Raw genomic sequence first — 111,537 nt, 5'->3', positions numbered from 1 at the left:
CGGCGACGGATGCCTCGCGGAAGAAGCTGGTCTCGAGCTGCATCAACCTCTACATCAAGGGCAACCTGCCGGTGATCGACGGTCGTGGTGGCGCAGGTGCCGCCGCCGGCGTGTTCGACGGGTTCGACATTGACTGGGAGTGGCCCGGTTCGCACAACGGCGAGGTCGGCAACATCGTCGACGAGGTCAACGACAAGGCCAACTTCAAGGCGCTGCTGAAGGAGTTCCGCACCCAGCTGGACGCCATCACGGCGACCAGCGGCAAGGAGTACCAGCTCTCCGCCTTCCTCCCGGCGAACGTCGAGGACATCAACGCGGGTGGTTGGAACGACCCCGAGCTCTACAACTACCTCGACTTCGGCAACATCCAGGGGTATGACCTTCACGGTGCTTGGGACACGTCGCTCACGGGGCACCAGGGCAACCTGTATGACGACCCGACGGACACGCGCCCCGCGCACCGTCAGTTCAGCGTCGACAAGAGCGTGCGCGAGTACCTGAAGACCGGTATCAACCCGGCGCAGCTCGGCATCGGCCTGGCGGCCTACGGCCGCGGCTGGCAGGGCGCGACCTCGGCGAACGCCTGGGGTCCTGCGACGGCGGCCGGCCCTGGCACGTGGGAGAAGGGCAACGAGGACTACGACAAGCTGAAGAACCTCGGCACCGGATACTACGACGCCGCGATCGGCGCGGCATGGCGCTACGACGGCAACCAGTGGTGGAGCTACGACGACACCCGCACGACCGCGCAGAAGGCGCAGTACCTCGTGGACCTCGGTCTCGGCGGCGCGATGTGGTGGGACCTCACCGGTGACCGTCAGGGCGAGCTCGTCGGCACGATGGCGGATGCGCTGCGCGCTGCTCCGACGGGACCTGCGACGGATCCCGGCAACGGCGGTGGCACGACGGATGGCACGACCGACGGCTCCACGGATGGGACGACGGATGGGACCACCGACGGGACGACCGATGGGTCGACCGACGGCTCGACCGGGGCCTGCACGAGCCCGGCGTGGTCGGCCTCGGCGGTCTACACCGGTGGCGCGAAGGTGTCGCACAACGGCTCCGAGTACACCGCGAAGTGGTGGACGCAGAACGAGACCCCCGGCAACGGCGGCGTCTGGAACCTCGTCTCCGCCTGCGCACCCGGTTCGACCGACGGCACGACGGATGGTACGACGGACGGCACGACGGACGGCGGCTCGACCGACGGTACGACCGACGGTACGACGGACGGCACGACCGATGGATCAACCGATGGTTCGACCGGCACAGCATGTGTCGCAGCCTGGGCCTCGGGATCTGCCTACCCGGGCGGTTCGACCGTGAGCTACCAGGGGTCGAACTACAAGGCCAAGTGGTGGTCGCAGGGCGAGCGTCCCGGCTCTTCCGCCTGGGGTGCATGGGAGCTCGTCGCCGCCTGCGCGTGATCCCTGTGTGAGGGAGATCAGGGCCGCTCCTGACCTCTCACCGTGACGATGCGGATGCCCCGGAGATCCACTCTCCGGGGCATCCGTGCGTCCGCGGGTCAGAGTGGCAGCCGCAGCATCCCTTCATCCGCCTCGATGAGCCCGTCGGCGATCAGCGAATCGATCGCGCGGTCGCGCTGTTCAGGTCGCGGCCAGTCCGCGATCGTGAGTTCGGCCGGGAGCGCATGGTCGGCAGCCCCGCGCAGTGCGCGCAGGATCGCGCCGCGTGTCTGCCGGTCGGAGCCCTCGTAGGCGGCTTGCTTCCGTCGACGGTCCTCGCCCGCCGGGAAGCCCGCGGCACGCCACGCGCACTGCGCGGCGAGCGGGCACGAGGCACAACGGGGCGTGCGGGCGGTGCACAGCGTCGCACCGAGCTCCATCATCGCGGCGTTCACGATCGCGGAATCGCCGACATCCTCGGGCAGCAGGGCGCGCATGTCGTCGAGATCTCGCCGGGACGGGGGAGCAGGCTGCGCCTGTCCGTGCAATGCGCGCGCCAGGACGCGACGGGTGTTGGTGTCGACCACGGGGTGATGATCGCCGAACGCGAAGACCGCCACCGCCCGCGCCGTGTAGTCGCCGATGCCCGGGAGCGCGAGGAGCGCCTCGACATCGCGGGGCGTCTGCCCCTCGTGCTCAGCGACGATGCGCGATGCCGCGCCATGCAGCCACAGCGCCCGCCGCGGGTATCCGAGGCTCGCCCACTGGTGCACGACTTCTGCGGGGCTGGCCGCGGCAAGCGTCGCGGGCGTCGGCCAGCGATCGAGCCACGCGGCGAGGTGCGGAATGACGCGGTTCACCGGGGTCTGCTGCAACATGAACTCGCTCACGAGCACGCCCCATGCGCCATAGCGCTCGTGGAAGTCGGCGCGCCGCCAGGGCAGATCGCGCGCGTTGTCCTGATACCAGGTGATGAGGTGGTCGATCCCCTCCGGAAGGGCCTCTGCTGTCGCGCGCATCTCTCCAGCGTATGGCCGGTGCGGCCAGGCGGAAGCGCTGCGGCCGACCGCATAGGCTGGATGCATGGTCTCACCCGGCATCCTCCTCGTCGACAAACCCGGGGGACTCACCAGTCATGACGTCGTCGCCCGCACTCGGCGAGCGTTCGGTACCCGCAAGGTCGGGCATGCCGGCACGCTGGATCCGATGGCGACGGGTCTTCTTGTCATCGGCATCGAAGGGGCCACGCGGCTGCTGACCTACATCGTCGGCGCCGACAAGACCTACCACGCGACGATTCGTCTCGGACAGTCCACACACACAGACGACGCGGATGGCGAGGTCACCGCGACGGCGTCGGCGGATGCCTGGAACGAGGTCACCGCTGAGCGCATCTCTGCGGGAATCGCCGCGTTGAGCGGCGAGATCGACCAGGTGCCGAGTGCCGTATCGGCCATCAAGGTCGATGGAAAGCGCGCGTACGACCGAGTGCGGGCGGGGGAGGACGTCGTGCTGACCTCACGTCGTGTGACGATCTCGCGCTTCGAGGTCATCGCCGAACGTACGGGGGCGGGTTTCCACGACCTGGACGTCATCGTCGAATGCTCCTCCGGCACCTACATCCGCTCGCTCGCTCGTGACCTGGGCGCAGATCTCGGGGTTGGCGGGCACCTGACGGCGCTGCGTCGCACACGAGTGGGCGCATTCGATGTCGCGGATGCCGTCGCGATCGACGCCCTCGAAGGGGCGGCGACACTCTCTCCGGCTGAGGCCGCCGCGCGCGTGCTGCCTGTGTTGACCGTGACCGCCGAAGAGGCACGCGATCTGCGCCATGGGAAACGGCTCAGCAGACAGGCAGAGCGGATGGCCGAGGCCCAGGCCGCCGCGATCGATCCGGATGACGTCCTCGTCGGCGTCGTCGAGAAGCGCGGCGCAGACCTGAAGAGCGCCATGAACATGCCGGAGGTCAGCGCATGATCCTGTGGTTCACGATCGTCCAGATCGCGATCGCCGTCATCGGCGGCCTCTTCTGTCTCGGCGCGGGATTCCTCGGACGTCGTCCCAGCGACTTCTCCGTCGGCGCGCTCGCCCTGATCGAGCTGGGACTCATCCTGCAGATCATCGTCGCGATCGTCGCACCGTTCGTCGGCAATGCCCCGACCGGCGACCTGCTGGAGTTCTGGACGTACCTGATCTCCGCCGCGCTCCTGCCGATCGGCGGGGCCGTGTGGGCCTTGCTGGAGCGCAGCAAGTGGAGCACCGTCATCATGGGCGTCGTAGGACTCTCGGTCGCGGTGATGCTCTGGCGTATGCAGGTCATCTGGACCCTCCCTGCGCTTTAGACTGGAAGGCGCTATGAGCATCGCCCCCCAGGATTCCGCGCAGACCGCACCGACCGCCCGCATGACCGGCATCGGGCGCGTTCTGGTGATCGTGTACGCCGTCATGGCGCTGGCTTCGACGGGGCGCTCGTTCGTCCAGATCGCGCAGCGTTTCGACGAGGCGCCGCTGGCCTACGTGCTGTCCGCGGTCGCCGCCGTCGTCTACATCGTGGCGACGGTCGCCCTCGTGCGAGCCGGGCGGCCCGGCTGGTACACCGTGGCATGGATCGCCATCGTCTTCGAGCTTTCCGGCGTGATCGTGGTCGGAGCCTTGAGCCTGCTCCTTCCGGCGCTCTTCCAGCACCCGACCGTGTGGTCGCAGTTCGGAATCGGCTACCTGTTCATTCCGCTGCTGCTGCCGGTGTTCGGAATCTGGTGGCTGCGCATGCACCATCCCCGACGGGACGCCCGATGATCGTCTTCCGCGACCCGAGCGAGATCCCCGCCGATTTCGGACGCACGGTCGTCGCGATCGGCAAGTTCGACGGCGTGCACGCCGGACATCGGGCGATCGTCGAACGCGCCAAGGAAGACGCCGCGCAGCTCGGGCACAAGACGGTCGCCGTGACGTTCGACCGCAACCCGCTCAGCATCCTGCGCCCGGATCGCTGCCCCGACAACGTCGTGACGGTCGATCGCAAGCTCGAACTCCTGGAAGCGACCGGGATCGACGCCGTGCTCGTGCTCACCTTCGATGAGCAGCTGGCGGCGCGCAGCGCCGAAGACTTCGTGCGCTCGCTGCTCGTGGACGCTCTGCACGTGTCGATGGTGCTGGTCGGGCGGGACTTCCGATTCGGCAAGGGTGGTGCGGGCACCCCCGCCCTGCTCGTCGAACTGGGCGCCGAGTACGACTTCACGGTCGACATCGTCGAGGACGTTTTCCTGCAGGGAACCGACCGTCGCGTCTCCTCGACGTGGATCCGCGAACTTCTCGCCGCGGGCGATGTGGCGCTTGCGGCTGCGGTGCTCGGCCGTCCGGTCAGTGTGCGCGGTGAGGTCGTGCACGGATTCAAGCGCGGGCGCGAGCTCGGCTTCCCGACCGCGAACCTCCCAGCGGTGCTCGACGACATGATCCCCGCTGACGGGATCTACGCGGGCTGGCTCGTCGATCACACCGACGGCGTGCGCCACCCGGCGGCCATCTCCGTCGGTGTCAACCCGACCTTCGACGACGTGCACGCGCGCCAGGTCGAGGCGCACGTGATCGACGAGACGAGTCTCGACCTCTACGGGCATTCCGTCACCGTCGAGTTCACACACCGTCTGCGAGGCATGACAGCCTTCGCCGGAATAGAGGCGCTCAAAGAGAGCATCGCAAGCGATGTCGTGCAGGCGCGAACTCTGCTCGCGGATGCGGCAGACCGCGACGCCGCGGCGCGGTGAGCAGGCACAGAGCCGACGCATTCCTCGAGTGTCGGCGCGTTCCGGCGAGGTTTCGCGGAATCTTGGTGCCTGATGCCGTAAACTGACGGCAGGTTCTTTCCGATCTGCGTGCCCCTTGCCCGCTCGGAGAGACACGCAAAGCCCGCGCAGTCCTGGCGTATGCCGCATGCGGGCGACGATTCGCAGTGTTCGCCTGTGCAGCAGGCGTTCTGGCATTCACGCTCAGGAGGAGCATGCCGACCACGGCCCCAGCCCGGCGCAAGAAGACGTCACGTCGTGACGATGAGGCGCCGCTGATTCCGATCCTCGCCCGCAAGGTGCGTGAGATCGAAGCAAAGTCCCAGCGCGGAAAGCTCGGACCCACCAATCGTGTCAAGTTCCAGGTCATCGCGTTCCTGGTGCGGGAGGAGCGTGCGCGGGTCAAGGCCGACGCGACCATCGCCGACGCCGCGCGCGCCGAGCTGCTCAAGCGCCTCGACGGCGTCGCGACGATCCTTGCGAAGACCGCGGCGCGCGACACCTCGCTGATCCAGTTGCTGGAAGCCGACCAGGCCACGAGCCCGGTCGCCAAGCGGATGCGACGCGACTGGCTGCTCGAATCGGGTGCCGAGCTCGCGCCGGAAGAGCTCATCATCACCGACATCGCCCCTGTCGCGGCGCCCGTGGTGCCGGCGGCCATCGCCGAGCGTCAGGTCATCCCGCCGACGATCGAGGCCCGCCAGCTCGCCAACCCGTTCCTGGCGCCAGATCTGACGCCCCGTGCGACGAGCACGCCGCGACGTCGGCTCGATGGCTGGGAGCTCATGAGCCCGCTGTACAAGGCATTCGAGACGGGTGCCGGAGGCGCCGCCGCGTCGATGGAGCTGCCGCCGGTTCCCGAGTACGACCACATCTCGCCCAAGGGGCTTGAGGTCATGGTGCACCAGTCGCGCTTCCTCGAGTCCGTGCGCGCTGGTCACCGCACCTTCCTGCTCGCGGACGAGCCCGGTCTCGGAAAGACCGCGCAGTCGGTGCTCGCCGCATCCGTCGCCAACGCCTACCCGCTGCTCGTCGTCGTGCCCAACGTGGTGAAGATGAACTGGGCGCGCGAGGTCGAGCGCTGGACGCCCCAGCGCCGGGCCACCGTCATCCAGGGCGACGGGGATGATATCGATGCCTTCGCGGACGTGTTCATCGTCAACTACGAGATCCTCGACCGTCACCTGTCTTGGCTGAGTGCGATCGGCCTGCGGGGGATGGTCGTCGACGAGGCGCACTTCATCAAGAACCTCAGCTCGCAGCGTTCGCAGAACGTGCTGGCCCTCGCCGCCCGTGTCCGCGAGTCGACGCCCGGCGGAAACCCGCTGCTCATGGCACTCACCGGCACCCCGCTGATCAACGACGTTGAGGACTTCGATGCGATCTGGCGGTTCCTGGGCTGGACGACGGGCGACAAGCCTGCGCCGAAGCTGATGGAGAAGCTCGACGCCACGGGGCTCACCCCGGCTGACAAGGCGTTCTATCCCGAGGCGCGCGACGCGGTCATCTCGATGGGCATCGTGCGGCGGAAGAAGAAGGACGTCGCCGCCGACCTCCCGGACAAGCTCATCGCAGACCTGCCGGTGCAGCTGGATGATGAGTTCGGGCGCAGCATCCGTCAGGCGGAGCGTGAGCTCGGAGAGCGCCTCGCGGCGAAGTACCGCCGCATCATCGACGCGCGCGGCGATCGAGGCCTCGCTCCTGGCGAGATCGACGACGACATCGTGCGTCTTGTCGCCCTCAATGAGCTCGAAGAGTCCAAGGCCGCCGGAACGGGCGGAGACAACGTCTTCACGATGGTCCGCAAGATCGGTCAGGCCAAGGCGCAGCTCGCCGCCGACTATGCGGTGCAGCTGCAGCGTTCGGTCGGCAAGGTCGTCTTCTTCGCCAAGCACATCGACGTCATGGATCAGGCGGAGGCGCACTTCGCGGCGTCCGGGATCCGTGCGGTCTCGATCCGCGGTGACCAGAGCACGACCGTCCGCCAGCAGGCGATCGACGACTTCAACGGCGACCCCGCCGTCGGCATCGCGGTGTGCTCGCTGACCGCAGCTGGCGTCGGGCTCAACCTGCAGGCCGCCTCCAACGTGGTCCTGGCGGAGCTCAGCTGGACCGCCGCAGAGCAGACGCAGGCGATCGACCGCGTGCACCGCATCGGTCAGGACGAGCCGGTCACGGCATGGCGCATCATCGCCGCGCACACGATCGACACCAAGATTGCCGAGCTCATCGATCAGAAGCAGGGCCTGGCGGCCCGTGCGCTCGACGGCGAGACGCTTGATGTCGTCGCGGGAGAGCCCGTGCAGCTTGCGGCGCTCATGCACCTGCTGCGTCAGGCGCTCGGAGCAGACGCGTAAAGAATTCCCGTTCTTCGCACTGATCACAGTGCGTAGAGCGGGGCTTCGTGCAAAAAAGGACGAATCTGCCCGAGAGGACTGTAAAGAATCCGGATTTTCGGCGCTGTCGAATGGCGCCGAACGCCCTTGCGCCGCTATGGTCGAGGAGAGGCAGCGTCGCCTTCGTTCCCACCCCTCCCGAAACGTGTGAAGGCAGCAGTATGAAGATCGGCATCCTCACCAGCGGCGGCGACTGCCCCGGCCTCAACGCGGTCATCCGCGGCGTCGTGCTCAAGGGCACCGAGACGTACGACCTCGAGTTCGTCGGCATCCGCGACGGATGGCGTGGCGTCGTCGAAGGCGATTTCTTCCCGCTCACGCGCCACGAGGTGAAGGGGCTCTCCAAGGTCGGCGGAACCATCCTCGGCACGAGCCGCACCAACCCCTATGAGGGCGAGCGGGGCGGCGCCGAGAACATCGCCAAGACGCTGGCGGCTCACGGCATCGACGGGATCATCGCCATCGGCGGTGAGGGCACGCTCGCTGCCGCCAACCGCCTGGCGAATGACGGCATCAACGTTCTCGGCGTTCCGAAGACGATCGACAACGACCTCAAGGCGACGGACTACTCCTTCGGCTTCGACACCGCCGTGAACATCGCGACGGACGCGATGGATCGTCTGCGCACGACCGGCGACTCGCACCAGCGCTGCATGGTGGCCGAGGTCATGGGTCGTCACGTGGGCTGGATCGCCCTGCACGCCGGAATGGCCGCAGGCGCACACGCGATCTGCATCCCTGAAGTGCCGATGTCGATCGAAGAGATCTGCGAGCTCGTCTCCAGCGCGAACGCACGAGGACGTGCGCCGCTCGTCGTCGTCTCCGAGGGATTCACCCTCTCCGGCATGGATGAGGCATACAGCGACAAGGGCCTCGACGCCTTCAATCGTCCGCGTCTCGGCGGCATCAGCGAGATCCTGGCTCCCGAGATCGAGCGCATCACGGGGATCGAGACGCGCTCGACCGTTCTCGGACACATCCAGCGCGGCGGTTCGCCCTCCGGATTCGACCGTGTGCTGGCGACCCGACTCGGGTTGCACGCCGCCGATGCCATCGTCGACCAGGCGTGGGGTGAGATGGTCTCCTTGCGCGGAACCGAGATCGTTCGGGTTCCGCTGGCAGACGCGCTCGTCGAGCTGAACACGGTTCCGCGCAGCCGCTACGACGAGGCGGCGGCGCTCTTCGGTTGAGTCGCCTCCCGTCCTGACGACGAATGCCCCGTCCGCTGCAGCGGACGGGGCATTCGTCGTCAGGACTCAGGAGTCGGCGAGCCCGAGACGGTCGAGGATCCACGCCTGTTCGAAGGCGCGCTCGCGCCACGCGTTGTATCGTCCGCTGACGCCGCCGTGACCGGCGACCATCTCGCACTTGAAGAGCACGTCCTCAGCGCCGGCCTCGCGCAGCCGGGCGACCCACTTGGCTGGCTCAACGTAGAGCACCCGGGTGTCGTTCAGGGAGGTGACCGCGAGGATCGGGGGATAAGTGACGTCTTCGCGGACGTTCTCGTACGGGGAGTACGACTTCATGTACGCGTAGACCTCGGCGTTGTGCAGCGGGTCGCCCCACTCATCCCACTCGATGACCGTCAGCGGCAGCGAGGGGTCGAGGATCGAGGTCAGTGCGTCGACGAACGGAACGGATGCCAGGATGCCGGCGAACAGCTCCGGGGCGAGGTTCGCGACGGCGCCCATGAGGAGGCCACCCGCGCTCCCGCCTTCGGCGACCATCTGCGACGGCGAGGTGACACTCGTGTCGATCAGGTGCTGTGCGCACGCGACGAAGTCCGAGAAGGAGTTCTTCTTGTTCTGAAGCTTGCCCGACTCGTACCATCCGCGCCCCAACTCGCCTCCGCCGCGGACATGCGCGACGGCGAAGATGACGCCGCGGTCCAGTTCGGAGAGCCGGGCCACGGAGAAACCGGGGTCGATCGAGTGCTCGTAGGAACCGTAGCCGTAGAGGTGGAGCGCTCGGGGTGTGTCGCCCGGGGCGCCGTATGAGCGCTTCCAGACCAGGGAGATCGGCACGCGGGTGCCGTCATCCGCCGTCGCCCAGGCGCGGGCCTGGTCGTAATCGGCGGCGTCGTAGCCGCCCAGCACCGGCTGCTGCTTGCGCAGATGCAGGGTGCGGGTTGCAAGCTCCAGGTCGTAGACGGTGCCGGGGGTGACGAACGACGAGTAGCCGAGACGCAGGAAGGGGGAGTGCCATTCCGGATTGCCGCCGAGGCCCGCGGAGTAGAGCGGCTCGTCGAAGGACAGCTCGTCGAGTGCGCCGTCTGCGGGGTTCAGGAGAGCCACGCGGCTGATGCCTTCGCGGCGGTACTCGACGACCGTGTGGTCGCGGAAGCAGTCCACGTCTTCCAACCGGCGGCCTGCTTCGTGCGCGATCACGACGTGCCGCTCACCCTGCGGGTCATCGGCCGCCACGCGCACCAGCTCGAAGTCGAGGGCGCCGTCGTTGTGCAGGATCAGCAGTTCATCGCGTCCGTCGACGACCGTGTGGTCGACCGAGTACTCGACACCTTCGCGGCGCGGCCACACGACGCGGGGCGGGGCCGTGAGGTCGTCGAGGTCGACCAGGTAGTCCTCGGAGGTGATGTTGGAACCGACACCGATCACGAGGTACCGACGGCTGCGGGTGATCCCCGCACCGAGCCAGAAGCGCTCGTCGGGCTCGTGGAAGAGCTTCACATCATCTGCGACCGGGGTGCCGAGGCGGTGCAGCCAGAGCGTGTCGGGACGCCAGGCATCATCCACGGTCGTGTAGATGACGGATTCGCCGTCGGGCGTGAAGAAGGCGCCCGCGGTATCCGCGATCTCGTCGCTCAGCGTCTCGCCGGTGACCAGGTCGCGCACACGCACCGTGTAGCGCTCGTCACCGGTGACGTCCGTCGACCAGAGCAGTCGTGTCGCGTCATCCGACACATCGAACGCGCCGAGCGAGAAGAACTCTTGGCCTTCGGCCTCGACGTTGCTGTCGAGCAGCACCTGCTCACCGGGAACCGGCTGCGCGGCGTCGAGGAGGGGTGGGGTCCAGTCATCCGCGTCGGTCACGCGCGCGCGGCACTGAAGTCCGTACTGCGCGCCCTCGACGGTCCGGCCGTAGTACCACCAGTCGCCGCGTCGAGTCGGCACGGAAAGGTCGCTCTCCTTGACGCGCGACTTGATCTCTCCGAACAGCGTCTCGCGGAGATCTGCGAGGTGCGCCGTGCGTGCATCGGTGTAGGCGTTCTCCGCCTCAAGGTGCGCGATGACATCGGCATCTTCTTTGGCGCGAAGCCATTCGTATCCGTCGATCACGTCGTCACCGTGGTGGCTGCGGACGGTGTCTCGGCGGTCGGCGCGAGGAGCGGAAAGAGCGGTATCGGGAGCGTCTGGAGTCACCCATCCACGCTAGCCCACCCAAGTTGACCCGCGCCGGGGCGAGTGGGAGGATTTACCGGGCTCCTTAACGGATGTTGTACCCACGGTGAACTTTTCGTTCGTCACGCCGATCCCGTCGGCACACCCACTTTCCCTCCCAACGAAAGCAAACGGTGGAAACCGCAGCCCTCCTCGTCGTGCTGGTGATTGCACTGGCACTGTTCTTCGACTTCACGAATGGCTTCCACGACACCGCGAACGCGATGGCCACGCCCATCGCCACCGGTGCCCTCAAGCCCAAGGTCGCCGTCCTCCTCGCTGCCGCCCTCAACCTGGTCGGAGCCTTCCTCTCCACCGAGGTCGCCAAGACCGTCTCCGGCGGCATCGTGCGAGAAGATGCGATCCGCCAGATGGGGGCCGAAGTCTTCGTGCCGATCATCTTCGCGGGTCTGATCGGTGCGATCACCTGGAACATGCTCACCTGGCTTCTCGGCCTTCCCTCGAGCTCTTCTCACGCCCTGTTCGGCGGTCTGATCGGTGCAACGCTCGCCGGCGTCGGCGGCATGGGCATCGACTTCGGTGTCGTCCTCTCCAAGATCATCCTTCCGGCGCTCATCGCGCCTCTGACCGCGGGCGTCATCGCGTTCATCGCGACGAAGATCGCCTACTCGGTCACCCGTCGCTACGACGGCAAGCCCGATGGGCGTGACGGCTTCCGCTGGGGTCAGATCTTCACCTCCTCGCTCGTGGCTCTCGCGCACGGAACGAACGACGCGCAGAAGACCATGGGCATCATCACGCTCACGCTCATCACGGTGGGCTGGCAGTCGGATGCACACCACGAGCCCGAGTTCTGGGTCATCGCGGCGTGTGCGTTCACGATCGCCCTCGGCACCTACCTCGGCGGTTGGCGCATCATCCGCACGCTCGGAAAGGGCCTCACCGAGGTCAAGCCCGCGCAGGGGTTCGCGGCTGAGAGCTCGACCTCGGCCACGATCCTGGCCTCGAGCGCACTGGGCTTCGCGCTCTCGACCACCCAGGTCGCCTCCGGTTCTGTCATCGGCTCCGGCCTCGGGCGCCGGGGATCGACGGTGCGCTGGCGGACCGCCGGTCGCATCGGCATCGGCTGGCTGCTCACGCTGCCCGCAGCCGGGGCTGTCGGTGCGATCGCGGCGCTGATCGCGAAGCACTTCGGCACTCTCGGCATCGTGATCGACGCTGTGATCGCGCTCACGGTCATCGTGGGTCTGTACCTGCGTTCGCGTCGTGACATGGTCACGTCGTCGAATGCGATGAGCGATGTCGCAGAATCCGGCCATGTGGTCGAGCTTCCGGACACCCCGCCGCCGACGAACCGTCAGCTGCGCATCGAGCATGCGAAGGCCGAGGCTCGCCGCCGCGCAGAAGAGCGGGAGAAGGCGAAGGCCAAGAAGAAGGCTGCTCGGAAGAAGCAGGAGAAGGCCGAAGCGAAGGTGGACCCGCCTGCGACGGCGGATGCGACGCCCAGTGCCGCCACGAAGGAGGCTGAGAAGTGAACGTCGTCATCAACTGGCTGGCCTTCCTCCAGGTCTTCATCGCCTCGCTCATCGGTGCGGCCGCGATCGTCACGTTCTACGCGGTCGGTCTCCGTCTGCTCGTTCGCAGCGGACACGCCCCCGTGGTCAGCCCTGCGGAGTTCACGGACGCGATCACCGTCGTGACGCCGAAGGAGCTGCGTCGTGCCGAGAAGGCCGCCGCGAAGGCGGCTCGTAAGAGCCCGCTCACGGAGGGGCAGAAGCGGCTCGCCCTCGTCGGCGCATACGGCTGCTTCGCTCTGTGTGCTCTGGCCGTGATCGGCGGAATCCTCATCATCGTCATCGGCCACTGAGCCGAGCATCATCGACGCCCTCGTCAGCGGATCAGTCCGCGGACGAGGGCGTCGACGATTTCATCCGTCGACGTCTCGGGGTTGATCGGCGTCGTGAGACGGTCGAGAAGCAGGCCGTCGATCGCGTAGTGGGTGAGTGTCGTACGAGCCGCCTAGGCTGAGGGTATGTCAGGAAGCGACCACGTTCCCGTGTTCGGACGCTATGAGCCCGCATCGCACGTGATCATCCATGTCAGCGATCCGCATTTCCTGGCGTCGGGCGCCAAGCTGGGCGGGCGCTACGACGTCGAGCAGAACTTCGCCCAGACTCTCGACGCGATCCGCGCCGTACATCCCCATCCAGCGGCGATCGTCATCACGGGCGACCTCGCCGACCTGGGGGAGCCGGACGCCTATCGACGACTGCGCGCGGCTGTGGAGCCGGTCGCCGCTCATCTCGGCGCCCCGCTCATCTGGGTGGCCGGAAACCATGATGAGCGTCCGGCGTTGCGTGAGCATCTTCTCGACCTGCCGCCCACAGAGGAACCGGTCACGGGGGTGTGGGACCTCGACGGCCTGCGGATCATCGCTCTCGACACGAGCGTCCCCGGGTGGCACCACGGTGACCTTGGCGAGGAGCAGCTTGCGTGGTTGGCCGCGGAACTGCGCACTCCCGCGCCGCACGGGACGCTCCTGGCCATGCATCATCCGCCCCTGCCGAGTCACGTGTCGTTCTTCGACATTCTGGAATTGCGTCATCAGGAGGAACTCGCCGCGGTTCTCCGTGGCAGTGATGTGCGCGGCATCCTCGCCGGACACCTCCACTATTCCGCCCACGGCACATTCGCGGGCATCCCGGTGAGCGTCGCATCCGCCACCTGCTACACGATGAACCTGGCCCGGCCAGCGGCGGATGTCAACGGCATGGATGCCGCGCAGGCCTTTCAGCTCGTGCATGTGCGGCCCGAGGGGATCACGCACAGCGTCGTACCGGTGGTGCAGGCCGACACAGGGTCGTACTTCTCCGCGGAGTGGCTCGCGCGGATGGCCGAACTGTCTCCCGACGAACGGCTGGAAGCGTTCTCTCGAAAACCCGGGCGCTGAGCGGCCTAGACTGGTGGCATCCCCCTCCTTCTACCCGCCACGACCCACAAGGATGTGACATGGCCATTGATGCGCCTGCCCTGACTCGTACCGAGACCGATTCGATCGGCAGCATGGAAATCCCCGCCGATGCGTATTGGGGTGTGCACACCGCCCGCGCCGCCGCGAACTTCCCGATCACGAAGCGACCGATCTCGGTGTACCCGGATCTGATTCGCGCTCTCGCGATGGTGAAGCAGGCCAGCGCCCGTGCGAACAAGGAGATCGGCGTGCTCGACGCCGAGCGTGCCGATCTGATCGACCGCGCCGCGCAGAAGGTCATCGATGGGGAGTTCCACGACCAGTTCGTGGTCGGCGTGATCCAGGGTGGCGCCGGCACATCGACGAACATGAACGCGAACGAGGTCATCACCAACGTCGCGCTCGAGCTCGCCGGACGCGAGAAGGGCGACTACGGCTTCCTCTCACCGATCGACCACACGAACCGCAGCCAGTCCACGAACGACGTCTACCCGACGGCGATCAAGATCGGACTCTCGCTGACCCTGCGTGAGCTGCTCGAAGAGCTCGACCTTCTGCGTCTGTCGTTCCTCGGCAAGTCCCGCGAGTTCCACGACATCCTGAAGGTCGGCCGCACGCAGCTGCAGGATGCCGTACCGATGACTCTCGGCCAGGAGTTCCACGGTTTCGCCACCACGCTCGGCGAGGACTACAGCCGTCTCACCGAGAACGCCTCGCTCATGTTCGAGATCAACATGGGCGCCACCGCGATCGGCACCGGCATCACGACGCACCCGAACTACTCGCGTGCCGTGCTCCGTCACCTGCGTGAGATCTCCGGTCTCGATCTGCAGACGGCGACCGACCTGGTGGAGTCCACGAGCGACACTGGCTCGTTCATGTCGTTCTCGTCGTCCCTCAAGCGCAACGCGATCAAGCTCTCGAAGATCTGCAACGACCTGCGGCTGCTGTCGTCGGGTCCGCAGGCTGGCCTCGGCGAGATCAACCTCCCCGCGATGCAGGCGGGCTCCAGCATCATGCCCGGCAAGGTCAACCCGGTGATCCCGGAAGTCGTCAACCAGGTCGCCTTCGCGGTGGTCGGTTCCGACATGACCGTGACGATGGCGGTGGAAGCAGGGCAGCTGCAGCTCAACGCTTTCGAGCCGGTGATCGCGCACTCGATCTTCCAGTCCATCACCTGGATGCGCCAGGCGATGTGGACGCTCCGCGTGAACTGCGTCGACGGGATCACTGCGAATCGCGACCGCCTGGGCGCGATGGTCGGATCCTCCGTGGGCGTCATCACCGCGCTCACGCCGTTCATCGGCTACGCGGCGTCGGCGGCTCTCGCGAAGACGGCGCTGCTGACGAACCGCAACGTCGCCGACCTCGTCGTCGAGGCGGGGCTCATGTCGCGTGAAGAGGTCACGAAGCAGCTCGCTCCCGCGCGCCTCTCGGGTCTGGAGACGATCACCGCGGCGATTCCGGTGATCGCTGCCGAAGACATCGTCGAGTAGTTCTCCGACGCGAAGGGGGCTCGGATGCTGCGCAGCATCCGAGCCCCCTTCTTGTTGTAGCCCTCAGTCGAGGATGCGGCAGTGCGTGGTCAGTTCTCCGATTCCATCGATGCCGACGGTCACGGTCGAGCGGTCCCGGAGGAAGATCTGCGGATCGCGGGAGTACCCGGCGCCCCCGGGGCTGCCTGTGGAGATCAGCGTGCCGGGGAGAAGCGTGAGGGACTGCGACAGGTGCGCGATGAGGGTGCGCACCGAGCGCACCATCTGATTCGTCGAGGCGTCCTGCACCATGTGGCCGTCGACGTTCGTCCAGATGTGCAGGTCCTGCGGGTCGGCGATCTCGTCGGCTGTGACGACGACGGGGCCGGTCGGGGTGAAACCGTCGAAGGACTTGCAGCGCGACCACTGCGCCTCGGCGAACTGGATGTCGCGGGCGGTGATGTCGTTGACGACGGTGTAGCCCCACACGTGGTCGAGGGCGTCCTCCTCGGACACGTCTTTCGCGGCGGTGCCGATCAGCACCCCGAGTTCTGCCTCGTAGTCGACGGACTCGCTGAGGGAGCGCGGCCACGAGGTCGTCTGTCCGTGCCCTGTGAGGGAGTTCGGCCACAGCGTGAACACGGTCGGAGCGGCATCCGTCTTCAGCCCGAGCTCACTGGAGTGTGCCGCGTAGTTCAACCCCACGGCGAGCACCGCCGGGGGAGCGGTCACTGCCGAGGCGAAGGTGAAATCCGTCAGCTCGTGAGCGACGGCGGCACCGTCCGCGATCGCGGCCCGCACGGCGTCGAGGGCAGCGGGGCCGCCGGCGATGAGCTCTTGCAGCGTCGCGGGAGCATCGGGATAGAGGGTGGAGACGAGGATCGCCTGTGATCCGTCGAGGACGGCCAGGGCCGGCTCCGGAAGGTCGGCGCGAACCAGGTGAGCAAATCGCATGATTCCACGGTAGCCGTCTCCTTCCGTTCGCGGGCCCTCCGACACCGCGCTGATCTCTGCCGCGTTGATTCTGAAACTATTGATCGGATGAACGTGCGGGTGAGGGCGCCCGCTACGCTCGACAGCATGACCTTGCCGCCGCCTCCGTCATCGCCGCTCTCGGGCGCGGAGACATCGTTCGCCTCTGCGTTGGCGCAACCGACGCGTTACGCGCCGCCGGCACCGGTGGCTCCGCCCACCCCGCACATCTCCACACTGCCGAAGGTCGCCGCGCGCGGACGCGGTGTATCGATCTGGCTGTTCGGTGTCCTGGCATTCGCGATGCTCGCTCTCGTGGGCTACTTTCTGACCTTCCTCGGCGGCGTCGCCTCCGGAGTGGGCTTGGTTCTGGCGCTGGTCCCGCTCGCGATCGTGCTGTTCGGTGTGCGTCTCATCGACCGTTGGGAACCTGAGCCCAAGGCCGTTGTGACCTTCGCGCTCGCCTGGGGTGCGATCGCCGCCGTGGGCATCACTCTGCTCGTCGACCTCGCGCTCACCGACGTGTTCGGGCGCGGCGAGCTGCGCGAGATCACGTCGACCGTCATCCAGGCTCCGGTCGTCGAAGAGCTGGCCAAGGGGCTCGGAGTGCTCCTGATCTTCCTCGTCGCGCGACGCACGTTCGACGGACCGGTCGACGGGGTCGTCTACGGGGCACTCGTGGGTGCCGGATTCGCGTTCACTGAGAACATCCAGTACTTCGCCATCAGTCTGATCGAGGGCGGCAGCGTCGATCTCACGGCCACGTTCTTCATGCGCGGCCTGCTCTCGCCGTTCGCTCATGCCATGTTCACGGCCGTCACCGGATACGCGATCGGCTTGGCCGCCCGACGACACGGGACGGTCGGGGCCGCCGCCAGCGCGGGCTTCGTCGGCCTTCTCGGTGCGATCGTCCTGCACGCCTTCTGGAACGGATCGGCGCTGTTCGGCGACTTCTTCGCCCTCTACGTGACCCTCCAGGTGCCCCTCTTCGGCGCGTTCATCTTCGCGGTCATCGCGCTGAAACGGGAAGAGGCCCGGCTCACCTATGACCGGCTCAGCGACTACGCCGCCGCGGGATGGTTCACGCCGGAGGAAGTCACGATGCTCGCCACCCGAGCGGGGCGGAAGTCGGGCCTGGCGTGGGCGCGGACGCTTCGCGAGGATCGTCGGCCGCTCATGCGGTCGTTCATCGCGGATGCCACGGCGCTCGCCGCGGTGCGTCAGCGGGCGATAACGGGTCGCGACGCTCTCGCCGCACATGACGAGCAGATTCTGCTGCAGCGGGCCAGTGCGACGAGAGCGGCCCTGCTCGCCTATTGATCTCCGGCGACGACTGCCTCGGAAAGACTCAGCGCCCGGTGCCGCGGCGATGCCTGCGTGTCTACCGGGCGCTGAGTTGATCTGACACCAGGATCACCCGGGCACGTGATCGTGTCAAGGGGTCGACCGAAATGTCGCGTTCAGGCGTCGACGATCACATCGAGGGCGACGTCGGCGCAGGGCTGGCGGGGGAGTTCGGCGAGACGACTGGCGCGTACGGAATCTCCGGTGGCCCACTGGGGGTCCGTCGACACGATGACGCGTCCTACGCCGTTGACGAGAGTGACCTCGGCGCCGAGAGCGCGCAGCCGCGGCACGAGGTCCCGCTCCACGGCGTCGATGAGGAGGTCAAGGCCCGCCACGCCGGCGAACTCGGTGCCGATCCGCACGGGGACTGCCACGGTGATGGTGTACTCGTCGCTGCACAGGTAGTCGACATAGGGTCCGGCCACATGAGGGAGCCCCGTGGCCAGTGGAACGCGGTACCACTCGAGTTCGCTGTAGTCGATGTGCTCCTTATTCACGGACTGCGACGCGAGCACAAGCTGACGCTGGTCGGCGCCCTGCCACCATGCGAGGTAGTTGCGTGCGTCGGAGAGGAGATCGATCGCCGCGATGAATCCCGCGCCGTACACCGGAGCGGACGGCAGGGCGAGCGTGCGGATGGCATGCGGTTCGACGATCGTGTCGAGCTTGGCGCGGGTGAGCGCACCGGTGGCGCGCGTCTTCTCGAGTGCGTCTGCAAGCGTGCCGACCCATCCTTCGAGGGTGCGGATCGGCTCGAGGAAGTACTCGCGTACGAGGTGCGCCGCGGACTCGAGGGTGTCCTGCGTTGGTGTGAGCATCACGTCCTCCTTTGGAGCGTGGGGAATGCTGAGAATCATGGGGCCGAGCTCTGCACCGCGATGAGGGCGTCCACGGCCGCGCGAACGAGCGCTTCGGACGCGCGGCTCGCGGCATCGACATCGCCGGCGTCGACCGCGTCGATCACCGCGCGCAGCGCCACTCCCTGCGCGGCGGCATCGAATCCTGCATCTGCGCAGAGCCCGAGGTACGGCGAGAACTCGGCCTGCAGCTTCATCTGCTCGCGAGTGAGTCGTGCGGACTGACTGAGCGCGACGAGTTCGAGCTGCGTGTCATCGAGGAGCCGGCGCTGTTGATCCGGCGCGAGCTCGGGAAGTCGGGCGAGGTGCTGTCGAATGAGCTGCACTTCGGTGCTGTCTGCGCGACGAGCCGCCAGCCGCATGCACGCTCCCGTGATCGCGGCGTAGTGCGCACCGAGGTCGCGCAGGGCGAGCCGGGAGGAGTTCTTGAGTGCTTCGCGGGCGAACTGCAGGGGGTCGGCATGTTCGGCGACGAAGCTGCCGCCTTTGCGTCCGCGCCGAGTGACCAGGAGTCCGCGCCCGCGCACCGCGAGCAGCGCTTCACGGACGGTGACGGGCGCGACGCCGAGACTGCGGGCAAGGTCTGATTCGGTGGGGAGACGCTCGCCGGCACGCAGGTGGCCCCGTGTGATCGCGTCGACGATTCGGCGCTCTACGAGCTCGGCGCGGCCCTCGCCTCCGATCGGCTGGAACAGTGCGCCCTGGAGGCGATGGGCGCCGACCGCGGCGTCCGCGGCGGACGCCGGCCGCTGAACAGGGGGTTCAGCGGCGTGCGACGTCGGCGTCAGCGATTCCATGGCCACGATTCTTTCATCATCCGGGATGCGTGATCGAAATGATACTTGAACTATTTCATATGTGTTTATATGTTTATCTTCGCAACCGCGTTCGACGATGATCCTGGAGCACACGATGACTGCATCGGCCCCCGCCGCACCCCGCCCGATGGGCGCCGCGCACAGCCTTGACGGCGACCTCGCTTCTCAGCCCGGTGCTGTCGTGCTGGAAGGCGTCACCAAGTCGTTCGGCGAGTTCACTGCCGTGCGCGATCTCGATCTCGCCGTCGCGCCGGGGGAGTTCCTCTCGATGCTCGGGCCCTCCGGGTCCGGCAAGACGACCGTTCTACGCATGATCGCGGGCTTCGAAGACGCGACGAGCGGCAGCATCCGTCTCTCCGGTGCAGATGTGACGCGCACGCCACCGAATGCGCGCCCCGTCAACACCGTCTTCCAGGACTACGCCCTGTTCCCGCACATGACGATCGCCGACAACGTCGGCTACGGGCTGCGGGTGCGCGGCGAGAGCAAGGCTGCGCGGATCGAGCGCGTCGAGACGGCTCTGCGGCAGGTGCGCCTCGACCATGTCGCATCCCGGCTGCCGCACCAGCTCTCCGGCGGGCAGCGCCAGCGCATCGCTCTGGCGCGCGCACTCATCCTGCGCCCGCAGGTCCTGCTGCTCGACGAGCCGCTCGGCGCACTCGACAAGCAGCTGCGCGAGCAGATGCAGATCGAGCTCAAGCAGATTCAGCGCGAAGTCGGCATCACGTTCATCTTCGTCACCCACGACCAGGAGGAAGCGCTCACCCTGAGCGACCGGGTGGCTGTGTTCAACAACGGGCGCATCGAGCAGATCGGCTCGGCCCGCGAGGTGTACGAGTATCCCCAGACGGAGTTCGTCGCAAAGTTCCTCGGGCTCTCCAATCTCATCGAGTCCGACCTGGCCGAGGCGCTCACCGGCGCCCGACAGGTCATGAGCGTGCGCCCGGAGCGCGTGCGTCTGGCCGCACCGGACGCGGCGCTCGCCAACGGCGACGTGGCATTGGCAGGCACGATCGCCGAGCTCGTCTACACGGGGCCGGCGACCCGCTACCTCGTCGAGACGGATGCCGGCGTGCAGATCATCGCCGAGCAGCCGAACGCACACCACCCCTCGGCCGAAGCCGCTTTCGGACGAGGGGATCACGTACGGGTGGTCTGGACCGCGGACCACGCGGCCCTGCTGCCCTGACCGCCCGTCCCTGCGGGCACCACAGCACGACAGACCAGATCACAAAGGAGCGATCATGCGTAAGAAACTACTGATGGGTGCCGCGGCGACCGCCGCGTTCGCGCTCGTCCTCACCGGCTGTGCCGCCGGCGACTCGGGTTCCGGCACCGCCGGGGGACTCCAGATCGACGTCCCCGATGTTCCTGCCCACGAGAAGATGGGCGACTTCGAGAGTGAAGTCAACATCGTCGCCTGGTCGGGCTTCGTCGAGGACGCCTGGACGGAAGCATTCGAGAAGGACACCGGCTGTGTCGTGAACCGTCGCGTCGCCGGAACCAGCGACGAGATGGTGCAGCTCATGCGCACGGGCGACTACGACCTCGTCTCGGCATCCGGTGACGCGAGCCTTCGCCTCATCGCCGGTGGCGATGTGCAGCCGCTCACGCTGGATCTGATCCCGAACTTCGGCGATGACATCGTCGAGGGCATGAAGGGCCAGCTCTACGACACGATCAACGGAAAGTCCTATGGCATCCCGATCGGCCGCGGCGCCAACATCCTGCAGTACAACAGCGAAGTCGTCACCGAGGAGCCCACCAGCTGGGACATCGCCTGGGAGGCCGACAGCCCCTACGCCGGCAAGATCATCGCGTACGACGCACCGATCTACATCGCCGACGCCGCCGTCTACCTGATGGCGCACGAACCCGACCTCGGGATCACCAACCCCTACGCACTCGATGAGAAGCAGCTCGCCGCGGCGGTCGACCTGCTGAAGCAGCAGAACGACATCGTCTCCGAGTACTGGTCCGACCCGGCTGCGCAGATCACGTCGTTCGCGGGCGGCACGACGGTCGCGGGCACCTCCTGGGAGGTGCTGCGCAAGCTCACCGAGAACGAGAAGTTCAAGAGCGTGCTCCCGGAAGAAGGGTCGACAGGATGGTCGGACGCCTGGATGCTGGCAACCGAGTCGAAGAACCCGAACTGCGCCTACGCATGGATGGACTACGCCTCCTCCCCGAAGGTCAACGGCGCGATCGCGATGAACTTCGGCATGGCGCCCGCGAACGCCGCGTTCTGCGACATGAGCGACGAGGCCAAGGCGCACTGTGACTACTACAACGCCACGAACGAGGACTACTTCAAGAAGGTCTGGTTCTGGACGACGCCGATCGAGCAGTGCATCGACGGTCGCACGGATGTGAAGTGCACCAACTTCCAGCAGTGGACCGACGCCTGGGTCACCGTCAAGAACTGACCCGCAGCGGGTGGGCCCTGCCCGGGCCCACCCGCCTCATCCCTCCTCCGACGACGGAACGAACGACAGGACCGCTCATGCAACGGCGCGCACGGATCGCAGGACTCCTCGCCCTGCCCATGGCCTGGCTCATCGGCATCTACATCTTCTCGCTGGTGATGCTGCTGGTCACCGCCTTCTGGGTGACGGACCCGTTCACCTCCAAGGTGAAGCCCGGATTCACCCTGGACAACTTCGCGCAGCTAATCAACAACCCGAGCTACCTCTCGACCGCGCTGCGCACCCTCGGCATCGCGCTCGCGGTCACGCTGCTCAGCATGCTGATCTCGGTGCCGCTGGGCATCTTCATGGCGAAGGTCGCCTCGCCCTGGCTGCGGGGCATCCTTGCGGCATCCATCACCCTTCCTCTCTGGGCGGGCTACCTCGTCAAGGTGCTCGCGATGCGCATCACCTTCACCGAGGACGGCTTCTTCAACGCGGTCGTCGGTCCCTTCGGCGGACACGGCCCCGGCTTCAGCGTCGTCACGGTCGTGATCACTCTCACCTATCTCTGGCTGCCCTACATGGCCGTGCCCGTCTACACCGCCATCCGCCAGCTTCCACCCAACCTCTTCGATGCATCGGCCGACCTGGGGGCGGGCTCCTGGCGCACCATCCGCACGGTCGTCCTTCCGCTCATCAAGCCCGCGATCATCGCCGGTTCGGTGTTCACCTTCTCGCTGAGTCTCGGCGACTACCTCGTGGCCAAATTCGTAGGCGGATCGACGCAGATGATCGGAAGCATCATCGCCTCAAACATCAACCTGAACCCGCCGCTCGCGGCCGCCTTCTCGCTCGTGCCGATCGTGTTCGTGGTCATCTACCTGGTGGGCGTGCAGCGCACCGGCGCTCTGGAAAGGATGTGAGATCCCGATGCTGAGACTCTCCCTCGCCTCGAAGATCGTGCTCGGCGCGATCGTCGCCGTGATCCTCGCGTTCATGTACGTGCCGCTCATGCTCGTCGTGCTGAACTCCTTCAACGCTGCGCGCATCGTGAGCTGGCCGGTGGCGGAGTTCTCGCTGGAGTGGTGGGGCAAGGCGTTCACGAGCCAGCCCATCAAGGATGCGATCCTGAACTCGCTGCTCGTGGCGGCGGGGGCCACCCTGATCGCTCTGATTCTGGGAACCCTGGTCGCCTTCGCGCTGCAGCGCTACTCGTTCTTCGGGCAGCGCGCGGTCAACCTGCTCGTCGTGCTGCCGATCGCTCTTCCCGGCATCGTGACCGGCGTTGCGCTGAACAACACCTACAACCAGATCCTCGAGCCGATCGGGATCAACGTCGGGTTCTTCGGCATGATCATCGCGCACGGCACGTTCTGCATCGTGATGGTGTTCAACAACGTGCTGGCGCGACTGCGGCGTCTGAATCCCGGCATCGAAGAGGCGTCGAAGGATCTCGGCGCGACACCGTGGCAGACCTTCCGGCTCGTCACCTTCCCGCAGTTCCGCAGCGCCTTCATCGCCGGTGGCATCCTGGCCTTCGCACTCAGCTTCGACGAGGTGTACGTGACGATCTTCACGGCACCGCCTGGCGTCGACACGCTGCCGCTGTGGATCATGAACCAGATGGCGCGGCCGAACGAGGCCAACGTCGTCAACGTCGTCGCCACGGTCGTCATCCTCGCGTCGTTCATCCCGGTGTGGGTGTCGCAGCGACTGTCGCGCGACGTCACCGAACGGGACTGACTCTGAGTGTTCGCTCTCGGCAGGTGCGGTGGCGTTGACCGGGGGAGCGGGATCGCGGTTGGATGGATGTATGACTGATCGCACCAAGCCTGAATTCGACGCTCCCACCGGACCCGCTCCCACAGAGCTCGTGATCCGCGACATCATCGTCGGCACCGGCGATGAGGCAAAGCCCGGCGACACCGTGACCGTGCACTATGCCGGTGTCGAGTTCGAGTCCGGCGAGGAGTTCGACTCTTCGTGGGGCCGTGGCGAGACCATCCAGTTCCCGCTGCGCGGCCTGATCCAGGGTTGGCAGGAGGGCATCCCCGGCATGAAGACCGGCGGACGCCGTGAGCTGGTCATCCCTCCGCACCTGGCCTACGGCCCGGCCGGCGGCGGGCACTTCCTCTCCGGCAAGACCCTCATCTTCATCATCGACCTGGTCGCCGTCGGCTGACCTGACGTCACTTGTGAACCCCGTCCCTGCAAGGGGCGGGGTTCGCTGCTTCAAGCGCTCGGGTTCTCGGCGTCGTAGGTACGGAAGCCGGGTGTCAGGCGCGCGATCCAGGTCGCGATCACGATGACGAGGATTCCACCGAGCAGCGGGGGGAACCAGAGGGCCCCTACGGTGGCCAGCGCCCCGACGTAGAGCGCGCCTAGGCGTGGTCCGCCGGCGACGACGACGACGAAGATCCCCTGCAACCGCCCGCGCATGGTGTCGGGAACGGCGGCCTGCATCATGGTCATGCGGAAGATGGACGAGATGTTGTCGGTCGCTCCGGAGAGCGCGAGGGCGACGCATGCGGCGATCAGCAGGGGAACGTTGGGGGACTGCTCCGTCGTGCCGGGGAGGAAGGCGCCCCCGAGCAGTACGACGCCGAACAGCGCGATCGCGCCGCCGTAGGCCTGCACAGCGCGTTCGATGCCGCGCCCGTGCCAGCGGTAGTGCACGATGCGCCCCGAGAACAGACTGGACAGGAAGGTGCCCGCCGCGACCGATGCGGTGAGCAGACCCGTGGTCAACGCGCCGCCGCCGAGGAGAACGGTACCCAGCGCGGGGAAGAGGGCGAGCGGGTTGCCGAAGGTCATCGCGGTGATGTCGAGCAGGTACTGCGTGCGGATGTTCACCGATCTCCGGAGGAAGTGCCAGCCGTCCACGAGCGACGCGAGACCGGGCCGTACGACAGCGCCTTCGGGGAGGAGCTTCGGCAGCGTCCAGAGCCCGAGGAACATCGAGAGCATCAGGAGCACATCGATCGTGTAGGTCCAGCCGAACCCGGTGAGCGCGACCAGCAGCCCCGCGAGCGCGGGGCCGACCATGACGCTCATCCCCATGGAGACGCCGTTGAGGGCGGATGCGGCAGCGAGCAGGTCTCTCGGAATGAGGCGCGGCACGATCGCGGTGCGCGTGGCGAGCCCGACGGAGCTGGCCGCCGCATTCACCATGCTGAGCCCGTAGAGCCACCAGATCGTCTCCGCGCCCGTCCACGTGAGGGCGGCGAGCATGGCGGTTGAGGCGAAGCTGACGGTCGCCGCGATCAGGGCGACCCGGCGACGGTCGAAGGCGTCGGCGAGCATCCCGCCGTACAGGCCGGCGAGGATCATCGGCGCGAGGCCTGCGACAGCGATCATCGCGACGGCGAAGGTGCTCGCCGTCAGCTCGAAGACATGGAGCATCACGGTGACGATCGTGAGCTGTCCGCCGAGGCCGCTCAGTGTCGAGCCGATCCACATGCGGGCGAAGGCGGGGCTCTCGCGAAGAGGGCGCAGGTCGATCAGATGACCGCGTCGGGAAGGTGGCACTCATCGAGGCTACCCCTGGGGCGAAGGCCTGGCGTCGCGGTGGTTCTCCGCGGGGCTGCCGCCTGGTAGACTCTTCAGGTTGCCGTTTGATCGGCCGCGGATAAAGAGAGCTCGCACATTCGGTGACGGGCGCCGCGCAGTTAGAGAAAGGGGATCCCATTCATGGCACTTGAGAACGACGTCAAGAAGGCGATCATCGAAGAGTACGCGACGCACCCCGGTGACACCGGATCCCCCGAGGTGCAGGTTGCGATGCTGACGCAGCGCATCAAGGACCTCACTGAGCACCTGAAGGACCACAAGCACGACCACCACTCGCGTCGTGGTCTGTTCCTGATGGTCGGTCAGCGCCGCCGTCTGCTCGGCTACCTCCAGGCTGTCGACATCGAGCGTTACCGCTCGCTGATCGAGCGCCTCGGCCTTCGCCGCTGAGCAACCCAGCGTTCAATCGCACTTCTTCCGAAGGCCGCCCCACGGTGTGGGGCGGCCTTCGTCGTTCCTCTTGTGGTGCGTTCCCGCTTTCCTGTAGGAAAGAAAGAGGAGTTTCCTCAAGGAAAGTGAGCGAAGGACGTGGAACAGAAGCCGATCGCGGGCGCGCCCCCTCTGGATCCGCCGTCGGCTGACCTGGCTCGCCAGTACCTGGACGAGGCCGATGCCGTCGCCCACCGCCGAGAGGCGCACCTGGATCGGCGAGGGATGGCGGTGTTGCGTCTCTGGGAGACGATCGTGCTGGCGGTCTACCTGACCGTGTTCATGTTCGCGTTCGGAGCCGCTGGTGGAAGCACGCCGGTCATGCTGCTGTTCGTCGCGTTCTTCCCCTGGATCCAGTTCTGCGCTGAACTGCGTGCCAGTTTCGGATTCCAGGCGCGCGGGGCGCGCGACGTGCGTCGCTACGCGTGGTGGGCGGCGATCGTCATCGCCGCTTTCCTGCTGGCGCTGGTTCTGCAGATGGTGTGGGGCGCGCTTCCGCTGTGGATGCGTCTGGTTCCGGGACTCCTCTGCCTGCTCCTCCTCGGGCCTGCGGCGATCAGGGAGGTTCGGCAGAGCACACGAGCAGAGCCACGGGAGCCGGTGGCCATGCCGCGATCTGCTCGGTTCGCGACGATCGCGCTGGGACTGCTGCTCGCGTCCACCGTGGGGATCATCGCGCTGGGCGATGTTCTCGCCGCCGTGATCTGGGCGCTTCTCCCGATGCTCGCCGTGCTCACGTGGGCCATCGGCCGGCAGGTCAGCGCCCGACTGCCGGAGCTCGGTGCGCTGTGGCGCTGGCCGCAGTGGACGAGCTACGGCATCTCGTCCCTTCTCATCATCGTGTTCATCCTGCTGCGGGTGCACGGTGTGCAGGTGGACACAGGGGTGGCGATCGCGGGGGCGGCACTGATCGTTCTGCTCTTCACGGGATCGGCATTTCTGCGGGGCCGGGATGTCTGATCGTCCGGTCGCGGGCGGGCGCCAGCATCCGCGTCTCCTGCTGGACGACAACTTCGCGTCGCCGCTTCGCTTCTCACTGATGGCCTCGCTCGGCGAGGATCTCGAACTCGAGTTCGGCACGCTCGCGGAGATCCTCCAGGCGAACGACTCGGCGCTCAGCAAAGCGATCTCTCACCTGCACGAGGCCGGGTACGTCTTCGCGCACCGGGGCATGGTGAACGGGCGACTGCGCACCCAGGTGCGGGGAACCGCGGTGGGGCGATCTGCCTTCGCGGGGCATTTGCGCGCGCTGCAGGAGATCGTCGACCTCGGGCGCCCCGAGCGTCGCGTCGACTAGACCGAGGCCGTCACGAGATCCGGGTGGTGGATCGCGGCGACATCCGGGTGCGCCCGCAGCCGCGATTTCAGCGCGTTCTCCCCGTAGAGCGCGTGGATCGGGTTGCTCGGGTCGGCGGTGACGCCGCGGGCTTCGGCGGCGAGCTCCGGCGGAAGATCGATGAGGGGGAGACGCTTGTCGAGCGCGGGGTTGAAGAAGAACGGCACGGAGATGCGCTCCTCCGGCGCCTGAGGTGAGATCACACGATGGTTGGTGGCCTTGAGGTAGCCGCCCGTGGCGTACTCGAGCAGCTCGCCGATGTTCACGACGAAGGCGCCGTCCACGGGCGGAGCATCCACCCACTGTCCGTCGCGCTCGACCTGCAGCCCGCCCTTGCCCGGCTCGACCCAGAGCAGCGTCAGAACCCCGGAGTCCTTGTGTGCGCCGACCCCCTGCTGCGGCGCGGGCTCGTGCGATCCGGGGTAGCGGACGATCTTGATGAGGGTCGAAGGCTCTCCGAAGTTCTCGTCGAAGTAGTTCTCCGGTGCTCCGAGCGTCACTGCCCACGCGCGCAGCAACGTGCGGGACACCTCGCTGAGATGCGCATGCCACTCCGCCACCACCTCGCGCAGCTCGGGCTGCGCCGCCGGCCACAGGTTGGGTCCGATGAGTCGGTGGAAGGCGGGTCCGCCCGCGACCGCGTCGTGCTCCGGACCGATGTCGATCTGCTCGCGCCAGTCGACCTCGCCCTGAGTGCGCTCGCCGCCGATGCGCGTGTAGCCGCGGAAGTGCGGGCTGCGGACGTTCTCAACCGAGAGCTTCTCCTCCAGGGGCAGGGCGAAGAAGTCGAGCGCGGCCTGGTGCAGGCGGCTCTCGAGTTCGGCGGTCACCCCCGTGCCGGTGAGATAGAAGAAGCCGACATCATGTGTCGCAGCGCGGAGATCGGCGCGGAAACGTGCCGCGGCCTCGGGCCCCGCTGAGAGCTGGGACAGGTCGAGGATGGGGAGGGAGAGGGCCGTCATGGTCAGAGCGTAGGTCGGGGGCGGTGGGAAAGTCACGGTCTGTTGCGGACGATGACCGGATGCTTTCACACGCCGTCATGTCGTTTCGTGATGCCGTCGCAGGTGATACCCTCAATTCCGGCTTGGTAAGGAATGGCTTACCTCACTTCGGTTGATCCTCGGTCGCTCAGGCGCCGTGATCCCTCAGCAGAATCGTCACCCTCGTGCTCGCAACCTTCCTCATCGGCCTTCGTGAAGGTCTCGAAGCCGCGCTTGTCGTCGGCATCCTCGTGGCCTATCTGCGTCGCCTCGGTCGCCGGGACGCACTGCCGCGGCTCTGGGCGGGTGTTGCCCTCGCGATCACATTGGCACTCGGAATCGGTGCGATCCTCACGTTCGGCGCCTACTCGCTGACGTTCGAGGCGCAGGAGCTCATCGGCGGACTGCTGTCGCTGCTCGCGGTCGGCATGGTCACGTGGATGATCTTCTGGATGCAGAAGGCCGGCCGCACGATGAAGGCCACCCTTGAAGGCGGGCTCGATCGGGCGCTCACGCACGGCGGGCTCTGGGCGCTCATCGCGATCGGCTTCGTCTCGGTCGCTCGTGAGGGCATCGAGACCACGCTGCTGCTCTGGTCGATGGTGCAGTCCTTCGGAGACGCGCCGACGGCGCTGCTCGGCGCTCTTCTCGGTCTCGGCGTCGCCGTGGTCGTGGGCTGGCTGATCGCGCGAGGAGCCGTGCGTCTTGACCTGCGTCGCTTCTTCACCTGGACGAGCGGCTTCCTCGTGATCGTTGCGGCCGGGGTGCTCGCCTACGCGGTCATGGATCTCCAGGAGGCCGGCGTGCTTCCCGGCCCGTTCACCGAGGCCGCACCTGTCGACGCCGTCACAGGCGCCGTGCTCGTCGGCTGGATGGCGTTCCCGTTCGGGTGGGCATTCGACGTCACGTCGGTGCTCGCCCCCGACGGCGTGTGGGCGACCCTGCTTCAGGGCACGGTCGGCTTCATGCCGCGGATGACGTGGCTTCAGGTCGCGGCCTGGGCACTCTACCTCGCCATCGTCGGCGTGTTCTTCGTGCGTGGACTCCGTCTCCGGCGTCCGCGTTCTTCTGCTCCGACGGCACCCCCTGCGGGGGATGCCGCTGGCGCAGCATCCGTTCTCTCTCAGCAAGGAGCAGCATGAACACCTCCCGCCGGATTCTCACCGTCGCCGCCGCCACAGCGGCCGCCGCGCTCGCGCTGAGCGGCTGCGTCGCCAAAGCGGATGCTGCTGCGGGCGCTGCCTTCGCGGTGTCATCGAGCGATTCTGAGTGCGCCGTGTCGGCAACCACAGCGAAGAGCGGCACGCTCACATTCGAGGTGAAGAACTCCGGTGCCCAGACGACGGAGTTCTACCTGCTGGCAGAAGACGGCCTCCGCATCGTCGGCGAGGTCGAGAACATCGCGCCCGCCGCCTCCCGCACTCTCACGGTCGTCGCGCAGCCCGGCGAGTACTTCACGCTGTGCAAGCCCGGCATGATCGGCGACGGCGTGGGCAAGGCGGCGTTCACGGTCACCGGTGAGCGCGTCGAGGTCGGGGGTGCGGACGCGGAGCAGAAGCAGAACGCCGTCGACCTGTACGCGGCATTCGTGAAAGACCAGGTCGGACAGCTCGTCCCCGCAGTCGAAGAGCTCGTGACGGCCTACCAGGCCGGCGATGATGAGACCGCCCGCACGCTGTTCCCGCTGACCAGGGCGTACTACGAGCGCATCGAGCCGGTGGCTGAGGCACTCGGCACGCTCGACCCCCGCATCGACTACCGCGAGGTCGACGCGGTCGCCGAGGGACTCGAATGGACAGGCTTCCACCGCCTGGAGAAAGACCTCTGGGTGCCGGCACAGGATGCCCTCAACGCCGATGGTGAGACGCCTGCCTGGCACAACTGGGCACCGTCGACCGTGGCGGAGCGCGCGGACTACGGGGACCTGCTGCTCGCCGATGTGCAGGAGCTGTACGACTACGTCCACTCGACAGACTTCACCGACGCCCTGGCAGACCAGGGCATCGGCGGCATCTCGAACGGCGCGATCGCGCTGCTCGACGAGGTCGCGACCGGCAAGATCACGGGTGAGGAGGACTGGTGGTCGGGCACTGACCTCTACGACTTCGCGGCCAACGTCGAAGGCTCCAAGATGGCGTTCTCGCTGGTTCAGGACTTCGCCGCGTCGAAGGGCGACGGCGGTGAGGCACTCGTGACCGAGATCGAGGCCGGGTACGGTGCGCTTTCCGACGCACTGGCCGCGCATGGTTCGCTGGCTGACGGTTTCGTCGGCTACTCGAAGCTCACCGACGTGAACAAGCGCGAGTTCACCGACCTCATCAACGCGCTCGCAGAGCCGCTCTCGCAGCTGACGGGCACAATTCTCGAATGACCGAAGAGAACGAGCCGACGCCCGCCGACGCCGCGCCCCGGGGTGGGTTGAGCCGACGCGGTCTGCTCGGCCTCGCCGTCGGCGGCGGGGTGGCCGGGCTCGTCGCCGGTGTGGGCGGCGGGCTCGCTGCCGGCGTGGCGACCGGACGTGAACGTGCGCTCGCCGACGCTCACCCGGTGCATTCGTTCTTCGGTACCCACCAGGCGGGCGTGACCACGCCCGTCCAGGAGCACCTGCACTTCGCCGCCTTCGACATGATGCCGCGCACGAATCGCGACGATCTGATCTCGCTCCTACAGGATTGGACGTACGCTGCGGCGCGTATGACACAGGGGCTCGAGGTCAGCGCGCGCGGTGCGGTCGGGGGAGACCCTGAGTCGCCGCCGGATGACACGGGAGAGGCGCTCGGACTTCCGGCATCCGCCCTGACCGTGACCGTGGGGCTCGGCCCGTCGCTCTTCGATGCTGACCCCGATCGCTACGGCATCGCGGACCGGCGACCGCGGGTGCTCGAGCGCCTTCCGGCGTTCCTCGGCGACGATCTCGACCCGCAGCAGTCCAACGGCGACCTGTGCGTGCAGGTGTGCGCCGACGACCCGCAGGTCGCTGTGCACGCGATCCGCAACCTGAGCCGCATCGCCTTCGGTCGTGCGCGTCTTCGGTGGTCGCAGCTCGGCTTCGGCAAGACGTCGCGTACGACCGCCGATCAGGCGACACCCCGCAACCTCTTCGGCTACAAGGACGGCACCGCGAACATCCTGGCGGACGAGAAGGCAGGTCTCGCCGAGCACGTCTGGGTGGGGGAATCCGATGAGCCGGCCTGGATGGCGGGAGGCTCGTACCTCGTCGCGCGCAAGATCGCGATGCTGATCGAGACGTGGGACCGTGTGCGCCTCGCCGAGCAGAACGACATCATCGGTCGCGACAAGGCCGAGGGCGCGCCGCTGTCGGGCGGGGGCGAGTTCGCCGCACCCGACTTCTCCACCGGGGCGATCCCGCAGAACGCGCATGTGCGCCTTGCGCATCCCTCCCACAACGAGGGCATCCGGATCCTGCGACGCGGATTCAACTACGTCAACGGCAACAATGCCCTCGGACGCCTGGATGCAGGGCTCTTCTTCCTGTCGTACCAGCGCGATCCGGCGCAGTTCGTGACGCTGCAGCGCCGCCTGTCGACCGATGTGCTCAACGAGTACATCCGTCATGTCGGCTCGGGCCTGTGGGCCGTGCCCGGCGGTGTCGCGCAGGGATCATTCATCGGGGCGGCGCTGTTCGACTGAGCGCATTCCCACGGGCGTTCGATGGGGGCGACGCAGGCCTCACTACTCGGGGCGTCGAGACCCGGTCGGATCATTGCGGCGGCGCTCTTTCGCCGCGAGTGCCGGGTCCGCGAACAACCATGCCGGACGCGGTTCGACGAGGGGGCGGAAGACGCGGCGCACCGGTGAGGTGGCGAGAGCGAGGGCGATCGCGACGGAGAGCGCCGTGACGAGTGGCAGCCAGAGCCAGGTCGGATCGAGTCCGCGAAGGGCCCCCGATTCGCGGAACGGGTACAGCACGAAGGAGTGCAGCAGGTAGACGTACATCGTGTACTGGCCGAAGCGTGTCCACCAGTGCGTGCCGCGCGGGACGAGTGCGAAGAACGCCACGCTGAGCAGAAGCGCCACGACGATGAGGATGATCCGCACGCCGCCCGCCCACCACTGGGTGCCCCCGAGATCGATGTACGCGGAATCGTAGAAGAGCCAGTGGCGCAGGTCGATGGACTCCCAGAGCGGCAACCAGTTCCATGCCGCCCACCCTGTCGCGCCGAGCGCGACGACGGCGCCGGTGCGCAGCCACCACGGGCGGGATTCCAGCAGTCGCAGTCTCGTCACGATGTCGCGATCACGCGCCCACCAGCCGAGGGTGAAGAAGAACAGCAATCCCAGAGTGCGCGACAGAGAGAAGGTGCTGTCGACGTTGGGAAGGTAGCCGACTCCGACCGAGATGAGCCCTGCCCACAGCAGCGGCCAGCGCAGCAGTGCGATGTAGGGCAGTGCGAGACGGAAGATGCCCAGTGCGAGGAGGAACCAGAGCGTCCATGACGGTTGGGTGAGGTTCGGGTCTGCCTGTCCTTCGACGAGCCACTGGGTGAGGCTCCAGAGGAGCTCGAAGATCACGTACGGGACGAGGATGTCGGTGATGACGCGAGCCATCTGCGTCTTCGTCGGGGTGCCGGCCTTGGAGAAGTAGCCCGAGATGAGCGCGAAGGCGGGCATGTGGAACGCGTAGATCGTTAGGTAGAGCGCGAGCGCGATGTCTGAGTCGTACGTCATGCGCTGCACGGCATGCCCGAGGACGACCAGTGTGATGCAGGCGAATCGGGCGTTGTCCCAGAACGGCACGCGACGCTTCGGGCGGGCGGATGCGGGCGCCGCGGTCGCGGGGCTCACAGGCGGTTCTGACGTGCTCACAGATTCAGCGTACGGGGCGGGAATAATGTTGCCCTGACTGCGTTCCATCAATTACATTCATTTGCATAGAACTGGATGCCGAGGCATCCGTGAGTGGAGCACACACAATGAGCGAGATCACAGAAACCGCAGGCATGCAGTTCGGCATCATGACGGTCAGCGACATCACGCAGGACCCGACGACCGGCATCACTCCGAGCGAGCGGGAGCGCATCCAGGCGACCGTCACGATCGCGAAGCACGCTGAAGAAGTCGGCCTCGACGTGATGGCCATCGGTGAGCACCACAACCCGCCCTTCTGGTCGTCGAGCCCCACCACGACGCTCGCCTACATCGCCGCGCAGACCGAGCGCATCATCCTCTCGACCTCGACCACGCTCATCACCACGAACGACCCGGTCAAGATCGCCGAAGACTACGCGATGCTGCAGCACCTCGCCGAGGGGCGCACCGACCTCATGCTCGGCCGTGGAAACACGGGGCCGGTGTACCCCTGGTTCGGTCAGGACATCCGTCAGGGCCTGCCTCTCGCAATCGAGAACTACGCTCTGCTGCGTCAGCTGTGGGACAACGATGTGGTCGACTGGGAAGGCAAATTCCGCACTCCGCTGCAGGGCTTCACCTCGACTCCGCGCCCGCTCGACGGGGTGTCGCCCTTCGTCTGGCACGGATCCATTCGCACCCCCGAGATCGCGGAGCAGGCCGCCTACTACGGCGACGGCTTCTTCGCGAACAACATCTTCTGGCCCAAGGAGCACTACCAGCGCCTGATCGAGCTGTATCGTCAGCGCTACGCGCACTACGGTCACGGCACGCCTGAGCAGGCGATCGTCGGCATCGGCGGGCAGGTCTTCATGGCCGCCAAATCTCAGGACGCCGTCAACGCCTTCCGTCCCTACTTCGACAACGCCCCCGTCTACGGTCACGGCCCGTCGATGGAGGACTTCTCTGAGATGACTCCGCTCACGGTCGGCTCTCCGCAGCAGGTCATCGACCGTTACGCCGGCATGCGCGACTTCTACGGCGACTTCCAGCGTCAGCTGTTCCTCGTCGACCACGCAGGTCTGCCGCTCAAGACGGTGCTCGAGCAGCTCGACATCCTGGGTGGCGAGGTCGTTCCGGTGCTCCGCAAGGAGCTGGCGAAGAATCGTCCGGCCACTGTTCCGGATGCTCCGACCCACGCCGCGCGCGTGCACGCCGTGTACGGAGACGGCCCGGCCCGCGAAGCCCGTCCCGGCATGAACCGCGGCGACAACCTCACCGTCGGTGGCCCGTACCAGGACACGCCGGCCCGTGGGGGCTCCGCATTCGGCGCCGCAGCGACCCGACAGGAGGCCTGATCATGAGCACACGTCGTATCGCCGTGGTCTCGGCGGGGCTTTCCAACCCCTCCTCGACGCGGATGCTCGCTGACCGCCTCACGGCGAGCACGGTCGGTGCTCTCGCTGAACGTGAGATCCAGGCATCGGTGGATGTGATCGAACTGCGCGACCTCGCGCACGACATCATGAATAATCTGCTGACCGGGTTCGCGCCGGCAGCCCTGGAGGCCGCGATCAACACCGTCGTCTCGGCGGATGCTCTGATCGTCGTGACTCCGATCTTCTCGACCAGTTACTCCGGTCTGTTCAAGTCGTTCATCGACGTGCTCGACCCGGACGCGCTCACCGGCAAGCCGGTGCTGATCGGGGCCAACGCAGGAACCGCGCGACACTCGCTCGCGATCGACTATGCGATTCGTCCCCTCTTCACGTACCTGCATGCGGAGCCCGTCTCGACGGGCGTCTTCGCCGCGTCGAGCGACTGGGGTGCGAGTGCCGACGAGGTAGCCCCGCTCGGGTCACGCGTCGATCGCGGCGCACGTGAGCTGGCCGAGGCGATCGCGCGCAAGGAGACGGTCGCGGATCTCGACCCGTTCGACCCTGCCAACTACCTCGGCGAAGGCCGTTCTTTCGGCCACCTGCTCGGAGGTCTTGCAGGGGAGTGACAAAGAAGGAGGGCCGGCCCACAGGGCCGGCCCTCTTGCGGTCATCCGCTCTTGCGTCGGAACTCGCGCCGCGTCTGCGGTGCGGCAGCGCCGTGAACGGCGGAGTCACCATCGAGGTGAGCTTCGCCGGTGCGGTGCTGCGCGTTCTTCTTCTCGAGCGCTTCCTTGAACTTTCGCTTCATCTCCTCCGTAGAGGAGGCAGCGCCTTCTTCGGTGCTCATGCCCGTCAGCCTAAGGCACATGCGCGCCTCCCGGGTGATGATTCCCTGGCATCGTCCCCTTCTTCGCCGGAGGAGGGTTAGGCTCCCGTCATGACGCCCGCGCTGCCTCCGCTCATCGTGATCAACTCCGCATCCAGCGCCGGGGGAACGACGGTGGCGAGACTGCTGCAGAAGGACCTGCCCGATGTGCGCCTGCTGCTCGGCGTCGACGCCTTCATCGACGCCCTTCCTGACTGGACGGCACGCGGTGACGTCGGGCTGCACTTCGGTGCGGACGGTGAAGTCACCGTGGACGCGACCTACCGCGAGCGAGAAGACACCTGGTATCGCGCGCTCGCGGCGCTCGCCGCCTCCGGGCAGGCGCTCATCCTCGATGAGGTGCTGCTCGATGGAGGAAAGGGCCAGGAGCGTCTGCGCGCGCTGTTCGCGGAGACCGACACGTTCTGGGTGGGTGTGCGCTGCGACGCCGAAGTGGCCGAAGCGCGCGAGGCAAAGCGTCCTGATCGCATCGTCGGCATGGCGAGAGACCAGGCCGAGCGCGTTCACGAGGGGGTCGTGTACGAGGTCGTCGTCGATGGGGCTCAGCCTCCGCAGGAGAGCGTTGACACGATCCTCGACGCACTCGGCGTGTTCTGACCCGCGTCATCGCGGTGAGTGCCAGCATCCGCCCTCTGCTCGCCTGGGTGCCGACTGATAGGCTCTTCACGGTCGACGTCTGTCGACTGCACAACTTCATATCGACTCTGGACCCTCGCGCGTCACACGGACTCGCGAGGCTAAACAAAGAAGGAGAGACCTCTTGGAAGGTCCTGAAATCACTGCCACTGAGGCCGTTCTCGACAACGGTCGCTTCGGCACCCGCACCATCCGCTTCGAGACCGGTCGCCTTGCACAGCAGGCGCAGGGCGCAGTTGCCGCCTACCTCGATGAGGAGACCATGCTCCTGTCTGCGACGAGTGCGAGCAAGCACCCGCGCGAGGGCTTCGACTTTTTCCCGCTGACCGTCGACGTCGAAGAGCGTTCGTACGCGGCCGGCAAGATCCCCGGTTCGTTCTTCCGTCGTGAGGGTCGTCCCTCGACCGAGGCGATCCTCGTCTGCCGTCTGATCGACCGTCCGCTGCGTCCGTCGTTCGTCGACGGACTGCGCAACGAGGTTCAGATCGTCGTCACGGTGCTCTCGATCGCGCCGGGCGAGTTCTACGACGCGCTCGCGATCAACGCCGCGTCCGCTTCGACGCAGATCTCGGGTCTGCCGTTCTCCGGCCCGATCGCCGGTGTGCGTCTCGCGTTCATCCCCGGTCACGGCGAGCACTCCGACCAGTGGGTCGCTTTCCCGAACGCCGAGCAGGTCGAGCAGGCCGTCTTCGACCTGATGGTCGCGGGTCGTGTCGTCACCGCTGCTGACGGCAGCGAAGACGTCGCGATCATGATGGTCGAGGCCGAGGCCACCGAGGGCAGCTGGAACCTGATCAAGGCGGGCGCCACCAAGCCCAACGAGGACATCGTGGCCGCAGGCCTCGAGGCCTCGAAGCCCTTCATCGCGCAGCTCGTCAAGGCACAGGCCGAGCTCGCTGCCACGGCCTCGAAGGAGCCGGGTGTCTACCCGGTCTTCCTGCCGTACAGCGACGAGACCTTCACCTTCGTCTCGGAGCGCGCGCTTGCAGAACTCACCGAGGTCTACAAGATCGCCGACAAGCAGGAGCGTCAGAACGCTGACGACGCGATCAAGGATCGCGTCAAGGCCGAGCTGATCGAAGCGACCGAGGCTGGCACGCTGCCCGCCGCGGCTCCGCTTGAGTTCGCTGCCGCGTACAAGTCGGTCACCAAGAAGATCGTCCGCGGACGCATTCTCACCAACGGTGAGCGCATCGACGGCCGTGGGCTGGCAGACATCCGTCCGCTCGACGCAGAGGTGCAGGTCATCCCGCGCGTGCACGGTTCGGCGATCTTCCAGCGCGGCGAGACCCAGATCATGGGTGTCACCACGCTGAACATGCTCAAGATGGAGCAGCAGATCGACTCGCTGTCGCCCACGACGAGCAAGCGCTACATGCACCACTACAACTTCCCGCCCTACTCGACTGGTGAGACCGGTCGCGTCGGTTCGCCGAAGCGTCGCGAGATCGGGCACGGCTTCCTGGCCGAGCGCGCACTCGTGCCGGTGCTGCCGAGCCGCGAGGAGTTCCCCTACGCGATCCGTCAGGTCTCCGAGGCGCTGAGCTCGAACGGCTCGACCTCGATGGGCTCGGTCTGCGCATCGACCCTGTCGCTGCTCAACGCCGGTGTGCCGCTGCGCGCCGCCGTTGCCGGTATCGCCATGGGCCTGGTGTCCGACGAGGTCGACGGCGAGACGCGTTACGCGGCTCTGACCGACATTCTCGGTGCGGAAGACGCTCTCGGCGACATGGACTTCAAGGTCGCGGGTACCTCCGAGTTCATCACGGCGATCCAGCTCGACACGAAGCTCGACGGCATCCCGTCGTCGGTGCTCGCCGGCGCGCTGACCCAGGCTCGTGAGGCTCGCCTCACGATCCTCAACGTGCTGAACGCGGCGATCGATGCTCCTGACGAGATGGCGCCGACTGCTCCTCGCGTCATCAGCGTGCAGATCCCGGTCGACAAGATCGGTGAGCTCATCGGCCCCAAGGGCAAGACGATCAACGCGATCCAGGATGAGACCGGCGCACAGATCTCGATCGAGGAAGACGGCACTGTCTACATCGGCGCGACCGATGGCCCCTCGGCTGAGGCCGCCCGTGCGCAGGTCAACGCCATCGCCAACCCGACCAACCCCGAGGTCGGCGAGCAGTTCCTGGGAACGGTCGTCAAGATCGCGACCTTCGGTGCGTTCGTCTCGCTGCTTCCGGGCAAGGACGGTCTGCTGCACGTCACCGAGGTGCGCAAGCTCGCCGGTGGCAAGCGCGTGGAGAACGTCGAAGACGTGCTCGGCGTCGGCCAGAAGATCCTGGTGCGCATCACCAAGATCGATGACCGGGGCAAGCTCTCGCTCGAGCCGGTCGTCGAGGAGGCTCCGGCCGCTGCTGAAGCCGCCGAATCCACCGAAGACTAAGGTCTGACTCAAGCTGGCCCTGCCGCCTCCTCCGGGAGGCGGCAGGGCCAGCTTTCTTTGTAATGCAACTGTTATCAGAAGTTTTCCATCTGTGCACCAGAATGCCGCGCCTCGGGGGAGTTCTCTAATACCCTCGAAGTACGCACCGGGGGGTGCGCGTATTGCGGTACGAAGCAATGCAAACGGGGGTGAGATTTTGCGCTTCTTCGGAACAGGCACATCAGCCGGTGAAGAGCGGGCAGAATCCGCGGAGACCGGGGCGCAGTCGCATCCGTCGGCCCCTATCCCCGTCGTCGGGCCCGGCATCGGCGAATGCATCCGCGTGACCTTGGGTGAAACCGGTATCAGCACTTTCCCGCTCATTCTCGGCGGTGCTGAATTCGGTTGGAACACTGACCGCGCAATGAGCAGCAGCATTCTCGATCGCTACATCGAGTTCGGTGGCAACGCCATTCACACGGCCGACGGATTCGGAGCGGGGCGCAGCGAATACATCATCGGACAGTGGTTGAAAGAGCGCGGTCTGCGCGATTCCATCGTGCTGGGCACGCGTGTGGGCTCTCACCCCGACAATCCCGGTCTCGGTTCGGTGAACCTCGTTCGATCCGTTGAGGCGTCGTTGATGAGATTGGGAACAGAGCGAATCGATGTTCTCTACCTCGACGGCACGCTCGATGAGAGCAGCAACCTCGAAGACGTTCTGGCGACTGGCGAGTGGCTGGTCGAGACGGGCAAGGTCGGTGTTCTCGGTGCATTCCACTGGAGCGCCGAGCGGCTGGTCGAAGCGCGCATCCTCTCCGCCGCGGGGTATCCCCGGATCGAAGTCATCGATGAGCCCTACAACCTGCTCCGTCGTTCTGCTTTCGAGGGTGACCTTCGTCTCGTCGCGGGTGCACAGGGGCTTGCAGTGACGCCGTCGCACGCGCTCGAGCACGGATTCCTGTCGGGGCGCCACCGTTCGAAGGCCGCCGCGCTGCATGGAGTGCGCGGATCTCAGCTGCGTGGAAACATCAACCGCCGCGGCATCAAGGTGCTGCGTGCGCTTGATGCCGTCGCGCAGGAGCTCTCCGTTCCCGTCGCCGCGGCGGCGATCGCGTGGCTTCTCGCACAGCGCACGATCAGCGCCCCCATCGTCAATGCCTTCGCCGTCGATCAGGTCGATGAACTCATGCAGGGCGCCGGTGTGGCACTCAGCCGCACCCAGTTGACCGAGCTGTCGCGCGCGGCTAGCTGAGGTCATACACAGGCACCTTCGCAGTGTCCGAGGGGTGACGTAGGGTGGAGAACAGCACCGGCGAGAATCGCCGGCGACGAAGCGAGCGGTTGTGACGCACTACATCTATCTGGTCAGACACGGAGAACATCAGGATGCCGAGCACGGTCTCGCCGACGGCCCGCTCTCGGCCCGTGGCCGGCGACAGGCCGAGCTGATCGCAGACCGCCTCTCCGGCCTTCCGCTGGACGCGGTCTGGCATTCGCCGCTTCTGCGAGCCAACGAGACCGCCCGCGCGATTGCGGAGCGCATCCCCGCGGTAGAGATGCAGGCATCCGCGTTGCTCTTCGACTGCGTCCCGACGGGAATGACAGAAGAGACTCCCGCCGCCTTCGAGCCATTCTTCGGTGCGGTCACGGAGGCTGAGATCGAGGCTGGGCGTGCGCAGATGGCCGACGCGGTCAGCGAGTTCCTCGTCCGCAAACCGGGTGATGTGCATGAGGTGCTCATCACTCACAACTTCGTGATCTCCTGGTTCCTGCGCGAGGTGCTCGAAGCCCCCGACTGGCGCTGGATGACGATCAACCAGGCGCACTGTGGTCTGTCTGTCATCGCCCAGAAGCCGGGGCGTCCGTGGACCCTCGTCTCGCACAACGATCTCGGACACCTGCCGTTCGAGTTGCGCACGGGTATGCCCGATCCGCTCACCGTCTGACCGCGCAGACACCCGAGCCCCGCTCAATAGACTGGAGCACATGAGCACGCGTGTAGCCCTGGTGGGCGCGACCGGCAAGCTGGGAACCATCATCCGGGCGGTGATCGACGAACTCGACGGCTTCGAGGTGGCAGAGGTGCTCACATCACAGAGCGATCTCAGCTCCATCGACGGGTGTGACCTCGTCGTCGACGCGTCGACACCAGCCGTGAGCATGATGGTGATCCGTGCGGCGGCAGAGCGCGGTATCAACGTGCTCGTCGGCACGTCCGGGTGGTCGGCCGAGCGCATCGCGCAGGTGCGCGCGACCGTGGATGCTGCCGGAATCGGTGTGGTCTTCATCCCGAACTTCTCACTGGGTTCGGTCATCGGTTCGGCGCTCGCAGCGCTGGCGGCGCCGTTCTTCGATTCGATCGAGATCGTCGAGGCTCATCAGCACACCAAGATCGATTCGCCCAGTGGCACCGCGGTGCGCACGGCTGAGCTTGTCGCTGCAGCGCGAGACGCACAGGGGCCGGTCAACGCACCCCACGTCGATCAGCGTGCGCGTGGTCAGCAGATCGCAAGCGTCCCGATCCACTCGCTGCGCCGTCCCGGCGTCATCGCCAAGCAGGATGTCATCCTGTCGGGCGGTGGCGAGTCGCTCACGATCACGCACGACACGGTGCAGCCCGCGGCAGCGTACGCCCCTGGCATCCGTCTTGCTCTGCCCTTCGCACGTGATGCGCGCGGGGTCGTGGTCGGTCTCGAGAACATCATCGATCTCGGCCTCTCTGCCTCATGATCTCGCGCATCAGCGTCGGCGTCATGGCCCTGGGCCTGCTGCTCTACATCGTGCTCGTCGCGCAGCGCGCCTACATCATGCTCACCTCGGGTACGCCGGTCGGAATCATCCTCGGCATCGGTCTCGTCGTCCTGCCGCTGATCGGAACCTGGGCACTCGTGCGCGAGTTCCAGTTCGGTGTGGCCGCGTCGCGGCTGATCAAGCGTCTTGAATCCGAGGGGCTCATCCCGGATGATGACGTCGCGCTCACCCCCAGCGGTCGTGTCGCGCGTGAGGCGGCACCCGCGCTGATCGCGCGCTACGAGCAGGACGCGGTCACGGACAGCACCTCGTGGCGCGCGGCGCTGCGACTCGCGATCGTCCAGGATGCGGCAGGGCAGCGCAAGGATGCCCGCGCCAGCGTGCGCTCCGCCATCCGCCTTGCTCACGACGCGGGGGAGTGACCCCGATCTCACAGACAGAAGGCGGCGTCCCAGGGGACGCCGCCTTCTGTCTGTGAACTGTGCTCAGGCGAGCGTCGCCTCGAGGGTGATCTCGATTCCGGCGAGGGCCTGCGAGACGGGGCATCCGACCTTGGCGCCCTCGGCGAGCTGCTGGAAGGTCTCGGCGTCGAGTCCGGGAACGGTCGCGTTGACGTTCAGGTGGCTTCCGGTGATGCCGGTGCCGGGCTTGAAGGTGACGGACGCCGTGGTGTTGACGCGCTCAGCGGGAGTGCCGTTGCCGGCGAGTGCGTGGGAGAGCGCCATGCTGAAGCACGAGGCGTGCGCAGCGGCGAGCATCTCTTCCGGGGTCGTGGTCGTGTCAGCGCCTTCGGCGCGGGACTTCCAGTCGAGGGGGAACGTGCCGAGGTGCGACGACGAGAATGCGACTGAACCCGACCCCTCGATCAGGCTTCCGGTCCAGGTGGCGGCGGCTTCGCTGGTAACAGGCATGGCTTCTCCTCAGAGGTCAGACGTGAAGTCGATGTTCCGCAAGCCTAGCGAGCGATGAGCGGAACGGCGATGGATCTGCCTTCTCAGGGGAGCGTTCAGGCGTGTCGCGCGCGGCCGATCACTCCGACGCGCTGCAGAAGGAGATAGATCTGGCAGCCGAGGCAGAAGCCGAACACCGCGTTGAGGAAGGCGGCGACGAAGGCGGCGCCCGTCGCGATCGTCAGCGCCCAGGGCACGCCGAGCAGGTGCAGAATGAGGCCGATCCCGACCACGAAGAGGCCGACCCCCTGAGCGAATCGCGGAGGGCGGGGGTCTTCGAGGTCGGCGGGCGGCGAGAGCCGAGGACGCACGAGTGTGCGGAAGAGGACGCTCCACGGGTGCGTCGACGGGGACAGAATTCCCCAGAGGAACAGTGCTGCCACGACGACGGTGAGCAGGAATCCGGGGTCGAGTGCGCGCCGGGCCAAGACAGCTTCGAAAGAGGGGGTGAACGTCGCGTCCGCGAGCGGCTGATAGGCGACCCAGCCGAACGTCTGTGCGGCGGTCGAGGCGCCGGTGAGGGCGAACACGGTCGCGACCAGCAGAAGCACGGCGGTGATCGACGCTGCGAAACGCGGACCGCGCGGGTCGATGCCGGGAGGCGAGGGAGTGGTCATGGCTGCTCCGATTCGGGAAGGATCAGACGGCCGCGAGGGCGTCGGTGAACTCGCCACGGTGCGGGACGCCACCGAAGCGGGCCCGGATACGGCCGTCGCCGTCGACCAGCAGCGTCGTCGGCGTCTGCAGGACGCGATAGCGCGTTGCGAGGTCTGGTCGGTGGGTGAGATCGATGTCGACGTGCGAGACGTCCGGATGCTGCGCCGCGATCTCGGTGAGCGACCTGCGCACCTGGGGGCAGCGGGCGCAGAACTCGGTGCCGAACTGCACGATCGTGACGCGGTCGCCGCGCTCATGCGCGGCGAGATCGGCGACATCCATCTGCTCGTGGTCGACCACGCGCATCCGCCCCTGCCGTGCTCGCCAGAGCAGGCCGATCGCCGTGGCGGCGACGAGAAGCGCGCCGGCGACGAGAAGAGCGGTGGTGACGGGCATGCACCGAGAGTACGCGCGCCGCCTGTGTCCGAGGCCGCGTGTTGCGAACCATGACGGCAGGAACTCGCCGCCCCGATCCGCGTGGTGGCGGGTAGGGTTTTCACCATGAGCAATGCCGTGTCGACGCCCTATGAAGACCTTCTCCGCGACGTCTTGGCGGAGGGCACGCACAAGTCCGATCGCACGGGCACCGGCACGACGAGCGTGTTCGGTCGACAGATCCGCTTCGATCTCTCGCAGGGCTTCCCGCTCATCACGACGAAGCGCGTGCATTTCAAGTCGATCGCGTACGAGCTGCTCTGGTTCCTGCGCGGTGATTCGAATGTCGGGTGGCTCAAGGAGAACGGCGTCACGATCTGGGATGAGTGGGCGGATGCCTCGGGCGACCTCGGTCCGGTCTACGGAGTGCAGTGGCGGTCATGGCCGACTCCTGACGGCGGACACATCGATCAGCTGAGCGACGTCATCGAACAGATCAGGCAGTCGCCGGATTCGCGTCGCCTCATCGTGTCGGCGTGGAATCCGGCGGACATCCCCGACATGGCGCTCGCGCCGTGCCATGCGCTGTTCCAGTTCTATGTCGCGGACGGCAAGCTCTCGTGCCAGCTGTACCAGCGCAGCGCAGACATGTTCCTCGGCGTGCCGTTCAACATCGCCTCCTACGCGCTGCTGACGATGATGATCGCGCAGCAGGTCGGCCTGGAGCCGGGTGACTTCGTCTGGACCGGCGGCGACTGCCACGTCTACGACAATCACCGCGAGCAGGTGCAGGAGCAGCTGAGCCGGGACGCCTATTCCTATCCGACACTGCGGTTCGCACGCAGGCCGGAGTCGATCTTCGATTACCGGTATGAGGACTTCGTGATCGAGGACTACCAGCACCACCCGTCGATTCGCGCGGCGGTGGCGGTATGACCTGGGTCGGCCTGATCTGGGCCGAAGCCGCAGGCGGAGTGATCGGCGCCGAAGGGGGCATGCCCTGGCATGTGCCTGAAGACCTCGCGCACTTCAAAGAGATCACGATGGGGTCGCCCGTGGTGATGGGGCGCAAGACCTGGGAGTCGCTGCCCGAGCGCTTCCGGCCACTGCCGGGGCGCGAGAACATCGTCATCACGCGCCAACAGGACTGGGCGGCCGATGGCGCACGCCGTGCGGCCACGATCGCAGAAGCGGTGCGGGGGCTCGAACGTGTCTGGATCATGGGCGGTGCTGAGATCTTCGCGCAGGTGATCGGCGGTGCGGATCGCCTCGAGGTCACTGAGCTCGACCTCGACGTACCCGGAGACGCCTACGCCCCGTCGCGAGCGGGCTGGCGTCTCGTCGACACAGGGGAGTGGCAGACCTCCCGCACCGGTGTGCGGTACCGCTTCCTCGGATACGAGCGCTGATGCGCTCCGCCCTCATCACAGGAGCCAGCGCCGGACTCGGTGCCGAGTTCGCCCGTCAGCTTGCCGCCGATGGGGCGGATCTTGTGCTGGTGGCGCGTTCGAACGCCAGGCTCGAGGCACTCGCCGCAGAGCTGCGGGCCGCATACGGTGTCCGCGTCGAGGTGCTCGTCGCTGACCTCGCCCGTACACGCGACGTCGAACGGGTCGCGAAGCGACTGTGCAGCGAGAAGCATCCGATCTCCCTCCTCATCAACAACGCCGGCTTCGGGCTGCCCCTGCATTTCGCGGACAACGACATCGATGATGAGGTGCGCCACCTGCGGGTGCACGTCGAGGCATCCATGCGGCTCATGCACGCGGCACTCAGCGTGATGCGCGGTCGCGGTGGACGCATCATCAACGTGGCATCCGTCGCCGGATTCATCTCCCGCTCGACGTACTCCGCGTGCAAGTCCTGGCTCATCGGGTTCAGTCGCTGGGCGAATGCCGAGTACGCGCAGGATCGTGTCTCGGTGACGGCGGTGTGTCCCGGCTTCACCCATACGAGCTTCCATGAGCGGATGGGGTTGGCGCCGGGGGATGAGGGCGTGCCCGATCTGATGTGGCTCGACGCGCGCGACGTGGTGCGTGAGGCGCTGCGGGATGCGGCCCGGGGCAAGGCCGTGTCCATCCCGTCGTTGCGTTACAAGGCGATCGTCGCGCTCACGAAGGTGCTGCCGGCTTCGCTGACCGCCGGGGTCGCGCGTCGCGGACGCGTCTGAGCAGTCTCGTCTCAGCGAAGGCGGCCGAGGTGGATGGCGGCGTAGGTGAGCGCCGCGATCGTCTCGCCGTCGCGGATGCGACCGTCTGCGATCATCTCCACGACCTCGGGGAACGGCACCCATGAGACATCCTGGATCCCCTCCTCCGTCTGACCGTCGGTGCGCGAGGCGTGCGCGCGGATCCCACCCGCGAGAAACACGAACTCCGGCGCGACGCTCACGCCGTTCAAGGCGGTCATCTCGCCGAGCAGCGTCCACTCGTCGGCCTGCAGGCCGGTCTCCTCGAGGAGCTCTCGCTGCGCCGCGATGATCGGATCCTCGCCGTCCGTTCCGCCTGCGGGAACCTCGATCGATCGTCCCGTCGTGTACCGGTCGAGGGTGACGAGGCACACGCGGTCGCTCGCATCGAGCGCGACGACGAAGACGGCGGGATGGCGCAACGTGACCACTCCGTAGATGCCATCTCCGCCGGGCCCGGTGACCTGGTCCTCTCGTACCGAGATCCAGCGGTTCTCGTACACGATCTTCGAATCACGGGTCTGCCAGGTCATTCGGCGAGCCTAGTAGTTGGCTCGTGAGTCCTCGTGGCGTCACCGTCTGGGTCGCACGCCGCCGAACCGATACGCTGAGAGCATGACGCACTCGGGAAATCCATTCGGACAGGTTCTCGTCGCGCTCGTCACTCCGATGACGGCCGACGGTGAAGTCGACTGGCCCGCCGTCGAGAAGCACATCGATGACGTGATCACCGCAGGAGCGGACGGCATCGTCGTGACGGGAACGACCGGTGAGACCTCGACCCTGACGGATCCCGAGAAGCTCAAGCTCGTCGAGGTCGGGAAGTCGGTTTCCGCGGGCCGCGCCAAGATCATCACGGGCGGTGGCTCCAACGAGACCGCGCACGCGATCGAGCTGTACAAGGCCAGCGAGAAGGCCGGCGCCGACGGCATCATGATCGTCACGCCGTATTACAACAAGCCCACGCAGGCCGGCATCCTCACGCACTTCCGCCTCGTTGCAGACGCGACCGACCTGCCGGTGATCCTCTACGACATCCCTGGGCGCACCGGGGTTCCGATCAAGTACGAGACGATCCTCCGCCTCGCCAAGCACCCCAACATCCTCGCGGTGAAAGACGCCAAGGGTGATTTCTCCGAGGTGAGCCGCGTGCTCAACCAGACAGACCTGCTCTACTTCTCGGGAGACGACGCCAACGTGCTCCCGCATCTCGCGATCGGGGCATCCGGGCTCATCGGCGTCACCGCGAACATCGCACCGACCCCGTACCGCACCATCATCGACGCCGTGAACCGCGGCGACCTGGCCACGGCGACCGCCGAGCACAAGCGTCTGGAGCCGCTCGTTCGCGCGGTCATGACGCACGTTCCCGGCACCGTGGCCGCCAAGTACATCCTGCACGGGCTGGGCCGTATCGGCAGCCCGCGCGTACGGCTCCCGCTCGTGGGGCCGGAGGAGTGGGAAGCCGCGATCATCGAAGACGAGCTCGCGCTCGTCAAGGACGTGCCCGGCGCCGACTTCTCGAACTTCCGTCCCGACCGCAATGCGGCCGCTGGAGGAGCGCTTCCCAAGGTGCACGGCACCACGCGGTGAGCGCGCTCTCGCGCACAATTCGAACGGGCACACGGTGCCCGGCCCTGGAGGCATGATGACCATCGCACTCGCAGATCCCGAACCCCTCGCCGACGGCGTCCTCCGTGTCACGCCGATCGGTGGACTCGGAGAGATCGGTCGCAACATGACGACCTTCGAGTACGACGGCAAGATCCTGATCGTCGACTGCGGCGTGCTGTTCCCTGAAGAGCATCAGCCGGGCGTCGATCTGATCCTGCCGGATTTCGAACCCATCAAGCACCGTCTCGACGACATCGTCGGTGTCGTGCTCACGCACGGTCACGAAGACCACATCGGGGCTGTGCCGTATCTGCTGCGCCTGAAGAACGACATCCCGCTGATCGGGTCGGGTCTCACCCTCGCGCTTGTCGAGGCGAAGCTCAAGGAGCACCGCATCCGTCCGTTCACGCTGACGGTGAAGGAGGAGCAGCGCGAGCAAGTCGGTCCGTTCGATCTCGAGTTCGTCGCCGTGAACCACTCCATCCCGGATGCTCTCGCTGTCGCCATCCGCACGCCTGCGGGCATGGCGCTGGCGACTGGTGACTTCAAGATGGACCAGCTGCCGCTCGACGGTCGCATCACCGATCTCCGCGCGTTCGCACGTCTGGGGGAGGAGGGCGTGGATCTCTTCCTGGTCGACTCGACCAACGCGGATGTCCCGGGATTCACCCCGACCGAGCGCTCGATCGGCCCCGTGCTCGATCAGGTCATCGGCAAGGCGCCGCGGCGCGTGATCGTGGCGAGCTTCTCGAGCCACGTGCACCGCGTGCAGCAGGTCATCGATGCCGCTCATGCACACGGGCGTCGGGTCGCTTTCCTCGGGCGCAGCATGGTGCGCAACATGACGATCGCCGAAGACCTCGGGTATTTGAAGGTGCCTGCGGGTGTGCTCATCGACTACAAGAAGGCGCGTGACCTTCCCGAAGACCAGATCGTCTACATGTCGACGGGGTCGCAGGGCGAGCCGATGGCCGTGCTCAGCCGCATGGCGAACCTCGATCACGCGATCGAGCCGGGTCCCGGAGACACCGTCATCCTCGCCTCGAGCCTGATCCCGGGCAACGAGAACGCGGTCTACCGTGTGATCGACGGGCTCACCAAGCTCGGAGCCAATGTCGTGCACAAGGCCAACGCCCGCGTGCACGTCTCGGGCCACGCCGCCGCCGGCGAGCTGATCTACTGCTACAACATCCTCCGCCCCAAGAACGTGCTCCCCGTGCACGGCGAGTACCGTCACCTGATCGCGAACGCGAAGCTCGCGCAGGACACCGGGATCGCCGAAGGGAACACGTTCATCGCCTCCAACGGCACGATCATCGATCTGAAAGACGGTGAGGCGCGCGTCGCCGGCCAGCTCGATCTCGGCTTCGTGTACGTCGATGGATCGACGGTCGGTGAGATCACGGATGCGGACCTCAAGGACCGTCGCATCCTCGGTGAAGAGGGCTTCGTGTCGGTGATCGTCGTCGTCGACTCGACGACAGGTGACATCATCTCGGGTCCCGAGATCCACGCGCGAGGTGTGGCAGAAGACGACTCCGTCTTCGACGACGTCGCGCCGAAGATCGTCGCAGCTCTCAAAGAGGCGGCCGGCAACGGCGTGCGCGATCCGCACGCGCTGTCGCAGGTCGTGCGCCGGACGATCGGTCGATGGGTCAACCAGAAGCTGCGTCGTCGTCCGATGATCGTTCCGCTGGTCATCGAGGCGTAGTCTGCGGAGGGTGCTGCATCCCCGTTCCTTCCGGTGCGAAGGTGGCGGGATGCCGCGTCACTACGGGCAAATGTCTGTGCTCCCGCGTAGCGTGGAAGCATGGCCAGGAGTACGAGCGCGACCAGCAAAGGTCAGTCGTCTGAGAAGTCTTCGGCGCGCCCTCGTTCCACGGCTGCGGCGAAGCCGCGTGCGCAGGCGGCGCCGAAGAAGTACATCGATGAGGTCGAGAAGCCTCCCGTCGCCGCGCGCGCATGGATGGGCCTTGCGCACGGTGTCGGCGGTCTGTTCCGCACGTTCGGGCCCGAGACGCTCCAGAAAGACGATCGTCGCGACGGTTTCCCGTTCCTGCTGGTGCTGTTGGCGATTGCGGGTGCCGTCAACGAGTGGTTCTTCATCGGCAACGAGGTCGCGGCCAACATCAGCGCCTACTCTGTCGGTGGCCTGATCGGCCGGACCGCCTTCGTCATGCCCGTGCTGCTTCTGCTACTGGCGGGATGGATGTTCCGACACCCCTCATCCGTCAATGACAACGGTCGTATTGGCATCGGCTTCGGACTCTTCATCCTGACAGTCGCCGGCTTCTGCCACGTGGCGGGAGGCCAGCCGCAGCCGAAGTCCGGCATGCCGGCGCTGAGTGCGGCTGGCGGACTCTTCGGATGGATGCTGGGGGAGCCGCTGTCGTACCTCACATCACCGGTGGCATACGTCGTGCTGTCGCTCCTCGCCGTGCTCAGCATCCTCATCATCACCAAGACGCCGCCGAACCGCATCGGTCAGCGCCTGGGTGATCTCTATGCCTGGATGTTCGATGAGGATCGGGCTGAGAAGCCGGTGAAGGACGCAGAGTCGATCGCCGAGGCTGACAAGGTCGACGATCCGGATGTGCTGCCCTGGTGGCGTCGCAACAAAACCGGTCGCGAAGAAGACCCCGACGGCGGTCTGGGATCGCAGGACCTCACCGAGATCCTCATGACGGAGGATAAGACTCCGGCCTACGACCAGGCCGTGATCGTCACGAACGCTGCGGCCGCGGCGAACGACCCCTACGACGCGGCGACCGAAGTGCTGTCGGACGTGCGGGCCGTGACCGACATGCTTGCCGAGAAGCAGAGCACAGCACTGCTGGACGACGGTGACACCGGCGAGATGCCCGAGCTTCCCGGTCTCGACGGCTTCGGCACAGACGGCCCGGGCGACCGCGGCCCGCAGGCCCCCGTCGCGCCCTACATCCTTCCGCGGCCGAGCGTGCTCAGCGAGGGGCCGCCCTCAGTCGCGCGCTCCGAGGCCAACGACCGTATCGTCGAGCAGATCACGAACGTGCTCACGCAGTTCAACGTCGATGCCAAGGTCACCGGCTTCTCGCGCGGACCCACCGTCACGCAGTACGAGGTCGAGGTCGGTCACGGCGTCAAGGTCGAGAAGATCCTGCAGCTCAGCAACAACTTCGCCTATGCCGTCGCGTCAAATGACGTGCGCATCCTCTCGCCGATCCCGGGGAAGAGCGCGATCGGCATCGAGATCCCCAACACCGACCGCGAGACTGTCGCCCTTGGTGATGTGCTGCGGTCGCAGGCGGCGCAGAAGAGCACGCATCCGATGACGATCGGCGTCGGTAAGGATGTCGGCGGCAACTTCGTCGTCGCGAACCTCGCCAAGATGCCGCACCTTCTCGTTGCCGGTTCCACCGGTTCGGGTAAGTCGAGCTTCGTGAACTCCATGATCACGAGCCTGCTCATGCGGGCGCGTCCGGCAGATGTGCGCATGGTGCTGATCGACCCGAAGCGGGTGGAGCTCACCAGCTACGCGGGCGTTCCGCACCTCATCACGCCGATCATCACGAACCCCAAGAAGGCAGCCGAGGCGCTGCAGTGGGTCGTGAAAGAGATGGACATGCGCTACGACGACCTCGCGTCGTTCGGCTTCCGCCATATCGACGACTTCAACCGCGCGGTGCGCGCCGGAGAGGTCGAGGTGCCGGTGGGCAGCGAGCGTGTACTCAAGCCCTATCCCTACCTGCTCGTCGTGGTCGATGAGCTCGCCGACCTCATGATGGTCGCGCCTCGTGACGTCGAGGACTCGATCGTTCGCATCACGCAACTGGCCCGCGCGAGTGGTATTCACCTGGTGCTGGCAACGCAGCGTCCGAGCGTCGACGTGGTCACGGGCCTCATCAAGGCGAACGTGCCGTCCCGTCTGGCGTTCGCCGTGACGAGCGTCACCGACAGCCGCGTGATCCTCGACAGCCCCGGCGCCGACAAGCTCATCGGCCAGGGTGACGCCCTCTTCTCGCCCATGGGCTCTTCGAAGCCGTTCCGCCTGCAGGGCGCATGGGTTGACGAGAAAGAGATCGAAGCGGTCGTCAAGCACGTCACGCAGCAGGCGCGCCCCGAGTACCGCGCGGATGTTCAGGAAGCGATCGAGCCGAAGAAGAAGAACGAGGTCGACGAAGACATCGGCGACGACCTCGAGTTGCTGCTGGCGGCCGCCGAGCTCATTGTCTCGACGCAGTTCGGCTCGACGTCGATGCTTCAGCGCAAGCTGCGAGTGGGCTTCGCCAAGGCAGGTCGTCTCATGGACCTGCTGGAGTCTCGCGAGGTCGTCGGCCCGTCCGAGGGTTCCAAGGCGCGCGACGTTCTCGTGACGGCAGAGCAGCTTCCCGGTGTGCTCGCGCGTCTGCGCGGGGACACCCCGGCGCCCGCGGCGTCCACCGCGCCACCCGCCGCTGCGGCTGCGGGGATGGCAGCAGGAGTCGACCCGGTCGAGGCGCAGTTCGCAGGCCTGGAAGTCGTCGAGGCCGATGATGACGGTGACGAAGACGCCTGGTCGTTGACGGGTCGTGATTGATGGCGATTCCTCGACAGCTTCCCAACGCGATCACGGTCGCGCGCATCCCGCTCGCCGTCGTCTTCTTCGTGCTGCTGCTCATGGGTGGGCAGTACGGCGACACTGACCTGGCGCTCCGCTGGGTCGCGGGTGGACTCTTCGTACTCGCGATCTCGACCGACTGGGTCGACGGGTACCTGGCACGCAAGTACGACATCGTCAGCGACTTCGGAAAGCTCTGGGACCCGATCGCCGACAAGCTACTGACCGGCGCCGGTTTCGTGGGCCTGGCGATTCTCGGCGAAGTGAGCTGGTGGATCGTCATCGTCATCCTCATCCGCGAGTGGGGGATCACCATCCACCGCTTCATGGTGGCCAGCGAGCACATCGTGGCTGCTGCCTGGATGGGCAAACTCAAGACGGCGTTCCAGGGGGTCGCGCTCGGATGGGCGCTACTGCCATTGCACGTTGTTGTCGGCATGCCGGTGTGGACGGTCGTGACCTTCGTCCTGATGCTGGTCGTGCTCGTGCTGACGGTGCTCAGCGGAATCGACTACATCCTCGCCCAAGCGCGCGGTGTGCGCGAGGGCCGTCGGGCGATGTAGGGGCGAGGAAGAAGGGCGCAAGCCATGGATGCTCCGGACGCTCTCCTCTCTGCTTTGCGTGATCGCGGACTTTCACTCGGGGTCGCGGAGTCGCTCACGGGTGGTGCGCTCTGTTCCGCACTCGTCACGGTGCCTGGAGCGTCGGCCGTTCTGAGAGGCGGGATCGTCTCGTACGCGACAGAGATCAAAGAGAGCGTGCTCGGCGTTGACGCTGCGGTGCTGGACCGGTTCGGGCCGGTGCATCCTGAGGTCGCCGCACAGATGGCGGACGGCGTCCGGCGGGCGATGTCGGTTGGTGGAGTTTCTGCAGACGTGGGAATCTCCACGACAGGAATCGCGGGTCCGGACTCGCCGGATGGGCAACCCGTCGGCACTGTGCACATCGGTGTGAGCATCGGTGCGCACACGAGTACTCGGAAATTCCACTTCGATGGCGACCGGGCCGAGGTCCGTGCGGCAACGGTCTCCGCGGCGCTGGAGTGGGCACGTGAAGTCGTGGAGTGCGCCGGGGAATAGTCTGCGCCTGCGTGAAGTTGAGTCATGTGTACTCACATTTAAAGCACAGGTTGAAAAGATAGGTTCAGACGTGTCAGATCGGGTTAGACTGACGATCCAACCGGGCGAGCTGCACGGTTCGGACGGTCCAGAAAGGGGGAGGTTCTGATGATTCTTGTACGACAGGAAATCGGCGATGTTCTGAGGGACTTCCGTCTGCAGAAGGGCCGCACCCTGCGCCAGGTTGCCAGCAAGGCGTCCGTGGCGCTGGGCTATCTCAGCGAGGTGGAGCGCGGCCAGAAGGAAGCGTCGAGCGAGATTCTCGCCTCGGTTGCAGAAGCTCTCGATGTTCCCATCTCGACCATCATGCGCGAGGTCGGTGACCGTATCTCGGTCCTCGAGGGAATCTCCACCTTCCCGGACGTCGTTCCCGCAGACCTCGTGGCTTCGGTCGAACCAGAGCTGTCGCTGCGCTGAGTGTCTTGGTCGCGAGCAGTCGCGGCAGGTCGTGGTGGAAGGATCCCATGCGCAGGAGTGAGTTCCTCCGTGCCGTCGATGTCGAGTTCGGTGCCCGATCGACATCGTTGCTGAACGATCTCGTGCTCGGTGCGGTCGGAAGCCGGACCGCCGTCGACGCTCTGGATGCAGGCGTGCCGCCCCGTGAGATCTGGCTGGCTCTGTGCGACGAGGCGGAGGTGCCCGCCGAGCGGCGCTACGGTGCGGGACGCATGGAGCCGCGCCGCTCCTGATAGGCGGGACCAGGGCGACCCTGCGAGATTCGTTCCCGTTGCGGATGCTGCTTCTCGGCGTGTCCTCGAATATCTGTTCGAACTCGGCGTAGTCTTCTGCACAGATGGTTTCGAATCCTCGTCATCCACCGATCGTGTGAGTGGACCTCAGAATGTCTGAGCCCCCTTCTACGGTGATTGATGTGGCACCGAGCCATACGCCTTGTCGGAGAGCAGGCCCCAGCCGGGGCTCGCCGCGACAGCCTATAGGCGGCATCACGTCAGCACGAAGGAGCAACCATGCCATCACCCGCAGACCGCGAGAAGGCTCTCGAATCGGCCCTCGCCCAGATCGACAAGCAGTTCGGTAAGGGATCGGTGATGCGACTGGGCAGCGACGAGCGCGCTCCCGTCGAGGTCATTCCGACCGGTTCCATCGCGCTGGACGTGGCACTGGGGGTCGGCGGACTCCCGCGTGGACGCATCATCGAGATCTACGGTCCGGAATCGTCCGGTAAGACCACGCTCACGCTGCACGCGATCGCCAATGCGCAGCGCAACGGCGGCATCGCCGCATTCATCGACGCTGAGCACGCGCTCGACCCCGAGTATGCGAAGAAGCTCGGCGTCGACATCGACGCTCTTCTGGTCGCGCAGCCCGACACCGGTGAGCAGGCGCTTGAAATTGCCGACATGCTCGTACGGTCGGGCTCCATCGATCTGATCGTCATCGACTCTGTCGCCGCACTCGTGCCGCGCGCCGAGATCGAGGGTGAGATGGGTGATTCGCATGTGGGTCTGCAGGCGCGACTCATGTCGCAAGCGCTGCGAAAGCTCACCGGTGGACTCAACCAGACCAACACCACGATGATCTTCATCAACCAGCTGCGAGAGAAGATCGGCGTCTTCTTCGGTTCGCCCGAGACCACCGCCGGCGGTAAGGCGCTGAAGTTCTACGCATCTGTGCGTATGGACATTCGTCGAATCGAGACGCTCAAGGACGGCACGGAGGCAGTGGGTAACCGCACCCGTGTGAAGGTCGTCAAGAACAAGATGGCACCGCCGTTCAAGCAGGCCGAGTTCGACATCATCTACGGCGTGGGTATCTCGCGCGAGGGCAGCCTGATCGACTTCGGTGTCGAGCACGCGATCGTCAAGAAGTCCGGTGCCTGGTACACCTATGACGGTGATCAGCTCGGACAGGGGAAAGAGAACGCGCGCAACTTCCTTCTCAAGAACCCCGACATCGCCAATGCGATCGAGACGCAGATCAAGCAGAAGCTCGGCATCGGCGGTGCGGCACCTGTGGCAGTTGAAGCTCCGGCCGATCCGTCCGCACAGCGTCGCTCGGCCTGAGCATGGCTCGTGATTTCGGGGGCGGCGCATCGGATGATGCGCTCGCCCCCGTCATCCCTCTCTTCGGACGCAAGGGCGGGAGACAGGTTGACGATGACGTCGCGGAGACGGCACACGAAGCCGATGTCGACGACTTCACGAACTCAAAACACCCGGCGGGATCATCGCGTGCCGCAGAAGCCTCCGACGTCTTGCGTTCCTCGTTCCCCGCAGGCGTGGCACCGCTGAGAGCATTGTCATCTTTTACAGAACCGGATCACAGTTCTGACGGCGCCTCGGCCGACCCGAGGGAGGACGAGAGCCGCGGTGATGCCGAAAGCGGCAACGACGGCGAAGAGGTGCGCGCCGCGGCCGTCGCTGTCCTCGTGCGCAAACTCAGCGCCAAACAACTCTCCGTCAGCGAGGCACGGGATGTTCTGCGGACGCAAGGGGTCACCGGTAGCGACGCCGGTGACGTCCTTGATGACTTCGAAGAGCGCGGCTACCTCAATGACCTGGCCCTTGCGGAGATGCTGGTGACCTCGGGAGCAGAGCGCCGCGGCCAGGGGCGCGTCGCTATCGGCCGCACTCTCGCGCAGCGGGGGATTCCGCGACACATCGCCGACGAGGCATTGGGCGTCCTTGAAGACGACGATGCCGAGCGCGCGCTGGAGTTCGCACGCAGCAAGGCCCCGTCCATGGCGCGACTCGACGACGATGCCGCACTCCGGCGTCTCGTCGGGCAGCTCTCCCGGCGAGGGTACGGCGGAAGTGTTGCGATGACCGCGGCGCGGAACGCATTGCGTGAGAACAAACGTGGCTTCGCATCACGCCCCACGAGCGTGCGCTTCACGCCGTCGGATGACGACGATCTCGCCTGAACCCCTCGATGTGTGGGTACCGTGAGACCGCTCGTAGAATGGCTAGATCATGACTACACCAGTGAGTGAACCGACGATCATCGCGCCGTCTGCGGCGGCGGTCGACGCGTCGGGGCGTGCGCGTTCCTACGAGGTGCGCACATTCGGCTGCCAGATGAACGTGCACGACTCCGAACGCCTCTCGGGGTCGCTGGAGAGTGCTGGCTACGTGCGCGCCGAGAGCGGTGCTGAGGCCGACATCGTCATCATCAACACCTGCGCCGTGCGTGACAACGCGGCTGGCAAGCTCTACGGCACCCTGGGACACCTGGCGGCAGTGAAGCGCCGCAAGGAAGGCATGCAGATCGCCGTCGGCGGCTGCCTTGCTCAGATGGACAAGCAGGCCGTCCTCGACAAGGCGCCTTGGGTTGACGTCGTGTTCGGCACGCACAACATGGGGTCGCTTCCCACGCTCCTCGAGCGTGCACGCCACAACGGCGAGGCAGAGCTGGAAATCCTCGAGTCGCTCGAAGTCTTCCCCTCGACGCTTCCCACTCGACGGGATTCCGCGCACAGCGGCTGGGTGTCGATCTCCGTCGGCTGCAACAACACGTGCACCTTCTGCATCGTGCCGAGCCTGCGCGGGAAGGAGAAAGACCGCCGCCCGGGTGACATCCTCAATGAGATCCGCCTTCTCGTCGAAGACGGCGCGATCGAGGTCACTCTCCTCGGACAGAACGTCAACTCGTACGGCGTGGAGTTCGGCGACCGGCAGGCGTTCAGCAAGCTGCTCCGTGCAGCCGGTGAGATCGAGGGCCTGGAGCGAATTCGCTTCACAAGCCCGCACCCGGCGGCTTTCACCGACGACGTGATCGACGCCATGGCCGAGACTCCCGCGGTCATGCCCCAGCTGCACATGCCGCTGCAGTCCGGAAGCGATCGCATCCTCAAAGCGATGCGCCGCTCCTACCGCAGCGAGAAGTTCCTGGGCATCCTGGACCGGGTTCGCGAGCGGATGCCCCATGCGGCGATCTCCACCGACATCATCGTCGGTTTCCCCGGCGAGACGGATGAGGACTTCGAAGACACCATGCGGGTCGTCGAAGCTGCACGCTTCGGCAGCGCCTTCACGTTCCAGTACTCGATTCGCGAGGGCACGCCCGCCGCGACCATGGAGGACCAGGTTCCCAAGGAGGTCGTGCAGGAGCGTTACAACCGCCTGATCGCCCTGCAAGAGCGCATCTCGCTGGAAGAGAACCAGAAGCAGGTCGGACGCGAGGTCGAGGTGCTCGTCTCGACTGGTGAGGGCAAGAAGGACGCGGAAACGCATCGCCTGACTGGCCGCGCCGAAGACAATCGACTCGTGCACTTCCAGGTTCCTGAGGGGTCTGACCTTCCGCGTCCGGGCGACGTCGTCTCGGTCACGATCACGCACGGTGCGCCCTTCCATCTGCTCGCGGACGACCCGACGAGCGCCCCGCTGAAGATCCGTCGCACGCGCGCAGGAGACGCCTGGGACCGTTCGCAGTCCGAGTCGTGCGCCGTGCCGGCTCCTGCAGCTGAGGACGGTGCGCCGCGCGCGGTCTCGCTCGGCCTTCCCACACTCCGCATCGGAGTCTGACGGCGTGACCGCACCGATCCCACCGGTCGCTGCCGTCCGCGCGCCGCGCCTGTGGGCCATCGTCGGCGCGACCGGAACAGGCAAGAGCGACCTCTCTCTCGATCTCGTCGAACGACTCTCGCAGCAGGGAATCGGCGCCGAGATCGTCAACGTCGATGCGATGCAGTTCTACCGCGGAATGGACATCGGCACGGCCAAGCTTCCACTCGCGGATCGCCGCGGCATACCGCATCATCTCTTCGACGTGCGTGAGGTCACGGAGGAAGCTGCTGTCGCGTGGTATCAGCCACTCGCACGAGACGTCATCACCGATATTCACGCGCGCGGCAATGATGCGATCCTCGTCGGTGGCTCCGGCCTGTATGTATCGAGCGTCATCTACGACTTTCGTTTTCCGCCGCGAGACCAGGACCGGCGTGCACGGCTGGAGGCCGAGCTCGCCGAACGAGGAGTCGGACCGCTGCTGACACGTCTGCGCGAGATCGACCCCGCGACGGCCGCGCGCATCGATGCGCGCAACGAACGTCGGGTCATCCGCGCGCTCGAGGTCGCGGAGCAGGGAGAGAACAACCACGGGGCGACGCTTCCGGTGCGGCCCGAGCTCTGGCACGCGCACACGCGCGTGCTCGGCGTGGCAGTGGAGCGTCAGGCACTGGTCGAGCGGCTCGATCGTCGTGTCGAGTGGATGTGGCGCGACGGGCTCATCGCCGAGGTGCAGCAGCTGAGGGAGCATGGGCTGGAGCAGGGCGTGACCGCACGGCGCGCGATCGGATACGCGCAGGCACTGGCACAGATTCTCGGCGAGATCAGTGAGTCGGAGGCGATCGCCCAGACACAGGCGCTCACTCGCCGATATGCGCGCCGCCAGGTGTCCTGGTTCAAGCGCTATGCCGAGATCGAATGGCTCGATGCGCTCAACGGCGCACCTGCTGCCTTCCTTGATTCGCTGGATTCGACAGAGGGTGCAGCGAAATGACGGCGCACACGGAGATCCGGGTGTTCGAGACCGGAGACACTGACGAGGTTGTAGCGCTCTGGGAGTCGGCAGGACTCACACGTCCATGGAACGACCCGCGTGAAGACATCCGACGAAAACTCGCGGTGCAGCCCGAGCTCTTCCTCGTCGCGGCGGAGTCAGGGCGCATCGTGGGATCGGTCATGGCCGGCTACGACGGCCATCGCGGGTGGCTCTACTATCTTGCGACGGCTTCCGATCGGCGCGGCGCAGGAATCGGGCGGATGCTCGTGGAGGCTGCGGAGACACGGCTGATCGCGATGGGATGCCCGAAGGTGCAGCTCATGGTGCGCACCGAGAACGAGAGCGTGCGTGGCTTCTACGACAGCATCGGCTATGAACCCTTTGACATCTGGACGACCGGAAAGCGACTCATCGTAGATTGACGAGTTCGCGCACCTCGGTGAATGTCGGAGGGTGGTGCGAAGCTCGTTCCATGGCGACCCACTACTACACTGCGGCGAGTCTTGACGGGTTCATCGCGACGACCGAACACTCGCTTGACTGGCTTCTGCGGCAAGAGATCGACATGGAAGGGCCCATGGCCTACCCGGAGTTCGAGAAGCGCATCGGCGCGCTCGCGCTCGGGGCGTCGACCTTCGACTGGGTGATGCGGCATGAGGGCGGAGTCTGGGGCTACACCCAACCCACATGGGTGTTCACTCACGGTTCCCGTGCGGTTCCTCAGGGGGCAGACGTCCGCATCGTCTCGGGCGATGTCGCCTCTGTCCACGCCGAGATGCTCGGCGCAGCCGGAGAGAAGGACCTGTGGATCGTCGGAGGAGGAGATCTCGCCGGCCAGTTCGCGGATGCCGGGCTTCTCGACGAGGTCTGGGTGCAGTACGCCCCGGTCACCCTGGGAGCCGGCGCTCCGCTTCTCCCACGCGAGCTCGATCTCGAACTGATCGACTTCGCGCGCAATCAGAGCTTCCTCTGCGGGCGCTACCGCGTCCTCCGGCCTGAATAGACTGGGCAAATGGTCGCATTTGCCAAGGGTCACGGCACCGGAAACGATTTCGTCATCATCGCAGACCCTGAGGGGGCGCTCGACATCACGCCTGACCAGGTGGCAGCGCTGTGCGATCGCCACTTCGGGATCGGCGCAGACGGTCTGCTGCGGGTGGTGCGATCCGCAGCGATTCCCGAGGGCGTGGCCGCCCTGGCCGAAGAGCCGGCAGCCGAGTGGTTCATGGACTACCGGAACGCAGACGGGTCGATCGCCGAGATGTGCGGTAACGGCGTGCGCGTCTTCGTGCACTACCTCGTACGCAGCGGGCTGGCGACGATCGAGGCTGGCGCGACACTGCCGATCGGCACGAGAGCAGGCGTCCGGGACGTCACCGGGCGCGACGGCGAGTACCAGGTCGATCTGGGCCGCTGGCGTCTGGATGGCACGGAACCCCTTGCCCGCGCGACGGGACTGGATGTTCCGCGTCCCGGGCTCGGAATCGACGTCGGAAATCCGCATGTCGTCGTCGCGCTGGCATCCGAGAGCGAACTCGCCGATCTCGATCTGGCTCGCTCCCCAGAATTGGCGCCTGCGCCCGCGAGCGGAGCGAACGTGGAGTTCGTCGTGCCTGAAGAACCGCTCGTTCGCGACGGGATCGGTCGCGTGCGCATGCGCGTGTTCGAGCGCGGTGTCGGCGAGACCCTCAGCTGTGGCACGGGAGTCGCAGCGGCGGCGCTGGCCGTCCGGCATTGGGCGGGGCCTGCGGCGCCGAACCACTGGCGAGTCGAAGTCCCCGGCGGCACACTCGGTGTACGAATGTTCCCGGCAGAGGATGGCGAGCACGTCGCCCTCTCAGGGTCAGCGCAGCTGGTCTTCCACGGTGAGGTCGAACTGGCCTGACGTCCGAGTCAGAGGTCGTCCGGCACGACGTCGATGGGTTCCGTCGGCGGAGTCCCGTGCCTGCGCACCTTGATGACCCGGAATCCTCGCGCGGTCGCGGCACGATAGACGCTGTATCCCTCGTCGAAGTTGGCGGCGAGCCAGCGCTGCAGCGAATCGGAGCCGAGGTTGCGCTGCACGACGAGCCAGGCATCGCTGCGCTCATCGAGGCGGGGAATCCAGCGCTCAAGAAGACCGTGCAGTACGTTCTTGCCAACGCGGATCGGCGGGTTCGATCGGATGGTGCGGAACGCGATGTCGTCGGGAACATCGTCGGGCAGAACCGCGTTGATGTTGGTGAGACCCAGATGATCGGCGTTCCGTCGCACGAGGTCGAGCGCGCGCTCGTTCACGTCGACGGCCCACACGGTCGCATGCGGAGACATGAGCGCCATTGACAGAGAGATCGGACCCCATCCGCTGCCGAGGTCGAGCAGATGACCGCCGGGCGGAACAGGCGGAGTGTTCGACAGCAGCACGGCGGTGCCGGTGTCGAGATGCTCGGGGCTGAAGACGCCTCCGGCGGTCGTCAGTTCGAGCTCGCGGCCCGCAAGTGTGACCCGGATTCGACGAAGGTTCTCAGGGCTTGCGGGGGCCGCAGTGAAGTAGTGGTCGGAACCCATAGAGCGAGCGTAGCGGAGAGCCGGGGCTATGGTTAAGGCGCTCCAGAATTCAGTGAGCAGAGCCCCGGTTTCTGGGGCAGAGGGAAAGGTGCGGATGACGCAGTCCACAACACACGATGAGAATGACGACGTGCACGACGACACTCTCATCGATGGCGAGCACGACAACTCCTCGATCGATCGCATCCTCGCCGCAGGCGAGCGCCGTGCGGGGTCGCATATCTTCGGTGCCGCACAGGCCCTGCAGGAGGGGGAGACGGCCGGTCACGGCTCATCCGACGGTGAGCAGTGGGATCTGGCCGATCGGCATGCCCTCCGTCGTGTCGCCGGGCTGTCGACCGAACTCGAGGATGTCACCGAGGTCGAGTACCGCCAGCTGCGCCTGGAGAACGTCGTCCTGGTCGGGGTCTATCCGCAGGGCGCACAGGAAGATGCCGAGAACTCCCTCCGCGAACTCGCGGCGCTCGCAGAGACGGCCGGAGCCGTGGTTCTCGATGGTGTGCTTCAGCGACGTCCCCACCCGGACCCCGCAACGTATCTGGGCCGTGGCAAGGCCGCGGAGTTGAAGGATCTCGTCGCCGCTGTCGGCGCGGACACCGTCATCGCCGACACCGAGCTTGCACCCAGCCAGCGTCGTGCACTGGAGGACGTCGTGAAGGTCAAGGTCATCGACCGCACGACCGTGATCCTGGATATCTTCAGCCAGCACGCCAAGAGCCGCGAGGGCAAGGCGCAAGTGGAGCTCGCGCAGCTTGAGTACCTGCTGCCGCGTCTGCGCGGATGGGGTGACTCGATGAGCCGTCAGGCGGGTGGCCAGGTCGGCGCAGGCGGCGCGGGCATGGGCTCCCGCGGTCCCGGTGAGACGAAGATCGAACTCGACCGCCGCCGCATCCGCACCCGCATGGCGCAGCTGCGTCGTCAGCTGCGCGATTTCGCACCCGCCCGTGAGGCGAAGCGCGCGGAACGCAAGCGCAACACGATTCCCTCGGTGGCGATCGCGGGGTACACGAACGCCGGTAAGTCGAGTCTGCTGAATGCGCTCACGAGCGCGGGTGTGCTGGTCGAGAACGCCCTGTTCGCGACGTTGGATGCCACGGTGCGTCGCACCGAGACAGCCGACAGTCGCGTCTACACGCTGACCGACACCGTCGGCTTCGTGCGCAACCTTCCGCACCAGCTGGTTGAAGCCTTCCGCTCGACGCTGGAGGAGGTTGCCGATGCGGATGTCATCGTGCACGTCGTCGACGGCGCCCATCCCGATCCTGCGCGTCAGTTGCAGACAGTACGTGATGTGATCGGCGATGTCGGGGCACGCGACATCCCTGAGATCGTCGTCTTCAACAAGGCTGACCTGCTCAGCGAAGACGAGCGCCTCGTGCTGCGCGGTCTGGTGCCGAAGGCGCACTTCGTGTCGTCGCGCTCGGGGGAGGGCATCGAGGAGCTGCGCGTCGCGATCACCGAGACGCTGCCGAAGCCGGCCGTGGAGGTGCGCGTGGTGGTTCCCTACGACCGCGGTGACCTGGTTGCGGCAGTGCATGAGACCGGGATGCTGCTGTCTTCTGAGCATCTCGCTGAAGGGACGGCGATCCACGCGCACGTCTCCGAGCGCCTCGCCGCGGAACTTGCCCCCTTCATAATCTCCGCCTGATCTGGGTCTTTCATCTCGCGCTTCCGTGCGAGACTCTTCTCTTTCATCAAATCTGGAATACCCCCGGTGGGTATGGGTTACACTGAATGCATACCCACTGGGGGTATCCAGGATGAAGGAGAATCGCGATGTCGACGACGGAGTACCAGGTCACCGGGATGACGTGCGGGCACTGTGAGATGTCGGTCCGCGAAGAGGTCGAGCAGATCGCCGGTGTCGAGGGCGTGGATGTCTCCGCCAAGACGGGGCGACTTGTGGTGACCGCTGAGAAGGCGCTCGATGACAGCGACGTTCTGGCCGCGGTCGCAGAGGCCGGCTACTCGGCGGTGCGAGCCTGATGAACGCCGGGGGACGGCTGGTCGCGTATGCCGCAGGGGTGGCGGTCGCCTTCGCGGGTGCCTTCGGCATCGCGGCCGCCGTCGTCCCCGCCACGGCGGCAGAATCCTGGCAGGAGAGAGACATGAACGAACACGCAAGTATGGACACAGCGCCGGAGGTCCCGGATGAGGCGCTCTCGGGTCTTGCACCCTCGTCAAACGGATACGTGCTGACGGCAGTGCAGGCGCCGGAGGTACCGGCCGTCGACGGGGAGATCCGCTTCGAGGTCCGCGACCAGCAGGGGGTTCCCCTGACGGATTACGCGACGGCGCACGAGAAGCAGCTGCACCTCATCGTGGTGCGCAGCGACGGGCAGGAGTTCCGTCACGTGCATCCCGTTCTCGACATGCAGTCAGGCGTCTGGTCTGCACCCTGGAACTGGGCGCAGGCGGGTACATATCGTGTCTACGCAGACTTCACGCCGAAGGGTCTCGAGTCGCAGGGGATCACCCTCACGACGACGGTCCACGTTGCCGGAGAGTTCCGCCCGGTGGCATCCGCGCCCTCTTCTCACGCTGCCGTGGACGACTTCGAGGTCGCGCTTGACGGGGAGCTCGTCCCGGGGCGTGCGTCCGAGCTGACCCTCTCCGTCACCCGTGCGGGTGAGCCCGTCACCACGCTGGAGCCGTACCTGGGCGCTTTCGGCCACCTGGTCGCACTGCGTGAGGGCGATCTCGCCTATCTGCACGTGCACGCCGACGGCGATGCGGCGAAGGCCGGGGAAAGCTCCGGGCCGGAGATCACATTCATGGCGGAGGCGCCGACGGCAGGTCGGTACCTGCTGTACCTGGACTTCCAGGTGGACGGCGACGTGCGCACCGCGGCTTTCGTGGTCGACAGCACGGACGTCGATTCAGCAGACGAAGCCGACGAAGAGTCGCACGCACACTGAGACAATCCGCGAGCAGGGAGCAGTCCCTGATCCGTTCAGAAGAAGGAAGATCATGAGCACGACGGCAGCAACGCCGATTCCCGTCTCGAGCGTCGAGCTGGAGATCGGGGGGATGACCTGTGCATCCTGTGCAATGCGCATCGAGAAAAAGCTGAACAAGCTCGATGGCGTCGCCGCGACGGTCAACTACGCGACCGAGAAGGCGAAGGTCTCGGTTCCTGAGGGCTACGACCCGGCGCTTCTGATCGCCGAAGTCGAGAAGACGGGATACTCCGCGGCCCTGCCGGCACCGGCGCGACAGGACACCCGGCGCGACGACGGCAAGGACGATGTGGACCCTGAGCTGGACACGCTCCGCCATCGCCTCATCGGGTCGATCGTTCTCACCGTGCCGGTGATCGCGATGGCGATGATCCCGGCGCTCCAGTTCACCTACTGGCAGTGGGCCTCGCTCGTACTGGCCGCTCCGGTGATCGTCTGGGGCGCGTGGCCGTTCCATAAGGCTGCCTGGATCAACCTGCGCCACGGCGCTGCAACGATGGACACGCTCATCTCGATGGGTACGTCGGCTGCATTCCTGTGGTCGTTGTACGCGCTGTTCCTGGGCACCGCGGGAACGCCAGGGATGACCCACGGCTTCGAGTTCGCGCTCGCGCCTTCCGATGGTGCCGCGAACATCTACCTTGAGGTCGGGGCAGGGGTGACGATGTTCATCCTGGCCGGACGCTACTTCGAGAAGCGCTCCAAGCGTCAGGCCGGCGCCGCGCTGCGTGCGCTGCTCGAACTCGGCGCGAAAGAGGTCGCCGTCCTGCGGGACGGTGTCGAGACGAAGATCCCCGTCGAGGATCTGACAGTCGGGGATGAGTTCATCGTGCGGCCTGGCGAGAAGATCGCCACGGACGGTGTCGTGGTGTCCGGCACGTCCGCCGTCGATGCGTCCATGTTGACCGGAGAGTCCGTGCCGGTCGAGGTGAGCCCGGGCGATGCCGTCGCGGGAGCAACCGTCAACGCGGGCGGGCGTCTGGTCGTGCGGGCCACACGCGTCGGCTCGGACACGCAGCTCGCGCAGATGGCGCGGATGGTCGAGGATGCGCAGACGGGCAAAGCCGAGGTGCAGCGCCTTGCAGACCGCATCTCCGGAATCTTCGTGCCCATCGTGATCGTGATCGCGGCGATCACTCTCGGCGGATGGCTGGGCGCCGGCTTCCCCGTTGCCGCCGCATTCACCGCCGCCGTCGCCGTGCTCGTGATCGCCTGCCCCTGCGCTCTGGGCCTGGCGACGCCGACGGCGCTCCTCGTCGGCACCGGTCGTGGAGCGCAACTGGGCATCCTGATCAAGGGCCCGGAGATCCTCGAATCCACGCGGAAGGTCGACACGATCGTTCTCGACAAGACGGGGACCGTGACGAGCGGCAAGATGACGCTCGTCGACGTGATCGTCGAGGAAGGCACGGCGCGCGAAGAGCTCCTCCGCGTTGCCGGAGCGCTGGAGGACGCCTCTGAGCACCCGATCGCACAGGCGATCGCGAAAGCTGGGACGCAGGAACTGGGCGGGCTCCCCGAGGTCGAGGGCTTCGCGAACATCGAGGGCAAGGGCGTTCAGGGCAACATCGAAGGCCGTGCCGCGCTCGTCGGTCGGGAGAGTCTGCTCTCCGATTGGTCACAGCACCTGAGTGTCGAGGTCGGACGAGCCAAGGCCGCGGCGGAAGCGGACGGTAAGACAGTCGTGGCCGTCGGCTGGGACGGCGCCGCTCGCGGGATCCTGGTCGTCGCCGACACCGTGAAACCCACGAGCGCCGAGGCGATCGCGCAGATGAAGGCGCTGGGGCTCACACCTGTGCTGCTCACCGGAGACAACAAGGCGGTCGCTCAGCGGATCGCCGCCGAGGTGGGAATCGATGAGGTGATCGCCGAGGTCCTGCCACAGGAAAAGGTCGCGGTCGTCACACGCCTCCAGAGCGAAGGGAAGGTCGTCGCAATGGTCGGCGACGGCGTCAATGACGCCCCTGCTCTCGCGCAGGCGGACCTCGGGTTGGCCATGGGCACGGGGACGGACGTCGCGATCGAAGCATCCGACATCACGCTCGTGCGCGGCGACCTGCGCAGCGCGGTCGATGCGATCCGTCTCTCGCGCAGAACTCTCGGCACGATCAAGTCGAACCTCTTCTGGGCCTTCGCCTACAACGTGGCGGCTATTCCGATTGCGGCACTGGGGCTTCTCAACCCGATGCTCGCCGGCGCAGCTATGGCGCTGTCCAGTGTGTTCGTCGTCGGCAACAGCCTTCGTCTGCGGGGCTTCCGCAGCGTTGCGAAAACGTCCGCCTGAGCATCCCCCCCTCCACCGAAAGGAAACACTATGAGCAACACACCCGTCACCGAGCTTCCGATTGTCGCGGCTGAAGCCAGCTGTTGCAGCACCACCGCTCCCACAACGAGCGCTGAAGCCACCTCCGACTCCTCCTGCTGCGCTTCCTGAGCGCGCGAAGAAGCCCGCCCGGTGTTCGCACCGGGCGGGCTTCTTCGACGTCAGTGCGCCGAGAATCGCGCTTCGACGGTCGCGCTGATCGTGATGTCCTCGGGCTCGTACTGCATCGCGGGCGCGGAGTCGGCCGAGGCGAACGCTGCGCCGCGTGCCTTCACCATCATCGGAGCCGTGGGGGAGGGCTGCCCGCTCGAGATGAGACCGACATCCGCGATCTCCGACGGCGTGATGCTCGCCAGCCCGAGAGCTTCGGCATAGGCTGTCGCTCGCGCGACCGCGACGCCGACCGCTGAGGCTGCGACTTCTCGTTCCACGCGTGCGCGGGTCTCCGGTGTCAGATGCCAGTTCACCCAGCCGATCTCGACGCCCTCCCAGGGGGAGACGTCGGAGACCCAGACGGAGAGCTCGGAGGAGTCGACGAACGTCGCGGTGAAGTCCACGCTGGCGTAGTACACCGGCGCGAGGCGCTTGCCCTCGTTGTTCCAGGGGCGCTCAGCGCGCACGGACAGTCGCTTGCTCGACCACTCCGCGATCGTTTCGGCTTCGACTCGCTCGGCGATGCTGGAACGCAGCGGCTCCGCCAGTCGCAGAGCTGTCTCGACCACGGCTGCACGGTCGGGCCCTTCCGTGCGAACCACGGCCTGGATGGTGGCGCGTTCGGGTGCCACGCGCACCTCGTTCTCGCCTCGGACGGTGATGGTGACATCGCTCATGCCGCGACTCTACGCCAGCACGGTGAAAGCGCGGGAATGGCTTTGGCGACGGGAACGTTGTAGTCTGAGATGCTCGGAAGCCACGTGGCATCCGAGCTGATAAATCCACAGAGTGACAACGGTTCCTTCGAGAGAAGACCGCGGGGCTGATCGGTTTCGACAGCGCCTGTGAATCCACGAGAAGCGGGCCGAGGATGCAGGGTTATCTCGTAAACGATCTCTGCAAAAACAATAAGTGCCAACTCCAAGCGCACTGACTTCGCCCTCGCTGCATAAGCGAGCCCGATAGTCCGTCAGGCCGTATGTGATTCCGATACGGATCCTGGCGTCATCTAGGAATCTTGCTGCGTGATGGCGTCTGGACGTCACGTGGGACTTTTCCCAGGCTGGGCTTGTCGACTTAGGTGTCTGTGACAAAGGTCGGAGCCGAGCAGAACGCTTTCACAGACTGCGCCCGGAGAAGACGCGGAGACTCAGCGTTGGACGGGGGTTCGATTCCCCCCAGCTCCACTAACCGTTGTCACTGTGGAAAACCCCCGCGATCCCTTACGAGAGTAAGGATCGCGGGGGTTTTCTGTTGCTGCGTAGGTGGCCACTGCGGCTGCGCCCCGATCTTGCTCACACTCGGCGGAGCTAGTTAGGTTTACCTAAGGGTGGCGGGTAGCGTAGGGAGGGTGGCCATCTCATCACGCACCTCGCCCCGCACGCCTCGCCCCAGCATCGATCTTGAGGTCGTCGCCACGAAGATGCTGAGCCCGCATCTTGTGCGCGTGACGCTCGGCGGCGCAGGTTTCGCCGATTTCGAGGATCGCGCCGAGACGGACAAGTATGTGAAGTTGATGTTCACGACGCCGCCACCGGAATCGCACCCTGTGACGCGCACTTACACGATCAGAAGCGTCGATCACGTCGCGCACACCCTTGACATTGATTTTGTCGTTCACGGCGATGAGGGCTTGGCGGGGCCGTGGGCTGCGAACGCTGGCCCTGGCACGACGTTGAGTCTGCTCGGCCCCGGTGGTGGCTACGCGCCGAACCCGGATGCCGCATGGTATCTCTTCGCCGGCGATCTGGCAGCACTCCCTGCGATCGCCGCGGCGTTGGACGCTCTGCCGGCCGACGCACAGGGAATCGCCTACGTCGAGGTCAGCGGGGAGGAAGCGATCCTTCCCGTCAACGCGCCGACCGGAGTTGAGGTGCACTGGATCATCGACCCCGAGCACAGCGTCGACCAGCTCGCCGACGCTGTGCGAAGTGCGCCATGGAGGGACGGGCCCGTCGATGTGTTCGTCCATGGTGAGCGCGAGTCGATGAAGGCCCTTCGTCGTGTGCTGTTCGATGAGCGCGGACTCGAACGCGCGCAGGTGTCGATCTCAGGGTACTGGGCCCGCGGCCGCACCGAGGACCGTTTCCAGGCAGAGAAGCGCGAGCCGGTCGGTCAGATCTTCACGCCCGCGTAGCTCGATGGCAACGAAGATGGCGATCGGGGCTTGCGCTCAGGACCCGCTCGAGCTCAGCTCGCCCCGTTTGCAAGCCGGTCCAGGGTATTGATAATCGCTCCCCGTCCGCCGAGCCAGGGGGCTAGTCTCGGCCTATGGGACAGCTCTTCTATGACGATGCTCGAACGCCCATCACGATCGATGATGTCGTGCTGGCGCACCTCAAAATCGTGATCGTCACCAAGCTGAGGCGGCGCGAGAGCTTCACGCTCACCTGGCAGCACGCGGCGGATGATGCGCCCGGTCGTTCTACGATCCTGCTCAGTCCCGCCATCCCGCTCCGATTCGTCTTCAACGAGCCGGTCGGACCTGTTCTTGACCCGGAATGGATCAAGGCGTTGACCGACACGGTCAACGCCACCGGTGGCATTCAGCTGGCTGACGGCACGGTGGTCTCGAACAGCTGAGCGAGTCCGATCAGGCTGTAGACGTTCCCGGTCTCCGCGTCAAGGGAGTAGTGAGAATTCCCTCCACAGCTCAGGGTGGGAGCGACAGGCGGAGGGACGAAAATGGACAGAGTGAAGAACCCACGGTTCGAGTCGAGGCAGGTCACAGACGATGAGTGGCTCATCGTTGACCATCGCTACGGTTCGAATGATCTCCGCGGGACGGTGGCGTGCGTCTATCGGGTCGAGGACGGTGTGGTCGATGTCGTATGGTTGCGCGACCTTCCGCTGGCGGGGTGCTACCAGACCGTGTTCGACGTCCTGGAGGACATTCGTCATTTCTACGCCCACGAGGAGCACAAGCATCTGCACGCCGTGTAGATCATCTCTACGCGGAGGGAGAGGACACACATCATGAGCGATCCGCAGAACACGCAGGGAACACCCGGCGAGAACGAGGAGGCCGACACTGCCTCGGGCGGCGCACCGGAGCGCCTCGACGAAGGGCGTGGCGAGAACTCTGCCAAGGACGGCGACGAAGCGCACGACGCCCGGTCGGACTGACCGACCTGCGGCTTACGGCTGCGGTGCCTCGATCAGAACAAGTCCCTGTTTGGTGTCAGAGAGCGTGACCCAGCCATCGCCGAAGAGGTAGGTCATGCCGTAACCCTCTTCGTCGGTGGCGAATGCGAATTTCGGATCGACGGTGATGTACACACCGCGATCGCTGTCTTCGCGCAACCAGCCCTCCGCGATGAGCGTGTCGATCGCCGCCTTCGCGCGCTCGGTCGTCATCGGAGCCCAGCCGTACAGCTGTCCGTGATCGGAGGCGACCGCGAAGTCGGCCCAGAAGCACTGCATCCCGTCGGCGATGACCTCGCCTGCGATCGTGAACTCGCGTTTCTCGACGGTCCATCCCTCGGCGGTCAATGCGTCGACGGTGGTCTGGGAGATGAGTGTTTCGCACGTCGGCGCGGCCGCGGGAGTTTCCGGAGTGGGCGTCACCGGTGCCACGCTGGGCGTGCCGACGGGCGCGGGCGAAGCATCCGGCGTCTCAGGGGCTGCCGGAGATGGGGCGCAGGCCGTGACAACCGCGAGCATTCCGGCTGCCGCGATCGCGAGCAGTGATCGAGAGATCGAGCGACTGGGCATAGTGAATCAGTCCGTCGTGGGAGGGGGTGAATGGAGCAGATCGAGGAAGTCCTGGTGGAGCACCCCGTTGGTGGCAAGTGTCGAGAGCGCTGAGATCGTCTCGTCGCCGTCGAAGGAGGTCATTCGACCGCCCGACGCGTTCACGATAGCCGCCGCAGCGGCGATGTCGTACTCCTTGACGTCGAATTCGGCGACCATCTCGAGGCGGCCCTCGGCGAGCATCATGTACGAGTAGATGTCGCCGTAGGCGCGGTCGCGCCAGACGCGGCGGCTCAGCGCGATGAGCGCGGGAAGATGTCCGGCCTCGTCCCACTGCGCGATGCTCTGGAAGCTCGCACTGGCCTCATCCAGCGTTGAGACATCAGACACGCGGATGCTGCGTGGTGTCGCATCCGTGTTCGTCCATGCGCCCTCGCCGACGAGTCCCCACCAGCGGCGACCCAGCGCGGGCATGCTGACGACACCGAGGACCGGAGTGCCGTCGATCGCGAGTGCGATCATCGTTCCCCACAGCGGTACACCGCGGAGGAAGTTCGCGGTGCCGTCGATCGGGTCGATGATCCACTGGCGGTGGGTGTCTCCTTCACTGCCGTACTCTTCGCCGAAGATCCCGTCAGCGGGACGCTCGGTGGACAGGAGTGCGCGAATCGCGCGCTCGGTCGCAAGATCGGCATCGGTCACATGCGAGCGATCCGCTTTGAGTGAGACGTCCAGATCGGCCGAATCGAAGCGGGGGAGGGACTGCGCATCCGCCGCGTCAGCAAGCCGCAGCGCGAGGTCGAGGTCACCCCGAAGGACGGTGGTGTCGGGGGAGGAAGTCACCCCTTCAGGATAGACGGCTCGCCGATGAACACCTCGATTTCGCGTCGTGAGAATCTGCTGGTAACGTTGTTTCTCGGCCGGGGAACACCGGGCCACGCACCTCTAGCTCAATCGGCAGAGCAACTGACTCTTAATCAGTGGGTTCTCGGTTCAAGTCCGAGGGGGTGCACGGAAAACCGCTTGTCTCTCGCCAGACAGGCGGTTTTTTGCATGTCTGGTGGCTATCTGGTGGCTACTTTGAGACTGAACAGATCGTCGAGTACGTGGGTGGCCGGCCTTTGCCGTGTGGGTCGGACGGGCTGCGTTCCGTTCTAGCAACCGTCGCGTGAGGGGGAAGCAGGAACACTTCCGCTTGAGGACGGTCTGCGCGTCAGAGCGAACGCCTCCCTCACCGCGTTCACTCGCATCGACACCGAACGCATCGCGATCCTTGACCACGCCGCGGGCTCCACCGAACGCGCCGCGATCGTCGCGGAACTCACGCTAGTCACCCATGACAATGCCCCTCACCTCTTCGGAGGTGAGGGGCATTTCGTCTTCGCAGGGGGCTAGGCGACAACTGTGAGGTACGGAGCTAGCCCATCGATGTTGATCAGGAGAGTTTCGCCGGAGAGCACGCTGCTGCCGGACACCCCAATGTAGAGCTGCACAAAATAGGTGCTCTTCCTATCGTTGTATGAGTAGTCCACGGTGAGGGATGGGTTGTAGGGGAAGGTGAACGAGCTCGCAGGGATATCGAACCTGGAAGTCCACGATGTGAATTCGAAATAGACACGTATCTCGTTCTGAATCACGAGCGTGTCGGCGTAGGTGATTGTGCCCGCCCCGGATGCTGCCGCCATCGGTGTCGCTGCGGCGACGGCGATCACCGGGACAGACCATGCGGCGGCTTTGAGCGCGCGACGACGAGACATATCTTCCACACGCCCAACATAAGAGGGTCGATGCCCCGGTCTGGCCCAGGGGGCTGGAACGGTGCGTGGAATGCACAGACAGTACGCGGAATGCCTCGACCGTCACACCGAGCGCACCGACAGCATCCGCCACCCATCCGGCCCCTGCGCCTCGAGGCCGGCGATTCGGTTTTCCTTCAAAAGACGAGCGTCATTTCATGTTGGGCACCATCAGCCGGGTCGGTCATTCGTCGACATTCGAGTAGGTGCGACCCGGGCACTTCTGTGATTCTGTTGTGCACCGAAGTCTGCGAGGCCTCGCCCCGAACCGCCGGTCATCACGACCAGAGCGAACTGATGACAGGTGAGGCGCAGTTAGCCGCGTTCGTCGGGGGAGCGGGAGGGGATGTGATTCGGTTTTTGCGACCTGTCACGGGTTTCTCCGTCGGCTCGCGCCTGTGTTTCCGCAGTCGCCTCATACGGATGCCAGTGTTCACCTGTCGCCTTCGTCCATCGCTTCTCACGGTCAGTGAGCCCTATGGGACGGGACTCATTTCCACCGTCGTCCGCCCAATGCTCGGACGCATCCCGGTCTCCGCGATCAGCGACTTCTTCTTCCGTGCTCGGTGCGTCGGAGTTGTTTCCAGCGATGTCACGCACTTTCTTGCCCGTCGCCGTTGCGGCGTTCTCGATTGCGCCAGTGACGTTGTTGACCTTTTTCTCTACGGCGTCCACGAACCGTTGCGTGAGGTGAGAGGCATTTTCAGACGCCGACTTGATGTGGTCTCCAACAGACATGGCGTGCTCCTTCATAATCCCCGCCGCGAGCCGACAGGGTGTGCTCAGGCCTGAGGACGGCCTTTGCTGTTGTGGTTCCGCACAAGTCCGAAGATCACAGTTCCGACGAACAGGATAATCCCGATGATCGCCAGCCACAGCAGACCCTTGATCGCGAAGCCGACGACCGAGAGGACGGCCCAGGCGATGAGCAAGATGATGATTACGGTCCACATGTTCCTCACGCTACGCCCCTCACTCTCGGATAGATACCCCACTTGCGGAGCGCAGCGACGTTGAGGCTTCAGCGATTCGCACTCCGGGCTGAGCAGAGGAACGTGGGCTTCCGGCAGCGGCACACCCCGAACGGCGGAGCAGGATACGTGATCGTTGCTGGATGCGCCACGGGGTAAGTCCAGCGCGGGATCGGGCGTACCGTCGCCGTCAGAGTCGCATCCGGAGGGAGGGTCGATGCACGTCGGCCTATCGGGTTCGGCTCTGACCGGACGGTTCCCCGCCCTGATGTCGCGTTCCGCGTTTCCGGGGCGGGGGCCTTCCGGCCAAAAGCTGGATACCGAGGAGAGGAGACCGGGCTATGGTTGCCCTCATGGCCACCCTGCACTACGGCAACGCCGTTGAGCCCATCCATATCGAGGACCGTGCGCTCGCCCACCTGAAGATCGTGATCGCGACGAAGTTGCGACGACAGGAGAGCTTCACACTGTCCTGGGATCACTTCGAGGGGGAAGACGGTGGACGCTCCACAATCTGGCTGCACCCATCGATCCCGTTGCGCTTCACCTTCGAAGGCACGGAGCCGCCACAGATCAATCCAAAGTGGGTCGAGAAACTCATGCACTCAGTGAACTCCACCGGAGGGATCGCGCTCGTCGACGAGATCCTCGCGACACCCGAACCCCTCGCCTAGCGCCGGAGGTGCCATTCGATGAGCAACGCGAACAGCGCGAGGCCGCGGAAACACTGGCCGCGCTGAGGTCGGTCTCAGAGGATGAGCTACGTGACCTTTCCACTCAGGTCACCGCTTACGCGGGCCGTACTGGTGCTGTCGAACGAACGGTCATGCGATCGTTGGTGCAGTCAACCAGGGAGAGCGACATCATGTCGGTCATCTCGGACGTTTCGGGTGGTCGAGTCGATCGTGAGTATGCGCACCCGGGGAGGCTGCTGTCAGGGGTGGTCATCGTCTTGGACGCGCCGATACCCGCGGGGGCGACGGCACTGTTCGAGTTCACGGAGTCCTTCCCGCCGGGTTACCCGCCTCGACAGTCTGTCTGGCACGCCATGTCGCGGCCGTCACGGGAGGCGCTCATCTGGGTGCACTTCCACCCTGATGTGCTACCACGCTGGTGCGAGGGATACGTAGAAGCCGATGACGACTACTCCTCGACGATGGAGGCCACGAAGAGCGGCGCTGTTCACGTCGCAAGACACGGGTTCGGACGACGAGTCTGATCAGCAGGGGCCCGATACTTGACAACTTCCCCGTCTTGTTCGTGATCCAGATCCTTCAGGTGGCGGCCGCGATCCTGCTGAGCCGGGGGTCGATTTGGGTGACGCGACGCGTCATCGGGCGACCGATCGCATCGAAGTATCTGGGATTCTGACCCCCCGTCTCGGGACTCCACACGCAAATGCCCCTCACCCCTTCGGAGGTGAGGGGCACTTCGTCGGCGCTACGAGATCAGTCCGTAGGTGCCCCAGCCGTTACCGATCTGCACACCTGCTCCGAAGCCGCCGTTGCCGTTGCCGGGGTAGAGCCAGAGCGTGTTGTCGCTCGCACGGCGTGCGACGAGGTCCGGGTTGCTGTCACCGTTGTGGTCGCCGCCGCCGGTGATGGTTGAGAATCCGGTCCATCCCCACCCGACTTGCTGCACGTTGGTCAGACCACTCGGCGTTCCGAAGTAGCCCCAGAGGTCGCCGGCGGCGTTGCGTGCCATGATGTCGCCTCGGCCATCCTTGTTGAAGTCGCCGGCGACGAGAGCGTTGAAGCCCGACCAGCCTTGGCCGATCTGTACTGGTGTTCCGAACGAGCCGGCGCCGTTGCCGGGGTACGCGTAGAGGTTCATGTTGGATCCGCGTACTACCAGGTCCGGCAGTCCATCGCCGGTGAAGTCGACTCCGCCGGTGAACAGGCTGAAGTTGGCCCAGCCAGCACCGACGTATGTCGGTGTGAACCCGCTCGCGTAGTTTCCCTTGTAGAAGTAGAGGCCCCCGTCAGAGCGCACCTGCAGAACGTCTCCCGCGCCGTCCATGTCATAGTCGCCGTGGACGATTCCGATCGAATTTCCCCAGCCAGGCCCGTTCGGGTGGACGAGACCTATGCCGCCGTTCCCGTTGCCGAAGAAGGTGACGAGATAGCCATCGTTTCGGATGGCCAGGAGGTCGGCGATGGCATCGCCGTTGATATCACCGAGGCCGGGGCGGAACCCGCCGAATCCCGGGATTGCCGCGCCCTGGGTTACCTGCTGGCGGCAGCTGTACCCCAACGAGGAGCCCAAGTTGGTGTCGTTCTGCCAGAACTCGAAGTGAAGGTGAGCCCCGTCACTGTGTCCTGTGTTTCCTACGTAGCCGAGTAGCTGTCCCGCTTGCACCTGATCCTGAACGTTCACGCTCGGCAGCTGCGACATGTGCGCATACCGTGTCTTGTATCCGTTCCCGTGATTGATCACAACCTGGTTGCCGTAGCCGTTGTGGTATCCAGCAGTTTCGACTCTGCCTGCGGCCGCTGCGACGATCGGGTAACCAGCGTTGCCCGTGATGTCGACGCCGAGGTGAGAATCGTCGGTGGTCGAGGGGCATCGGTATCCTACGTACCCGCTCACATACCCGGTCACGGGTTGGATGAGGTTGATTCCCGCCGCATGGGCTGCTGTCGGGATGAGCGAAAGCCCACTCACCAGCAAGATGAGTGACGCGAGGCTGGACAGCAAACGAAGCCGTTGGGCGCGTCGCGGACGCGTTCTGGTTTTGTTCATAGCCGCACCTTATTGGCGGCCAGGTGCGAATCGCTGTCCCCTCTTTTGCCTACAGACAACCCTGCTTCATACTGATATATTTCTCCCTCCTCGGTGCTTGCGCCGTCATGTGGTCTGCGCCCTGCAGCGATTGCAGCGCGACGCTGAGCAAGAGGATGCAGCGGCGAACGCCGATGACGACGACTCTCACCAGGTGTTCGAGGCTTACGCATTTCTGGGCTGGCGAACTCCTCGCGCCCAGCGAGGCGCGATACGATCAGCCCATGCTGTCGTTGATGAGTGCCCTCGGGGCGCGGAGCGGAGTCGCAGGCGCCTACAGCGCCGCGGGCAGAGGCTGACCATGAGCCGGAGGCGGAACTCCCGTCGCCGGCGATCTCGCCTGCCCGGCCTCGCATCTGCGCGAGACGCCACCTCTCTCATTGACTCGCCGCGATCGCGGCCATCCGGAAAGCACCTTCACTCATGCGTCCCATCGACGAGCGCGCCATTCGCGCATCCTTCCGCAATGCCACCCGCAAAGAGACCACGGATCTTCAGCTGCCCGTGAACTTCGCGGACACCGACTTCGAACGTCTCGATTTCCTCGGCTGGGTGGATCCCAAGCTGCCGCGCCGCGCCTACGTGGTGGTGTGGCGCGACGATGTTCTGACCGGGGTGATCCTGCAGCGGGCCGAGCAGCGGGTGCTCGCACGAGCGCTGTGCTCCTGGTGTGAGGATGTCACTCTCCGCAACGACGTGCAGCTGTATGTGGCGCGCAAGGCAGGCGCCGCGGGGCGCAAGGGAGATACGATCGGCACTCTCATCTGCGCCGAGTTCGGATGCTCGCGGTCGGTACGGATGCTGCCGCCCCTCGCCTACGAGGGGTACGATCGCGAACTGGCGCGCGACCTGCGGATTCTGCGCCTGCAGGAGCATGTCTCAGCGTTCGTCGGCGCGGTTCTTGACGACGTGCAGGGCTGAGGCAAGCGGGTCCGCCACGGGCTCAACGGCGCGCGTTCGCGATGCGCGCGGAGAGCTCGTGTGCATGGGCCAGGAGTGTGCGGCCGAGGTGAGCCATCCGGTCGGGGCCGAAGCGGAACTCGACGCCGGTGAGGCTGAGCGCCCACTCCGGGCGGCCTGCGCGATCGAAGACGGCGGCGCCGATGCCCCAGCTGCCCTCGACGATGAGCCCCGGGTTGATGGCGAAGCCGCGCTCCTTCGTCTCTGCGAGCCGGGCGCGCAGCGCGGTCTCACCATGGTGTCGGCCCCACTGCTCCCCGAGCTCGGGGTGCCGCTCGAGGTAGGCATCCACATCGTGGTCGGGCAGAAAAGCGAGAATCGCGATCCCGGCGCTGGCGACGCCCAGTGGAAACCGGACACCCTCGCTGAGCACGAAGGACCGGATGGGGAACGCGCCCTCCTCGCGAAGCAGGCAGACGGTCTCGTCGCCGCGACGTACGGAGAAGAAGGCGCTCTCTTCTGTCTTGACGGCGAGCGAGCGCACGATGTCACGAGCGAGCGGGGTGACGTCGTAGCGGGCCGCGGCCACTGTTCCCATAAGAAAGAGCTCGGGTCCCGGCATCCACCTGGCGCTCTCCTCGTCCCGGTCGACGAGGCCCTCCGCGCGCAGGGCGCTCAACAGGCGGTGCGCCGTCGACCGGGTGAGGCCCGCCGTGTGCGCCAGGTTGTGCAGCGCGGTGCCGTTCGTGCCGCTCGAGGTGACCAGACGAAGCAGATGCGCCGCGCGTGCGATGGCCTGGGCGCCGGGAATGACGCGGTTCTGGCGTTCCATAATGTGGACGATACTTCCGTGAACGTCCACATGGCAACACGCGGCTCCGTGTCCGATGCGCAGGGCGGCGATGCTGAGAGCAGGCGTCACGCATGGGCAAAGGAGCAACGGGTGATCGACAAACAGTGGCAGAGCGCGGCGGATGCTGTCGCCGACATCCCTGATGGCGCATCCCTCGCTGTCGGCGGATTCGGCCTCTCTGGCAATCCGATCGCGCTGATCGAGGCGCTGCTCGCGCAGGGCACGAAGGATCTCAGCATCGTCAGCAATAACTGCGGGGTGGATGACTGGGGTCTCGGCGTTCTCCTCGGAGCGCAGCGCATCCAGAAGATGACGTCGTCCTACGTGGGGGAGAACCGAGAGTTCGAACGGCAGTTCCTCACGGGCGAGCTGGAGCTCGAGCTCACGCCGCAAGGGACTCTTGCCGAAAAGCTGCGCGCCGGTGGCGCCGGGATCGCCGCGTTCTACACGCAGACCGGTGTGGGGACCCAGGTGGCGGAGGGCGGGCTTCCGCGCCGCTACAACGCGGATGGCACAGTCTCCGTCGCCTCTCCGCAGAAGGACGTGCGCACCTTCGCCGTCGGGGGCGAGGCCCGAGAATTCGTCCTCGAGGAAGCGATCACCACGGACTTCGCTCTCGTGCACGCGGCGCGCGGAGACCGGCACGGCAACCTGATCTTCAACAAGGCCGCGCGCAACTTCAACCCCCTCGCGGCCATGGCCGGTCGGGTCTGCATCGCGCAGGTCGAGCGGCTCGTCGAGCCCGGTGAACTCGACCCGGACTGCGTCCATCTCCCTGGTGTCTATGTGCACCGCATCATCGAGGTCGGCCCCGACGCACCCAAGCGCATAGAGCGCCGCACCGTCTCGGCGGAAGGATCCTGACATGGCGCTGACACGAGACGAGATGGCCGCCCGCGCGGCGGCGGAGCTGCAGGACGGCTCCTACGTGAACCTCGGCATCGGACTTCCCACGCTGGTTCCCAACTACCTGCCCGCGGATGTCACGGTGGTCCTGCAGTCGGAGAACGGCATCCTCGGCGTGGGCCCCTATCCTCGCGAAGATGCTGTCGACCCGGACCTCATCAACGCCGGGAAAGAGACCGTCACGGTGCTGCCCGGGGCCGCCTTCTTCGACTCGGCGCTGAGCTTCGGCATGATCCGCGGCGGGAAGATCGACGCGGCGATTCTGGGGGCCATGCAGGTGTCCGCCGGGGGAGACCTCGCGAACTGGATGATCCCCGGGAAGATGGTGAAGGGCCCCGGCGGCGCGATGGACCTCGTGCACGGCGCAGCCCGCGTGATCGTGCTCATGGAGCATGTCGCGAAGGACGGCAGCGCGAAGATCGTGCACGCCTGTTCGCTGCCGCTCACCGGGCGCGGCGTGGTCGATCGCATCATCACCGACCTCGCGGTCATCGATGTGACCGACAATGGGCTGGTACTCGTGGAGACCGCACCCGGGGTGAGCGTGGACGACGTCGTCGCCGCCACCGAACCGCCACTGATCATCTCTGACGCGCTGACGGCGCGCCGCTGAAGGAGCATCCAATGACTGACACCGACATCGTCATCGTCGCCGCCGCGCGCACTCCGCAGGGCCGACTCAAGGGCCAGCTCGCCTCGTTCACCGCGCCCCAGCTGGGGGCGTTCGCCATCCGTGGCGCGTTGGCGCAGGCATCGATCGATCCGGCAGAGATCGACGCCGTCATCCTCGGTCAGGTGCTGGCCGCAGGATCCGGGCAGAACGCCGCGCGCCAGGCCGCGATCAGCGCCGGCATCGGCTGGGACGTCCCGGCGCACTCGGTCAACAAGGTCTGCCTGTCCGGCCTCACGGCGATCATCGACGCGGCCAGGATGATCCGCTGCGGTGATGCGACCACCGTCGTAGCAGGAGGCATGGAGTCGATGACGCGCGCACCGCACCTGCTCCCGGGAACGCGTGACGGCTGGACCTACGGCAGCGTCGAGGTGCTTGATCACATGGCCTACGACGGCCTCACCGACGCCTACGACAACGAGAGCATGGGGGCATCGACCGAGCGACACAACGAGCGTTTCGGGCTCACCCGTGAGGCTCAGGATGCGGTCGCTGAGCGCTCTCACCGACGTGCGACCGCTGCCCGCAAGTCCGGCGTGTTTGATGCGGAGATCGTGCCCGTGACGGTGCCACAGAGGCGGGGCGAACCGATTCTCCTGACGACCGATGAGGGCATCCGCCCCGAGACCACGATGGAGACGCTCGCAGGCCTTCGAGCCGCATTCGCCGAAGGCGGTTCGATCACCGCCGGGAACTCCTCGCAGATCTCCGACGGCGCCGCGGCCGTCGTGGTGACGACCCGCGCCCACGCTGATGCGCAGGGGTGGCCGGTGCTCGCGACGATCGGCGCCAACGGTCAGACTGCGGGGCCCGACAACTCACTCCAGGCGCAGCCCGCTCGTGCGATCAGGCGTGCGCTCGACAAGCAGGGCATCGAAGCATCCGATCTGGATCTCGTCGAGATCAACGAGGCCTTCGGCGCGGTGGTTGCACGCTCGCAGGAGGAGCTGGATCTCTCGTCGGAGATTGTGAACGTGCACGGTGGGGGGATCGCGATGGGGCACCCGATCGGCGCATCCGGGACCCGACTGGTCGTGCACCTCGCGCATGAGCTCGCCCGGAGAGGCTCCGGGGTCGCCGTCGCCAGTCTCTGCGGTGGCGGCGGTCAGGGCGAGGCGCTGATCCTCACACGTTGACGGGGATCAGCGGCGCTTCTTCTCCGCGATCCGTGCGACGGCTTCGCTCTCGCGCTCGCGTCGCATGTCGACGATCGCCCCGATGACGAGCGCGACGGAGATGCCCCAGCTGATCCATGCGAGCACAGCGCGCCAGGTGAAGGGCGTGTCTTTCGAACCGCGCAGCAGCGCGACGCCGCTGGTGATCGCGCTGATGAGGCCGCTTCCGAACAGGTAGTTGCGCATGCGCCTACGCTACCCGGCCTGAAGCGCTGCGCCCAGCCGCTGCAGCCCTTCTCTGATGCGCGCGGGCTCGTAGGTGGTGAAGGACAGGCGCAGAGAGCGTTCGTCCGCGGCTTCGGCGAAGAACGGCGCTCCCGGCACGAAGGCGACGTCGTGCTCAAGCGCGCGCGACAGGGCGGGGGTCGCGTCGTACCCCTCGGGAAGTCGCGCCCACACGAACATCCCTCCATCCGGCTGGTTCCAGGTGCTGCCGGCGGGAAGCGCCTCCGCGAGCCCGTCGAGCATCGCGTCGCGCCGCGCGGCGTACGCCCGGGTGATGCGTCCGAGCGCGGTGCGGCCGCGGCCCGATGCGAGGTAATGCGCGGCGGCGCCCTGGTCGATCGTTGAGGTGTGCAGGTCAGCTGCCTGCTTGGCGATCACCACGGCCGGGTGGATGTCGGGGGTCGTCCGCACCCATCCGAGGCGCAGCCCCGGGGCGATGACCTTCGAGAAGCTGCCCAGACAGATGACATGGTCCGGGGCGAGCGTCGCCATGGACGCCACAGGATCGCCGCTGTAGCGAAGCTGACGATAGGGCTCGTCCTCGATGATGCGGAAGCCGTGGCGGATCGCAAGCTGTGCAAGGCGTGCGCGGGACTCCGGCGTGTACGTGCGCCCGGTCGGGTTCTGGAAGGTCGGGACGGTGTAGAAGAACTTCGGCGTATGCGCGGCGAGCAGAAGTTCGAGCGCGTCGAAGTCGAGCTGGTCCCCGGCGAACGGCACCGCGATGGCGCGGGCGCCGGCCAGCGCGAAGGTCTGCAGCGCAGCCAGGTAGCAGGGGTCTTCGACGAAGATCACGTCACCGGGATCCAGGAGCGCGGTCGCAAGCAGACCGAGGGCCTGCTGCGAACCCGTCGTGACGAGCAGATCGGATGCCTCCGTCGGGAGCCCGTCGACCGTGTACCCCGCGGCCACCTCCGCCCGCAGTGCGGGATCACCTTCGGACATCGAGTACTGCAGCGAGGACGGCTGAGCGAGCACGACGTCATACGCCTCCCGGATGCCGTCGAGATCGAAGAGCTCCGGGGCGGGAAGACCGCCGGCGAAGGAGATGACCTCGGGGCGGCGGGTGAGTGCCAGCAGGTCGCGGACCGGCGACGGCTTGGCGGAGGAGACACGCTGCGAGCGCGGCGGCAGGGGAGCGGGGGAGATGAGCATCGGCAGCCTTCGTCGGAGGCGGAAAGCGGATCGCGGTGCGTTACACGATAGAGCAGGCGCCGCACGGCGATCGCCCGTGTTTCAGCACCTGACCAGCTGACGGCGCTATCATCGAAGTCACGGTCTGCGCGCCCAGGCGCCCATGCAGAAGCATCCGGACCGTCATGATCCGTTGTGTATCTACCGGCCGTCAGCACCCCTGACGGAAAGCGGCGGCACCCGAGCCCGCTTCCGTAGGAGCAGAGCCATGACATCAACCGCATCCGTTCCCGAGACCACCCTGCTGCGCCTCGCAGGCTGGCCGTACTTCGTCATCGCGTTCGTCGCGCGCCTTCCGTTCGCGATGATGGTCGTCGGCGTCCTGACCGTCGTCGTCTCCTCGCGTGACTCCCTCACGCTTGGTGGACTCACCTCCGCGGCCGTCGGCGTGGGCACGGCCTGCTTCGGACCGTTCCTGGGCGCCGCGTCCGACCGTTTCGGCCAGCGCATCGTGCTCAGCATCCTCGCCGTCGCCAACGCGACCATGCTGATCGTGTTCACCCTCGTCGTGTACTCGACGGCCGTCGACGCGCTCGTTCTCGCGGCGGCCTTCGGCATCGGCGCGACAGCACCCCAGGTGTCGCCGCTGTCGCGCTCGCGACTCGTCACCATGATCACCGAGCGGATGCCTCAGGCACGACGAGCGCGCACGCTCTCCGGCACCATGGCCTACGAGTCCGCCGCCGACGAGACCGTCTTCGTGTTCGGCCCGTTCATCGTGGGCATCCTGGCGTCCTTCCTCGCACCGTGGGCACCGCTCGTCGGAGCGGCCGCGCTCACCCTGCTGTTCGTGGGCGCCTTCGCGCTGCACCCGAGTGCCAGCTACGTCTCGATCGAACGGGACGCGCACGGGCGCGCGCCGTCATCGGTCTCGGAGCTCTTCCGTCCCGGTCTGCTGATCGTCGTGCTGGGCATCTTCGGAGTCGGCATCTTCTTCGGCACCATGCTGACGTCGCTGACCGCGTTCATGGACGTCCGAGGCGAACCCGAGCAGGCCGGGCTTCTGTACGGCGTCATGGGCGTGGGCTCCGCCGTGCTCGCGCTCGGCGTCGCGTGGCTTCCCGCACGCTTCACGCTTCGCGCACGCTGGATCACGTTCGCGGGCATCCTCTTCGGCGGGGCGCTGCTGCTCGGCACCGTTGAGACGACAGGCCAGATGGCGATGGTGCTGGCGATCATGGGCATCGGAATCGGACCGACGCTCGTGACGCAGTACAGCCTCGGCGCCTCACGCAGTCCGCTGGGACGTTCGGCCACGGTGATGACGATGCTGGGGTCGGCGATCATCGTGGGGCAGTCGCTCGGCGCCGCCGTGACGGGCTCGCTCGCCGAGCAGTACGGCGTCGCCGCCGCGCTGATGCTGCCGATGATCGCCGCAGGCATCGCCTTCGTCGCCGGCATCGTCAACTGGTTCGTGCGCGCTCACCCGCGCGCACATGTTGCATGACACCCTGAGTCGCCGTGCCGGGGGCACCTCGATAGCCTGAAGTGAAACAACAGCCGAGGTGAGGAGCCTACATGGCCGCTGAGTTCGTCGTCGTAGCCAACCGTCTGCCCGTTGATCGTGTGCAGGGCCCCGACGGAGAAGACATCTGGCGGCCGTCCCCGGGTGGTCTGGTGGCTGCGCTCGAGCCGGTCATGCACGGCGTCGATGGCGCGTGGGTCGGATGGCCCGGGCAGGCCGATCTCGAGCTCGCCCCGTTCACCGCAAATGACATTCGCCTCATCCCCGTCGCTCTCAGCGCGGAGGAAGTGGCCGAGTACTACGAAGGCTTCTCGAACGACACGATCTGGCCGCTTTACCACGACGTGATCGCACCGCCGCAATTCCACCGCGAATGGTGGGAGGCGTACCGCACCGTCAACGAGCGCTTCGCTCGCGCCGCAGCGAAGGCGGTCGCGCCGCACGGGACGGTGTGGGTGCACGACTACCAGCTCCAGCTGGTCCCGGAGATGGTGCGCGCACTGCGCCCCGATGTCACGATCGGCTACTTCCATCACATCCCGTTCCCTGCGCACAACATCTACGCGCAGCTGCCCTGGAGGGATCAGGTGCTCTCGGGTCTGCTCGGAGCCGACGTGATCGGTTTCCAGCGCGTTCAGGATGCGGCGAGTTTCACAGCGGCGGTCAAGCGTCGCCTGCGCTACGACGTGAAGGCCTCCACCGTCACTGTGCCGAAGGCCGACGCTCCTGCGCGGTCGGTCCTGGTGAGGGCGTTTCCGATCTCGATCGACACGACGCCCTACCTCGAGCTCGCCGCCCGCCCCGACGTACAGGCGCGCGCGGCCGAGATCCGCGAGAGCCTCGGCAACCCGAAGCGGATCCTTCTCGGCGTCGACCGCCTCGACTACACCAAGGGCATCCGTCACCGCATCAAGGCATACGGGGAACTGCTCACGCAGGGCGATCTCACCGTGGACGAAGCCACGCTCATCCAGGTCGCGAGTCCCAGCCGAGAGCGCGTCGACGCGTACGTGCACCTGCGCGACGAGATCGAACTGCTCGTCAGCCGCATCAACGGTGATAACGACACCGTCGGGCACTCTGCTATCCGATATCTGCATCAGGGATTCCCGCGCGAAGAGATGGTCGCCCTGTACCTCGCGGCCGATGTCATGCTCGTCACCGCACTGCGCGACGGCATGAACCTCGTCGCGAAGGAATACGTCGCCACCCGCGCCGATAACAGGGGAGTGCTCGTCCTCAGTGAGTTCACCGGAGCTGCGGACGAGCTGCGCTCGGCCGTGCGCGTCAACCCCCACGACATCGAGGGGCTGAAGGAAGCGATCATGGTCGCCGTGAACATGCCCCGCGCCGAACAGTCCCGCCGAATGCGGGCGCTGCGCAAGCGCGTCATCGAACACGACGTCAATGCCTGGTCGAAATCGTTCCTCGACGCGCTCGCCGCAGTGAGCAGCTCCCGATGACCCGCACCTGGAATCCTGCGGACCCGGATGCTGCGCTGCTGGCGCTTGCACGCACGCAGCGGCTCGTCATCGCGCTCGACTTCGACGGAACCGTCTCCGAGCTTGTGACGGAGCCCATGTCGGCGCGCGCCGTACCCGAGGCGGTCGCCGCTCTCGGCGCTCTCACCGTCCTTCCCGACACGATCGTCGCGTTCGTGTCGGGCCGCAGCCTCGGCGACCTGCGAGTGATCTCCGAACACACGGACGACTCGCAGATCGTGCTCGCGGGGTCGCATGGCGCGCAGTACTGGTACCCGGGAGAGGGCGAGCGCGGCCCGATCGAGACGGTCGAGGAGCGCGAGCGCCGCGAGGAGATCGGTCGCATCGTACGAAGCATCCTCATGGAGCATCCAGACGTCCATTTCGAACCCAAGACGTTCGGCGTCGGCATTCATGGGCGTCGTGCCTCGCTCGCTGCCGAGCGCGCAGCCTTCGCGGCGGTGGATGCCGCGCTCGTCGCACACACGGACGGCTGGCGCCGGCGCGAGGGAGACCGCATTCTTGAGTACGCCTCGCGCAGCGAGGGCAAGGACGCCGCGATCGCGACGCTCCGTGCGCGCTATCAGCCGACCGCGATCCTGTTCGCGGGTGACGACGTCACCGATGAAGACGCGATTCGCGCCCTCGGACCCGGCGATCTCGGCATCCGTGTCGGAGAGGGCGAGACCGCCGCGACCCTTCGTGTGGCGAGCCCACAACAGATCGCTCAGGTACTCAGTGTCATCGCGCACGAGAGGGCGGCCAGGGCGCAATAGACTTCGTTCATGTCCCCGCATGATCCTGCTGCAAGCGCGCCCATCGATATCAAGCCCCGCAGTCGTGTCGTCACCGACGGCATCGAAGCCACGACCTCCCGCGGAATGCTCCGCGCTGTCGGCATGGGTGACGAGGACTGGGAGAAGCCCCAGATCGGCATCGCGTCGAGCTGGAACGAGATCACTCCCTGCAACCTGAGCCTCGATCGTCTCGCGCAGGGCGCGAAGGAGGGCGTGCACTCCGGCGGGGGCTACCCGCTGCAGTTCGGCACCATCTCCGTCTCCGACGGCATCTCGATGGGGCACGAGGGCATGCACTTCTCGCTCGTGTCGCGCGAGGTCATCGCCGACTCCGTCGAGACCGTCATGATGGCCGAGCGCCTCGACGGCTCCGTGCTGCTCGCAGGCTGTGACAAGTCGCTCCCCGGCATGCTCATGGCTGCGGCCCGCCTCGACCTCGCCGCCGTCTTCCTCTACGCCGGTTCCATCGCACCGGGGTGGGTCAAGCTCTCGGACGGCACCGAGAAGGAAGTCACGATCATCGACTCCTTCGAGGCTGTCGGTGCGTGCAAGGCCGGCACCATGAGCGAGGAAGACCTCAAGCGCATCGAGTGCGCGATTGCCCCGGGTGAGGGCGCCTGCGGTGGCATGTACACCGCCAACACCATGGCCTCTGTCGCAGAGGCTCTCGGTATGAGCCTTCCCGGCTCGGCGGCGCCGCCCTCGGCAGACCGCCGCCGCGATTACTACGCGCACCGCTCGGGCGAGGCCGTCGTCAACATGCTGCGCCTCGGCATCACCGCACGCGACATCCTCACGAAGAAGGCGTTCGAGAACGCCGTCACGGTCGCGATGGCGCTCGGCGGCTCGACAAACGTCGTGCTGCACCTGCTCGCGATCGCCCGCGAGGCCGATGTCGACCTGACGCTCGACGATTTCAACCGCATCGGCGACCGCGTGCCGCACCTGGCCGACATGAAGCCCTTCGGCAAGTACGTCATGGCCGACGTCGACCGCCACGGCGGCATCCCGGTTCTCATGCGCGCGCTGCTCGAGGCAGGCCTGCTGCACGGAGACGTGCTGACGGTCACCGGCAAGACTCTTGCTGAGAACCTCGCCGCGATCAACCCGGACCCGCTCGACGGCGAGGTCATCCGCACGCTCGACAACCCGATCCACGCCACCGGCGGCATCACGATCCTCAAGGGATCCCTGGCGCCCGAGGGCGCGGTCGTGAAGACGGCCGGCTTCGACGCCGAGGTGTTCGAGGGTCCTGCCCGCGTGTTCGAGCGCGAGCGGGCAGCGATGGATGCGCTCACCGAGGGCACCATCAACAAGGGCGATGTCATCATCATCCGCTACGAGGGTCCCAAGGGCGGCCCCGGCATGCGCGAGATGCTATCCATCACCGCGGCCATCAAGGGCGCGGGGCTCGGAAAAGATGTACTACTCTTGACGGACGGACGATTCTCAGGCGGCACAACCGGCCTGTGCATCGGCCACATAGCACCCGAAGCAGTGGACGCAGGTCCTATTGCGTTCGTGCGCGATGGTGATCTGATTCGGGTCGATATCGCGGCTCGCTCTCTCGATCTACTCATCGACGAGGCCGAGCTGAGCTCCCGCCGCTCTGGCTGGGAGCCGCTTCCTCCGCGCTATACCCGTGGCGTTCTTGCCAAGTACTCCCGACTCGTGCGTTCCGCCGCTGAAGGCGCCACGACCGGGTAACTCCACCGCTCCGCTCTTCGTGAGCGCCGCGTTGTCGTCAGATCACAGATCGCAAGGAACAACTCCCCATGACTCCTGATTCCGCTCCGGCCGTTCCACGGCCACCAGCTCGTCCCGCTTCCGCACCAGAACTCACCGGTGCTGAGGCTGTCGTCCGCTCGCTTGAACTGCTGGGTGTGACCGATGTGTTCGGTCTCCCCGGCGGCGCGATCCTTCCGGTCTATGACCCCCTCATGGACTCGTCAGATCTGCGTCACATTCTCGTTCGCCACGAACAAGGCGCGGGGCACGCGGCCGAGGGCTACGCCTCTGCCTCCGGCAAAATCGGCGTCTGCATCGCGACCTCCGGTCCCGGTGCGACGAACCTCGTCACGGCGATTGCCGACGCCTACATGGACTCGGTGCCGATGGTGGCCATCACCGGACAGGTGTTCTCGACCCTCATGGGAACGGACGCCTTCCAGGAGGCCGACATCGTGGGCATCACGATGCCGATCACGAAGCACTCCTTCCTCGTGAAGGACGCCTCCGAGATTCCCGGCGCGATCGCGGCGGCATTCGAGATCGCCGGCACGGGTCGCCCCGGGCCCGTGCTCGTGGACATCACGAAGGACGCGCAGCAGGACACGGTCCCGTTCATCTGGCCGCCGAAGATCGACCTCCCGGGCTATCGTCCGGTGACTAAGGCGCACGGCAAGCAGATCCAGGCGGCAGCGGCGCTGCTCGCTTCCGCGGAGAAGCCGGTTCTGTACGTCGGCGGCGGTGTCATCCGCGGACGCGCCTCGGCCGAGCTGCTCGAGCTCGCCGAGTCGACCGGTGCGCCCGTGGTCACGACGCTCATGGCACGCGGTGCTTTCCCTGACTCGCACCCGCAGCACCTGGGCATGCCCGGCATGCACGGCACCGTTCCGGCAGTGCTGGCTCTGCAGGAGGCCGACCTCCTCGTCTCCCTCGGTGCCCGATTCGACGACCGCGTGACCGGCAAGGCAGCGCTGTTCGCGCCCAACGCCAAGGTCATCCACGTCGACATCGACCCGGCCGAGATCTCGAAGATCCGCACGGCGGATGTGCCGATCGTGGGCGATGTGCGCGACGTGCTCATCGACCTCGACACGGCGTACCGCGGCGCGATCGACGGCGGAAAGCCCAACACCGAGGAGTGGTGGTCCTACCTCGACGGTCTGCGTGCGGAGTTCCCACTCGGCTACGCACCGACGACGGACGGTCTGCTGGCACCGCAGTATGTGATCCAGCGCATCGGCGAACTCACCGGACCCGAGGGCATCTACGCCGCGGGCGTCGGGCAGCACCAGATGTGGGCCGCGCAGTTCATCAAGTACGAGCGTCCGAACTCGTGGTTGAACTCCGGTGGCGCAGGCACGATGGGCTACTCGGTCCCTGCGGCCATGGGCGCCAAGGTCGCCGAGCCCGACCGTGTGGTCTGGTCGATCGACGGTGACGGATGCTTCCAGATGACCAACCAGGAGCTTGCGACCTGCGCGATCAACAACATCCCGATCAAGGTCGCGATCATCAACAACTCGTCGCTCGGCATGGTGCGCCAGTGGCAGACCCTCTTCTACGACGGTCGCTACTCGAACACCGACCTGAACACGGGCCATGACACGATCCGCATCCCCGACTTCGTGAAACTCGCCGAGGCGTACGGCTGCCTCGCGATTCGCGTGGAGAAGGAAGAAGAGGTCGACGCAGCGATCAAGCTCGCTCTCGAGACCAACGACCGTCCGGTCGTGATCGACTTCGTGGTGAGCGCGGATTCGATGGTCTGGCCCATGGTTCCGCAGGGCGTCAGCAACAGCTACGTCCAGTACGCGCGCGATCACTCGCCCTCGTTCGATGAGGAGATCTAAGTCATGCCGTCTCACGTGCTGAGCCTGCTGGTCGAAGACCGCCCGGGGCTTCTCACCCGCGTCGCCGGGCTGTTCGCCCGCCGTGGTTTCAACATCGAATCCCTCGCCGTCGGCGTGACCGAGGTGCAGGGGCTGTCCCGCATCACGGTCGTGGTCGATGTCGATGAACTGCCGCTCGAGCAGGTGACCAAGCAGCTCAACAAGCTCGTCAACGTCATCAAGATCGTCGAGCTCGAGCCCGGCTCGTCAGTGCAGCGCCAGCACATGCTGGTCAAGGTGCGCACCGACAACGCGACCCGCTCGAACGTGCTCGAGGTCGTGAACCTGTTCCGCGCCTCGGTCGTCGACTACGCGCCCGATGCCCTCGTGATCGAGGTCACCGGCGACCAGGGCAAGGTCGACGCGCTGCTGCGCGCGCTCGAGCCCTTCGGCATCAAGGAGCTCGCCCAGTCGGGCCTGCTCGCGATCGGCCGCGGCGGCAAGAGCATCACCGAGCGCGTTCTGCGCGGCTGAAATCCTCAAAGACTTCCACACCACTAGCAAGGAGAAACACAAGTGAGCACCGAGATCTTCTACGATGCAGACGCCGATCTGTCGATCATCCAGGGCAAGAAGGTCGCCGTTGTGGGCTATGGCTCGCAGGGCCACGCCCATGCCATGAACCTGCGCGACTCGGGCGTCGAGGTCGTCATCGCGCTCAAGGACGGCTCGAAGTCGATCGCCAAGGCAGAAGAGGCGGGCTTCGTCGTCAAGAACGTGGCGGATGCTGCGGAGTGGGCCGACCTCATCATGATCCTGGCTCCGGACCAGCACCAGCGCACGATCTTCAACGAGTCGATCAAGGACAAGCTGACTGCGGGCAAGACGCTGGCCTTCGCGCACGGCTTCAACATCCGCTTCGGCTACATCGACGCACCTGAGGGCGTCGACGTGATCCTCGTCGCCCCGAAGGCGCCGGGCCACACGGTTCGTCGCGAGTTCGTCGCCGGTCGCGGCATCCCGGACATCATCGCCGTCGAGCGTGACGCATCGGGCACCGCCTGGGCGACGGCACTGTCGTACGCGAAGGCTGTCGGTGGCACCCGCGCCGGCGTCATCAAGACCACGTTCACCGAGGAGACCGAGACCGACCTGTTCGGCGAGCAGGCTGTGCTCTGCGGTGGCATGAGCCACCTCGTGCAGGCCGGCTTCGAGACGCTCGTCGAGGCGGGCTACCAGCCGCAGATCGCCTACTTCGAGGTGCTGCACGAGCTCAAGCTCATCGTCGACCTCATGTGGGAGGGCGGCATCGCCAAGCAGCGCTGGTCGATCTCCGACACGGCAGAGTTCGGTGACTACGTCTCGGGCCCGCGCGTCATCGACGCCGGTGTCAAGGAGCGCATGAAGGAGGTCCTCACGGACATCCAGACCGGCGCCTTCGCCAAGCGCTTCATCGAGGACCAGGACGCCGGTGCCCCGGAGTTCCTCGCCCTTCGCGAGAAGGAGCAGGGTCACCCGATCGAGGCGACAGGACGTGAGCTGCGCTCGCTCTTCGCCTGGAAGCAGACCGACGAGGACTACGTCGAGGGCTCGGCCGCACGCTGATCTGACGACAGAGAAGAACCGGCCCGGTGCAGTGCGCACCGGGCCGGTTCTTTTGTGTTCGGTCTCAGTTCGTCGCAGGTTCCGCGGCGGCGTCCGGAACGTCGATCGGCGCATCCGCGGGGTCTGCCCAGACAGGCGCAGGCAGCAGCGTGTTGACGTTGCCGGCCTGGATCTCCTTGAGAGCGGCGGTGATCTCCTCGGCGTTCTCCGGGACGGCGAGGTCGCAGGCGCGCAGCTCGGATGGGAACTGCAGCGTCAGGCGGATCTTGCCCGCGGCGATGGCCTCTGCCGTCGTGCCGGTGCGGATCTCGCTGCCCGTCTGAATCGCGGGGACGCTCTCACAGACGTGATACACCTGACCGCCGTCGACCCAGACGACCTCGTCCTGGCCGAGGAGCTGGATGACGGTGGACTGGTCGGCGGTGTATTGCTCGACCGAGGGCGGGTTGAAGTCGATGCCGATGACGACCGCGGCGGCGGCGAGGACGACGCCGATGATTCCCGCCGTGGTCTTCTGGCCCTTGTCCATGTCCTTGTTCAGGAAGATCAGGATGATGAGGGGCAGGAAGGCGACGATCGCGATGATCGCGCCGAGCTGATTCTGCACGAAGAAGCGCGTGGTCTCGGACTTGCGGGCGGGGTCGAGGCGGTTGGCCTTCTTCCAGAGCAGCGAGCCGGTGATCGACAGCGCTGCGATCACGACGAGCGCGACGAGAAGGGCGATGAACGCCCACTGTGGGAACGTCGCGGTGACACCCTGCTCCTGGAGCAGACCGGTGTCGGGGTCGCGGACGAGCTGGCCGTCTTCTCCGACGAACTCCCGCTGGCGCAGCAGCCAGAAGATGGCGACGCCCTCCCCGATGATCGCGACGGCCCAGAGGACGGCGGCGATCCACCGGAACTGCGTGGCCTTCGCCTTCGCCTCCGCGGTCGGCTTCCAGTTTGCGGGAGGCTCTGAGGTTGCGGCCTCGCTGGATACGTTGTTCTTGCGCTGCTCAGTCACGGTTTTCCTTTCCCCCTGAGTGCTTCCCTGATCCTAGTGGGGCACCGGAAACGAGGGTGGGTACGCTGGGACTATGACATCTGACCCCGATGAGGCCTTCCGCTGGGAGGGCGACGACGCGCGTCCGGCGCGGCCGGAGCCACGTGGCTCGGCTCCGGCGACTGACCGAACGGATGCGGCGGAGCAGACCGCTTTCACGGAAGCACCCGCATCCGAGCCCGTCGCCGTTGCAGACGCGACGGTCGAGGCGGACGAGCCGGCCGGGATGAGCACGGCGATGCTTCTCACGCTCGGCGTCGTCGGCGGTGTCTATCTGCTCTACTCGATCGGCTGGGCGATCGGCGGGGCCCGTCTGCAGGCCTTCGCCCGCTTCGTCGTCACGGACGCGATGTACGTTCCGTGGATGTGGTTGGCAGTGCTCGCACCTGCGCTGTGGTTCATCGCCGCCTGGGTGCTGACGCGAGGCGCTGCATCCTGGGTACGCCTGCTGGCGCTCCTGGCCGGTGCTGTTCTTCTCGTGCCGTGGCCGTTCGTCCTGATGGGAGCATTCGGATCATGACCGACATTGCACAGACATCGACGGGGACGCCACGCTGGCTCTCCTGGATCGTGCTCGGAGTCACGGGCCTCTTCTACGCATATGCGGTCTGGAACGCCATCGCTCACCTGATCGGCCTGGCCGGCCTCGGACTGAATGCGATGGGCTGGTTCACGCTGCTGTTCGCTGTCGTCTTCCCGATGCTCGTGTTCGCGGCCGGCGTCGCCCTGACGCGCCGACGGAATGCGGGAGAGCAGTCGCTTGTGCTGCTCGCCGGTCTCGGCCTCGTGGCCGTCTTCTGGCTGAACATCGTCGGATACACGTCCCTGAACCTCGACGCACTGCTCGGCTGAGGTACTCGCTACCCCCACACGGATGCCGGGCTGTGCTTGTCACATGCCAAAGCCGGCATCCGGCCGCGGGTAGACTGATCCCGATCGCGCCCCCGATGGTGTGCGGCGCATCGGCCCAATCGCCATGTCGCGCTGCCCCGAAGGAATCCCTGTGCCGAAGCCTGTTGTGCTCATCGCTGAAGTTCTCTCTCCTGCCACGATCGATGCCCTGGGGCCCGATTTTGACGTCCGAAACGTCGACGGCACCGACCGCGAAGCACTCTTCGCCGCACTAGCGGAAGCTGACGCCGTGCTCGTCCGATCGGCGACGCAGATCGACGCGGAGGCACTCAGCCACGCACCGCAGCTGAAGGTCGTCGCCCGTGCCGGTGTCGGGCTCGACAACGTCGACATCAAGGCGGCCACGACCGCCGGTGTGATGGTCGTCAATGCGCCCACCTCGAACATCATCTCCGCGGCGGAACTCACCGTCGGTCACATCCTGAGCCTGGCTCGCCGTATCCCGGCAGCGCACGGCTCGCTGGCGGCCGGCCAGTGGAAGCGCAGCTCGTTCACGGGTGCAGAGCTCTTCGAGAAGACGGTCGGCATCGTCGGCCTCGGCCGGATCGGCGCGCTCGTCGCTGCGCGTCTGCAGGCGTTCGACATGCGCGTCGTGGCATATGACCCCTACGTCACAAGCGCCCGCGCGCAGCAGCTCGGCGTGCAGCTGCTCTCGCTGGACGAACTCGTCGCCGAGTCCGACTTCCTCACGATCCACATGCCCAAGACGCCCGAGACCACGGGAATGATCGGTGCCGAGCAGTTCAAGGCGATGAAGCCGACCGCGTTCGTGGTCAACGTCGCCCGCGGCGGCCTGATCGACGAGGCATCGCTGCACGAGGCTCTCGTCGCAGGCGAGATCGCGGGCGCAGGCCTCGACGTCTTCACCTCTGAGCCTCCTGCCGAAGGTGGCACCGCACACGCGCTGCTGTCGCTGCCGAACGTCGTCGTGACGCCGCACCTCGGAGCGAGCACGGAAGAGGCACAGGAGAAGGCCGGCGTCTCGGTCGCACGCTCCGTCCGCCTCGCCCTCGGTGGTGACCTGGTGCCCGACGCCGTGAACGTCGCGGGTGGCATCATCGACCCCTACGTGCGCCCGGGCATCCCCCTCGTCGAGAAGCTCGGTCAGATCTTCGCTGCCCTCGCGCAGTCGCCGCTCACCAGCCTCGACGTCGAGGTGCACGGTGAGCTGAACAACTACGACGTGAGCGTGCTCAAGCTCGCCGCGCTCAAGGGCTTCTTCACCAACATCGTCAGCGAGAGCGTCTCCTACGTGAACGCGCCCCTGCTGGCGGAGCAGCGCGGTATCGCCGTGCGTCTCGTCCAGGACGACATCAGCGAAGAGTTCCGCAACGTCATCACGCTGCGCGGCGCGCTCTCGGACGGGTCTCAGCTGTCGGTCTCCGGCACGCTGACGGGGCCGAAGCAGATCGCGAAGCTCGTCGGCATCAACGAGCACGCGGTGGAGCTTCCGATCGAGAAGCACCACGTCGTCATGCTCTACACCGACCGTCCGGGCATCGTGGCCGTCTATGGCCAGAAGTTCGGCGAGGCCGGAATCAACATCGCCGGCATGCAGATCGCTCGTGCGGCCGCAGGCGCACAGGCGCTCAGCATCCTCACGCTCGACTCGCCCGTGTCGGAGGCGCTCATCGACGACGTGGGGGCGGCGATCGAGGCCGATCTCTTCCGTCAGATCGAGATCACCGAGGCCTGACGTCTCGCACCGGTGACGGCGCTCCTGATGACCGAGATCGCATTCCGCGACCGGGAATCAGGAGCGTCGTCGTCTCGGTGAGCTCTCCTGCACGGTCACTCGGGCGCGGTGCTCCGCAGCACCAACTCGACGAGAGCGTCGAGCTGGGCGCCCCGGGGGACGGCGTTCTGCAGGCTGTTCAGATCGAGGACGTTGTTGAAGTAGAGGCCGTCGCTCACGAGGAGGACGAGATCGAGGGAGGCCTCGTCTCGCACATGCGGGCGGATGCACTCCGCCCACCGAGCGCGCGCGGAGTGCAGGATGTCCCGTGCGTACGTGTGATCTCCCTGAGCGAGCCGAGACACGGCGACGATCGCACGATCGAGGGGGTCGTTGTGCAGAACTGATGTGCGCAGAAAGTACACGATCGGTCCTTCGGGGGCTGCGCGCATCTGTGCGACGTCTTCCGTGAGCAGCGCGTCGAGCCGGGCGATCATGGCGTTCGCGAGCTCTTCCTTCGAGGCGAAGTGGTAGAGCAGTCCGCCTTTCGACACCCCGGCCCGCTTGGCCGTGGCATCCAGCGTCGCGACGCGCTCGCCCTCGGCGATGAGGAGGGCCTCGAAGGCGTCGAGGACCCGTTCGCGTGCGTGTGGGGGACGAGCCATCATTGCTCCTCTGCTCAGGTCGTGATCAGCGATTCTCCTGTTACTATACCAACCGGACGGTTTAGTTACTGAGAGGTTAGTCATGTCGCACACGGCCACGAACGAGACGATCGAGGCGGATGCCCCACGTGTCGGCGCCCGGGGATGGGCGGCGCTCGCGGTGCTCATGCTTCCCGTGCTGCTCGTGTCGGTGGACAACACCGTGCTCGCGTTCGCGCTGCCCGAGATCGCGATCTCGCTCGCGCCCACGAGCAGTCAGCAGCTCTGGATCATCGATGTGTATCCGCTGGTGCTCGCCGGCCTCCTCGTCACGATGGGAACACTGGGTGATCGCTTCGGCCGCCGCAAGATGCTCATCATCGGCTCGATCGGTTTCGCGGCCGTCTCCGCTCTCGCGGCATTCGCGCCCACGGCAGAGCTGCTGATCGCCGCGCGCGCTCTGCTCGGCTTCTTCGGCGCGATGTTGATGCCGTCGACGCTCTCGCTGCTGCGGTCGATCTTCCGCAATCGCGACCAGCGTCGCCTGGCGATCGCCGTCTGGGCGTCGGCGTTCTCGGCAGGCTCCGCGCTCGGTCCGATCGTCGGCGGCTTCCTCCTCGAGCACTTCTCCTGGGGCTCGGTGTTCCTCCTCGCTGTTCCCGTGCTCATTCCGCTGCTGATCGCCGCACCGCTTCTGCTCCCGGAGAGCCGCGATCCGAACCCGGGACGCATCGACCCGTTCAGCATCGCGCTCTCGATGGCGACCATGCTGCCGGTTGTCTATGCGATCAAGCAGTTCGCCGTCGACGGCCCGACCGTGCTCGCTGCCGCCTGGTTGCTGCTCGGCATCGCGATGGGTGTGCTGTTCGTGCGTCGCCAGCTCGCTTCGGCGAACCCCATGCTCGACATGGAGCTCTTCCGACGCGGTTCCTTCTCGGGGGCTATCCTCGTGAACCTCTTCAGCGTGATCGCGCTCGTCGGCTTCCTCTACTTCGTCTCACAGCATCTGCAGCTGGTGCTGGGAATGTCCCCGATGGAGGCGGGCTTCGCGCTCGTGCCCGGCATGGCCGCGATGATCGTGGCCGGACTCGCCGTGGTGCCGATCTCCCGGCGCGTCTCGCCGCAGATCGTGGTCCCCGTGGGACTCTCCCTCTCGGTCGTGGGATACCTGATCGTGGCCGCCAGCACGCATGCGCACGGCGCGCTTCCCCTGGTGATCGCCTTCGTCGTGCTCGGGATCGGCATCGGCGCTGCCGAGACGATCTCGAACGAGCTCATCGTCACCAACGCTCCTCCGGCGAAGGCCGGGGCTGCCAGCGCGGTCTCAGAGACCGCATACGAGCTCGGCGCCGTCCTCGGCACCGCGATCCTCGGCGGCATCATCACCGCCTTCTATCGGGGAGCGCTCGTCCTGCCTGAGGGCGTCGCTCCGGATGCCGCGGCGAGGGCTTCGGAGACGCTCGCGGGCGCGTATGTGGTTGCCGGAGAGACACCGGAACCTCTGGGGAGTGCGATCTGGGCCGCCGCGGCGGAAGCGTTCGGCTCCGGTGTGACGATCACATCGCTGATCGGTGCGGGTCTCGTCGTGATCGCCGGGGTCATCGCGGGCGCTACGCTGGGGAGACGCGCGCGCGTTCAGTGACGCACCCCGGCGTCGACGCGCGCCCCAGTCAAGGAGTGCAATGTCACGCGTCGTCAAACTTGCGGTGATTCCCGGAGACGGGATCGGTCCTGAGGTCATCGCCGAGGCCGAGAAGGTTCTCGACGCCGTCACCGCACAGAGCGACGTCACGTTCGACAAGACGCACTTCTCGCTGGGGGCCGCGCGCTTCCTCGCGACCGGCGACACGCTCACCGACGAAGACCTCGACGCGATCCGCGCGCACGATGCGATCCTCCTCGGCGCCGTCGGCGGCGTTCCGGGAGACCCGCGGCTGAAGAACGCGAACATCGAGCGCGGACTGCTGCTGAAGCTGCGCTTCGAGCTCGACCACTACGTGAATCTGCGTCCGTCGAAGCTGTACCCCGGAGCATCGGGGCCGCTCGCCGCGCCGGGCGACATCGACTTCGTCGTCGTCCGTGAGGGCACCGAGGGACCGTACGTCGGAAACGGCGGATCCATCCGCACCGGCACCCCCCACGAGGTCGCGAACGAGACGTCGGTGAACACGGCGTACGGCGTGGAGCGCGTGGTGCGTCACGCATTCGCTCTCGCGGCGAAGCGTCGCGGAAAGCTCACGCTCGTGCACAAGACCAACGTGCTCGTGCATGCCGGTGGGATGTGGCAGCGCATCGTGAACGCTGTCGCGGCGGAGCATCCCGAAGTCTCGGTCGACTATCTCCACGTCGATGCCGCCACGATCTTCCTCGTGACGAACCCCGAGCGCTTCGACGTCATCGTGACCGACAACCTCTTCGGCGACATCCTCACCGACCTCGCCGGTGCCGTCACCGGAGGCATCGGCCTCGCGGCATCCGGCAACGTCAACCCCTCCGGGGCATATCCCTCGATGTTCGAGCCCGTTCACGGGTCCGCGCCCGACATCGCAGGGCAGCAGAAGGCCGACCCGACGGCAGCGATCCTCTCGGTTGCGCTGCTGCTCGACCACCTCGGACTGACCGCAGAGGCCGCGCGTGTGACCGCGGCGGCGGAGAGCGACATCGTCGAGCGCGGCGCAACCGTGCGCACGACGAGCGAGATCGGCTCGGCGATCGCCGAGCGACTGTGACCCACGCCTGACACCACAAGCCGCCAGGCGTAATCTGAGAACGCAAGATCTGCGGGAGAACGGGAAGAGAACCATGACAATCACCGAGACCGACGAGGCAGTGCAGCCGATCGAGTTCGCCGTGACCAAGAACCTTGCTGCCAAGTCGGCGGCCGAGCGTGAGGAGGTTCTCAAGAACCCCGGCTTCGGCACCGTCTTCACCGACCACATGGTCGACATCTGCTGGTCGGAGAAGGGCGGATGGCACCGTCCGCGCGTACAGCCGTACGGCCCGATTCCTCTCGATCCGGCGGCCTCCGTGCTGCACTACGGTCAGGAGATCTTCGAGGGCATCAAGGCCTACCGTCACGCAGATGGCGGCGTCTACACGTTCCGCCCCGACCGCAACGCCGCGCGCCTGCGCAAGAGTGCCGAGCGCCTGGCGCTCCCGGCTCTCCCGACCGAGTACTTCATCCAGTCGCTGCGTGAACTCATCGCGGTCGACGAGGCGTGGGTGCCGTCGGGCGCCGACCAGAGCCTCTACTTCCGGCCGTTCATGTTCGCCAAGGAAGCGTTCCTCGGTGTCCGTGCGGCGAAGAAGGTCGCCTACTATGTGATCGCCTCGCCAGCTGGCTCCTACTTCTCCGGTGGCGTGAAGCCGGTCAGCATCTGGCTGTCCGAGAACTACACCCGTGCAGGCAAGGGCGGCACGGGGGCCGCGAAGACCGGTGGCAACTACGCCTCGAGCCTGCTGCCCCAGGCTGAGGCCGCGGCGCAGGGATGCGACCAGGTCGTCTTCCTCGACCAGGATCGCAACGTCGAAGAGCTCGGCGGCATGAACGTCGTGTTCGTGTTCAAGGACGGCCGCGTCGTCACCCCGGCTTCCGACAGCATCCTCGAGGGCATCACGCGCGATTCGCTGCTGCAGCTGGCCGAAGACCGTGGACTCACGGTCGAACGCCGCCCCGTCCCGCTGCAGGAGTGGCGTGACGGTGTGGCATCCGGTGACATCGTCGAGGTGTTCGCCTGCGGCACCGCCGCCGTCGTCACGCCGATCGGCGTCCTCAAGGGCGATGGCTTCGAAGATGTGCAGCCGACGGGCGAGCTTGCCCTGTCGCTGCGCGAGGAACTCACCGACATCCAGTACGGGCGTCGCGAGGACAAGCACGGCTGGCTCGTGCGCCTCGACGGCTGAGAAGCGTCGGTACGACGGCCCCGGCTTCTGCGGAAGACGGGGCCGTCGTCGTATGAACTGGCTAGGCTGGTTCTGTGAAGATTGCACGCTTTAGCCACGACGACGCGATCCGCTACGGCATCCTCGACGGTGACGAGCTCGTTGTGCTCGCCGGAGATCCGATGTTCGCCGGCTACGAGACGACGGGGGAGCGTGTTCCCGTCGCCGATGTCGCCCTGCTCGCGCCGGTGATCCCGCGCTCGAAGGTCGTCTGTGTGGGCAAGAATTACCACGACCATGCCGCTGAGATGGGCGGCGAAGCGCCCGTTGAGCCACTGCTGTTCCTGAAGCCCAACACGGCGGTGATCGGCACTGGCGACACGATCGTGCGCCCGCTGATCTCAGAGCGCACCGAGCACGAGGGCGAGCTCGCCGTCGTGATCGGACGCATCGCGAAGAACGTCCCCGCCGACAATGCCCTCGACTACGTCTTCGGCTACACGGTCGCCAACGATGTGACGGCGCGCGATCTGCAGCGCAAGGACGGCCAGTGGTCGCGAGCGAAGGGCTTCGACACCTTCTGCCCCCTGGGGCCGGTGATCGAGACGGAGTTCGAGGTCGCGGATGCCACCGTCACGACGCGCGTCAACGGTGAGCAGCGACAGCACGCGCCTCTCACCGACATGATCCACTCAGTGTCGGCGATCATCGCGCACGCATCCGCTGCCTTCACGCTGCTTCCGGGAGATGTGATTCTCACGGGCACGCCGGCGGGTGTCGGCGAGTTCACGGCGGGCGATGTCGTCGAGGTGGAGATCTCGGGCATCGGCACGCTGCGCAACCCGGTGCGCGACGCTCTGCCCCTGCCGTGACCACTCTCACGGATGCGCAGCTCGTCGCTGCGCAGAAGCGCATTGTCGCGGTTCTCTCGTTCGGGCAGGTTCTCGGCGGCATCGCGTTCGGTGCCACGGTCTCCCTCGGCGCGCTGCTCGCCGCTGACCTCTCCGGGGACGACGCGCTCTCAGGGCTCGCGACCGCCAGTGTGACGCTCGGCGCTGCGGCCGCAGCGATCCCCCTGGGGCGGGCCGCCGGACGCTGGGGCAGGCGGTTCTCGCTGACGGCGGGCAACCTGTTCGCGCTCTTCGGCGTCATGGTCGTCGTCGGCGCGGCATCGCTGCGCTCGTTCCCCCTTCTGCTTGTCGGCATCATCATGATCGGCGCGGGCAACGCCGGAAATCTCCAGTCCCGATTCGCCGCCACCGACCTCGCGAGCCCGAAGCACCGCGGGCGCGACCTCTCGGTCGTGGTCTGGTCGACGACGATCGGTGCCGTTGCGGCGCCGCTGATGCTGACGCCGGGCGAACAGCTCGGTGCGCTGATCGGGATGCCCCCGCTGACCGGGTCCTACCTGTTCTCGTTCGTGGCACAGGCTGCCGCACTGACGCTCTACCTCGTCGCGCTGCGCCCTGATCCGCTCCTCACCGCGCAGGCGCGGGCGCGCGACGCGGGGAGCGGACCTGCGTTCGATGCGGGAATCGATCGCCCCTGGGTTGCGCGATACGCGATGTTTGCCGTCGCCGGCTCGCACGTCGTGATGGCCTCTGTCATGGCCATGACGCCGATCCACCTCTCGCACATGGTGCATGCGCAGCACGGCGCGAGCACCTCGACGACTGACGTGACCGCGCTTGTCGGTGTGACCATCGCACTCCACGTCGGTGGGATGTACGCGCTCTCCCCGCTCTTCGGAATCCTGGCCGATCGATGGGGACGCGTGCGCACCATTCTGCTCGGGCAGGCGCTGCTGGCAGCATCCCTGCTCTTCGCGATCTTCGTGAGCGGTGAGGCCTGGGGCGTCATCGTCGCGCTGACGCTGCTCGGGCTCGGGTGGAGTGCCGCGACCGTCGCCGGCGCCACCCTGCTCACCGAGGTCACTCCGGTGGGCGCACGCGCCAGACGGCAGGGCCTCAGCGACTCGATCATGAGCCTGAGCGCCGCCACAGCCGCTGCACTGGCCGGCGTCGTGCTGAGCGGTTTCGGGTATGCGGGCCTCGCGATCGCCGAATCTGTCTTCGTGATTGCGATCGTGGCGCTCACGCCGTTGGCTGTGCGACGCATCCGCGCGAGCCGCTCGGCCTAGAATTGAGGGGATATGGCTACTCCGCACCCCCTCACCACGACCGCGAGCGGCGCCGATGTGCGCGTCCGCTTCTGCCCCTCGCCGACCGGCCTGCCGCACGTCGGCATGGTGCGCACTGCGCTGTTCAACTGGGCCTATGCCCGCCACACCGGCGGCAAGATGGTCTTCCGTATCGAAGATACGGATGCTGCCCGCGACAGCGAAGAGAGCTTCCGTCAGCTCGTCGATGCCCTGACCTGGCTCAAGATCGACTGGGATGAGGGCGTCGAGGTCGGCGGTCCCCACGCACCGTATCGCCAGTCCGAGCGCCACGACATCTACCGTGGCGTGATCGAGAAGCTGGTGGCGACCGGCGCTCTCTACGAGAGCTACTCGACGGCGGAGGAGATCGACGCCCGCAACGAGGCTGCGGGCCGCGCAAAGCAGCTCGGCTACGACAACTACGACCGCGACCTCACGGACGAGCAGAAGGCCGCATTCAAGGCCGAGGGGCGTCAGCCCGCACTGCGTCTGCGCGTCCCGGACGAAGACCTCACCTATGTCGATCTGATCCGCGGCGAGGTGACCTTCCCGGCGGGCTCGTTCCCGGACTTCGTGGTCGTGCGCCCCAATGGCATCCCGCTGTACACCTTCGTCAACCCCGTCGATGACGCGCTCATGGGCATCACGCATGTGCTGCGCGGCGAGGACCTCATGCCGTCGACGGCGCGTCAGCTCGCACTGTATGCGGCGCTCATCGACGCGGGTGTCACGACGTTCGTGCCGCGCTTCGCGCACATGCCGCTGGTGCTGGGGGAGACGGGCAACAAGAAGCTTTCCAAGCGTGACCCGCAGGCCGACCTGTTCCTGCACCGCGATCGCGGCTTCATCCATGAAGGCCTGCTGAATTATCTCGCGCTGCTGGGATGGTCGATCGGTCACGACCGCGACGTGTTCTCGCTGGAGGAGTTCGTGGCGGCGTTCGACATCGTCAACGTGAACCCGAACCCGGCGCGCTTCGACCAGAAGAAGGCCGAGTCGATCAACGGCGACCACATTCGGATGCTGGAAGAGCGGGACTTCGCAGAACGCACGCTGCCGTACCTCGCCGCTGCCGGACTCTTCGATGAGCCCACGCGCGAGCAGATGGTCATGGCGTTCCGAGTCGCCCCTCTCGTGCAGGAGCGCGTGCAACTGCTCGGTGACGTGCCCGGCATGGTGGGCTTCCTCTTCACCGATGACGTGGCGTACGAGGCGGACGCGCTCAAGGGTCTTCCCGCCAACGCCACGGAGGTGCTGGATGCCTGTGTCGCAGCTCTCGAGCCTGTGGACGAGTTCACGACAGAGAAGATCCAGGATGCTCTCTCCGCGGCTCTGATCGACACTCTCGAGCTCAAGCCTCGCGTCGCCTACGGCCCGCCTCGCGTCGCGATCACCGGACGCCGCGTGTCGCCCCCGCTGTTCGAGTCGATGGAACTGCTCGGCAAGGACGAGTCGTTGCGTCGTCTGCGTGGACTTTCGGCGCAGCTGGCTGGCTGAGACCGACACGACGCGCCCGAGCGGAGCGTCGGAGCACCACGTTTTGGTGTTCCGGCCCCGCTCGGGTAGGCTTGTCTCTCGGTGCGAGACTCCGGTTTCGCCCATGGGGTATGGTGTAATTGGCAACACGGCAGTCTCTGGTTCTGTTGTTCTTGGTTCGAGTCCAGGTACCCCAGCCATAGTGCTCTTGTTCAAACCAAGGGCCAAGTGAACTGGCATTATTTCAAAATCTGAAGAGCTCCCTGCGGAATCGCGGGGAGCTTTTTCGTTTTGACGTTGCGCCTTGCGTGCTGTCCGCACCACTGCGGCGGCCTCGTGGAACACCTGGTTGACGGTTGTCCGCTCTGCCTCGATCTGCACAGCTTCGTCGTTCTCGTCGACGCGGAGACGGTTGAAGAACGCTTCCAGCAGGTCACGGCGCACATCGTCTGGCGCGCTGCGATACAACTCACCTGGGTTACGCAGGAGCTGGAGGTACGCCAGCGCCGTCTCTGCGCCATAGCGCAGCCGGTCGGCGGTCCTCGCCAGCTTCTCCTGGATGAGCCCCTTCTGCAGCGTCGTTTCCTCCAGCTTGGCGCGGAGCCTGGGGATCGCGAACGTGCCTGTGGCAGCCAGATCGATGAGGCGTTCTTCTTGCGCCTCGAGTTGCTTGAGCTGCCTCGCGAGTCCCGCCTTGGTTTCCTTCTCGACGGCCAGGAGAGCATCTACAGTTTCGGAGATGAGCGCGGCGAGATCGTCGATTGTCTCGGGATCGAACTGCTCTGCGGCCATGACCTTGGCAACTTCGTCTTCGAGGAGTTCGACCCGGAACCCGATCGTGCCGCAAAAGACACGAGTGCGCGCGGCGCAGATGTAGTACTCATACGTTCCCCCGTTGCCCTTGGACCGGCTGTAGACGAGTCTGCTTCGTCGCCCCTCGTCGACGCAGCGTCCGCACGCCAGGAGTCCCTTGAGATAGTGACGGTGCGTCATGTCCCGGTCCCCGTCGCGGTTGCGCATGTCGAGGATCGCTTGGACTTTGAGAAACGTCTCCTTCGAGATGATCGCCTGGTGTCTTCCGACGTACAGTCCGTTCTTGTAGCGGATAACGCCGGTGTAGTACGGGTTCCGCAGCATCGTCGCCATACTGCTCTTGTTGACAGGCCGTTCTGGTCGGCTCGGCGACGCTCGCATCGTGAGTCCCTGCTCTTCCATCAGCGTGGTCAGCTGGGCGATCGAGTACTGCCCAGTCGCGTACTGCTCAAACGCCCAGGCGACCAGGGGCGCGCGTTCCGGGTCGAGCTCGATGGTGTTGACGAGGCGCCCGCTGAAGTCCTTGCGTACGTTGAGGTATCCGAGTTTCGCGACGCCGATCGAGCCGCCTTGTTCAACCTTGTGGGCCATCTTGACCTTGACGTCCTCGCCGTTCATGCGGACTTGGACTTCGTTCATGACGTCGGTGATCGCTTCCATCGCGTCGGCCATATAGCCATCGCCGAACTCTTCCTTGGCGGAAATGAGCCGCACGTCTTTAGCGAGGAGTTCGCGCTTCGTGATGGCCGCGTCGGTGAAGTTGCGGAAGACGCGGGAGCGCATGTAGATCACGACGTACTTCACCTGTGGATGCTCTTCGATGAACCGGAGCATCTTCTTGAACTCGGCGCGCTTCGAGATGGTCTGGGCGGATTGGCCGGGTTCGATGAACTCGCGAACGACGGTCGCACCCATTTCCCGAACCTTCCGCAGCGTTTCGACGCGCTGTGTCGCGATGCTGTTGCCGTCCTGGTCGACGTCCGCTGCGGTGTGCAACTGGCGAGGCGTCGAAACCCGGAGGTAGACGACCGCCTCGGCCAGGCCGTTCTCGATTGCAGCTCCATCGGGTGTGTCTTTGAAGAGGTGCTCGAGTCCGGCGAGTGAGTTCGCTGGTGCGGGGGCAAGGGCTGGTTCCATGAGGGTTCCTCCAATTAGGTCCTCCGGATTAACCCTCTCTTCGAGGCGGAAGTCCAGCCCTTCCGCCGCCTTCAGGGGAACTTCAGCGCCTTCCACCCCCGTCGGCCCATCGACGTAATTTCTACCTCGTTCGGCAGGCGGAATCACGGGTTACTCCTCGATATCGGGCGGAGCGTCGCCCGTGACCTGCCGTCCGTGCTCGGAGCTCTCGGATTCGGTCTTCTCGGGATGTAGAGCGTCGTACTCTGCCTGCGCCAGGTGCAGCAGAGCCCGCGCGAGCTTGTAGTGATCCACGGTTTCGCGGCGCTCCGGAACGATACGGATATTGCGGCGTCTCGGATTCGAGTCGACCCGGTGGCGCCTACCTGCTGAAGACATGGGTGCGGCCCTTCCATTCGATGAGGTCGTAGCTGTCCCGGACGTAGTCTTCGATCAGGCTGTAGTCGATCTGGACGGCGCCATCGGGAAGAGCGCGTGACTCGGTGGCTTCGTAGATCGCGAGTTCGAGGCTTTCAATCTCGGCGAGGTCACGCACGGCGTCCTCGAGGGAGCGATAGCTGCACAAGTAGCTCTCGTGGAAGCTGCCCATGATGTCACTGCTTCCGATGCTGACATCGGGTAGCGCGAGGAAGGCTTGTAGGGCTTCGTCCTCGGTGAGACTCAATTCGGCCAGGGTCTCGATGAGGTCGTCTTCGTTCCCGCTGTCCCAATCGGCGGGGACGTTCACGGTGTAGCGGTCGTTTCCGACCGGCACGCTGGTGCGGACGAGGAGTTGCCCCAACTTGGGCGGGAGGTCGGGGTTCATGAATCGCCGGCCGGTGCCGATGTTCTCGCGGGCCACGAGGTAGGTCCCGAACCAGTCGATGAGCTCTTTGATGACTCCTGTGGTGCGCTCGTCGGTGTAGAGGGCGAGGTATTCGTCGCGCAGGCTGAGGTAGTTCTCTTCTCCGGTGCGTCCGAAATCTGCGAGCGCGCTGTCTGGCCCGTAGGCGCGGCCGAGGACGTGTGCGATGCAGCGGGCCGTGGCATCCGGGATCTCGGTATCGGTCGTGCGCGCTTGTTCGATGCCTTCGGCGATGCGGTCGGCGAAGCGGTTGAAGGCGACGTCGAGGCGTCGGAGGTCGACACGCTGCCCTGTCCGCGCGAGTTCGATATCGCCGGTGCGTGGGGTGGGTTCGTGCTCGTTCATGATCGGCCTCCTGCTCTTTGGAGGATGTAGCGACCTAAGGCATCGACCCACCCTTCTTGTTCGAGTGGGATGCGGAGGTCGTTGAGCTCTTGCAGCATCTGCTGCCTGTCGAGACGTCCGGTGGCGGCGAAGGTTTCCAGCGCGGTGCCGGGGCCATCGTGGAGGCTCGCGGCGATGAGTCGGGCGAGCGTTTCGGAGCGCGCCTCGGGGTCCATAGCGAGCCCGATTTCGATGAGCTGTCGGGCACGCTCGGTTTCATCCGGCGCGGTCATGGTGATCGTTGATGAGTTCATGAGTTTCCTCCTTTCGTTTAGGTGGTGGATTCGCCCTGATACGGGGCGAGCTGTGCGAGCGATTGCTCGGTTGGGATGATCCAGAACAAGCTCGAGTCGAGATCGCGATCAGCAGCAATCGCGGCGCGGATGGTGTCCGCGCGCTTGACGGTCGGGACGAGCCAGACCACGGCGGGAAACAGACCCCTGCCGGCCTGCTCGATGCCGGTGCGTTCGTACTGCTGGTAGACGCGACATTTGCGCAGCACCGCGGGCAGGTGCTCGGTACCGAGGTCTACTTCGACGAAGCTGTGTGTTTCGGTTGTGGTGTCGGCGGTTACGGCGAACAGGTCGGGCTTGAGCGTGATCGTCCCCCGCCGAAACCGGTGAACGCCCGCCAGCAGGTTGGTTCGGGCTCAAGCTCCAAAAGGTCGAACCGGGTCGTGACGTGCTCTCGGATCAGCACGGCAACGTCCGCGACAGCGAGCGTGTGCGCGACGAACGTGAGTCCGGGTTCTGCGTAGCGGCGCCTGGTCGGGTCGCCGCGGCGAGCACGGAGGTAACGGTCACCGGCTGGGCCGATGTGCCAGATGGTGGATGCAGAACCGTGTTTGATGCCACCGATGCGTCGTTCAAGCCGGGCGAGCATTCCGAGGGCTTCGAGGCGCGTGAGGATGCGGGTGGTGCCACGCGTGGCGGCACTGACTGTGGCATGTGATCCGAGAGGTTTCGAGGGCAGGTGGAGGCGCTGCAGGTGCCGGGTGGTGAGGAGCCGGTACTGCTGTAGGTCTTCGAGGATACGGATGTCACGTTCGGTGAGGTGTTGCTCGAGTGCACCGACGCGCAGAGCGTTCACGAGACGCCTCCGCCGCTCCTGTGGACCGCTGCAACGCAGCGAGAGTCCCCGCCAGGAAGTGGTAGAAGCGGCCCGAACAGGGGCGGGAAAGGAGGAGGGTGCTCGTCGAGACCGGAACGTCGAACGGAACACTGACTCGAACACCACTCCATAACGACCCGCTCGCTCATTTCTGCCTCGCCTTCTGATGCGCACGACGCGACGAGGACGAGCTCGGTGAACTGGTGGCCTTTGCTATGTCGTCCACAGGCGGGAGTGCGCCGTAGGCCTCTCTGCTGGCCTCCCGGATCTGTGCGGCGTTTCCGAGGCTTGGGGCGGGAGGCAGCGCAGCGGCGGAGCACCAGTCGGTCGGGGTGCCTCCGGCGAGCAGGCGTGCGTAGATGTGGTGCTTCGGGAGTGCTTGGAAGTCGTCGGCGGTCAGGCGGGGCGCCTGCTGGGCCATGGCCGCGGCGTCCTTGGCGCTGAGGGTGAAGCAGATCTTGGATCGTGCATTGGTGTCGAGGCCTTCGCGCATCGCCTCCGGCAGCTGTTTGCGGTACTGGTGAGCGACGTGCAACCCGACGCCGTAGGAGCGGAAGACGCTCATGGCATCTTCGACCGAGGTCGGCAGGTTGAGGTAATTCTGCACTTCGTCGATGAAGATCATGCCTGGTCTTTTCATGGGGTTCTTCTCGGCCGCGCGCTCGGTGGTGGCGAGGAAAAGTTCGGCGACGATGAGACTGCCGAGCAGCTTCGAGGCTCCGGCCCCAAGGAGCGCGTCGTTGAGAGGCACGAGCACAGTCTTCTTTTCGCGGAAGATGTCTCGCAGCCGATACCGGGGTTGGGACTGGCCGAGCATTCTGACGAGCGGCTTTCGCATCACGATCTTGCGCAGCTTGTTCAGCGGCGCAGCGATCGCATTCGCACGCTGGCCGGGACTCATCGATTCGAAGTCAGCCCAGAACGCCGCCAGCGTCGCATCGTCTTGCACCGCCCCAATCACCGGGCGACGAAAGGCGGTATCGGTCAGTAGCCGCGGCAGGTCGATGAGCGTGTAGGGCTCGGCGCGCTTCTGCCCTGCGCGGGCAAGCGAAAGCAACGCGCCTTGGATCAGGTACTCGGTTCGCGGCCCCCACCCTTCATGGAAAACAGCGGCGAGGGCAGCCAGGACACCATCGACGACGACGTCCGGGTCGCGGTCGCCGACGTCGAGCGGATTGAATCCGACGGGCATCTTCTCGTCCGTGGCGTCGAGCACCACGATCTGCCCCGCGGCGGTCGCGGGTGCGGTGTCGAGAATCCGGTTGATCAGCTGGGCTTTCGGCTCGATTACGCAGCAGGCGCGCTGGGCGGCGATGTCGGAGAGAATCAGGTGCTCCAACAGAGTGGACTTACCTGCCCCGGTGGGGCCAAGCGCGATCAGATGCTGCAGTCGGCTCTCCGGGTCGATACCAATGGGACGATGAGGCCCTGGGGCTGTACCAGTCGCGAACACGGACTTCGTGCGGCTGACGATCTCCGGCACCGCCAACCGTCTTGGGTGCAGCCCGGGCACGCCGGGGTAGTCCCTCTTCCCGAGGGGCCAAGCCAGCATCGGGAGGAGTTCAAGCGCAGACAGGGCGAATGTAGGTCGCGGGGTGGCCGCAGTCCACCGCGTGGTGGTGTCGTGGTTCAGGCTCAGCCGCACGCCGGGCGTCTCCATGAGCTGGAGTGCGCCGAAGCATTCCCAAACCAGGGCCGCGACGCGCTTCTGCGTCGGCGCGGTCACCCCGATTCGGAGAGTGGTCGAAAGCGTTGGGGTCGCGGCGCGACGTTCCATTCTCCTGCGGGCATCGCCGCTGGCGGGACGGATGCCGTCCAGCATTACCGACGCGAACTGCTGAAACGGATCTGCAGCCTTGGTGGGCACTGGCTGCGCGGCATGAGTGCGTCCCAGAATGAGTTGCAGGGCGAGGTGCTCATCGCCCTGCCTGGCGGCGAACGCGTGGAAGAGAGCCGCCAGTACTTCCTCCGGCTCGGCTTCCAGCGGCACCGTGGCCGGGTGCGCCACGACCCGGCTCACAGCGGCGACGTCCGCCCTCGAGCCGGCCTCGAACACCAGCCCTGGGACGTGCGCCCGAAGGAGCCGTTTGAGGCGCTGAACGGCAGCCGGGGTGCAGCCGAACATCTGCTGGATGCCGGTGCTGTCGGCGTGGAGCTCGAAGACGACAGGGCGCGGCACGTCGGAGCCCATCAGGCGGGCAAGCAGCGAGTTGACCGCTTCCGGTTCAATCGGGCGCGGCAGGTGCAACCGAGTGAAGACGAGCTCAGGCATGATCGCCCTCCTCGGCCGCTTTGACCTTGTCGGTCGGTCGCCGTCCAGCTGCGTGTTCTGAGCGCGCCTCGGCTTCCAGGCGAGCCTGCTCGAGCCCAGCAGCGGTGATTATCGTTGCGATCTGTCCCGGGCGCACCTCGAGGTTCAGGTCGGAGACCGCCCATACGCGGCGTCCCTGTGTCTTGCGGTAGCGGCGACGGCCGCGAGCATGACTGGTCATGCGTCAACCTCCTTCCCACCCGTGCCCATATAGGGCTTTTGGTTCGTGAGCACGGTCGCGGACGGACAGTCAGTTCGCGCATAGACGTAAGCCGAATGAGCGCATTTCGGCCTGTTATGAACTCGATCGCCGGACTTGTCAAGCGTTTTGGAGGGTTGTTGTCCATTCCACAACGACTCAACAGAGATGAACGTGCTTAAGCTTTTCATCGCCGACCCCACCAGTAGCGGTAAGCAGCGACCCCGCACCACAGCACAAGCGCGATGCCCGCGGCAAGCAGTAGCCAACCCCAGAACCGTGCCAGCAGCTCCAGGCCGAGCCACAAGGCGATGACCCCGCCCAGCAGGAGCAGGCAGATGCGGAAGAAGCGCTCGGCGACACCGCGCGGCGAATCGTCGGCCATCACTCATCACCAGCCCCTTCATGGTCCGCATCGCTGCGGGTGAAGTCGGAGGGCACCGGGTAGCCGGGGATCGAGATGTCGGAGTCGATCTCATTACCCCACACCGACCAATCGCGATGACTGTTCGGGCGCTGTCGGGCGAAGAGCTCCAGGTAGGGGCCATCGAGCACACGTTCGATCAGTGGAATCATCTCTTCCGGCTTATGGGAGTGATCCTGGCGAGGGAACAGCAGCGTCGAGCGCTGTCCGCGGAACTTGAACGGCGCCTTCCCTCGCACCCCGTGCAACAGGATCTCGTGACTCCCGCGAAACCAGGTACCCAGGCCCATGTAGTACTTGTCCCAGACGGCATTCGTCTTGTACTCGAACCCCCACGCCTTCATCACATCGAGAGCGTCCGGCAACGCGGCGCTGGTCGTCCACAAGAGCAGCGTCGAATTGTCGTCCATTAGGTCAGCGATCGGCATCTGCCTGATCCGGTCGATCGTCATCAGTTCGTAGTGCTTCCCCGCACCGCGTGCACCCTTCTGCTGAATGTCCCAGGGCGGGTCGGCGTAACAGGTCCTGAACTTCTTCGTGGCACGGAACGTTCCCGGAACGTCCGTTCTGGTGGTGTCGGTCATGTGAAAGAACTCCTTCCTCGAGCACGGCACGAAAGGCCGGCCCAGCGAGGACTGGTTATGCGCCCTGTGGCGCAAGCCGTCAATATTCCAGTCGTGAACGTTGCGGAAACCACAACGACAACGCTGAAGAAGGAGCAGGCCAAAGACATGGGAGGCGTCCCGGCCCGCTCCTTCTGCTACTTCGGGGAATCTGGCACCTGGCCGGTCGTGAGGAAGGTCGCGCGCATCATCTGACGCGACGTCTCGTCTCGGTCGCCGGCCAGGCCGTCCGCGAGCAGGAGGATCGTCTGTCGAAGCTCTTCTTGCGTTCGGTCAAGCTCCGCCTCGACCCTGGCGCGACGACGCGCCTTCCAGTACTCGGCCTCGTCTGCGACACCGATAGCCACCAACGTGGTGGCCACCGCCATCAGCACAGCGAACAGCACTCCGCCGAGCACCTGCACGGCGAGCATCAAAATGACCGGGAGATGCGCTGGCCCGCAGTCAGCGCATAGCTGGTGATCAGCGCCTCATAGTACGGGGCCCCCGCGGGCGCGATCCTCATGTGCGCCTCGGCCTGAGTCACCAGCGTGGCCACGTTCGTCATCGCCTGCGACACGAGAAAGGCCTGCGCCTGCTCGGTCACCGCCGCGATCTCCGTGCGTGCAGCGACCTGCTCCACCTCACGTTTCATCTGCCGAGCCAGACCACCGGACACGCGCCCGCCGGATTGGGTCGACGCGCCACCGAACAACGACAGCGCCTGCGAGTCGTTTCCCATTAGGGAACCTCCTAGAAGAACGGCGCGTCCCACCCGGAATGGGAAGAACATCACCACTACCAGGTTCGGAAATGCATCTTCTCGCGTCACTGACACAAAACTGACACGCTAAGCAGATGAAGGACGATCCGCTGCGCCGCGAGCTCTACCAAGAACTACGACACATCCGCCGCGGCCCCGGCCCGTTTGGCATGGAACGAACCGCCACCTCAGAATTCATGACCGACGTTGTCGGGCGCGGAAGCATCGAACGCGCCTATGGCGCACTCCTCGATGCCCTTGTCCGACACGGCGCTGACCCGGGAGGCGACATCCGTGCCTACTTCGACACCAGCGGATTCCAGACCGACGGAGACACCCTCGACCAACGCCTCAAGGCCTACGCCGACACCCACCACGTAGAACAACGCACTGGACTACGCCGCAGCGACCGAGGCGCCGAAAAGCTCAGCTACATCCTTCGCGACACGCTCACTCTCGAACGCCCCTGGGGCAACATCATCGTGCGCGAAGCTGATGGATCTGTCATGACGACTGTCTGGATCGATGTACTGAACCACGCGCAGTGGCGGCGGCCACACGTCTACATCAACGGCGAATTCCAAGAAGACCGAGAATTCGAACTCCACGACTCACGAACCGAAGACTTCTTCGTAACCGGGAAAGAACACTTCGGGCCAGTCGCACTCCGACCGCCCGCGGAACCCCAAGACGACGAATTCATAGTCCAAGTCATCTGGGCGATGCCCGTCTGGCCGATCTGGGGTGTCTCCACGAGTCTGACAACACCCGGACTCATCTCCAAATTCGTCACCGAACGAGAAACCGGAGCCACAATCACCCTCTGGCGATAACCAACCGACAGCGAATGCACCGAGCAATAGAAAAGACCCGCCGTATTCGACGGCGAGTCTGCAGTACTGATTCAAAGTTCTAGCACAAGTTAGCGGCGTGATAGGCGCATAGCAACTCCCACAAGAACCGCAATCGTGAGAACTCCAATCGCTCCGACAAGAGCGAGAGGTGTCGTGGTTATAGGTGCGATTCCTGTATTCGGCGCCGTTGGAGTTGTCACTGGCGGCGTAACTGAATTGCCTGGATCTACGGGTTGAGAATCTGTGAAGGTGATTTTGCGGATTCGGTTATTATAGGCGTCGCTGACGTAGAGGTTGCCGGCTCCATCAATGACGATGCTCCGCGGGGAATCGAACTGTGCTGTCGCTCCGGGTCCATCTT

At 66.0% G+C, this 111,537-nt stretch carries 115 protein-coding genes, 2 tRNA genes, 1 other RNA gene and 2 pseudogenes (2 of these 120 running past the window's edge); 82 read left to right on the top strand and 38 right to left on the bottom strand.

All coding sequences use genetic code 11. The annotated features are described in order from the left end of the window. A protein-coding gene (locus AC1REM_RS13560; RefSeq protein WP_492515080.1) for a glycosyl hydrolase family 18 protein crosses the window boundary here: on the top strand, positions 1-1,430 show its 3' portion. Its footprint begins 550 nt before the window's first position; 1,430 of the gene's 1,980 nt are visible here — the last part of the coding sequence; the start codon falls outside the window, past its left edge; its stop codon occupies positions 1,428-1,430. Between the two features lie 98 nt (positions 1,431-1,528). Here the strand turns inward: AC1REM_RS13560 and AC1REM_RS13555 are convergent, their stop codons facing one another. Continuing rightward, positions 1,529-2,428 carry an HhH-GPD family protein gene (locus AC1REM_RS13555; RefSeq protein ID WP_492515079.1) on the bottom strand — a complete coding sequence of 300 codons (900 nt, stop codon included), beginning with the start codon at positions 2,426-2,428 and terminating at the stop codon, positions 1,529-1,531. A 64-nt stretch (positions 2,429-2,492) separates the two neighbouring features. On the opposite strand from AC1REM_RS13555, the gene truB reads away from it, so the two are divergent. From truB to AC1REM_RS13525, 6 genes are all read left to right on the top strand, one after another. Next, a complete protein-coding gene (gene truB, locus AC1REM_RS13550; protein WP_492515078.1) occupies positions 2,493-3,386 on the top strand; it encodes a tRNA pseudouridine(55) synthase TruB in 894 nt (297 codons plus the stop codon). Further along, positions 3,383-3,751, top strand: a complete 369-nt coding sequence (locus AC1REM_RS13545; RefSeq protein ID WP_492515077.1) for a hypothetical protein — start codon at positions 3,383-3,385, stop codon at positions 3,749-3,751. The genes truB and AC1REM_RS13545 overlap by 4 nt, the downstream gene beginning before the upstream one ends. Positions 3,752-3,812: 61 nt before the next feature. Next, on the top strand, positions 3,813-4,205 hold the full coding sequence (locus tag AC1REM_RS13540) for a hypothetical protein (RefSeq protein ID WP_492515497.1): 393 nt from the start codon (positions 3,813-3,815) through the stop codon (positions 4,203-4,205). Continuing rightward, on the top strand, positions 4,202-5,173 hold the full coding sequence (locus AC1REM_RS13535; protein WP_492515076.1) for a bifunctional riboflavin kinase/FAD synthetase: 972 nt from the start codon (positions 4,202-4,204) through the stop codon (positions 5,171-5,173). Before AC1REM_RS13540 ends, AC1REM_RS13535 begins: the two co-directional genes overlap by 4 nt. 233 nt (positions 5,174-5,406) lie before the next feature. Continuing rightward, positions 5,407-7,548, top strand: a complete 2,142-nt coding sequence (locus AC1REM_RS13530) for a DEAD/DEAH box helicase (protein ID WP_492515075.1) — start codon at positions 5,407-5,409, stop codon at positions 7,546-7,548. Between the two features lie 200 nt (positions 7,549-7,748). Then, positions 7,749-8,777 (top strand): ATP-dependent 6-phosphofructokinase, encoded by a 1,029-nt coding sequence (locus tag AC1REM_RS13525; protein WP_492515074.1) that lies wholly within the window; start codon positions 7,749-7,751, stop codon positions 8,775-8,777. Between the two features lie 66 nt (positions 8,778-8,843). Here AC1REM_RS13525 and AC1REM_RS13520 read toward each other — a convergent pair whose 3' ends face one another. Next, positions 8,844-10,967 carry a S9 family peptidase gene (locus AC1REM_RS13520; RefSeq protein ID WP_492515073.1) on the bottom strand — a complete coding sequence of 708 codons (2,124 nt, stop codon included), beginning with the start codon at positions 10,965-10,967 and terminating at the stop codon, positions 8,844-8,846. Between the two features lie 152 nt (positions 10,968-11,119). On the opposite strand from AC1REM_RS13520, the gene AC1REM_RS13515 reads away from it, so the two are divergent. From AC1REM_RS13515 to AC1REM_RS13500, 4 genes are all read left to right on the top strand, one after another. After that, positions 11,120-12,481: an inorganic phosphate transporter gene (locus AC1REM_RS13515; RefSeq protein ID WP_492515072.1), complete on the top strand. Its 1,362-nt coding sequence runs from the start codon at positions 11,120-11,122 to the stop codon at positions 12,479-12,481. After that, positions 12,478-12,813 carry a peptidase gene (locus AC1REM_RS13510; protein WP_492515071.1) on the top strand — a complete coding sequence of 112 codons (336 nt, stop codon included), beginning with the start codon at positions 12,478-12,480 and terminating at the stop codon, positions 12,811-12,813. Before AC1REM_RS13515 ends, AC1REM_RS13510 begins: the two co-directional genes overlap by 4 nt. A gap of 165 nt (positions 12,814-12,978) precedes the next feature. Further along, on the top strand, positions 12,979-13,896 hold the full coding sequence (locus AC1REM_RS13505) for a phosphodiesterase (RefSeq protein ID WP_492515070.1): 918 nt from the start codon (positions 12,979-12,981) through the stop codon (positions 13,894-13,896). A 59-nt stretch (positions 13,897-13,955) separates the two neighbouring features. Further along, on the top strand, positions 13,956-15,413 hold the full coding sequence (locus AC1REM_RS13500; RefSeq protein WP_492515069.1) for an aspartate ammonia-lyase: 1,458 nt from the start codon (positions 13,956-13,958) through the stop codon (positions 15,411-15,413). 63 nt (positions 15,414-15,476) lie between these two features. On the opposite strand, the gene AC1REM_RS13495 is transcribed toward AC1REM_RS13500, so the two are convergent. Further along, the gene (locus tag AC1REM_RS13495) at positions 15,477-16,346 is read right to left on the bottom strand and encodes a fumarylacetoacetate hydrolase family protein (protein ID WP_492515068.1); all 870 of its coding nucleotides are present in this window, start codon (positions 16,344-16,346) and stop codon (positions 15,477-15,479) included. A gap of 126 nt (positions 16,347-16,472) precedes the next feature. On the opposite strand from AC1REM_RS13495, the gene AC1REM_RS13490 reads away from it, so the two are divergent. Continuing rightward, the gene (locus tag AC1REM_RS13490; protein ID WP_492515067.1) at positions 16,473-17,684 is read left to right on the top strand and encodes a PrsW family intramembrane metalloprotease; all 1,212 of its coding nucleotides are present in this window, start codon (positions 16,473-16,475) and stop codon (positions 17,682-17,684) included. A 140-nt stretch (positions 17,685-17,824) separates the two neighbouring features. Here AC1REM_RS13490 and AC1REM_RS13485 read toward each other — a convergent pair whose 3' ends face one another. Both AC1REM_RS13485 and AC1REM_RS13480 read right to left on the bottom strand, forming a co-directional pair. Continuing rightward, on the bottom strand, positions 17,825-18,529 hold the full coding sequence (locus AC1REM_RS13485; protein WP_492515066.1) for a cache domain-containing protein: 705 nt from the start codon (positions 18,527-18,529) through the stop codon (positions 17,825-17,827). Positions 18,530-18,564: 35 nt separating this feature from the next. Further along, on the bottom strand, positions 18,565-19,365 hold the full coding sequence (locus AC1REM_RS13480) for a FadR/GntR family transcriptional regulator (protein ID WP_492515065.1): 801 nt from the start codon (positions 19,363-19,365) through the stop codon (positions 18,565-18,567). Between the two features lie 115 nt (positions 19,366-19,480). Here AC1REM_RS13480 and AC1REM_RS13475 point away from each other — a divergent pair, with 115 nt between their 5' ends. From AC1REM_RS13475 to AC1REM_RS13455, 5 genes are all read left to right on the top strand, one after another. Next, positions 19,481-20,575: an ABC transporter ATP-binding protein gene (locus AC1REM_RS13475; RefSeq protein WP_492515064.1), complete on the top strand. Its 1,095-nt coding sequence runs from the start codon at positions 19,481-19,483 to the stop codon at positions 20,573-20,575. A 55-nt stretch (positions 20,576-20,630) separates the two neighbouring features. Then, positions 20,631-21,812 (top strand): extracellular solute-binding protein, encoded by a 1,182-nt coding sequence (locus AC1REM_RS13470; RefSeq protein ID WP_492515063.1) that lies wholly within the window; start codon positions 20,631-20,633, stop codon positions 21,810-21,812. A 77-nt stretch (positions 21,813-21,889) separates the two neighbouring features. Beyond that, the gene (locus AC1REM_RS13465) at positions 21,890-22,717 is read left to right on the top strand and encodes an ABC transporter permease (protein ID WP_492515062.1); all 828 of its coding nucleotides are present in this window, start codon (positions 21,890-21,892) and stop codon (positions 22,715-22,717) included. Positions 22,718-22,724: 7 nt separating this feature from the next. Continuing rightward, positions 22,725-23,537 carry an ABC transporter permease gene (locus AC1REM_RS13460; protein WP_492515061.1) on the top strand — a complete coding sequence of 271 codons (813 nt, stop codon included), beginning with the start codon at positions 22,725-22,727 and terminating at the stop codon, positions 23,535-23,537. A gap of 70 nt (positions 23,538-23,607) precedes the next feature. After that, entirely contained in the window at positions 23,608-23,976 is a 369-nt protein-coding gene (locus tag AC1REM_RS13455; RefSeq protein WP_204937597.1) for an FKBP-type peptidyl-prolyl cis-trans isomerase, read from the top strand. 50 nt (positions 23,977-24,026) lie between these two features. On the opposite strand, the gene AC1REM_RS13450 is transcribed toward AC1REM_RS13455, so the two are convergent. Beyond that, positions 24,027-25,253 carry an MFS transporter gene (locus AC1REM_RS13450; RefSeq protein WP_492515496.1) on the bottom strand — a complete coding sequence of 409 codons (1,227 nt, stop codon included), beginning with the start codon at positions 25,251-25,253 and terminating at the stop codon, positions 24,027-24,029. Positions 25,254-25,484: 231 nt separating this feature from the next. Here AC1REM_RS13450 and rpsO point away from each other — a divergent pair, with 231 nt between their 5' ends. The 3 genes from rpsO (at position 25,485) to AC1REM_RS13435 (ending at position 27,090) form a co-directional block, all read left to right on the top strand. Further along, positions 25,485-25,754, top strand: coding sequence for a 30S ribosomal protein S15 (rpsO, locus tag AC1REM_RS13445; RefSeq protein ID WP_204937596.1), 270 nt, complete (start codon positions 25,485-25,487; stop codon positions 25,752-25,754). A gap of 138 nt (positions 25,755-25,892) precedes the next feature. Beyond that, positions 25,893-26,753, top strand: a complete 861-nt coding sequence (locus tag AC1REM_RS13440; protein ID WP_492515060.1) for a hypothetical protein — start codon at positions 25,893-25,895, stop codon at positions 26,751-26,753. Beyond that, positions 26,746-27,090 (top strand): transcriptional regulator, encoded by a 345-nt coding sequence (locus AC1REM_RS13435; protein ID WP_492515059.1) that lies wholly within the window; start codon positions 26,746-26,748, stop codon positions 27,088-27,090. Before AC1REM_RS13440 ends, AC1REM_RS13435 begins: the two co-directional genes overlap by 8 nt. Here the strand turns inward: AC1REM_RS13435 and AC1REM_RS13430 are convergent. After that, positions 27,087-28,091 carry an isopenicillin N synthase family dioxygenase gene (locus AC1REM_RS13430; RefSeq protein WP_492515058.1) on the bottom strand — a complete coding sequence of 335 codons (1,005 nt, stop codon included), beginning with the start codon at positions 28,089-28,091 and terminating at the stop codon, positions 27,087-27,089. The genes AC1REM_RS13435 and AC1REM_RS13430 overlap by 4 nt on opposite strands. A gap of 203 nt (positions 28,092-28,294) precedes the next feature. On the opposite strand from AC1REM_RS13430, the gene efeU reads away from it, so the two are divergent. Genes efeU through efeB form a run of 3 tightly spaced genes read left to right on the top strand, consistent with a single transcriptional unit; the run spans position 28,295 to position 31,760 of the window. Next, positions 28,295-29,251, top strand: coding sequence for an iron uptake transporter permease EfeU (gene efeU, locus AC1REM_RS13425; RefSeq protein ID WP_492515057.1), 957 nt, complete (start codon positions 28,295-28,297; stop codon positions 29,249-29,251). Next, positions 29,248-30,480, top strand: coding sequence for an iron uptake system protein EfeO (efeO, locus tag AC1REM_RS13420; RefSeq protein WP_492515056.1), 1,233 nt, complete (start codon positions 29,248-29,250; stop codon positions 30,478-30,480). The genes efeU and efeO overlap by 4 nt, the downstream gene beginning before the upstream one ends. Then, positions 30,477-31,760, top strand: coding sequence for an iron uptake transporter deferrochelatase/peroxidase subunit (gene efeB / locus AC1REM_RS13415; protein ID WP_492515055.1), 1,284 nt, complete (start codon positions 30,477-30,479; stop codon positions 31,758-31,760). The genes efeO and efeB overlap by 4 nt, the downstream gene beginning before the upstream one ends. 42 nt (positions 31,761-31,802) lie before the next feature. Here efeB and AC1REM_RS13410 read toward each other — a convergent pair whose 3' ends face one another. Next, the gene (locus AC1REM_RS13410) at positions 31,803-32,915 is read right to left on the bottom strand and encodes an acyltransferase family protein (protein WP_492515495.1); all 1,113 of its coding nucleotides are present in this window, start codon (positions 32,913-32,915) and stop codon (positions 31,803-31,805) included. A gap of 155 nt (positions 32,916-33,070) precedes the next feature. On the opposite strand from AC1REM_RS13410, the gene AC1REM_RS13405 reads away from it, so the two are divergent. Together AC1REM_RS13405 and AC1REM_RS13400 are read left to right on the top strand one after the other, a co-directional pair. Continuing rightward, complete coding sequence (locus AC1REM_RS13405; RefSeq protein ID WP_492515494.1) at positions 33,071-34,276, top strand: LLM class flavin-dependent oxidoreductase; 1,206 nt, start codon at positions 33,071-33,073, stop codon at positions 34,274-34,276. Between the two features lie 2 nt (positions 34,277-34,278). Beyond that, entirely contained in the window at positions 34,279-34,923 is a 645-nt protein-coding gene (locus AC1REM_RS13400) for an FMN reductase (protein WP_204937590.1), read from the top strand. Positions 34,924-34,964: 41 nt separating this feature from the next. Here AC1REM_RS13400 and AC1REM_RS13395 read toward each other — a convergent pair whose 3' ends face one another. Then, positions 34,965-35,144, bottom strand: a complete 180-nt coding sequence (locus AC1REM_RS13395; RefSeq protein ID WP_204937589.1) for a DUF5302 domain-containing protein — start codon at positions 35,142-35,144, stop codon at positions 34,965-34,967. 90 nt (positions 35,145-35,234) lie between these two features. Between AC1REM_RS13395 and AC1REM_RS13390 the strand changes: the two genes are divergently transcribed. From AC1REM_RS13390 to AC1REM_RS13365, 6 genes are all read left to right on the top strand, one after another. Continuing rightward, a complete protein-coding gene (locus AC1REM_RS13390; RefSeq protein ID WP_492515054.1) occupies positions 35,235-35,780 on the top strand; it encodes a phosphotransferase-like protein in 546 nt (181 codons plus the stop codon). 163 nt (positions 35,781-35,943) lie between these two features. Then, positions 35,944-38,214: a polyribonucleotide nucleotidyltransferase gene (locus AC1REM_RS13385; RefSeq protein ID WP_492515053.1), complete on the top strand. Its 2,271-nt coding sequence runs from the start codon at positions 35,944-35,946 to the stop codon at positions 38,212-38,214. Positions 38,215-38,518: 304 nt separating this feature from the next. Then, positions 38,519-39,448 (top strand): aldo/keto reductase, encoded by a 930-nt coding sequence (locus AC1REM_RS13380; protein ID WP_492515493.1) that lies wholly within the window; start codon positions 38,519-38,521, stop codon positions 39,446-39,448. Positions 39,449-39,539: 91 nt separating this feature from the next. Beyond that, positions 39,540-40,142 (top strand): histidine phosphatase family protein, encoded by a 603-nt coding sequence (locus AC1REM_RS13375; protein WP_204937586.1) that lies wholly within the window; start codon positions 39,540-39,542, stop codon positions 40,140-40,142. Positions 40,143-40,182: 40 nt separating this feature from the next. Further along, positions 40,183-40,926, top strand: coding sequence for a 4-hydroxy-tetrahydrodipicolinate reductase (gene dapB, locus AC1REM_RS13370; RefSeq protein ID WP_492515052.1), 744 nt, complete (start codon positions 40,183-40,185; stop codon positions 40,924-40,926). Further along, positions 40,923-41,369: a hypothetical protein gene (locus AC1REM_RS13365; protein ID WP_492515051.1), complete on the top strand. Its 447-nt coding sequence runs from the start codon at positions 40,923-40,925 to the stop codon at positions 41,367-41,369. Before dapB ends, AC1REM_RS13365 begins: the two co-directional genes overlap by 4 nt. Before the next feature lie 63 nt (positions 41,370-41,432). Here the strand turns inward: AC1REM_RS13365 and AC1REM_RS13360 are convergent, their stop codons facing one another. The 3 genes from AC1REM_RS13360 to AC1REM_RS13350 form a co-directional block, all read right to left on the bottom strand. Further along, on the bottom strand, positions 41,433-41,858 hold the full coding sequence (locus tag AC1REM_RS13360) for an OsmC family peroxiredoxin (protein WP_204937583.1): 426 nt from the start codon (positions 41,856-41,858) through the stop codon (positions 41,433-41,435). A gap of 95 nt (positions 41,859-41,953) precedes the next feature. Continuing rightward, positions 41,954-42,514, bottom strand: a complete 561-nt coding sequence (locus AC1REM_RS13355; protein WP_492515050.1) for a DUF4395 domain-containing protein — start codon at positions 42,512-42,514, stop codon at positions 41,954-41,956. Positions 42,515-42,536: 22 nt separating this feature from the next. Continuing rightward, positions 42,537-42,950: a TlpA family protein disulfide reductase gene (locus tag AC1REM_RS13350; protein WP_492515049.1), complete on the bottom strand. Its 414-nt coding sequence runs from the start codon at positions 42,948-42,950 to the stop codon at positions 42,537-42,539. Between the two features lie 105 nt (positions 42,951-43,055). Between AC1REM_RS13350 and AC1REM_RS13345 the strand changes: the two genes are divergently transcribed. From AC1REM_RS13345 to AC1REM_RS13335, 3 genes are read left to right on the top strand one after another with little or no spacing between them, the layout of a single operon-like run. Beyond that, positions 43,056-43,865 carry a thymidylate synthase gene (locus AC1REM_RS13345; protein ID WP_492515048.1) on the top strand — a complete coding sequence of 270 codons (810 nt, stop codon included), beginning with the start codon at positions 43,056-43,058 and terminating at the stop codon, positions 43,863-43,865. After that, positions 43,862-44,338 (top strand): dihydrofolate reductase, encoded by a 477-nt coding sequence (locus AC1REM_RS13340; RefSeq protein WP_492515047.1) that lies wholly within the window; start codon positions 43,862-43,864, stop codon positions 44,336-44,338. The genes AC1REM_RS13345 and AC1REM_RS13340 overlap by 4 nt, the downstream gene beginning before the upstream one ends. Then, positions 44,338-45,099 carry an SDR family NAD(P)-dependent oxidoreductase gene (locus tag AC1REM_RS13335; protein WP_492515046.1) on the top strand — a complete coding sequence of 254 codons (762 nt, stop codon included), beginning with the start codon at positions 44,338-44,340 and terminating at the stop codon, positions 45,097-45,099. The genes AC1REM_RS13340 and AC1REM_RS13335 overlap by 1 nt, the downstream gene beginning before the upstream one ends. Positions 45,100-45,110: 11 nt before the next feature. On the opposite strand, the gene AC1REM_RS13330 is transcribed toward AC1REM_RS13335, so the two are convergent. Further along, the gene (locus AC1REM_RS13330; protein WP_492515045.1) at positions 45,111-45,650 is read right to left on the bottom strand and encodes an NUDIX domain-containing protein; all 540 of its coding nucleotides are present in this window, start codon (positions 45,648-45,650) and stop codon (positions 45,111-45,113) included. Positions 45,651-45,732: 82 nt separating this feature from the next. On the opposite strand from AC1REM_RS13330, the gene dapA reads away from it, so the two are divergent. The 14 genes from dapA to dapF all read left to right on the top strand — a co-directional run bounded on the left by dapA (position 45,733) and on the right by dapF (position 59,773). Then, entirely contained in the window at positions 45,733-46,710 is a 978-nt protein-coding gene (dapA, locus tag AC1REM_RS13325) for a 4-hydroxy-tetrahydrodipicolinate synthase (protein ID WP_204937576.1), read from the top strand. 55 nt (positions 46,711-46,765) lie between these two features. Next, positions 46,766-48,442 carry a ribonuclease J gene (locus tag AC1REM_RS13320; RefSeq protein ID WP_492515044.1) on the top strand — a complete coding sequence of 559 codons (1,677 nt, stop codon included), beginning with the start codon at positions 46,766-46,768 and terminating at the stop codon, positions 48,440-48,442. Between the two features lie 99 nt (positions 48,443-48,541). Then, positions 48,542-51,286, top strand: coding sequence for an FtsK/SpoIIIE family DNA translocase (locus tag AC1REM_RS13315; protein WP_492515043.1), 2,745 nt, complete (start codon positions 48,542-48,544; stop codon positions 51,284-51,286). Further along, on the top strand, positions 51,286-51,870 hold the full coding sequence (pgsA, locus tag AC1REM_RS13310; RefSeq protein ID WP_492515042.1) for a CDP-diacylglycerol--glycerol-3-phosphate 3-phosphatidyltransferase: 585 nt from the start codon (positions 51,286-51,288) through the stop codon (positions 51,868-51,870). Before AC1REM_RS13315 ends, pgsA begins: the two co-directional genes overlap by 1 nt. A 24-nt stretch (positions 51,871-51,894) precedes the next feature. Continuing rightward, complete coding sequence (locus tag AC1REM_RS13305; RefSeq protein WP_492515041.1) at positions 51,895-52,386, top strand: CinA family protein; 492 nt, start codon at positions 51,895-51,897, stop codon at positions 52,384-52,386. Between the two features lie 147 nt (positions 52,387-52,533). Then, positions 52,534-52,842 carry a helix-turn-helix domain-containing protein gene (locus tag AC1REM_RS13300; protein WP_204937571.1) on the top strand — a complete coding sequence of 103 codons (309 nt, stop codon included), beginning with the start codon at positions 52,534-52,536 and terminating at the stop codon, positions 52,840-52,842. Positions 52,843-52,889: 47 nt separating this feature from the next. Beyond that, complete coding sequence (locus tag AC1REM_RS13295; protein ID WP_204937570.1) at positions 52,890-53,114, top strand: DUF3046 domain-containing protein; 225 nt, start codon at positions 52,890-52,892, stop codon at positions 53,112-53,114. Positions 53,115-53,393: 279 nt separating this feature from the next. Further along, positions 53,394-54,449, top strand: coding sequence for a recombinase RecA (gene recA / locus AC1REM_RS13290; RefSeq protein WP_492515040.1), 1,056 nt, complete (start codon positions 53,394-53,396; stop codon positions 54,447-54,449). A 2-nt stretch (positions 54,450-54,451) separates the two neighbouring features. Continuing rightward, entirely contained in the window at positions 54,452-55,309 is an 858-nt protein-coding gene (locus AC1REM_RS13285; protein WP_492515039.1) for a regulatory protein RecX, read from the top strand. Between the two features lie 49 nt (positions 55,310-55,358). After that, a complete protein-coding gene (miaB, locus tag AC1REM_RS13280; protein WP_492515038.1) occupies positions 55,359-56,909 on the top strand; it encodes a tRNA (N6-isopentenyl adenosine(37)-C2)-methylthiotransferase MiaB in 1,551 nt (516 codons plus the stop codon). Between the two features lie 4 nt (positions 56,910-56,913). Next, the gene (gene miaA, locus AC1REM_RS13275) at positions 56,914-57,885 is read left to right on the top strand and encodes a tRNA (adenosine(37)-N6)-dimethylallyltransferase MiaA (RefSeq protein ID WP_492515037.1); all 972 of its coding nucleotides are present in this window, start codon (positions 56,914-56,916) and stop codon (positions 57,883-57,885) included. Then, complete coding sequence (locus tag AC1REM_RS13270) at positions 57,882-58,310, top strand: GNAT family acetyltransferase (protein ID WP_492515036.1); 429 nt, start codon at positions 57,882-57,884, stop codon at positions 58,308-58,310. Before miaA ends, AC1REM_RS13270 begins: the two co-directional genes overlap by 4 nt. A 50-nt stretch (positions 58,311-58,360) precedes the next feature. After that, the gene (locus tag AC1REM_RS13265) at positions 58,361-58,891 is read left to right on the top strand and encodes a dihydrofolate reductase family protein (protein WP_492515035.1); all 531 of its coding nucleotides are present in this window, start codon (positions 58,361-58,363) and stop codon (positions 58,889-58,891) included. Positions 58,892-58,900: 9 nt separating this feature from the next. Next, complete coding sequence (gene dapF, locus AC1REM_RS13260) at positions 58,901-59,773, top strand: diaminopimelate epimerase (RefSeq protein ID WP_492515034.1); 873 nt, start codon at positions 58,901-58,903, stop codon at positions 59,771-59,773. An 8-nt stretch (positions 59,774-59,781) separates the two neighbouring features. Here the strand turns inward: dapF and AC1REM_RS13255 are convergent, their stop codons facing one another. Next, positions 59,782-60,435, bottom strand: coding sequence for a class I SAM-dependent methyltransferase (locus tag AC1REM_RS13255; protein WP_492515033.1), 654 nt, complete (start codon positions 60,433-60,435; stop codon positions 59,782-59,784). A gap of 331 nt (positions 60,436-60,766) precedes the next feature. Between AC1REM_RS13255 and hflX the strand changes: the two genes are divergently transcribed. The 4 genes from hflX (at position 60,767) to AC1REM_RS13235 (ending at position 65,679) form a co-directional block, all read left to right on the top strand. Next, positions 60,767-62,083 carry a GTPase HflX gene (gene hflX, locus AC1REM_RS13250; protein ID WP_492515492.1) on the top strand — a complete coding sequence of 439 codons (1,317 nt, stop codon included), beginning with the start codon at positions 60,767-60,769 and terminating at the stop codon, positions 62,081-62,083. A 128-nt stretch (positions 62,084-62,211) separates the two neighbouring features. Further along, on the top strand, positions 62,212-62,421 hold the full coding sequence (locus AC1REM_RS13245; RefSeq protein WP_378789218.1) for a heavy-metal-associated domain-containing protein: 210 nt from the start codon (positions 62,212-62,214) through the stop codon (positions 62,419-62,421). Then, entirely contained in the window at positions 62,421-63,353 is a 933-nt protein-coding gene (locus AC1REM_RS13240) for a DUF8832 domain-containing protein (RefSeq protein ID WP_492515032.1), read from the top strand. Before AC1REM_RS13245 ends, AC1REM_RS13240 begins: the two co-directional genes overlap by 1 nt. A gap of 52 nt (positions 63,354-63,405) precedes the next feature. Beyond that, positions 63,406-65,679 (top strand): heavy metal translocating P-type ATPase, encoded by a 2,274-nt coding sequence (locus tag AC1REM_RS13235; RefSeq protein ID WP_492515031.1) that lies wholly within the window; start codon positions 63,406-63,408, stop codon positions 65,677-65,679. Between the two features lie 200 nt (positions 65,680-65,879). On the opposite strand, the gene AC1REM_RS13230 is transcribed toward AC1REM_RS13235, so the two are convergent. Next, positions 65,880-66,548 carry an SIMPL domain-containing protein gene (locus AC1REM_RS13230; protein ID WP_492515030.1) on the bottom strand — a complete coding sequence of 223 codons (669 nt, stop codon included), beginning with the start codon at positions 66,546-66,548 and terminating at the stop codon, positions 65,880-65,882. 142 nt (positions 66,549-66,690) lie between these two features. Here AC1REM_RS13230 and ssrA point away from each other — a divergent pair. The 5 genes from ssrA (at position 66,691) to AC1REM_RS13205 (ending at position 68,997) form a co-directional block, all read left to right on the top strand. Beyond that, positions 66,691-67,061: a transfer-messenger RNA gene (gene ssrA, locus AC1REM_RS13225) on the top strand. Between the two features lie 167 nt (positions 67,062-67,228). Then, positions 67,229-68,008: a siderophore-interacting protein gene (locus AC1REM_RS13220; protein WP_492515491.1), complete on the top strand. Its 780-nt coding sequence runs from the start codon at positions 67,229-67,231 to the stop codon at positions 68,006-68,008. A gap of 134 nt (positions 68,009-68,142) precedes the next feature. Further along, positions 68,143-68,454 (top strand): DUF7882 family protein, encoded by a 312-nt coding sequence (locus AC1REM_RS13215; RefSeq protein WP_492515029.1) that lies wholly within the window; start codon positions 68,143-68,145, stop codon positions 68,452-68,454. A 111-nt stretch (positions 68,455-68,565) separates the two neighbouring features. Beyond that, positions 68,566-68,814: a hypothetical protein gene (locus AC1REM_RS13210; protein WP_492515028.1), complete on the top strand. Its 249-nt coding sequence runs from the start codon at positions 68,566-68,568 to the stop codon at positions 68,812-68,814. A gap of 33 nt (positions 68,815-68,847) precedes the next feature. Further along, on the top strand, positions 68,848-68,997 hold the full coding sequence (locus tag AC1REM_RS13205; RefSeq protein ID WP_492515027.1) for a hypothetical protein: 150 nt from the start codon (positions 68,848-68,850) through the stop codon (positions 68,995-68,997). A gap of 12 nt (positions 68,998-69,009) precedes the next feature. Here the strand turns inward: AC1REM_RS13205 and AC1REM_RS13200 are convergent, their stop codons facing one another. Further along, the gene (locus tag AC1REM_RS13200) at positions 69,010-69,585 is read right to left on the bottom strand and encodes a hypothetical protein (RefSeq protein WP_492515026.1); all 576 of its coding nucleotides are present in this window, start codon (positions 69,583-69,585) and stop codon (positions 69,010-69,012) included. A 6-nt stretch (positions 69,586-69,591) separates the two neighbouring features. After that, entirely contained in the window at positions 69,592-70,407 is an 816-nt protein-coding gene (locus tag AC1REM_RS13195) for an inositol monophosphatase family protein (protein ID WP_492515025.1), read from the bottom strand. A 96-nt stretch (positions 70,408-70,503) separates the two neighbouring features. Between AC1REM_RS13195 and AC1REM_RS13190 the strand changes: the two genes are divergently transcribed. Further along, positions 70,504-70,576: transfer RNA gene (locus tag AC1REM_RS13190), tRNA-Lys, on the top strand. Positions 70,577-70,955: 379 nt separating this feature from the next. Here AC1REM_RS13190 and AC1REM_RS13185 read toward each other — a convergent pair. The 3 genes from AC1REM_RS13185 to AC1REM_RS13175 form a co-directional block, all read right to left on the bottom strand. Continuing rightward, positions 70,956-71,276 (bottom strand): hypothetical protein, encoded by a 321-nt coding sequence (locus AC1REM_RS13185; protein ID WP_492515024.1) that lies wholly within the window; start codon positions 71,274-71,276, stop codon positions 70,956-70,958. A gap of 399 nt (positions 71,277-71,675) precedes the next feature. After that, positions 71,676-72,098, bottom strand: coding sequence for a hypothetical protein (locus AC1REM_RS13180; protein ID WP_492515023.1), 423 nt, complete (start codon positions 72,096-72,098; stop codon positions 71,676-71,678). Positions 72,099-72,142: 44 nt separating this feature from the next. Then, entirely contained in the window at positions 72,143-72,313 is a 171-nt protein-coding gene (locus AC1REM_RS13175; RefSeq protein ID WP_492515022.1) for a hypothetical protein, read from the bottom strand. 371 nt (positions 72,314-72,684) lie between these two features. On the opposite strand from AC1REM_RS13175, the gene AC1REM_RS13170 reads away from it, so the two are divergent. Both AC1REM_RS13170 and AC1REM_RS13165 read left to right on the top strand, forming a co-directional pair. Beyond that, entirely contained in the window at positions 72,685-73,005 is a 321-nt protein-coding gene (locus AC1REM_RS13170; RefSeq protein ID WP_492515021.1) for a DUF7882 family protein, read from the top strand. An 8-nt stretch (positions 73,006-73,013) separates the two neighbouring features. Further along, a complete protein-coding gene (locus tag AC1REM_RS13165) occupies positions 73,014-73,550 on the top strand; it encodes a hypothetical protein (protein WP_492515020.1) in 537 nt (178 codons plus the stop codon). Between the two features lie 221 nt (positions 73,551-73,771). Here AC1REM_RS13165 and AC1REM_RS13160 read toward each other — a convergent pair whose 3' ends face one another. Next, positions 73,772-75,073 (bottom strand): peptidoglycan DD-metalloendopeptidase family protein, encoded by a 1,302-nt coding sequence (locus tag AC1REM_RS13160; protein ID WP_492515019.1) that lies wholly within the window; start codon positions 75,071-75,073, stop codon positions 73,772-73,774. A gap of 462 nt (positions 75,074-75,535) precedes the next feature. Here AC1REM_RS13160 and AC1REM_RS13155 point away from each other — a divergent pair, with 462 nt between their 5' ends. After that, positions 75,536-76,033: an FBP domain-containing protein gene (locus AC1REM_RS13155; protein WP_492515018.1), complete on the top strand. Its 498-nt coding sequence runs from the start codon at positions 75,536-75,538 to the stop codon at positions 76,031-76,033. 22 nt (positions 76,034-76,055) lie between these two features. Here AC1REM_RS13155 and AC1REM_RS13150 read toward each other — a convergent pair whose 3' ends face one another. Continuing rightward, a complete protein-coding gene (locus tag AC1REM_RS13150) occupies positions 76,056-76,844 on the bottom strand; it encodes an IclR family transcriptional regulator (protein WP_492515017.1) in 789 nt (262 codons plus the stop codon). Between the two features lie 111 nt (positions 76,845-76,955). Between AC1REM_RS13150 and AC1REM_RS13145 the strand changes: the two genes are divergently transcribed. Genes AC1REM_RS13145 through AC1REM_RS13135 form a run of 3 tightly spaced genes read left to right on the top strand, consistent with a single transcriptional unit; the run spans position 76,956 to position 79,580 of the window. Continuing rightward, positions 76,956-77,729 (top strand): CoA transferase subunit A, encoded by a 774-nt coding sequence (locus AC1REM_RS13145; protein WP_492515016.1) that lies wholly within the window; start codon positions 76,956-76,958, stop codon positions 77,727-77,729. A 1-nt stretch (position 77,730) separates the two neighbouring features. Next, entirely contained in the window at positions 77,731-78,384 is a 654-nt protein-coding gene (locus AC1REM_RS13140) for a CoA transferase subunit B (RefSeq protein WP_492515015.1), read from the top strand. An 11-nt stretch (positions 78,385-78,395) separates the two neighbouring features. Beyond that, positions 78,396-79,580, top strand: a complete 1,185-nt coding sequence (locus AC1REM_RS13135) for an acetyl-CoA C-acetyltransferase (protein ID WP_492515014.1) — start codon at positions 78,396-78,398, stop codon at positions 79,578-79,580. A 6-nt stretch (positions 79,581-79,586) separates the two neighbouring features. On the opposite strand, the gene AC1REM_RS13130 is transcribed toward AC1REM_RS13135, so the two are convergent. Beyond that, positions 79,587-79,805 carry a hypothetical protein gene (locus AC1REM_RS13130; protein WP_492515013.1) on the bottom strand — a complete coding sequence of 73 codons (219 nt, stop codon included), beginning with the start codon at positions 79,803-79,805 and terminating at the stop codon, positions 79,587-79,589. A 9-nt stretch (positions 79,806-79,814) separates the two neighbouring features. Continuing rightward, positions 79,815-80,999, bottom strand: coding sequence for an aminotransferase-like domain-containing protein (locus tag AC1REM_RS13125; RefSeq protein ID WP_492515012.1), 1,185 nt, complete (start codon positions 80,997-80,999; stop codon positions 79,815-79,817). A 247-nt stretch (positions 81,000-81,246) separates the two neighbouring features. Here AC1REM_RS13125 and AC1REM_RS13120 point away from each other — a divergent pair, with 247 nt between their 5' ends. From AC1REM_RS13120 to ilvC, 7 genes are all read left to right on the top strand, one after another. Then, positions 81,247-82,485: an MFS transporter gene (locus AC1REM_RS13120; RefSeq protein WP_492515011.1), complete on the top strand. Its 1,239-nt coding sequence runs from the start codon at positions 81,247-81,249 to the stop codon at positions 82,483-82,485. Positions 82,486-82,556: 71 nt separating this feature from the next. Beyond that, positions 82,557-83,966, top strand: a complete 1,410-nt coding sequence (locus tag AC1REM_RS13115) for an alpha,alpha-trehalose-phosphate synthase (UDP-forming) (protein WP_492515010.1) — start codon at positions 82,557-82,559, stop codon at positions 83,964-83,966. Then, a complete protein-coding gene (gene otsB, locus AC1REM_RS13110; protein WP_492515009.1) occupies positions 83,963-84,760 on the top strand; it encodes a trehalose-phosphatase in 798 nt (265 codons plus the stop codon). The genes AC1REM_RS13115 and otsB overlap by 4 nt, the downstream gene beginning before the upstream one ends. 9 nt (positions 84,761-84,769) lie before the next feature. After that, the gene (ilvD, locus tag AC1REM_RS13105) at positions 84,770-86,488 is read left to right on the top strand and encodes a dihydroxy-acid dehydratase (protein WP_204937539.1); all 1,719 of its coding nucleotides are present in this window, start codon (positions 84,770-84,772) and stop codon (positions 86,486-86,488) included. Between the two features lie 68 nt (positions 86,489-86,556). Continuing rightward, a complete protein-coding gene (locus AC1REM_RS13100) occupies positions 86,557-88,359 on the top strand; it encodes an acetolactate synthase large subunit (RefSeq protein ID WP_492515008.1) in 1,803 nt (600 codons plus the stop codon). A 3-nt stretch (positions 88,360-88,362) separates the two neighbouring features. After that, positions 88,363-88,872: an acetolactate synthase small subunit gene (gene ilvN, locus AC1REM_RS13095; protein ID WP_492515007.1), complete on the top strand. Its 510-nt coding sequence runs from the start codon at positions 88,363-88,365 to the stop codon at positions 88,870-88,872. A 42-nt stretch (positions 88,873-88,914) separates the two neighbouring features. Beyond that, a complete protein-coding gene (gene ilvC / locus AC1REM_RS13090; protein ID WP_204937536.1) occupies positions 88,915-89,943 on the top strand; it encodes a ketol-acid reductoisomerase in 1,029 nt (342 codons plus the stop codon). Positions 89,944-90,007: 64 nt separating this feature from the next. Here ilvC and AC1REM_RS13085 read toward each other — a convergent pair whose 3' ends face one another. Further along, positions 90,008-90,946, bottom strand: a complete 939-nt coding sequence (locus AC1REM_RS13085) for a hypothetical protein (protein WP_492515006.1) — start codon at positions 90,944-90,946, stop codon at positions 90,008-90,010. A 73-nt stretch (positions 90,947-91,019) separates the two neighbouring features. On the opposite strand from AC1REM_RS13085, the gene AC1REM_RS13080 reads away from it, so the two are divergent. From AC1REM_RS13080 to serA, 3 genes are all read left to right on the top strand, one after another. Then, positions 91,020-91,505 (top strand): hypothetical protein, encoded by a 486-nt coding sequence (locus AC1REM_RS13080; RefSeq protein WP_492515005.1) that lies wholly within the window; start codon positions 91,020-91,022, stop codon positions 91,503-91,505. Next, a complete protein-coding gene (locus tag AC1REM_RS13075) occupies positions 91,502-91,837 on the top strand; it encodes a hypothetical protein (RefSeq protein ID WP_492515004.1) in 336 nt (111 codons plus the stop codon). The genes AC1REM_RS13080 and AC1REM_RS13075 overlap by 4 nt, the downstream gene beginning before the upstream one ends. Positions 91,838-91,988: 151 nt before the next feature. Then, a complete protein-coding gene (gene serA, locus AC1REM_RS13070; RefSeq protein ID WP_492515003.1) occupies positions 91,989-93,593 on the top strand; it encodes a phosphoglycerate dehydrogenase in 1,605 nt (534 codons plus the stop codon). Positions 93,594-93,688: 95 nt separating this feature from the next. On the opposite strand, the gene AC1REM_RS13065 is transcribed toward serA, so the two are convergent. After that, positions 93,689-94,237, bottom strand: coding sequence for a TetR/AcrR family transcriptional regulator (locus AC1REM_RS13065; protein WP_492515002.1), 549 nt, complete (start codon positions 94,235-94,237; stop codon positions 93,689-93,691). Between the two features lie 82 nt (positions 94,238-94,319). Here AC1REM_RS13065 and AC1REM_RS13060 point away from each other — a divergent pair, with 82 nt between their 5' ends. The 7 genes from AC1REM_RS13060 (at position 94,320) to AC1REM_RS13030 (ending at position 101,935) form a co-directional block, all read left to right on the top strand. Further along, positions 94,320-95,858: an MFS transporter gene (locus tag AC1REM_RS13060; RefSeq protein ID WP_492515001.1), complete on the top strand. Its 1,539-nt coding sequence runs from the start codon at positions 94,320-94,322 to the stop codon at positions 95,856-95,858. 40 nt (positions 95,859-95,898) lie between these two features. Continuing rightward, entirely contained in the window at positions 95,899-96,945 is a 1,047-nt protein-coding gene (locus AC1REM_RS13055) for a 3-isopropylmalate dehydrogenase (protein ID WP_492515000.1), read from the top strand. Between the two features lie 73 nt (positions 96,946-97,018). After that, complete coding sequence (locus tag AC1REM_RS13050; RefSeq protein ID WP_492514999.1) at positions 97,019-98,119, top strand: branched-chain amino acid aminotransferase; 1,101 nt, start codon at positions 97,019-97,021, stop codon at positions 98,117-98,119. A 74-nt stretch (positions 98,120-98,193) separates the two neighbouring features. After that, positions 98,194-98,970, top strand: a complete 777-nt coding sequence (locus AC1REM_RS13045) for a fumarylacetoacetate hydrolase family protein (protein ID WP_492514998.1) — start codon at positions 98,194-98,196, stop codon at positions 98,968-98,970. Next, positions 98,967-100,238: an MFS transporter gene (locus tag AC1REM_RS13040; protein WP_492514997.1), complete on the top strand. Its 1,272-nt coding sequence runs from the start codon at positions 98,967-98,969 to the stop codon at positions 100,236-100,238. Before AC1REM_RS13045 ends, AC1REM_RS13040 begins: the two co-directional genes overlap by 4 nt. A gap of 12 nt (positions 100,239-100,250) precedes the next feature. Then, positions 100,251-101,756, top strand: coding sequence for a glutamate--tRNA ligase (gene gltX, locus AC1REM_RS13035; RefSeq protein WP_492514996.1), 1,506 nt, complete (start codon positions 100,251-100,253; stop codon positions 101,754-101,756). 104 nt (positions 101,757-101,860) lie between these two features. Continuing rightward, positions 101,861-101,935, top strand: a tRNA-Gln gene (locus AC1REM_RS13030). 880 nt (positions 101,936-102,815) lie between these two features. Here the strand turns inward: AC1REM_RS13030 and AC1REM_RS13025 are convergent. The 11 genes and pseudogenes from AC1REM_RS13025 to AC1REM_RS12975 form a co-directional block, all read right to left on the bottom strand. Next, positions 102,816-103,685, bottom strand: a pseudogene (locus AC1REM_RS13025) (recombinase family protein); the annotation flags it as partial. A gap of 150 nt (positions 103,686-103,835) precedes the next feature. Beyond that, complete coding sequence (locus AC1REM_RS13020; RefSeq protein ID WP_492514995.1) at positions 103,836-103,979, bottom strand: hypothetical protein; 144 nt, start codon at positions 103,977-103,979, stop codon at positions 103,836-103,838. 67 nt (positions 103,980-104,046) lie between these two features. Further along, positions 104,047-104,874 (bottom strand): hypothetical protein, encoded by an 828-nt coding sequence (locus tag AC1REM_RS13015; RefSeq protein WP_492514994.1) that lies wholly within the window; start codon positions 104,872-104,874, stop codon positions 104,047-104,049. Beyond that, complete coding sequence (locus AC1REM_RS13010; RefSeq protein ID WP_492514993.1) at positions 104,871-105,146, bottom strand: hypothetical protein; 276 nt, start codon at positions 105,144-105,146, stop codon at positions 104,871-104,873. Before AC1REM_RS13010 ends, AC1REM_RS13015 begins: the two co-directional genes overlap by 4 nt. Before the next feature lie 38 nt (positions 105,147-105,184). Beyond that, a pseudogene (locus AC1REM_RS13005) lies at positions 105,185-106,002 on the bottom strand (replication-relaxation family protein). A 166-nt stretch (positions 106,003-106,168) separates the two neighbouring features. Beyond that, positions 106,169-108,295, bottom strand: coding sequence for a type IV secretory system conjugative DNA transfer family protein (locus AC1REM_RS13000; protein WP_492514992.1), 2,127 nt, complete (start codon positions 108,293-108,295; stop codon positions 106,169-106,171). Further along, on the bottom strand, positions 108,288-108,515 hold the full coding sequence (locus AC1REM_RS12995) for a hypothetical protein (protein WP_492514991.1): 228 nt from the start codon (positions 108,513-108,515) through the stop codon (positions 108,288-108,290). Before AC1REM_RS12995 ends, AC1REM_RS13000 begins: the two co-directional genes overlap by 8 nt. Positions 108,516-108,720: 205 nt before the next feature. Continuing rightward, complete coding sequence (locus tag AC1REM_RS12990) at positions 108,721-108,918, bottom strand: hypothetical protein (RefSeq protein ID WP_492514990.1); 198 nt, start codon at positions 108,916-108,918, stop codon at positions 108,721-108,723. Further along, positions 108,918-109,541: an MT-A70 family methyltransferase gene (locus tag AC1REM_RS12985; RefSeq protein WP_492514989.1), complete on the bottom strand. Its 624-nt coding sequence runs from the start codon at positions 109,539-109,541 to the stop codon at positions 108,918-108,920. Before AC1REM_RS12985 ends, AC1REM_RS12990 begins: the two co-directional genes overlap by 1 nt. Before the next feature lie 176 nt (positions 109,542-109,717). Next, complete coding sequence (locus AC1REM_RS12980; RefSeq protein ID WP_492514988.1) at positions 109,718-109,993, bottom strand: hypothetical protein; 276 nt, start codon at positions 109,991-109,993, stop codon at positions 109,718-109,720. After that, positions 109,993-110,301, bottom strand: a complete 309-nt coding sequence (locus tag AC1REM_RS12975; RefSeq protein WP_492514987.1) for a hypothetical protein — start codon at positions 110,299-110,301, stop codon at positions 109,993-109,995. The genes AC1REM_RS12980 and AC1REM_RS12975 overlap by 1 nt, the downstream gene beginning before the upstream one ends. Before the next feature lie 116 nt (positions 110,302-110,417). On the opposite strand from AC1REM_RS12975, the gene AC1REM_RS12970 reads away from it, so the two are divergent. Then, positions 110,418-111,155 (top strand): hypothetical protein, encoded by a 738-nt coding sequence (locus AC1REM_RS12970; protein ID WP_492514986.1) that lies wholly within the window; start codon positions 110,418-110,420, stop codon positions 111,153-111,155. An 89-nt stretch (positions 111,156-111,244) separates the two neighbouring features. On the opposite strand, the gene AC1REM_RS12965 is transcribed toward AC1REM_RS12970, so the two are convergent. Next, positions 111,245-111,537 carry the 3' portion of an NHL repeat-containing protein gene (locus AC1REM_RS12965; RefSeq protein ID WP_492514985.1) on the bottom strand. Its footprint extends 973 nt past the window's final position, so the window shows 293 of its 1,266 coding nt (coding positions 974-1,266); its start codon lies beyond the right edge, outside the window; the stop codon is at positions 111,245-111,247.

Source organism: Microbacterium sp. GW823-FHT02G05 (assembly GCF_058797175.1).
This window is presented reverse-complemented; position numbering and strand designations above follow the sequence as displayed.

Excerpts from the sequence above, each read along its gene's own strand:
- otsB (WP_492515009.1), top strand. The coding sequence starts at position 83,963 with ATGACCCGCACCTGGAATCCTGCGGACCCGGATGCTGCGCTGCTGGCG.
- AC1REM_RS13175 (WP_492515022.1), bottom strand. The coding sequence starts at position 72,313 with ATGTGGACCGTAATCATCATCTTGCTCATCGCCTGGGCCGTCCTCTCG.
- AC1REM_RS13295 (WP_204937570.1), top strand. The coding sequence starts at position 52,890 with ATGCGCAGGAGTGAGTTCCTCCGTGCCGTCGATGTCGAGTTCGGTGCC.
- gltX (WP_492514996.1), top strand. The coding sequence starts at position 100,251 with ATGGCTACTCCGCACCCCCTCACCACGACCGCGAGCGGCGCCGATGTG.
- AC1REM_RS12985 (WP_492514989.1), bottom strand. The coding sequence starts at position 109,541 with ATGACCGACACCACCAGAACGGACGTTCCGGGAACGTTCCGTGCCACG.
- AC1REM_RS13320 (WP_492515044.1), top strand. The coding sequence starts at position 46,766 with ATGACCATCGCACTCGCAGATCCCGAACCCCTCGCCGACGGCGTCCTC.
- AC1REM_RS13265 (WP_492515035.1), top strand. The coding sequence starts at position 58,361 with ATGGCGACCCACTACTACACTGCGGCGAGTCTTGACGGGTTCATCGCG.
- AC1REM_RS12995 (WP_492514991.1), bottom strand. The coding sequence starts at position 108,515 with ATGACCAGTCATGCTCGCGGCCGTCGCCGCTACCGCAAGACACAGGGA.
- AC1REM_RS13470 (WP_492515063.1), top strand. The coding sequence starts at position 20,631 with ATGCGTAAGAAACTACTGATGGGTGCCGCGGCGACCGCCGCGTTCGCG.
- AC1REM_RS13475 (WP_492515064.1), top strand. The coding sequence starts at position 19,481 with ATGACTGCATCGGCCCCCGCCGCACCCCGCCCGATGGGCGCCGCGCAC.
- AC1REM_RS13245 (WP_378789218.1), top strand. The coding sequence starts at position 62,212 with ATGTCGACGACGGAGTACCAGGTCACCGGGATGACGTGCGGGCACTGT.
- AC1REM_RS12970 (WP_492514986.1), top strand. The coding sequence starts at position 110,418 with ATGAAGGACGATCCGCTGCGCCGCGAGCTCTACCAAGAACTACGACAC.
- recA (WP_492515040.1), top strand. The coding sequence starts at position 53,394 with ATGCCATCACCCGCAGACCGCGAGAAGGCTCTCGAATCGGCCCTCGCC.
- AC1REM_RS13330 (WP_492515045.1), bottom strand. The coding sequence starts at position 45,650 with ATGACCTGGCAGACCCGTGATTCGAAGATCGTGTACGAGAACCGCTGG.
- AC1REM_RS13500 (WP_492515069.1), top strand. The coding sequence starts at position 13,956 with ATGGCCATTGATGCGCCTGCCCTGACTCGTACCGAGACCGATTCGATC.
- AC1REM_RS13350 (WP_492515049.1), bottom strand. The coding sequence starts at position 42,950 with ATGCCCGTCACCACCGCTCTTCTCGTCGCCGGCGCGCTTCTCGTCGCC.
- AC1REM_RS13140 (WP_492515015.1), top strand. The coding sequence starts at position 77,731 with ATGGCGCTGACACGAGACGAGATGGCCGCCCGCGCGGCGGCGGAGCTG.
- AC1REM_RS13135 (WP_492515014.1), top strand. The coding sequence starts at position 78,396 with ATGACTGACACCGACATCGTCATCGTCGCCGCCGCGCGCACTCCGCAG.
- AC1REM_RS13365 (WP_492515051.1), top strand. The coding sequence starts at position 40,923 with ATGATCTCGCGCATCAGCGTCGGCGTCATGGCCCTGGGCCTGCTGCTC.
- AC1REM_RS13545 (WP_492515077.1), top strand. The coding sequence starts at position 3,383 with ATGATCCTGTGGTTCACGATCGTCCAGATCGCGATCGCCGTCATCGGC.
- AC1REM_RS13160 (WP_492515019.1), bottom strand. The coding sequence starts at position 75,073 with ATGAACAAAACCAGAACGCGTCCGCGACGCGCCCAACGGCTTCGTTTG.
- AC1REM_RS13300 (WP_204937571.1), top strand. The coding sequence starts at position 52,534 with ATGATTCTTGTACGACAGGAAATCGGCGATGTTCTGAGGGACTTCCGT.
- dapF (WP_492515034.1), top strand. The coding sequence starts at position 58,901 with ATGGTCGCATTTGCCAAGGGTCACGGCACCGGAAACGATTTCGTCATC.
- miaB (WP_492515038.1), top strand. The coding sequence starts at position 55,359 with ATGACTACACCAGTGAGTGAACCGACGATCATCGCGCCGTCTGCGGCG.
- AC1REM_RS13010 (WP_492514993.1), bottom strand. The coding sequence starts at position 105,146 with ATGACCGCGCCGGATGAAACCGAGCGTGCCCGACAGCTCATCGAAATC.
- AC1REM_RS13460 (WP_492515061.1), top strand. The coding sequence starts at position 22,725 with ATGCTGAGACTCTCCCTCGCCTCGAAGATCGTGCTCGGCGCGATCGTC.
- AC1REM_RS13100 (WP_492515008.1), top strand. The coding sequence starts at position 86,557 with ATGACTCCTGATTCCGCTCCGGCCGTTCCACGGCCACCAGCTCGTCCC.
- AC1REM_RS13050 (WP_492514999.1), top strand. The coding sequence starts at position 97,019 with ATGACAATCACCGAGACCGACGAGGCAGTGCAGCCGATCGAGTTCGCC.
- AC1REM_RS13240 (WP_492515032.1), top strand. The coding sequence starts at position 62,421 with ATGAACGCCGGGGGACGGCTGGTCGCGTATGCCGCAGGGGTGGCGGTC.
- AC1REM_RS13285 (WP_492515039.1), top strand. The coding sequence starts at position 54,452 with ATGGCTCGTGATTTCGGGGGCGGCGCATCGGATGATGCGCTCGCCCCC.
- AC1REM_RS13170 (WP_492515021.1), top strand. The coding sequence starts at position 72,685 with ATGGCCACCCTGCACTACGGCAACGCCGTTGAGCCCATCCATATCGAG.
- AC1REM_RS12990 (WP_492514990.1), bottom strand. The coding sequence starts at position 108,918 with ATGGCCGACGATTCGCCGCGCGGTGTCGCCGAGCGCTTCTTCCGCATC.
- AC1REM_RS13490 (WP_492515067.1), top strand. The coding sequence starts at position 16,473 with ATGACCTTGCCGCCGCCTCCGTCATCGCCGCTCTCGGGCGCGGAGACA.
- AC1REM_RS13065 (WP_492515002.1), bottom strand. The coding sequence starts at position 94,237 with ATGGCTCGTCCCCCACACGCACGCGAACGGGTCCTCGACGCCTTCGAG.
- AC1REM_RS13400 (WP_204937590.1), top strand. The coding sequence starts at position 34,279 with ATGAGCACACGTCGTATCGCCGTGGTCTCGGCGGGGCTTTCCAACCCC.
- pgsA (WP_492515042.1), top strand. The coding sequence starts at position 51,286 with ATGGCGATTCCTCGACAGCTTCCCAACGCGATCACGGTCGCGCGCATC.
- AC1REM_RS12980 (WP_492514988.1), bottom strand. The coding sequence starts at position 109,993 with ATGCTCGCCGTGCAGGTGCTCGGCGGAGTGCTGTTCGCTGTGCTGATG.
- AC1REM_RS13115 (WP_492515010.1), top strand. The coding sequence starts at position 82,557 with ATGGCCGCTGAGTTCGTCGTCGTAGCCAACCGTCTGCCCGTTGATCGT.
- AC1REM_RS13055 (WP_492515000.1), top strand. The coding sequence starts at position 95,899 with ATGTCACGCGTCGTCAAACTTGCGGTGATTCCCGGAGACGGGATCGGT.
- AC1REM_RS12975 (WP_492514987.1), bottom strand. The coding sequence starts at position 110,301 with ATGGGAAACGACTCGCAGGCGCTGTCGTTGTTCGGTGGCGCGTCGACC.
- AC1REM_RS13150 (WP_492515017.1), bottom strand. The coding sequence starts at position 76,844 with ATGGAACGCCAGAACCGCGTCATTCCCGGCGCCCAGGCCATCGCACGC.
- efeB (WP_492515055.1), top strand. The coding sequence starts at position 30,477 with ATGACCGAAGAGAACGAGCCGACGCCCGCCGACGCCGCGCCCCGGGGT.
- AC1REM_RS13540 (WP_492515497.1), top strand. The coding sequence starts at position 3,813 with ATGACCGGCATCGGGCGCGTTCTGGTGATCGTGTACGCCGTCATGGCG.
- AC1REM_RS13505 (WP_492515070.1), top strand. The coding sequence starts at position 12,979 with ATGTCAGGAAGCGACCACGTTCCCGTGTTCGGACGCTATGAGCCCGCA.
- AC1REM_RS13455 (WP_204937597.1), top strand. The coding sequence starts at position 23,608 with ATGACTGATCGCACCAAGCCTGAATTCGACGCTCCCACCGGACCCGCT.
- AC1REM_RS13125 (WP_492515012.1), bottom strand. The coding sequence starts at position 80,999 with ATGCTCATCTCCCCCGCTCCCCTGCCGCCGCGCTCGCAGCGTGTCTCC.
- AC1REM_RS13465 (WP_492515062.1), top strand. The coding sequence starts at position 21,890 with ATGCAACGGCGCGCACGGATCGCAGGACTCCTCGCCCTGCCCATGGCC.
- AC1REM_RS13355 (WP_492515050.1), bottom strand. The coding sequence starts at position 42,514 with ATGACCACTCCCTCGCCTCCCGGCATCGACCCGCGCGGTCCGCGTTTC.
- rpsO (WP_204937596.1), top strand. The coding sequence starts at position 25,485 with ATGGCACTTGAGAACGACGTCAAGAAGGCGATCATCGAAGAGTACGCG.
- AC1REM_RS13405 (WP_492515494.1), top strand. The coding sequence starts at position 33,071 with ATGCAGTTCGGCATCATGACGGTCAGCGACATCACGCAGGACCCGACG.
- AC1REM_RS13270 (WP_492515036.1), top strand. The coding sequence starts at position 57,882 with ATGACGGCGCACACGGAGATCCGGGTGTTCGAGACCGGAGACACTGAC.
- AC1REM_RS13395 (WP_204937589.1), bottom strand. The coding sequence starts at position 35,144 with ATGAGCACCGAAGAAGGCGCTGCCTCCTCTACGGAGGAGATGAAGCGA.
- AC1REM_RS13235 (WP_492515031.1), top strand. The coding sequence starts at position 63,406 with ATGAGCACGACGGCAGCAACGCCGATTCCCGTCTCGAGCGTCGAGCTG.
- AC1REM_RS13315 (WP_492515043.1), top strand. The coding sequence starts at position 48,542 with ATGGCCAGGAGTACGAGCGCGACCAGCAAAGGTCAGTCGTCTGAGAAG.
- AC1REM_RS13525 (WP_492515074.1), top strand. The coding sequence starts at position 7,749 with ATGAAGATCGGCATCCTCACCAGCGGCGGCGACTGCCCCGGCCTCAAC.
- AC1REM_RS13180 (WP_492515023.1), bottom strand. The coding sequence starts at position 72,098 with ATGTCTGTTGGAGACCACATCAAGTCGGCGTCTGAAAATGCCTCTCAC.
- AC1REM_RS13430 (WP_492515058.1), bottom strand. The coding sequence starts at position 28,091 with ATGACGGCCCTCTCCCTCCCCATCCTCGACCTGTCCCAGCTCTCAGCG.
- AC1REM_RS13120 (WP_492515011.1), top strand. The coding sequence starts at position 81,247 with ATGACATCAACCGCATCCGTTCCCGAGACCACCCTGCTGCGCCTCGCA.
- AC1REM_RS13215 (WP_492515029.1), top strand. The coding sequence starts at position 68,143 with ATGGGACAGCTCTTCTATGACGATGCTCGAACGCCCATCACGATCGAT.
- AC1REM_RS13535 (WP_492515076.1), top strand. The coding sequence starts at position 4,202 with ATGATCGTCTTCCGCGACCCGAGCGAGATCCCCGCCGATTTCGGACGC.
- ilvN (WP_492515007.1), top strand. The coding sequence starts at position 88,363 with ATGCCGTCTCACGTGCTGAGCCTGCTGGTCGAAGACCGCCCGGGGCTT.
- AC1REM_RS13435 (WP_492515059.1), top strand. The coding sequence starts at position 26,746 with ATGTCTGATCGTCCGGTCGCGGGCGGGCGCCAGCATCCGCGTCTCCTG.
- AC1REM_RS13495 (WP_492515068.1), bottom strand. The coding sequence starts at position 16,346 with ATGCGATTTGCTCACCTGGTTCGCGCCGACCTTCCGGAGCCGGCCCTG.
- AC1REM_RS13305 (WP_492515041.1), top strand. The coding sequence starts at position 51,895 with ATGGATGCTCCGGACGCTCTCCTCTCTGCTTTGCGTGATCGCGGACTT.
- AC1REM_RS13340 (WP_492515047.1), top strand. The coding sequence starts at position 43,862 with ATGACCTGGGTCGGCCTGATCTGGGCCGAAGCCGCAGGCGGAGTGATC.
- efeO (WP_492515056.1), top strand. The coding sequence starts at position 29,248 with ATGAACACCTCCCGCCGGATTCTCACCGTCGCCGCCGCCACAGCGGCC.
- AC1REM_RS13000 (WP_492514992.1), bottom strand. The coding sequence starts at position 108,295 with ATGCCTGAGCTCGTCTTCACTCGGTTGCACCTGCCGCGCCCGATTGAA.
- AC1REM_RS13075 (WP_492515004.1), top strand. The coding sequence starts at position 91,502 with ATGACCGACATTGCACAGACATCGACGGGGACGCCACGCTGGCTCTCC.
- AC1REM_RS13205 (WP_492515027.1), top strand. The coding sequence starts at position 68,848 with ATGAGCGATCCGCAGAACACGCAGGGAACACCCGGCGAGAACGAGGAG.
- AC1REM_RS13480 (WP_492515065.1), bottom strand. The coding sequence starts at position 19,365 with ATGGAATCGCTGACGCCGACGTCGCACGCCGCTGAACCCCCTGTTCAG.
- AC1REM_RS13345 (WP_492515048.1), top strand. The coding sequence starts at position 43,056 with ATGAGCAATGCCGTGTCGACGCCCTATGAAGACCTTCTCCGCGACGTC.
- AC1REM_RS13230 (WP_492515030.1), bottom strand. The coding sequence starts at position 66,548 with ATGAGCGATGTCACCATCACCGTCCGAGGCGAGAACGAGGTGCGCGTG.
- AC1REM_RS13080 (WP_492515005.1), top strand. The coding sequence starts at position 91,020 with ATGACATCTGACCCCGATGAGGCCTTCCGCTGGGAGGGCGACGACGCG.
- AC1REM_RS13130 (WP_492515013.1), bottom strand. The coding sequence starts at position 79,805 with ATGCGCAACTACCTGTTCGGAAGCGGCCTCATCAGCGCGATCACCAGC.
- AC1REM_RS13360 (WP_204937583.1), bottom strand. The coding sequence starts at position 41,858 with ATGCCTGTTACCAGCGAAGCCGCCGCCACCTGGACCGGAAGCCTGATC.
- AC1REM_RS13450 (WP_492515496.1), bottom strand. The coding sequence starts at position 25,253 with ATGTGGATCGGCTCGACACTGAGCGGCCTCGGCGGACAGCTCACGATC.
- ilvD (WP_204937539.1), top strand. The coding sequence starts at position 84,770 with ATGTCCCCGCATGATCCTGCTGCAAGCGCGCCCATCGATATCAAGCCC.
- AC1REM_RS13530 (WP_492515075.1), top strand. The coding sequence starts at position 5,407 with ATGCCGACCACGGCCCCAGCCCGGCGCAAGAAGACGTCACGTCGTGAC.
- AC1REM_RS13555 (WP_492515079.1), bottom strand. The coding sequence starts at position 2,428 with ATGCGCGCGACAGCAGAGGCCCTTCCGGAGGGGATCGACCACCTCATC.
- AC1REM_RS13060 (WP_492515001.1), top strand. The coding sequence starts at position 94,320 with ATGTCGCACACGGCCACGAACGAGACGATCGAGGCGGATGCCCCACGT.
- AC1REM_RS13335 (WP_492515046.1), top strand. The coding sequence starts at position 44,338 with ATGCGCTCCGCCCTCATCACAGGAGCCAGCGCCGGACTCGGTGCCGAG.
- AC1REM_RS13015 (WP_492514994.1), bottom strand. The coding sequence starts at position 104,874 with ATGAACGAGCACGAACCCACCCCACGCACCGGCGATATCGAACTCGCG.
- dapB (WP_492515052.1), top strand. The coding sequence starts at position 40,183 with ATGAGCACGCGTGTAGCCCTGGTGGGCGCGACCGGCAAGCTGGGAACC.
- AC1REM_RS13485 (WP_492515066.1), bottom strand. The coding sequence starts at position 18,529 with ATGCTCACACCAACGCAGGACACCCTCGAGTCCGCGGCGCACCTCGTA.
- dapA (WP_204937576.1), top strand. The coding sequence starts at position 45,733 with ATGACGCACTCGGGAAATCCATTCGGACAGGTTCTCGTCGCGCTCGTC.
- AC1REM_RS13390 (WP_492515054.1), top strand. The coding sequence starts at position 35,235 with ATGACGCCCGCGCTGCCTCCGCTCATCGTGATCAACTCCGCATCCAGC.
- truB (WP_492515078.1), top strand. The coding sequence starts at position 2,493 with ATGGTCTCACCCGGCATCCTCCTCGTCGACAAACCCGGGGGACTCACC.
- AC1REM_RS13200 (WP_492515026.1), bottom strand. The coding sequence starts at position 69,585 with ATGCCCAGTCGCTCGATCTCTCGATCACTGCTCGCGATCGCGGCAGCC.
- AC1REM_RS13255 (WP_492515033.1), bottom strand. The coding sequence starts at position 60,435 with ATGGGTTCCGACCACTACTTCACTGCGGCCCCCGCAAGCCCTGAGAAC.
- AC1REM_RS13155 (WP_492515018.1), top strand. The coding sequence starts at position 75,536 with ATGCGTCCCATCGACGAGCGCGCCATTCGCGCATCCTTCCGCAATGCC.